Source organism: Pseudomonas sp. PDM30 (assembly GCF_019218985.1).
Lineage (GTDB): Bacteria > Pseudomonadota > Gammaproteobacteria > Pseudomonadales > Pseudomonadaceae > Aquipseudomonas > Aquipseudomonas jessenii.
This window is the reverse complement of the sequence record NZ_JAHUWM010000010.1, coordinates 171640-263805: the sequence shown is the minus strand read 5'-3', so window position 1 is coordinate 263805 and position 92166 is coordinate 171640. Positions and strand designations below refer to the sequence as shown.

The 92166-nt window shown below is 56.4% G+C and carries 72 protein-coding genes and 9 pseudogenes (1 of these 81 only partly in view); 37 read left to right on the top strand and 44 right to left on the bottom strand.

All coding sequences use genetic code 11. The features are described 5' to 3' along the window. Positions 1 to 431: 431 nt before the first annotated feature. Positions 432 to 2636, bottom strand: a complete 2205-nt coding sequence (locus KW840_RS22955) for an OsmC domain/YcaO domain-containing protein (RefSeq protein ID WP_218497925.1) — start codon at positions 2634 to 2636, stop codon at positions 432 to 434. A 77-nt stretch (positions 2637 to 2713) separates the two neighbouring features. Next, a complete protein-coding gene (locus KW840_RS22950; RefSeq protein WP_150812772.1) occupies positions 2714 to 3592 on the bottom strand; it encodes a LysR family transcriptional regulator in 879 nt (292 codons plus the stop codon). Between the two features lie 100 nt (positions 3593 to 3692). Between KW840_RS22950 and KW840_RS22945 the strand changes: the two genes are divergently transcribed. From KW840_RS22945 to KW840_RS22895, 11 genes are all read left to right on the top strand, one after another. Next, positions 3693 to 5084 (top strand): aldehyde dehydrogenase family protein, encoded by a 1392-nt coding sequence (locus KW840_RS22945; RefSeq protein ID WP_218497924.1) that lies wholly within the window; start codon positions 3693 to 3695, stop codon positions 5082 to 5084. 526 nt (positions 5085 to 5610) lie between these two features. Next, positions 5611 to 6783 carry a cellulose biosynthesis protein BcsQ gene (bcsQ, locus tag KW840_RS22940; RefSeq protein WP_218497923.1) on the top strand — a complete coding sequence of 391 codons (1173 nt, stop codon included), beginning with the start codon at positions 5611 to 5613 and terminating at the stop codon, positions 6781 to 6783. Continuing rightward, positions 6780 to 9011 carry a UDP-forming cellulose synthase catalytic subunit gene (gene bcsA / locus KW840_RS22935; RefSeq protein WP_218497922.1) on the top strand — a complete coding sequence of 744 codons (2232 nt, stop codon included), beginning with the start codon at positions 6780 to 6782 and terminating at the stop codon, positions 9009 to 9011. The genes bcsQ and bcsA overlap by 4 nt, the downstream gene beginning before the upstream one ends. Next, the gene (gene bcsB / locus KW840_RS22930) at positions 9008 to 11311 is read left to right on the top strand and encodes a cellulose biosynthesis cyclic di-GMP-binding regulatory protein BcsB (protein ID WP_256353587.1); all 2304 of its coding nucleotides are present in this window, start codon (positions 9008 to 9010) and stop codon (positions 11309 to 11311) included. The genes bcsA and bcsB overlap by 4 nt, the downstream gene beginning before the upstream one ends. 22 nt (positions 11312 to 11333) lie before the next feature. Continuing rightward, the gene (gene bcsZ, locus KW840_RS22925; protein WP_218497920.1) at positions 11334 to 12560 is read left to right on the top strand and encodes a cellulose synthase complex periplasmic endoglucanase BcsZ; all 1227 of its coding nucleotides are present in this window, start codon (positions 11334 to 11336) and stop codon (positions 12558 to 12560) included. After that, a complete protein-coding gene (locus KW840_RS22920) occupies positions 12536 to 16399 on the top strand; it encodes a cellulose biosynthesis protein BcsC (protein WP_218497919.1) in 3864 nt (1287 codons plus the stop codon). Before bcsZ ends, KW840_RS22920 begins: the two co-directional genes overlap by 25 nt. Positions 16400 to 16416: 17 nt before the next feature. Then, positions 16417 to 17085, top strand: coding sequence for an SGNH/GDSL hydrolase family protein (locus KW840_RS22915; protein ID WP_057715532.1), 669 nt, complete (start codon positions 16417 to 16419; stop codon positions 17083 to 17085). After that, on the top strand, positions 17082 to 17756 hold the full coding sequence (locus KW840_RS22910; RefSeq protein ID WP_218497918.1) for an alginate O-acetyltransferase AlgF: 675 nt from the start codon (positions 17082 to 17084) through the stop codon (positions 17754 to 17756). The genes KW840_RS22915 and KW840_RS22910 overlap by 4 nt, the downstream gene beginning before the upstream one ends. An 18-nt stretch (positions 17757 to 17774) precedes the next feature. Then, positions 17775 to 19184 carry an MBOAT family protein gene (locus KW840_RS22905; protein ID WP_218497917.1) on the top strand — a complete coding sequence of 470 codons (1410 nt, stop codon included), beginning with the start codon at positions 17775 to 17777 and terminating at the stop codon, positions 19182 to 19184. Further along, positions 19184 to 20338 (top strand): cell division protein FtsQ, encoded by a 1155-nt coding sequence (locus KW840_RS22900; RefSeq protein ID WP_218497916.1) that lies wholly within the window; start codon positions 19184 to 19186, stop codon positions 20336 to 20338. The genes KW840_RS22905 and KW840_RS22900 overlap by 1 nt, the downstream gene beginning before the upstream one ends. A gap of 79 nt (positions 20339 to 20417) precedes the next feature. Then, positions 20418 to 20759 carry a hypothetical protein gene (locus KW840_RS22895; protein ID WP_057715536.1) on the top strand — a complete coding sequence of 114 codons (342 nt, stop codon included), beginning with the start codon at positions 20418 to 20420 and terminating at the stop codon, positions 20757 to 20759. Positions 20760 to 20918: 159 nt separating this feature from the next. Here KW840_RS22895 and KW840_RS22890 read toward each other — a convergent pair whose 3' ends face one another. Then, entirely contained in the window at positions 20919 to 21200 is a 282-nt protein-coding gene (locus KW840_RS22890) for an excalibur calcium-binding domain-containing protein (RefSeq protein WP_218497915.1), read from the bottom strand. Positions 21201 to 21329: 129 nt separating this feature from the next. Between KW840_RS22890 and KW840_RS28695 the strand changes: the two genes are divergently transcribed. Further along, positions 21330 to 21458: a hypothetical protein gene (locus tag KW840_RS28695; RefSeq protein ID WP_256353585.1), complete on the top strand. Its 129-nt coding sequence runs from the start codon at positions 21330 to 21332 to the stop codon at positions 21456 to 21458. Between the two features lie 102 nt (positions 21459 to 21560). Here the strand turns inward: KW840_RS28695 and KW840_RS22885 are convergent, their stop codons facing one another. Next, a complete protein-coding gene (locus tag KW840_RS22885) occupies positions 21561 to 21785 on the bottom strand; it encodes a hypothetical protein (protein ID WP_256353584.1) in 225 nt (74 codons plus the stop codon). A 598-nt stretch (positions 21786 to 22383) separates the two neighbouring features. Between KW840_RS22885 and KW840_RS22875 the strand changes: the two are divergent. Then, positions 22384 to 22704: pseudogene (locus KW840_RS22875) on the top strand (integrase); the annotation flags it as partial. 294 nt (positions 22705 to 22998) lie between these two features. Next, entirely contained in the window at positions 22999 to 24453 is a 1455-nt protein-coding gene (locus KW840_RS22870; RefSeq protein ID WP_218497914.1) for a site-specific integrase, read from the top strand. A 165-nt stretch (positions 24454 to 24618) separates the two neighbouring features. On the opposite strand, the gene KW840_RS22865 is transcribed toward KW840_RS22870, so the two are convergent. Together KW840_RS22865 and KW840_RS22860 are read right to left on the bottom strand one after the other, a co-directional pair. Beyond that, positions 24619 to 25518, bottom strand: coding sequence for a DMT family transporter (locus KW840_RS22865; RefSeq protein WP_102668714.1), 900 nt, complete (start codon positions 25516 to 25518; stop codon positions 24619 to 24621). Between the two features lie 415 nt (positions 25519 to 25933). Then, a complete protein-coding gene (locus KW840_RS22860; RefSeq protein WP_218497913.1) occupies positions 25934 to 27004 on the bottom strand; it encodes an SDR family oxidoreductase in 1071 nt (356 codons plus the stop codon). A gap of 74 nt (positions 27005 to 27078) precedes the next feature. Between KW840_RS22860 and KW840_RS22855 the strand changes: the two genes are divergently transcribed. Next, the gene (locus KW840_RS22855) at positions 27079 to 27468 is read left to right on the top strand and encodes a MerR family transcriptional regulator (protein WP_218497912.1); all 390 of its coding nucleotides are present in this window, start codon (positions 27079 to 27081) and stop codon (positions 27466 to 27468) included. A 126-nt stretch (positions 27469 to 27594) separates the two neighbouring features. Here KW840_RS22855 and KW840_RS22850 read toward each other — a convergent pair. Then, positions 27595 to 27813, bottom strand: a pseudogene (locus tag KW840_RS22850) (transposase domain-containing protein); the annotation flags it as partial. Between the two features lie 95 nt (positions 27814 to 27908). Between KW840_RS22850 and KW840_RS22845 the strand changes: the two are divergent. Beyond that, positions 27909 to 28393 (top strand): annotated as a pseudogene (locus tag KW840_RS22845) (transposase); the annotation flags it as partial. Between the two features lie 300 nt (positions 28394 to 28693). Here the strand turns inward: KW840_RS22845 and KW840_RS22840 are convergent. The 3 genes from KW840_RS22840 to KW840_RS22830 all read right to left on the bottom strand — a co-directional run bounded on the left by KW840_RS22840 (position 28694) and on the right by KW840_RS22830 (position 32518). Further along, positions 28694 to 30202: a sensor domain-containing diguanylate cyclase gene (locus tag KW840_RS22840; RefSeq protein ID WP_218497911.1), complete on the bottom strand. Its 1509-nt coding sequence runs from the start codon at positions 30200 to 30202 to the stop codon at positions 28694 to 28696. Positions 30203 to 30522: 320 nt separating this feature from the next. Next, positions 30523 to 31272: a hydroxypyruvate isomerase family protein gene (locus KW840_RS22835; protein ID WP_218497910.1), complete on the bottom strand. Its 750-nt coding sequence runs from the start codon at positions 31270 to 31272 to the stop codon at positions 30523 to 30525. A 343-nt stretch (positions 31273 to 31615) separates the two neighbouring features. Continuing rightward, complete coding sequence (locus KW840_RS22830; protein ID WP_218497909.1) at positions 31616 to 32518, bottom strand: LysR family transcriptional regulator; 903 nt, start codon at positions 32516 to 32518, stop codon at positions 31616 to 31618. Positions 32519 to 32634: 116 nt separating this feature from the next. On the opposite strand from KW840_RS22830, the gene KW840_RS22825 reads away from it, so the two are divergent. The 4 genes from KW840_RS22825 to KW840_RS22810 all read left to right on the top strand — a co-directional run bounded on the left by KW840_RS22825 (position 32635) and on the right by KW840_RS22810 (position 36224). Beyond that, entirely contained in the window at positions 32635 to 33054 is a 420-nt protein-coding gene (locus KW840_RS22825) for a nuclear transport factor 2 family protein (RefSeq protein WP_218497908.1), read from the top strand. A gap of 3 nt (positions 33055 to 33057) precedes the next feature. Beyond that, entirely contained in the window at positions 33058 to 34125 is a 1068-nt protein-coding gene (locus KW840_RS22820; protein ID WP_218497907.1) for an SDR family oxidoreductase, read from the top strand. Positions 34126 to 34295: 170 nt separating this feature from the next. After that, a complete protein-coding gene (locus tag KW840_RS22815) occupies positions 34296 to 34838 on the top strand; it encodes a histidine phosphatase family protein (protein ID WP_218497929.1) in 543 nt (180 codons plus the stop codon). Between the two features lie 192 nt (positions 34839 to 35030). Further along, positions 35031 to 36224: an MFS transporter gene (locus KW840_RS22810; RefSeq protein ID WP_218497906.1), complete on the top strand. Its 1194-nt coding sequence runs from the start codon at positions 35031 to 35033 to the stop codon at positions 36222 to 36224. A 479-nt stretch (positions 36225 to 36703) separates the two neighbouring features. Here KW840_RS22810 and KW840_RS22805 read toward each other — a convergent pair whose 3' ends face one another. Both KW840_RS22805 and KW840_RS22800 read right to left on the bottom strand, forming a co-directional pair. After that, on the bottom strand, positions 36704 to 37612 hold the full coding sequence (locus tag KW840_RS22805) for a carbohydrate kinase (protein WP_218497905.1): 909 nt from the start codon (positions 37610 to 37612) through the stop codon (positions 36704 to 36706). A 160-nt stretch (positions 37613 to 37772) separates the two neighbouring features. Beyond that, positions 37773 to 39338 carry a carbohydrate porin gene (locus KW840_RS22800; RefSeq protein ID WP_218497904.1) on the bottom strand — a complete coding sequence of 522 codons (1566 nt, stop codon included), beginning with the start codon at positions 39336 to 39338 and terminating at the stop codon, positions 37773 to 37775. Between the two features lie 167 nt (positions 39339 to 39505). On the opposite strand from KW840_RS22800, the gene KW840_RS22795 reads away from it, so the two are divergent. From KW840_RS22795 to KW840_RS22770, 6 genes are all read left to right on the top strand, one after another. Then, positions 39506 to 40780, top strand: a complete 1275-nt coding sequence (locus tag KW840_RS22795) for an ABC transporter substrate-binding protein (RefSeq protein ID WP_218497928.1) — start codon at positions 39506 to 39508, stop codon at positions 40778 to 40780. Positions 40781 to 40801: 21 nt separating this feature from the next. Beyond that, the gene (locus KW840_RS22790) at positions 40802 to 41764 is read left to right on the top strand and encodes a carbohydrate ABC transporter permease (RefSeq protein ID WP_218497903.1); all 963 of its coding nucleotides are present in this window, start codon (positions 40802 to 40804) and stop codon (positions 41762 to 41764) included. Next, complete coding sequence (locus KW840_RS22785) at positions 41761 to 42603, top strand: carbohydrate ABC transporter permease (protein ID WP_218497902.1); 843 nt, start codon at positions 41761 to 41763, stop codon at positions 42601 to 42603. The genes KW840_RS22790 and KW840_RS22785 overlap by 4 nt, the downstream gene beginning before the upstream one ends. Positions 42604 to 42630: 27 nt before the next feature. Then, the gene (locus KW840_RS22780) at positions 42631 to 43776 is read left to right on the top strand and encodes a sn-glycerol-3-phosphate ABC transporter ATP-binding protein UgpC (RefSeq protein ID WP_218497901.1); all 1146 of its coding nucleotides are present in this window, start codon (positions 42631 to 42633) and stop codon (positions 43774 to 43776) included. Further along, positions 43773 to 45275: a glycoside hydrolase family 32 protein gene (locus KW840_RS22775; RefSeq protein ID WP_218497900.1), complete on the top strand. Its 1503-nt coding sequence runs from the start codon at positions 43773 to 43775 to the stop codon at positions 45273 to 45275. The genes KW840_RS22780 and KW840_RS22775 overlap by 4 nt, the downstream gene beginning before the upstream one ends. A gap of 75 nt (positions 45276 to 45350) precedes the next feature. Beyond that, positions 45351 to 46343, top strand: coding sequence for a LacI family DNA-binding transcriptional regulator (locus KW840_RS22770; RefSeq protein ID WP_218497899.1), 993 nt, complete (start codon positions 45351 to 45353; stop codon positions 46341 to 46343). Positions 46344 to 46627: 284 nt separating this feature from the next. Here the strand turns inward: KW840_RS22770 and KW840_RS22765 are convergent, their stop codons facing one another. The 7 genes from KW840_RS22765 to KW840_RS22735 all read right to left on the bottom strand — a co-directional run bounded on the left by KW840_RS22765 (position 46628) and on the right by KW840_RS22735 (position 54936). Next, positions 46628 to 48040, bottom strand: a complete 1413-nt coding sequence (locus KW840_RS22765) for an aldehyde dehydrogenase family protein (protein ID WP_218497898.1) — start codon at positions 48038 to 48040, stop codon at positions 46628 to 46630. A 4-nt stretch (positions 48041 to 48044) separates the two neighbouring features. Then, positions 48045 to 49094, bottom strand: a complete 1050-nt coding sequence (locus KW840_RS22760; RefSeq protein WP_218497897.1) for a homoserine dehydrogenase — start codon at positions 49092 to 49094, stop codon at positions 48045 to 48047. A gap of 176 nt (positions 49095 to 49270) precedes the next feature. Continuing rightward, a complete protein-coding gene (locus tag KW840_RS22755; RefSeq protein WP_071483361.1) occupies positions 49271 to 49708 on the bottom strand; it encodes an Lrp/AsnC family transcriptional regulator in 438 nt (145 codons plus the stop codon). 22 nt (positions 49709 to 49730) lie between these two features. Further along, complete coding sequence (gene thrC, locus KW840_RS22750; RefSeq protein WP_218497896.1) at positions 49731 to 51110, bottom strand: threonine synthase; 1380 nt, start codon at positions 51108 to 51110, stop codon at positions 49731 to 49733. Between the two features lie 16 nt (positions 51111 to 51126). Next, positions 51127 to 52017: a LysR substrate-binding domain-containing protein gene (locus KW840_RS22745; protein ID WP_218497895.1), complete on the bottom strand. Its 891-nt coding sequence runs from the start codon at positions 52015 to 52017 to the stop codon at positions 51127 to 51129. Positions 52018 to 52077: 60 nt separating this feature from the next. Beyond that, positions 52078 to 53508: an amino acid permease gene (locus tag KW840_RS22740; protein WP_218497894.1), complete on the bottom strand. Its 1431-nt coding sequence runs from the start codon at positions 53506 to 53508 to the stop codon at positions 52078 to 52080. Positions 53509 to 53658: 150 nt separating this feature from the next. Continuing rightward, positions 53659 to 54936, bottom strand: a complete 1278-nt coding sequence (locus tag KW840_RS22735; protein WP_218497893.1) for a cystathionine gamma-synthase family protein — start codon at positions 54934 to 54936, stop codon at positions 53659 to 53661. Between the two features lie 606 nt (positions 54937 to 55542). On the opposite strand from KW840_RS22735, the pseudogene KW840_RS22730 reads away from it, so the two are divergent. Further along, positions 55543 to 55743, top strand: a pseudogene (locus tag KW840_RS22730) (S-(hydroxymethyl)glutathione dehydrogenase); the annotation flags it as partial. Continuing rightward, positions 55724 to 55903: pseudogene (locus KW840_RS28690) on the top strand (site-specific integrase); the annotation flags it as partial. The pseudogenes KW840_RS22730 and KW840_RS28690, both read left to right, overlap by 20 nt. Here the strand turns inward: KW840_RS28690 and KW840_RS28685 are convergent. From KW840_RS28685 to KW840_RS22710, 5 genes and pseudogenes are all read right to left on the bottom strand, one after another. Continuing rightward, positions 55894 to 56076, bottom strand: a pseudogene (locus tag KW840_RS28685) (helix-turn-helix domain-containing protein); the annotation flags it as partial. The pseudogenes KW840_RS28690 and KW840_RS28685 overlap by 10 nt on opposite strands. A 142-nt stretch (positions 56077 to 56218) precedes the next feature. Further along, entirely contained in the window at positions 56219 to 57472 is a 1254-nt protein-coding gene (locus KW840_RS22725) for an OprD family porin (protein WP_102668717.1), read from the bottom strand. 92 nt (positions 57473 to 57564) lie between these two features. Next, a complete protein-coding gene (locus tag KW840_RS22720; protein WP_102668718.1) occupies positions 57565 to 58869 on the bottom strand; it encodes a CitMHS family transporter in 1305 nt (434 codons plus the stop codon). A 136-nt stretch (positions 58870 to 59005) separates the two neighbouring features. Next, positions 59006 to 60331 (bottom strand): C4-dicarboxylate transporter DctA, encoded by a 1326-nt coding sequence (gene dctA / locus KW840_RS22715; RefSeq protein WP_218497892.1) that lies wholly within the window; start codon positions 60329 to 60331, stop codon positions 59006 to 59008. A gap of 44 nt (positions 60332 to 60375) precedes the next feature. Beyond that, positions 60376 to 61458: a 4-oxalomesaconate tautomerase gene (locus KW840_RS22710; RefSeq protein WP_102668720.1), complete on the bottom strand. Its 1083-nt coding sequence runs from the start codon at positions 61456 to 61458 to the stop codon at positions 60376 to 60378. 166 nt (positions 61459 to 61624) lie between these two features. On the opposite strand from KW840_RS22710, the gene KW840_RS22705 reads away from it, so the two are divergent. From KW840_RS22705 to KW840_RS22675, 7 genes are all read left to right on the top strand, one after another. Beyond that, the gene (locus tag KW840_RS22705; protein WP_015095835.1) at positions 61625 to 62515 is read left to right on the top strand and encodes a LysR family transcriptional regulator; all 891 of its coding nucleotides are present in this window, start codon (positions 61625 to 61627) and stop codon (positions 62513 to 62515) included. Between the two features lie 73 nt (positions 62516 to 62588). Continuing rightward, positions 62589 to 63407 (top strand): LuxR C-terminal-related transcriptional regulator, encoded by an 819-nt coding sequence (locus KW840_RS22700; protein WP_218497891.1) that lies wholly within the window; start codon positions 62589 to 62591, stop codon positions 63405 to 63407. Positions 63408 to 63554: 147 nt separating this feature from the next. After that, the gene (locus KW840_RS22695; protein WP_218497890.1) at positions 63555 to 64490 is read left to right on the top strand and encodes a LysR substrate-binding domain-containing protein; all 936 of its coding nucleotides are present in this window, start codon (positions 63555 to 63557) and stop codon (positions 64488 to 64490) included. A gap of 168 nt (positions 64491 to 64658) precedes the next feature. Next, complete coding sequence (gene tcuA, locus KW840_RS22690; protein WP_218497889.1) at positions 64659 to 66113, top strand: FAD-dependent tricarballylate dehydrogenase TcuA; 1455 nt, start codon at positions 64659 to 64661, stop codon at positions 66111 to 66113. Next, positions 66100 to 67257: a tricarballylate utilization 4Fe-4S protein TcuB gene (gene tcuB / locus KW840_RS22685; protein ID WP_218497888.1), complete on the top strand. Its 1158-nt coding sequence runs from the start codon at positions 66100 to 66102 to the stop codon at positions 67255 to 67257. The genes tcuA and tcuB overlap by 14 nt, the downstream gene beginning before the upstream one ends. 47 nt (positions 67258 to 67304) lie before the next feature. Further along, the gene (locus tag KW840_RS22680; protein ID WP_218497887.1) at positions 67305 to 68606 is read left to right on the top strand and encodes an MFS transporter; all 1302 of its coding nucleotides are present in this window, start codon (positions 67305 to 67307) and stop codon (positions 68604 to 68606) included. 457 nt (positions 68607 to 69063) lie between these two features. Continuing rightward, entirely contained in the window at positions 69064 to 70461 is a 1398-nt protein-coding gene (locus tag KW840_RS22675; protein WP_218497886.1) for a site-specific integrase, read from the top strand. A gap of 332 nt (positions 70462 to 70793) precedes the next feature. Here KW840_RS22675 and KW840_RS28680 read toward each other — a convergent pair whose 3' ends face one another. From KW840_RS28680 to KW840_RS28675, 7 genes and pseudogenes are all read right to left on the bottom strand, one after another. Next, positions 70794 to 71096 carry a YHS domain-containing protein gene (locus KW840_RS28680; RefSeq protein ID WP_156385738.1) on the bottom strand — a complete coding sequence of 101 codons (303 nt, stop codon included), beginning with the start codon at positions 71094 to 71096 and terminating at the stop codon, positions 70794 to 70796. Further along, positions 71057 to 71317, bottom strand: a complete 261-nt coding sequence (locus KW840_RS22665) for a LysR family transcriptional regulator (RefSeq protein ID WP_156385742.1) — start codon at positions 71315 to 71317, stop codon at positions 71057 to 71059. The genes KW840_RS28680 and KW840_RS22665 overlap by 40 nt, the downstream gene beginning before the upstream one ends. Before the next feature lie 73 nt (positions 71318 to 71390). Beyond that, positions 71391 to 72209, bottom strand: a complete 819-nt coding sequence (locus KW840_RS22660; protein WP_056723220.1) for a LuxR C-terminal-related transcriptional regulator — start codon at positions 72207 to 72209, stop codon at positions 71391 to 71393. After that, positions 72206 to 73531, bottom strand: coding sequence for an MFS transporter (locus KW840_RS22655; protein ID WP_056723222.1), 1326 nt, complete (start codon positions 73529 to 73531; stop codon positions 72206 to 72208). The genes KW840_RS22660 and KW840_RS22655 overlap by 4 nt, the downstream gene beginning before the upstream one ends. Before the next feature lie 42 nt (positions 73532 to 73573). Beyond that, positions 73574 to 73744, bottom strand: coding sequence for a DUF2783 domain-containing protein (locus tag KW840_RS22650; protein WP_256353575.1), 171 nt, complete (start codon positions 73742 to 73744; stop codon positions 73574 to 73576). 8 nt (positions 73745 to 73752) lie between these two features. Then, positions 73753 to 75465 carry an FAD-dependent monooxygenase gene (locus KW840_RS22645; protein WP_218497885.1) on the bottom strand — a complete coding sequence of 571 codons (1713 nt, stop codon included), beginning with the start codon at positions 75463 to 75465 and terminating at the stop codon, positions 73753 to 73755. Between the two features lie 196 nt (positions 75466 to 75661). Beyond that, positions 75662 to 75945 (bottom strand): annotated as a pseudogene (locus tag KW840_RS28675) (HlyD family efflux transporter periplasmic adaptor subunit); the annotation flags it as partial. On the opposite strand from KW840_RS28675, the pseudogene KW840_RS28670 reads away from it, so the two are divergent. Then, positions 75940 to 76322 (top strand): annotated as a pseudogene (locus tag KW840_RS28670) (integrase); the annotation flags it as partial. The pseudogenes KW840_RS28675 and KW840_RS28670 sit on opposite strands and share 6 nt — an antisense overlap. 2 nt (positions 76323 to 76324) lie before the next feature. On the opposite strand, the gene KW840_RS29065 reads toward KW840_RS28670, so the two are convergent. From KW840_RS29065 to KW840_RS22600, 10 genes and pseudogenes are all read right to left on the bottom strand, one after another. Beyond that, the gene (locus KW840_RS29065) at positions 76325 to 77188 is read right to left on the bottom strand and encodes a methyl-accepting chemotaxis protein (RefSeq protein WP_371318484.1); all 864 of its coding nucleotides are present in this window, start codon (positions 77186 to 77188) and stop codon (positions 76325 to 76327) included. Further along, positions 77183 to 77482, bottom strand: a pseudogene (locus KW840_RS29060) (HAMP domain-containing protein); the annotation flags it as partial. The gene KW840_RS29065 and the pseudogene KW840_RS29060, both read right to left, overlap by 6 nt. Before the next feature lie 960 nt (positions 77483 to 78442). After that, positions 78443 to 80905: an RND family transporter gene (locus tag KW840_RS22635; protein WP_056723230.1), complete on the bottom strand. Its 2463-nt coding sequence runs from the start codon at positions 80903 to 80905 to the stop codon at positions 78443 to 78445. Between the two features lie 4 nt (positions 80906 to 80909). Continuing rightward, positions 80910 to 82013: a YCF48-related protein gene (locus KW840_RS22630; RefSeq protein WP_218497883.1), complete on the bottom strand. Its 1104-nt coding sequence runs from the start codon at positions 82011 to 82013 to the stop codon at positions 80910 to 80912. Positions 82014 to 82090: 77 nt separating this feature from the next. After that, positions 82091 to 83410 carry a DUF1329 domain-containing protein gene (locus tag KW840_RS22625; protein WP_256353591.1) on the bottom strand — a complete coding sequence of 440 codons (1320 nt, stop codon included), beginning with the start codon at positions 83408 to 83410 and terminating at the stop codon, positions 82091 to 82093. 54 nt (positions 83411 to 83464) lie between these two features. Beyond that, the gene (locus KW840_RS22620) at positions 83465 to 85168 is read right to left on the bottom strand and encodes a DUF1302 domain-containing protein (protein ID WP_218497881.1); all 1704 of its coding nucleotides are present in this window, start codon (positions 85166 to 85168) and stop codon (positions 83465 to 83467) included. Between the two features lie 653 nt (positions 85169 to 85821). Then, on the bottom strand, positions 85822 to 86724 hold the full coding sequence (locus KW840_RS22615; RefSeq protein WP_082562917.1) for a transporter: 903 nt from the start codon (positions 86722 to 86724) through the stop codon (positions 85822 to 85824). An 86-nt stretch (positions 86725 to 86810) separates the two neighbouring features. After that, a complete protein-coding gene (locus tag KW840_RS22610; protein ID WP_082562918.1) occupies positions 86811 to 87161 on the bottom strand; it encodes a Rieske 2Fe-2S domain-containing protein in 351 nt (116 codons plus the stop codon). Between the two features lie 19 nt (positions 87162 to 87180). Next, entirely contained in the window at positions 87181 to 88107 is a 927-nt protein-coding gene (locus KW840_RS22605) for a VOC family protein (protein WP_056723238.1), read from the bottom strand. Positions 88108 to 88202: 95 nt separating this feature from the next. Next, on the bottom strand, positions 88203 to 89201 hold the full coding sequence (locus tag KW840_RS22600; protein WP_056723240.1) for a fumarylacetoacetate hydrolase family protein: 999 nt from the start codon (positions 89199 to 89201) through the stop codon (positions 88203 to 88205). A 293-nt stretch (positions 89202 to 89494) separates the two neighbouring features. Here KW840_RS22600 and KW840_RS22595 point away from each other — a divergent pair, with 293 nt between their 5' ends. After that, positions 89495 to 90091: a TetR/AcrR family transcriptional regulator gene (locus KW840_RS22595; RefSeq protein ID WP_077431821.1), complete on the top strand. Its 597-nt coding sequence runs from the start codon at positions 89495 to 89497 to the stop codon at positions 90089 to 90091. A 102-nt stretch (positions 90092 to 90193) separates the two neighbouring features. Here KW840_RS22595 and KW840_RS22590 read toward each other — a convergent pair whose 3' ends face one another. The 3 genes in view from KW840_RS22590 to KW840_RS22580 are tightly spaced (at most 54 nt apart) and all read right to left on the bottom strand, a layout consistent with a single transcriptional unit that may run on beyond the window. Next, positions 90194 to 91120 (bottom strand): 3-keto-5-aminohexanoate cleavage protein, encoded by a 927-nt coding sequence (locus tag KW840_RS22590; RefSeq protein WP_077431820.1) that lies wholly within the window; start codon positions 91118 to 91120, stop codon positions 90194 to 90196. Beyond that, on the bottom strand, positions 91117 to 91656 hold the full coding sequence (locus KW840_RS22585; RefSeq protein WP_056723418.1) for a cupin domain-containing protein: 540 nt from the start codon (positions 91654 to 91656) through the stop codon (positions 91117 to 91119). The genes KW840_RS22590 and KW840_RS22585 overlap by 4 nt, the downstream gene beginning before the upstream one ends. A 54-nt stretch (positions 91657 to 91710) precedes the next feature. Continuing rightward, positions 91711 to 92166: the 3' portion of a PaaI family thioesterase gene (locus tag KW840_RS22580; RefSeq protein ID WP_056723243.1), read on the bottom strand. It continues 15 nt past the right edge of the window; only the last 456 of its 471 coding nucleotides appear in the window; its start codon lies off the right edge, out of view; it ends in the stop codon at positions 91711 to 91713.

Below are 92166 nucleotides of genomic sequence, written 5' to 3'. Positions count from 1 at the left end.
CAACCACTTGCGCTTCAGATCTCTCGTCAGCGGGAGGCGAATTCTACAGCGTTACACGCTGCTGTCAACACCTCTTTTTCAACTCCCTTTGTGCTTCGATGAACTGAAGCAACCTGCTGCCGAAAACTGCGTAACTCTTTGTTTGCCAAGGAGTTTTTCGTTTCGACTGCGCCGGAAGTGGGGCGAATTATAGACACCTGGAATCTGCCGTCAAGCACTGATTTAGGTTTTCTATCAATAAGCTGCAGAAAGCAGCAAAACACCCCAAAGGGTGCCTATATAGAGGAGCCAGAACGCCCCTCTAGATAGAAGAGCTTCCACATAGGCAGCCACAGGCCATGTCATAGCCAAAAAATCAGCCCACGCCCACAGACGATTGACTGACCGCCAAAAAACAAAAAAGCACCCAAGGTGCTTTTTTGTTATCGCTATCAGTTGAACAAAGCCGACACCCTCGCCCGCGCCATGTGCAGCTTTTTGTAGCTGTCGATCAGGCGAAGGTGCCTGTCGAGCCCTTCCAGTTTCATGCTCGTCGGCGTCAGACCATAGAATCGCACGCTGCCATCCACGGACCCTATCGCCGCGTCCATCCGCTCGTTGCCGAACATCCGGCGGAAGTTGATCTCGTAGTCGCTCAGTTCCAGATCATCGTCCAGCTGCATTTCCAGCACGACGTTCACAGCTTGATAAAACAAGCCGCGCTCGACGGTGTTGTCGTTGTATTGCAAGAAGGCTTCCACCAGATCCTTGGCCTGATCAAACTTCTGCAAGGCGAGATAAATCAGCAGCCTCAGCTCCAGGATCGTCAACTTGCCCCAAGGCGTGTTGTCGTCGAACTCGATGCCGATCAAAGTGGTGATGTCGGTGTAGTCATCCAGCTCGCTGTTTTCCAGACCTTGGGCCAGCGATCTCAGGCCGACTTTGCTCAGGCTGTGCAGGTTCAGGATGTCAGCGCGGAACTGCAGCGCTTTGTTGGTGTTATCCCAGATCAAATCTTCTACCGGATAAATTTCCGAGTAACCCGGCACCAGAATGCGGCAGGCCTTGGCACCAATGTGCTCATAGACTGCCATGTACACTTCTTTGCCCATGTCTTCGAGAATGCCGAACAGGGTCGCGGCCTCTTCGGTATTGGAGTTTTCGCCCTGACCGGAGAAATCCCACTCAACGAATTCAAAATCCGGTTTTGCACTAAAGAAGCGCCACGAGACCACACCGCTGGAATCGATAAAGTGCTCGACGAAGTTGTTCGGCTCAGTCACCGCCTGACCTTCGAAGGTCGGCTGAGGCAGATCGTTCAGGCCTTCGAAACTGCGGCCTTGCAGCAGCTCCGTCAGGCTGCGCTCCAGCGCCACTTCCAGGCTGGGGTGCGCGCCGAACGAGGCAAACACACCACCGGTACGCGGGTTCATCAAGGTCACACACATCACCGGGAACTCCCCGCCCAGCGATGCATCCTTGACCAGCACCGGGAAGCCCTGCTCTTCCAGGGCCTGGATACCAGCCAGAATCCCCGGGTATTTCGCCAGTACTTCCTGCGGCACATCCGGCAGGGCCATTTCGCCTTCGAGGATTTCGCGTTTGACCGCGCGCTCGAAGATTTCCGACAGGCACTGCACCTGGGCTTCGGCCAGGGTGTTGCCGGCGCTCATGCCATTGCTCAGGAACAGGTTTTCGATCAGGTTGGACGGGAAGTACACCACCTCATTGTCCGACTGGCGCACAAACGGCAGTGAACAAATGCCGCGCTGGGTATTGCCGGAGTTGGTGTCGTACAGATGCGAGCCACGCAACTCGCCATCCCGGTCGTAAATCTTCAGGCAGTACTCGTCGAGAATTTCAGTCGGCAGTTCGTCCTTCGGGCCAGGCTTGAACCAGCGCTCGTCCGGGTAATGCACAAACGCCGCGTTGGCGATGTCCTCGCCCCAGAACTGATCGTTGTAGAAGAAGTTGCAGTTGAGCCGCTCGATAAACTCGCCCAGTGCCGATGCCAGCGCGCCTTCCTTGGTCGCGCCTTTGCCGTTGGTAAAACACATTGGCGAGTGCGCGTCGCGGATGTGCAGCGACCACACATTGGGAACGATATTGCGCCACGAAGCGATTTCAATCTTCATGCCCAGGTCAGCCAGGATGCCCGACATGTTGGCGATGGTTTGCTCCAGCGGCAGGTCCTTGCCCACAATGTAGGTGCCCGCCTCGCTGGTCGAGTGCGGCATCAGCAACGCCTGGGCATCGGCGTCGAGGTTTTCGACCTCTTCAATCACAAACTCAGGCCCGGTTTGCACCACCTTCTTTACCGTACAACGGTCGATGGAGCGCAAGATCCCCTGACGGTCCTTGGCGGAAATGTCCGCTGGCAATTCAACCTGAATCTTGAAAATCTGGTTGTAGCGGTTTTCCGGGTCAACAATGTTGTTCTGCGACAGGCGGATATTTTCGGTGGGGATATTGCGAGTTTCGCAATACAGCTTCACGAAGTACGCCGCACACAACGCCGACGAAGCCAGGAAGTAATCGAACGGCCCCGGTGCCGAGCCATCGCCCTTGTAGCGAATGGGTTGATCGGCAATCACCGTGAAGTCGTCGAACTTGGCTTCAAGTCGAAGGTTGTCGAGAAAGTTGACCTTGATTTCCATGTGCGATTACCAGAATTACGAGCTAAACGATTTGGCCGCCATTATCCGGTTTTTCGGCACAGACCGTTAACTTTCCGCTATTTATCGATCAACACCACACCCCGCTCCTCAAGCAAGCGCACAAACATCGTCAGGCTCTGCGACACGGTCCCCCTGCGCCACACCAGCCAGGTGCGTAAATAGCGGAACGACTCCGACAACGGCCAGACGCTGACCGTCGTGCATCCAGGCATGCTTTCGAGCATGCTGCGGGGCATCAGCGCCAGGCCGGCACCGGCGCTGACGCAGGCCAGCATGCCGTGATAGGACTCCATTTCGAAAATCTTGCCGGGCACCGCCGCGCCATTGGCGAACCAGCTTTCGAAATGATGGCGATAGGAGCAGTTGGAGCGGAAGGCATAGATGTTTTCGCCATTCACATCCTTGGCCCGATGAATCGGGTCATGGTTGAGGGGGGCGATCAGGACCATTTCCTCCTCGAATGCAGGCACGCCCTCCAGCGCCGGATGCAACACCGGACCATCGACAAATGCAGCGGCCAGCCGCCCGGACAGTACTCCATCGATCATGGTCCCGGAGGGGCCGGTGGACAGGTCCAGTTCGACCTTGGCGTGCTTCTGGTTATAGGCGGCCAATAGCTCTGGAATACGTACCGCTGCAGTACTTTCCAGCGACCCCAGGGCGAAGGCTCCCTGCGGTTCTTCACCCGCCACGGTGGCGCGCGCCTCTTGAACCAGGTCGAGAATACGTCGAGCGTAATCCAGAAAGCTCCAGCCGGCCGGCGACAGGCGCAGGCGACTCTTCTCGCGAATAAACAGATCCACACCCAGGTCCAGTTCAAGCTGTTTGATTCTGGTCGTGAGATTCGATGGCACCCGGTGGATATGCTGGGCGGCTACGCTGATGCTGCCGTGCTCGGCGACAGCCTTGAAAATTTCGAGCTGAACCAGATCCAAGCCATTCTCCAAACGTGAACGTTATGCTCAGTATTATTCAGTTTCCAGAAAACATATAGCCCCATAACCTGAGCACATTCCTACCTCGCAGGACGGTGCCATGACCAACGTATCCAGCCTTACCCATGCTATTTCGATCAACCCCGCTACAGGCGAGCAGATCGGCCATTACCCTTTCGAATCCGATTCGGCATTACAGGCCGCGCTGACGCGGGCCGCTACCGGGTTTCGCGCCTGGCGCGGCAAACCGGTTGAACAGCGCGCGCAACTGTTGATCAACCTCGGTCAGGCCTTGCGCAACAATGCACAGGCCATGGCGAACATGATCACCCTGGAAATGGGTAAGCCGATTGCCCAGGCCCGCGGTGAAATTGAAAAATGTGCGCAGCTCTGCCAGTGGTACGCCGAACATGGCCCCGCCATGCTGAGCCCGGAACCGACCCTGGTTGAAGGCGGCAAGGCACGCATTGAATATCGTCCCCTGGGCCCGATTCTCGCCGTGATGCCGTGGAACTTCCCCATCTGGCAAGTCCTGCGCGGCGCGGTCCCCACCCTGCTCGCCGGCAATACCTACGTGCTCAAGCACGCGCCAAATGTCATGGGCAGCACCTACCTGCTGCTGGAAGCTTTCAAGCAAGCGGATTTTCCCGAAGGTGTTTTCGAGGTCATCAACGTCACCCCGGACGGTGTATCCAAGGCGATCGCCGATCCACGCATCGCGGCCGTCACCCTCACCGGTAGCGTGCGAGCGGGCATGGCCATCGGTGCTCAGGCCGGAGCCGCGCTGAAGAAATGCGTATTGGAACTGGGCGGCTCCGACCCGTTTATCGTTCTCGACGACGCGGACCTCGATGAGGCGGTAAAAGCCGCCGTGATCGGGCGCTATCAAAACACCGGACAAGTCTGCGCCGCAGCCAAACGACTGATAGTCGAGCAAGGCATTGCCCGGGAATTTACCCGCAAGTTCGTCGAGGCCACCCAACAACTGGTTGTCGGTGATCCACTGGCTACCACCACCTATATCGGCCCGATGGCTCGCTTCGATCTGCGCGATGAACTGGATCAACAGGTGCGCGACACACTAAAAGAAGGCGCGACGTTGCTGATGGGTGGAAAGAAGGCTGAAGGCCCAGGTAACTACTATGAGCCCACTGTACTCGGCGACGTGACCGATCAGATGACATCATTCAAACAGGAGTTGTTTGGTCCGGTGGCCTCAATCATCACGGCCCGAGACGCAGCCCATGCGCTGGATTTGGCCAATGACAGCGAGTTCGGCCTCACCGCCACCCTCTACACGCGCAATGTTGAACTCGCCCGGCAGATGGCCAGCGAACTTGAAACCGGCGGCGTGTTCATCAACGGCTATAGCGCCAGCGATCCGCGTGTCAGTTTTGGTGGCGTGAAGAAGAGTGGCTTTGGCCGTGAACTCTCGCATTTCGGTGTGCGTGAATTCTGTAATGCACAAACGGTTTGGCTGGATCGGCGCTAGGGCCGGTATAAATAGGGGTAATTTTCAGACACGAAAAAGCCCAGCCTTCTCAGGCTGGGCTAATTCATTGAAAAACAGAGTCGGGACGGAGTGATTGAAACTCGCTCCCTGGCACCCCATACAGTTAATCAATACTCATCCCTGGTTCAATTTACCCATCTTCAAGCCCAGTAAAAACGGACCATCCTGCGCATCTCTCTTCTCATCGAAGGCGATCAACATTCACACTCCATCGCACCGAAAGTTATTTATCCGGACAAGTAACCCCATTACCTTTCATCCTGTTACACCTTATTGAACAGTGATTACTTGACAAACTCTAACACTCACACTTTCCACAAATAACACCCCCCAATAACAGTCAGACCAACATCAATTAGTCTCGCTGACTTCTTATAACATTCGTTGACACTAAGACGTAGACACCCTAGATTAATGGCACTCTGCCAACACCAAGACGACGCATCAACTTTTAAAAGTTAATGGAATGCTGAGTTTCTGAGTTATTTCATAACTGGTACAACGCATGAAATATGTAGACGATATTGCGAAACTCTTTACACGTTTTGGCGCCAATGCGGAGAGTTACCAGGAAATACAACCGAACTACAAAGATTTCAAAGACGACTCGGTTACACCAGCACTCGCTGAGCCAGAACCGTCGGTGGCCTTGCCTCCCCCAACACCAACACCAACGCCCCCTGTATTTCTAATGGACGAGCCACAGCCTTCTTTATTGGTTGGCGCGTTGGTCGAGCCTGTGAAGAATGTTGTCCTCTCGCAACCTTCACCCATATCCCCTCCCCTGACCAAGCCACCTGCGAGTTCTGCTACGTGCGATCGTCAGCGATTGAGCGACCTGTTGCGTGAACTCAACCAGGTTCGTCGGGACGGTCTACCAGAAATAACTCGCAAGCGGACCAAGGCGAAGGTCATTGCTATCGTTTCGGCGAATGGTGGAGTGGGTAAAAGCACCGTCGCCGCTGGCCTCGCAAAAACCCTTCGGCGCCCTGGCGGGCGTACCATCGCTATTGATCTGGACCCTCAGAACGCGCTGTCCGGCCACTTGGGTATCACCCGGCAGGTTCCCGGGCTGATCCAGCTCAAAGAACAGCACGCAGACTGGGGCGCTCATTGCCTGCCGGGCTTTAGCGACAGCGAGTGCCTGCCCTTCGGCACTGGCGAGGTGAACGACCGCCGATTGCTCAAGCAGTTGATGCTTGAAGATTCTGACTGGTTGAATCAGCACCTTGCGTCAATGAACCTCAGCGAAAACGATACCGTGATCCTGGACACTCCTTCGGGTGCGACCGTCTATTCGCAACAGGCACTCGACGCCGCCGATCTGGTGCTGGTAATGACGGTGGCCGACGCGGCCTCCTACCTGGCACTGGACACTATGACCCAGTGGCTGGAAACCAGCCCAAGACGCGCGCAGCGGCACCGGTATGTGCTCAACCAACGGGATGACTCGCGTTCGTTCTGCAGGGACATGGGCGTGCTGTTTCAGCGGCGGCTCGGCGCCAACCTGATCGGGACGATTCGCCTCGATCACCAGTTCAACGAGTCGCTGGCCTATGGTCGGGACCTGCTGCAGTACGCACCTGAGAGCATTGGCTGTCAGGACATTCTCTCGCTGTCAGGCGCGGTCCATGCCCTGCTTTTCGCGGATGCTTCCAGCCTGCAGGGCACGCCATGACCGCCCGGCTGAATCAGGCACCTGCGAAGGCGTGGTGGCTGGAGGAGCAATTGGACACTTTCCAGGCTCACGTCAGTCGATGGCCCCGGCGTTGGCGCCAAGGCCTGAAGCTCTCAGCCGGGCTGTTCGCCGCATTGCTGGTGCTGGGTATCCTCACCGCGCCGCTGAACCTGTATTCCCAGGCCGCGTTTGCTGCCGTCTGTTTCGCCACCAGCCTGATCATTCGCAAGCAAGCCGGGCGTCTGGCGATCCTGACGCTGATCACCCTCTCGCTGATCGCTTCGCTGCGCTACATGTACTGGCGCCTGACCGACACCCTGGGCTTCGACAATTGGCTGGATGCCGTATTTGGCTACGGGCTGGTGCTGGCCGAGCTGTATGCCTTGCTCATCCTCGTCTTCGGCTACGTACAGACCGCCTGGCCGCTGCACCGCAAACCGCAGTTTCTGCAACAACCACCCGCTGAATGGCCGACGGTAGACGTTTTCATTCCCACCTATAACGAAGCGTTGGGCATCGTCAAACTGGTGGTGCTTGCCGCTCAGGCCATCGACTGGCCCGCGGGCAAACTGCGGGTGCACATGCTCGATGACGGACGCCGGGAGGAATTCAAGGCTTTCTGTCAGCAGATTGGTGTCAACTACATCACCCGCGACAACAATCACCATGCCAAGGCCGGCAACCTCAACGAAGCACTCAAAGTCACCGACGGCGAGTTCATCGCCATATTCGATGCCGACCACGTGCCCACCCGCTCCTTCCTGCAGATCACCATGGGCTGGTTTTCAAAGGACCCGAACCTGGCGTTGCTGCAAACACCGCACTTCTTCTATTCACCCGATCCGTTCGAAAAAAACCTCGATACCTTTCGCTCGGTACCCAATGAAGGTGAGTTGTTCTACGGCCTGGTGCAGGACGGCAACGACCTGTGGAACGCAGCATTTTTCTGCGGCTCTTGCGCGGTCATCCGGCGGACTCACTTGCTGGAAGTCGGCGGCATCGCCACCGAAACCGTGACGGAGGATGCGCACACGGCACTCAAGCTCAATCGCCGTGGCTTCAATACGGCCTATCTCGCCATTCCACAAGCGGCGGGCCTGGCCACCGAAAGCCTTTCCCGACACATCAGCCAGCGCATACGTTGGGCGCGAGGCATGGCGCAGATTTTTCGGACCGACAATCCGCTATTTGGCAAAGGTCTGAACCTGGGGCAACGCATCTGCTACCTCAACGCCATGATGCACTTTTTCTACAGCCTGCCCCGGCTGGTGTTCTTGACCGCACCCTTGGCCTATCTGTTTTTCGACGCGCAGATTTTCCATGCCTCGGCGTTGATGGTCACGGTCTATGTACTGCCGCATATTTTCCATTCCAGCCTGACCAACTCCGCCATCCAGGGGCGTTTCCGCCATTCCTTCTGGAACGAAGTGTATGAGTCGGTGTTGGCCTGGTACATCATGCGACCGGTACTGTTGGCCCTGATCAGCCCTTCGCTGGGCAAGTTCAATGTGACCGACAAGGGCGGCACCATCGAGAAGGACTATTTCGACTGGAAGCTTGCACGGCCTTACATCGTGCTGCTGACCTTGAACATGATCGGTCTGGTGATTGGCGTGATGAAGCTGGTCGGGAGTGATTCGGCCGAGGTCACGACCTTGCTGATCAACCTGGCCTGGACCGTGTACAACATCATTATCGTCAGCACCGCCGTAGCGGTGGCCACTGAGTCCTCCCAGGTACGCAACGAACCCAGGGTGCCCGCTGACCTGCCCGTGCGTGTCTACCGCGAAGACGGCACCTGGTTCGATTGCAAAACTCAGGACTTCTCACAAAACGGCGTGGGTCTGGCACTGCCACCGCAGGTTCAGCTCAGCGTCAATGAGAAGCTGCGGCTGTGCATTCTGCGCACGCCGCCTTCAAGCCTATTTCCCGCAACAACGATCTTCAACAACGACGGCGTTGCAGGCGTGCAATTCGAAGGTTTGACCCTGCGCCAGCAAAGTGAACTGGTGCGACTGACCTTTTCACGGGCCGACACCTGGGCCAATACCTGGGGTAACGGCCGCCTCGACGCGCCCATGTCGGCATTGCGCGAGGTCAGCAGCATTGGCTTACGCGCCATCCTGCGCTTGTTCGTTGCAAGCCTGAAGGACAGCCACGCGCTGCTGCGCAAACGCCCCGACACTCCATCACCCATCGACTCCACCGCGGACACGCAACGATCTTGAAGCCTTCCACTCGCCGGACCTTTCTTCCTCGTCGCTCACTCATGCTGATCGCCTGCTCGCTAGTGGGCTGGAACGGCTGGGCGTTGAATGCTGCCGCCCAAATCAGCGCCACAGAACCGGTGGTGATGACGGTCGCATCGCTGCCCGGGACCGATACCCCGAGCAACAGCTATACCCGCACCCTCAAGGAGCTGGGCAAAAGCTATTCGATGACCCTTAAAGGCGTGGAGGCGACCGACAGTGTGAATTTCGATGTGCGCGCCGATGAGGTCGTCACGGCTGCACAGGTCACGCTGCAGTACAGCTACTCACCGGCGCTGCTGGCCGACCTTTCGCAAATCAACGTGCTGATCAACGATCAAGTGGCCGCCAGCCTGCCCCTCCCGAAGGAAGAGGCCGGTAAATTGCAGACCCGGACCGTGCAGATTCCGCCGCAGACCATCACCGAATTCAATCGGCTCAGCCTGCAGTTCATCGGTCATTACACGATGCAATGTGAAGACCCTTTGCACTCCAGCCTTTGGGCCAGGATCGGCAACGAGAGCCAGCTGAGCCTCCAGGTGACGTCGATTAAACAGCCCAACGACCTGTCCGCTCTGCCGCTTCCCCTGTTCGATCGTCGAGACGCCTCGCCCCTGAAGCTGCCCTTCGTGTTCGCCACGCGCCCGGGCGGTCCGGAGCTTGAGGCCGCCGGGATCCTGTCGTCCTGGTTTGGCGCCCTGGCCAGCTACCGTGGCGCAACCTTCCCCGCCAGCCTCACCAGCCTGCCGGCCAAGGGCAACGCGGTGGTGTTTGTCATCGGTAACGAATCAACGACCTTGAGTGGTTTGCCGATCAAAGAGGCCACGGGGCCGACATTGACCCTCATGAGCAACCCGAATGATGCTCAGGGCAAACTGTTGATCGTCTCCGGGCGCGATGGCGCCGATCTCAAGGTCGCCGCGACAGCGTTGGTCCTCGGCGGCTCGGCCTTTTCCGGGCAGAGCGTGGTGATCGACCGGATCGACTCGCTCAAGCCACGCCAACCGTACGACGCGCCAAACTGGCTGCCCTCCGATCGCCCGGTTCGCCTGGGTGAGCTGGCCAAGCCCGCAGAACTCAATGTGTCGGGTTACAACCCGGGACAAATGACGGTGGCGCTGCGCTTGCCACCCGACCTGTTCAACTGGCGTGAGCCCGGTGCGCAACTTGACCTGAAATACCGCTATACGCCGCAACCGGTCTCCACAAACTCTTCGTTGCTGATCAGTTTCAACGACACCTTCATCAAGTCGATCGACCTGCCCTCGATCGAGAAACTCGGCAACAGCGACAGCCTGCTGTCGATGCTCAAAACCGACGACAGCCTGGCCCGCACGTCGCGCATGCTGTTGCCGCTCAATTCAGTTGCGCTGCAATCGCGCCTGCAGTTTCGCTTCATGTATGACTACATCAAACAGGGCGAATGCCGCGACATCATCATCGACAACATGCGCGGTGTGATCGACCCGGACTCGACCCTGGACCTCAGCCAGTACGAACACTTCATGGCCATGCCCAACCTCGGGGTGTTCAAGGACAGTGGCTTCCCGTTCACCCGCATGGCCGACCTGTCTGAAACATCGGTGATCCTGCCCGACGAGCCAGGCCCGGCCGATCTGAGCGCCTATCTGACCCTGCTGGGCCGCTTCGGCGACTCCACCGGTTATCCGGCCACCGGCGTTAAGGTGGTCCACGCCGATCAGGTGGCCGAGCAAAGCGACCGGGATTTGCTGGTGCTCGCCTCGGGCAACAATCAGCCGCTGCTGCAGCAATGGCAAAGCCTTCTGCCGGCTAAAGGCGAAGACGCTGCGCAGTACTTTGAACTGTCTGACCTGCCCTTGCGCCTGCGCAACTGGATCAGCCCGGATACGAAAACCAATCTACGCGAAGCGCGCAGCAGCTTCAGGTTTAGCGCTGAGGACGGCAGTGCTTATCTGACCGGATTCGAATCGCCGCTCAAGAGTGGCCGTAGCGTGGTGTTTATCGCCGGCACAAGGCCAGACGGCCTGGCCGACGTGACCAACGCCCTGCTCAGCAGCGAAGAAAATGCCCAGCAATTGCAAGGCAGTCTGGTGGTGGTCAGGGGCAAGCATGTCGAGTCGTTAGTCGCCGAGCAGGATTACTACGTCGGGCGCCTGGGTCCGTTGCGCTATCTGCAGTGGTACCTCTCGCAGAACGTAATTGCGCTCATGCTGTTCACCCTCCTCGGGGTCCTGCTGCTTGCTTGCATGGCCTATCTGGCCCTGCGCTTACGGGCCAAACGTCGTCTTGGCCAATGAGCGGCGCAGGCCTGTGTCGTCCATGAGCAGCCGGGGTACTTCACTTCGCCAGGGCCTGCGCGGTAACGCGCGCAGGTTGAGCGCGGTGCTTGCGCTTGCCCTGCTGGCGCCGGCAATAGCGGCCGCAAACTCCTGCGAGTCGCCAGCCTGGCCACTGTGGCAAACCTACGCAACGCGCTTCGTCCAGGACGACGGCCGGGTTCTGGAATCGAGCCTGAAGAGCAATCACAGCACCTCTGAAGGGCAGTCCTACGGCATGCTCTTCGCACTGATCGGCAACGATCAGCCACGCTTCGACACGCTCTGGCGCTGGACCTCGGCCAATCTCGCCGACGCAGACATCGCTACACGCCTGCCGGGCTGGTTATGGGGGCAAGGCACGGACGGTCAGTGGCGCCTGCAAGACGTCAATTCGGCCGCCGACGCCGACCTGTGGATCGCCTATGCCCTGCTCGAAGCCGCACGCCTGTGGGATCGGCCGGACTATCGCCAGGACGCCCTGCACCTGATGGCAACGATCGAAGCGCAATTGGTCGTCAACCTGCCCGGGCTGGGTCCGATGGTATTGCCTGGACCACAGGGCTTCGTCCAGCCGGACGCACTCTGGCGCCTGAACCCCAGCTACCTGCCACTGCCGCTGTTACGGCGGCTGGCCAAGGAAGCACCGTCCGGGCCCTGGCAAGCGATTGCCCGCAACACCGCGACGATGATCGCCCAATCCAGCCGCCACGGCTTCGTCGCGGACTGGGTCGGTTATCAAGGCACTTCAGCGCAATCGGGTGTCTTCGTCAGCGATCCGATCAATGGCGACACGGGCAGCTACGACGCCATTCGCGTGTACCTCTGGCTGGGCATGAGTGATACCTCCGAGCCGCTGGCAGCGCTGCTGCTCAAACGGCTGGACGGCATGGCCCGCAGCACTGTCGCGACGGGTTCCCCCCCGGAAACAGTCGAGGTTCGCCACGGCAGTGCCCGGGGTCAGAGCCCGTTCGGATTCCGGGCTGCGCTGATTCCCTACCTTCAGGCCAAGGGGCAACCCGGGTTGGCCGATCAGCAGCGACACCGCGTGGAACTCGCCTTGCGCGAGGCACTGGCCAGGCCTGATGCCGACGTCGGTCCGCCGCGTTACTACGACTTGATGCTCAGCCTGATCGCGCTCGGCTGGGCAGATAAACATTACCGATTCCGGGAAGACGGAACGCTGAAACTCTCCTGGGAGACCGCATGCACGCGCACCACCGCACGCTAGCCATCGCCGCCATGAGCGCATGGACGGCTGCTGCCCACGCTCAAAGTCCGACGCCACAGACATTACTCGTCGAGCAAGGGCAGTACTGGCAGTTGCACAAAAACCCTCAACGCGCTGCGGAAGTCTGGCTGAAAGTCCTGCTGCTGGACCCGGTCCAGGTTGACGCACTGTATGGCCTGGGCTTGATCGGCGTTCAACAGGGCAAGCCACAACAGGCGCAGCAATACCTGGCCCGCTTGCAAGCCATCGAGCCAGCGCCTCGGCAAGCACTGCAATTGGCGCAGGACATCGCCCTGGCACAACCGCAGAGCCAGCAGCGCCTGGAAGAGGCTCGGCGCCTCGTCGATGCCGGTGAGCGTGACAAGGCGACCGCCGAGTTTCGCTCGCTGTTCGATGGCCGTCCGCCTCAAGGCACGATCGGCCGCGAGTATTACAACAACCTTGCCTTCAATCAGGCTGACTGGCCTGAAGCACGCAGCGGATTTCAGCGCCTGCAACGAGAAATGCCCAATGACTCGATCGTCGCGCTGTTTTACGCCAAGCATCTGGTGCGCCATGAAGACAGCCGTGCCGAAGGTATCCGCGCCCTGGCCGCGCTGACCCAGCGTACCGACATTGCCGGTGATGCCGACGAAAGCTGGCGCCTGGCGCTGACCTGGATCGGTCCACCCAATCCGGCACAAGTGCCGTTGTTCGAGGCGTACCTCAAGACGCATCCGGATGACGTGGAAATTCGGGCGCAGATGGACAAGGGCAAGCAACAGATAGTAGCAACGACGGCCAGTAAGGGATGGCAACCGCCCGCCGACGTCGCGCGCGGCCTGAAGGCGCTCAAGGCAGGCGATCAGGCTACCGCCGAACAGGCTTTTCAAGCGCGCTTGAAAACCCAACCCGATGATGCCGACGCGCTGGGCGGTCTTGGGGTTGTTCGCCAGCAGCAACGCCGACTGGCCGAAGCGGAAAAGCTCCTGGTTCAGGCCACGCGACAACCTGACGGCAGCCAGTGGCAAGCCGCACTGAACGAAGTGCGCTACTGGTCTGCGTTGCAGCAGGCTGGGGACGCCCAGGCCAAAGGCCAGTCAGCCCAGGCACAGGCCCTGGTAAACCAGGCGCTGCGCCTGACTCCGAACGGGGTCGACGCTCGCCTCGCCCTGGCGGATATTCAGGCCAGCGCGGGTCAGTTCGATGACGCTCAGGGCAACTATCGCCAGGTATTGAACCTGCGCCGCGACGACCCTCAAGCACAGGAAGGGCTGGTCAACGTGCTGCTCAAGAGCGGCAAGAACGATGAAGCGCTGCAACTGATCAACAGCCTGCCCGCCACCGGGCAGGCAAAGATCGGCCAGTCCGCACGCCTGAAAGCCTTGCGTGCGACGCAACTGGCCGCCCTCGCCGAACAACGCAACGACCTGCCCGCAGCGCGCAACGCCTTGCAAGACGCGTTGCGCTACGAACCGGACAACATCTGGACGCGTTTCGCCCTGGCCCGCCTGAACCTGGCGATGGACGAACCGCAAAAGGCCCGGGACCTGATCAACGCCATGCTCCAGGCCCATCCCGACAATGCCGATGCGCTTTACGTCAGCGCCTTGCTGTCGGTCCAGATGGGTGAGTGGAAAGCCGCACAGACAACGTTGGGACGCTTGCGCCCCGACCAGCGCACCCCGGACATGCAAGCGCTGGCCGCTGATGTCAGCCTCAACCTGCAACTCAGCCAGGCGATAGAGTTGGGCAAACGCGGACAGCGCCAGGAAGCCCTGACCTTGCTCGATCGTATTCAGCCGATGACCAACAACAGTCCGGATCGCACAGCGAGCCTGGCTTCGGCCTATGTCGACATCGGCGAACCGACCCGTGCACTGGCCCTCATGCGCGGCCAGTTGCAACACACCACGGCGCCCTCGGCGGATTTCATCCTGCAATACGCCGCTGTCCTGCTTAAATCCGGAGAAGACGCACAGGTCAAAGAGATTCTGCGCGACCTTCAGAACAGGCCCTTGAACGCGCCGGCTCGCAAGCGTTTCGACGACCTGCTCTACCTCTATCGCATCCGCCAGGCTGACCAACTGCGTGAACGCGGCGATCTGGCCAATGCCTATGACACGCTGGCGCCCGCACTGGCACAACGTCCCGGTGACAGCGCTGCCGTCGCGGCCCTGGCGCGGATGTACTCGGCCAATGGCGACACGGCAAAAGCCCTCGAACTCTACAAACCGCTGTTACAGCGCCAACCAAACGACCCGCAACTGCTGCTGGGTGCTGCCGACGCGGCGGTGCTGGCACATGACACGGCCTTTGCCGAACAGGCGCTGCAACAGCTGCTCAAGACCGACTCCGGTAACCCTCAAACGCTGACCGAGGCCGCACGTCTCTACCAGAACATGGGCAAAACCGGCACGGCCACCGATCTGCTGCGCAAGGCCGTGGCCATCGAACAGAACGAGAAACGCAGAAGCCAGGGCGGCCAACTGGCCGGTTCGACGGTGGCGCCCAACCCTTTTGCCGGGGTGTCGGGCTCACGTAACGAAGTCAGTCGCGACACCTTGCTGGCAGCCATCCCGCCACCGGTTCAAGAGATGCCGGACCGCATGACGTCCCACACCCCTTTCGGCGTCGATGCCCCGCCAAGGCCGCAGCAGGCGAGCAATCCATTCGAGTCGCAGCTGCCACGCGCAGCATTGGTGAGCGAGGACATCAGTCCCGCACAACTGGCACTGAGTAAAATCCTCCAGGAGCGCAGTGCCTACGTCACCCAGGGCGTGAGCATTCGTAGCAACGACAGTGAGTCGGGACTGAGCAAACTGACCGACATTGAAACACCGCTGGAAATCAATGTTCCGCTGGATGAAAGCCGCGTCGCCCTGCGCGTGACGCCGGTCTCGCTGAACGCCGGCAGTGCCAGCAGCGAGGCGTTGTCGCGTTTTGGCAATGGTGCGCAGAGCGGCAGCGTCGGTTCGCAAAAAGCCGAGGGCGTCGGCCTTTCCGTCGCCATTCAACGGCCCGCGGATGGGCTCAAAGCCGATCTCGGCACCACCCCCCTCGGCTTCAAATACAGCACCGCCACTGGCGGCATCAGCGTTGATCGCCCCATCAGCGACACCTCTAATGTCCGTTACGGCGTGAGCGTTTCCCGGCGTCCGGTGACTGACAGCGTCACCTCGTTTGCCGGCACCACGGACAAACGCAGCGGGCAGTCCTGGGGCGGTGTGACCGCCAACGGCGGGCGCGGCCAGTTGAGCTTCGACGACAACGAAGTCGGCGTATATGGCTACGCCTCCTGGCACCAGTTATTGGGCAACCATGTCGAGTCCAACAGCCGCGGTGAACTGGGCAGCGGTGTGTACTGGTACCTGCAAAATGCAACGAACAGCAAACTGACCGTCGGCCTGAGCATGACCGGCATCAGCTACGCCAACAACCAGGACTATTTCACCTACGGCCACGGCGGCTATTTCAGCCCGCAGACGTTCTTCGCCCTGGGCGTACCGGTGACCTGGGCACAACGCACCGGGCGCTTGACGTATCAAGTCAAGGGTTCGGTCGGCGTGCAGCATTTCGAGCAGGACAGCGTCGACTATTTCCCGACCGACAAAGCCCTGCAGGCGGCCTCGGGCCTGCGCTACGCCGGGCAAAACAAAACCGGGATCGGCTACAGCGTCGCCGCGGCGGCTGAATACAAGGTCGCTTCGAACTTCCTGCTGGGCGCCAATCTGGGCCTGGACAACGCCCGCGACTACCAACAAATCAGCGGTGCCCTGTCCTTGCGCTACCAGTTCGAGGAGATCGGCGGCCCCATGAGCCTGCCGGTCAGCCCGTACACCTCGCCTTATTCCAACTGATCATTCTGGAGCTTTCGATGCCCACTTCTGCCCTTGCCGGTCTGACTCTCCTTGTCCTTGGGGAGAGCCACATGAGCCTTGCGGACCATTTGCTGGAACCGCTGCACGACAACCTGACGCGCCAAGGCGCCCAGGTCCACTCCATCGGTGCCTGCGGCGCCAGCGCCGGCGACTGGCTGATCAGCAAGAAGGTCGACTGCGGTGCCGAGCGCAAAGGCAACGACAAGATCGTGATCAAGGGCCGTGACGCCACTACCACACCGATCCAGGACCTGATCGCCGCCGACAAGCCCGACCTGGTGGTACTGGTCATCGGCGACACCATGGCGTCCTATGACAAGCCGGTGTTTCCGAAGGCCTGGGCATGGCAAAGCGTCACCGGCCTGGCCAAGGCCATCGCGGCCACCGGGACCCGCTGCGCCTGGGTGGGCCCGGCCTGGGGCAAAGCCGGTGGCATGTACCAGAAGAATGATGCCCGCACCCAGTTGATGTCGCAGTTTCTGGCCGCGAACGTGGCGCCTTGCACCTACATCGATTCGCTGACGTTTTCCAAACCCGGACAGTGGATCACCACCGACGGCCAGCACTTCACCGTCGCCGGTTATCAATCCTGGGGCAATGCGATCGGTGATGCCGTGGCCAAACTGCCCGCCGACCGCATCAGCAGCACAGGAGCCGGTAAATGACCCGATCCGCATTCAGCTGGGCACTGTTCGCGCCCTTGATGCTGAGCCTGCACGCCGAAGCTGCCGACATTGCCCTGTACCCGACGGGCCCGGATCAGGACTCGGCCTTCCTGCGCTTTATCAACGCCGCCGACAGCCCACTGCAACTGCTCGCCGAAGGCTCGCGGGCTAGCCTCAAACTCGAAGGCACCCATGCTGTGTCCGACTACTTGCCCGTGCCCGCCAACCAGCCGATCAAGGGCACCCTGGAACGCAACGGCAATAGCCAGCCGCTGGACATTCAGGTGGCAGCAGGCGAATTCGCCAGCGTGATCGCCTTGCCGGACAGCGCACAAGGTATCCGCCAGGTCGTCATCCGTGAGCAACCCGACGATTTCAATAGCCTGAGGGCCTCGCTGGCGTTTATCAGCGCCGATCCTGCGTGCACCCAGGCCGGTTTGCGCGCTGCGGGGAAGAACGCCGACCTGTTCAAGGAGGTGGCCGACGGCAGCGTGCAACGCCGAGCGATCAACCCGGTCAGCCTGTCGGTTCAATTAGTCTGCGCCCAAACCAACGTCGGTGCCCCGCTTGACCTGGGCCAGCTCAAGGCCGGCGAGCGCTACAGCGTCGTGCTGCTGCCTGGCGCAAATGGCCCTTACCTGTTGCTCGCGACTGACGTCCTGGCCCACTGATCGGATCGCGCCACCACCATGGTTTTTGCTTCTCTCGAGTTTCTGACGTTGTTCCTGCCGCTTTTCCTGTGTGCCTATGCAGTGTGCCCAACCGCCTGGCGCAACGTCACGCTACTGATCGGCAGCTGGCTGTTCTATGGCTGGTTGAGCCCACAGTTCCTCGCGGTGCATGTGGCGCTGACGATCACGGCGTGGGTCGGCGGCTTGCTGATTGACGCCTTACGGGAAGAAAGCAAGGGCCGCGTACGGCTACTCGCAACACTGATCGTGCTCAACACGGCGGTGCTGTGCTGGTACAAGTACGCCAACATCGTCGCCGGCACCTTGATCGATGCCGCCACCTGGTACGGCGCCATGCCCCTGGACTGGCAGCGGGTCATCATGCCGGCCGGGCTGTCGTTTATCGTATTGCAGGCGATTTCCTATTTGGTGGATGTGCATCGCCGCACCGTGCCGGTCGAACGCAGCTTCATTAACTACGCCACCTATATTTCGATGTTCGGCCATTCGGTCGCCGGCCCCATCATTCGCTATGACTGGGTTCGGCGCGAGCTGAATCAGCGTTACTTCAACCTGCAGAATTTCTCGCTGGGTGCGCGCAGGTTCATGGTCGGGATGAGCATGAAGGTGCTGGTGGCCGACACCCTGTCGCCCGTGGTCGATGTGGCGTTCAATGTGCAGAACCCAAGTTTCTCTGACGCCTGGATCGGCTGCCTTGCCTATTCCTTGCAACTGTTCTTCGACTTCGCCGGCTACAGTGCTATGGCCATCGGGCTGGGCCTGATGCTGGGGTTTCACTTTCCCGAGAACTTCGACCGTCCGTATCTGGCCAACAGCATCCAGGACTTCTGGCGCCGCTGGCACCTGTCGCTGTCCAGCTGGTTACGTGACTATCTGTACATTCCGCTGGGTGGCAATCGCAACGGCACCTGGAAAACCTACCGCAACCTGTTCCTGATCATGGCCATCGCCGGCCTCTGGCACGGTGGCGACAGCTGGAACTACCTGTTGTGGGGCTGCGCCCATGGCCTCGCGTTATGCGTTGATCGTGCCTGGAGCCGTTCCACCCTGCCCTCTGTACCGCCGGTGCTGTCCCATGGCCTGACTCTACTGTTTGTGTGCCTGGCCTGGACACTGTTCCGCGCCCCCGACTTTCATAGCGCGCTGAGCCTGTATGCCGGACAGTTCGGCCTGCAGGGCATCGCCCTCGGTGATGAACTGTCCGTGACCCTGCGCCCGGTACACGGCCTTGCAGGCTTGCTGGGTGTGTTCGGTGTCATCGCACCACTGCTGCGCCCTTACTGTGAGAAACGACTGGGCGGCATTGCGTTTTACGCCGCAGCCCTTTGGCCCATCGCCGGTTTCATGCTGTCGTTCGCACTGATCGCCAGTCGCGAAACCGTACCCTTCCTGTACTTCCAATTCTGATGACGACCCCAAAGCACACCCCGCCACCCACTCAGCCAGATGAGCTGGCGACACGCAGCAGTCGGCTGGCAGGCGTGGCGTTGCTGATATTCCTGTTCATCGGGCTGCTGTCCTCTGGCCGTCTGATCGTCTCAGGGCAGATCTCGCTGTTGCCCGATAAAGTGCTGACACCGCAGCTTTTTGACGGCGATATCACTCATCGGATCGCCAGGGAACTGTCGAACGCTCAACTCCCCACGACCTTCGCCGAGCTGGAGCGCGGTGTCAGCTGGCTTCTGCTCAGTGACAGCGGGCCAAGGGTTCGCTCGGGTTGTCCTGACTGGTTGTTTTTGGCCGATGAGCTCAAGGTCAATCATCAAGCACAGCGCAATGCCGATGCCAAAGTCCAGGCAGTGATTGATCTGAAGCAGCAGCTCTCCCAACGTGGCATCAGCCTGCTGGTGGTCATCGTTCCAGACAAGAGCCGCATCGCTTCCGGGCAGCGTTGCACACTGCACCGCCCAGCCACTCACGAAGGGCGCATCCAGGCCTGGACCTCGAAGCTGGATGTGGCTGGCGTGGCGAATCTGGACCTCACCGGTGCGCTGACGCCACTGGGGGCCAGTGCCTGGTTGCGCACCGATACGCACTGGAGCCAGTCCGGCGCGAAGGCGGCGGCCGAGGCTATCGCGCAGCGACTGAAGACCCTGGGCATCAGCACAACGCCACGCAGGTCGTTCAACGAAAGTCATGCCCCGCTCGCGGTGCGACCTGGCGATCTGGTCCATCTGGCGGGCATCGACTGGCTGCCGCTCAAATGGCAACCCGCACCCGAAATGGTCGCCCAGACCAGCACCCACGAACTTCCCGTTGCGTCAGCCGCCAGCCCTGACACGGAGGCAGACCTCTTTGGCGATGCCGACCTCCCCAACACCGCGCTCATCGGCACTTCATTCTCACGCAACTCCAACTTCGCAGGGTTTGTGCAGCAGGCGCTGGGCGCCCCCGTAGGCAACTTCGCCAAAGACGGTGGAGCGTTCTCTGGCGCTGCCAACAGCTACCTCAACAGCCCGGCCTTCAAAGAAACGCCGCCAAAGCAAATCATCTGGGAGATCCCGGAGCGGGACCTGCAGTCGGCTTACATCGAACCCATTGCCTATCGCTTGTTGCGGTAGGCATGCCTTCCCTTAAACTCCACCAGGAACGCGCCTACACTGAAATGCACAGCGATTGAGAGGACATGGAGCTCCACGCATGCGGACTAGCGCCCTTGTGATACTCCTTATCAGCTATGCCGTGCTGATGGTGATTTTTTTCAAGCTAAATGCTCGAAACAATCGACGCCGCAGAGAGGGTCTTTACGAAGCCTTTGAAACGACTATGCGACAGCATGGGATCAAATCTTTCGAGATCCTCAAGGAAAGTATTTATATCGGTAACAACTTTCGGCCATCAGAACTGTGCCGGGTATTGCTGGACGATTCAGGGCACTACTTTCTTTACTTGCACGCCAGCAACGCGCAACCAACTTTAACGCCGCTGACCGAGGAGCGAGCGTTACAAGCTGCACAGGGTGACATAGGAATTCAGGCATAGATCATCGCAACCGCTTCCACCAGTCACCTCCGGGGAGAGTGCGTGTAATGCAACTGGCGAGGTGAACCAATAGAACGTAGCTCTCCTTCAAAGCGTGCCTTACGCCCTTCATCAGATTTCCACGACCCACTTACTAGCCTGCCGGTGAACTGCGAATAGTCACCGGCACCACTGCGACTCACAGGGTACTCCGTCGTTGTCGCCATCCATTTTCATTCCTAGGCAATTACGCAGAAAGTTTTTGGCCTCTGCGCACGACGTCATCTGCGAGCAATACTTGCGTCCGTCGCATTTGACTGGAGCCGAAACAGGCTTCGGCGCAGTCAAGACCACGGAGATTCTTTGAGGACTCGATAGCCGAGCCTCAGCCCAGGACTGTAATTCAGGGGAAAGCTTCCAAGCCAACAGACCAACAACAAGCACAACCAAAATCAGTTTCATCTTGATCCATCCATGATGAGAGACCGTTTGTGTTCTCACGTTGCCTGCTTTACAGCGTAATCCACTAATCCACATACAGCCTGCCGGTGGGAAGCGGCAAATTGCTACGCGAGATGGAAGGAAGAGCAGATGCCAAATACTGACCTGCTCCCTTCCCTGCTGTTCAGGATCAGCGAAAACCAACTCGCCCTGAAGGCCATCGATAAAAATGGAGAATTCATCAAGATGACGCTCGCGGTGATGATGACGTCGGTGTGACTCAGGCCAGTCACGCCCGACAGCACATTCGGAGCAAGGAAACACCTCCCCTTTTCCTCGGCATGCTCACGCCATCACCCGGCGTGAGCATGCGCTGATTACTCAGATAAAGGCGAAGTCCGCCTCGGTGATGGCTGCCTGTGGGACGCCGGTCAAGGTGATGCTTCCCACACCCGACTGGCCAGTGACGGTTATGACGGCCTCGCCTAATGGTTCTCCAACAGTGAGATTCGCGAAGGTCAATCCGCTGGCGCTAAGGTTGATCAGGTCAGTGCCGTCCTCGAAGTCGGCGATAGTGTCCGTTCCCCAGAGGGAGGGAAAGTTCACGGCGAAACTTCCGCAGGGATTCATCGATGATGATCGTGGCAGCGCGGGTGGCGGCATGATCCTCTTACCAATAGCAGCCCCGCTCTACATGCTCTGGCTCATCTACAAGGGGCCGCGACGGTAAAGTCAGGGTCGCTTATTTCCCTTTGCCCAACCTGCAATTATCAGTACCAACCCAGGAATCCAAAGACCGGGCGCGGTGATAGCAACGCCGCAGATCGCCAGAGGCAGCCCAGTTAAAAACAACGGATTTCGAAACGCCTTTTCCATAGCATCAACTCCTTTAAGAACGTATCTCATTAAACCACAAACCCTGCCGGTGAACGGCGGGCGAAGAATCCCTATGTCCAATCGAAGCGCGGCCCAAGTCGCGCCCGTCCCTCCCCGTTTTATCCGAGCCATGGATGCACCTGGCTACTTGGGAATGTGCCGGGATGTATTCAACAAAACTGTCCGGCCGAACGTTCGCGAATTTCCCATAGGAAAACAGAGCGTTGGCTTCGACCGGATTGAGCTCGACCCGTGGGCGGACGTCTATATCGAAGCCATGGCAATTGAAAAGACCGCAAATCAGAACAGCAATCGCCCTCGCAGCGAGCGCCAGCCCGAACGCCGTAAACAGAAACAAGCGCAGCACAAAGATCACTGGACGAAGGTTGAAGAGAGGTATTTGACGCGAGCATTCAAAGAAGCCCGGGAGGCGTTGAACTGCTACGCAGGATGGAAAAAAGAAGAGATGCCGGGCTTTCACGAAGTGCGCGCGCTGTCGCTGCACCTGTACAAAAAAGCCGCAAAGGATGGACAGAAAATCGCTGGTCATGCGAGCGAAGGCATAACCAAAAACTACCAGCGGGACCACGAGGACATCGTCTGGTCCGAGGCAATTCCGGACCTGAATATCAGTGAAATCACCGGGTAGTTTTGCGCCAGTTTTGTGCAGGTTTTGCGCAGGCACAAAAAAGCCGATCTATATGATCGGCCTAAATGCCTGATATTACTCAGTAAATATGGTCGGGACGGAGTGATTCGAACACTCGACCCCTAGCACCCCATCTCCTTTTTCATACTTCTTGAAAGCTTCCAAAATTTTACTCTGGATTTTTCTAAGCTAGTATTTACTTGAGCTCCAGCGGTGTTCGGCTCTACGAGAGTCCAGGAGCGCCCACCAAGAGCCGACGTTTTTGTGGGGGTAAAAGTAGGGGGAACCCATTTTATGGCCAAAATCACCATCAAGGAACTCGAGTCGCTGACCGCCAACGATGCTGGGCGAATCCTCCGGGAGGACGGCAATCTGGCCGGTCGAATCTCAGTGCGTAAGGACGGCGTGTCGGTCAGCTTTTTCTATCGGTATCGGTGGGGCGACCAGAACAAAGAGTACGCCTGCGGGTCCTGGCCACGCAAATCCCTGGCGGACATCCGCAAGGCCCGCAACCAGGCCCGAGCGCTCATCGATGAGCAGATCAATCCCAACGAACACAAGAAAACCGTCAAGGCACAGGCATACGCCGCGGCTAACGTAGAGGCCGAACAAGTAAAAGCGGCGAAGGTGCAAACGCTGACCGTCCAGGATCTGGCCAAGGCGTGGCTGTTGGATGGCGTGGCGCGGAAAGACGGCAACGCCGAACTGCGGCGCCGTTTTAACAAGGACCTTTTGCCAGCCCTCGGCAAGACCGCAGTGAACAATGTGTCCGAGCACGATATTCGGGCGCTGATCCGCACCGTGGTCAACCGCGGCGCTTACCGACAAGCCATCAGTTTTTTCGCCGACCTCACCCAGATGTTTAGTTGGGCCAGAAAGCGTCAGCCCTGGCGGGCCTTATTGATCGAGGGCGATCCGACTGAACTGGTCGACATCTCCCCCCTGATCCCTGCCGACTACGAAGCGGAACGAAGCCGCATCCTTTCGCCGGCGGAGCTGTTGGAACTGCACAACCGCTTCCAGCAAATGACCGCCGATTACAGCGCCCTCCCCGCCGGGCAAAAGTACGAAGGCATTCGGCCATTGAAAAAAGAAACCCAACTCGCGCTCTGGATCAGCCTGGGCACCCTGTGTCGGATTGGCGAGTTGCTGCAGGCCGAATGGAAAAATGTCGATCTGGACCAGCAGACCTGGTTCCTCCCCAGTGAAAACGTCAAAGGCACCCGCGGCAAGAAACAGGACCACCATGTTTTCCTCTCCCCCTTCGCCCTGCATTTCTTTCAGGAACTCAAAACCCTGACGGGCGACTCTCAGTGGTGCTTTCCGTACAAGCAGGATGATGGGCATGTGGACGTGAAAGTGGTGAGCAAACAGGTCGGCGATCGCCAGGTCCGATTCAAAAGCCGCAAGGCTCTCTCCAGACGGCGTCACGACGATACGCTGGTGCTTGCCGACGGCCAAAACGGCGACTGGACACCGCATGACCTACGCCGTACGGGCGCAACCATGATGCAGGCCTTGGGGGGCAGCCTGGACGTCATCGATCGCTGCCAAAACCATGTGCTGGCCGGCTCCCGGGTAAGACGGCACTACCTGCATCACGATTATGCCGAAGAGAAGAAGCGTGCCTGGGACCTGTTGGGCGATCGACTCAGCGCCATGTTGTCCTCCACCTACGAGCATCCGTCAGCAGAATCGATGATGTCTTTTCCTGCGTATACCGCGACTGGCTCTTTACCGCCTTCTTAAATCGGTGCCTTTAGTGTTGAGTCCTCATAGTTGCGCAAACATCGCCGAGCACGTTCTTCAGCTTGATTTCGGCTTCATGACCGGCAGAAATCGGCCAGGAGCAGTCAGTCGCTCAAAACACTTAAAAACCACTGATTGCTAAAGTAATCAGGATCCGAAAATAGCTCACTCGGTCGAAGGGACGGATGCTTTGCTGCCCAAGCGGATTAGTTCATTGGAGAAACACAGGCCGACAATGATCAGTGCCGCTCCCGCGTAGAGGCTTTCGCGCGGTACTTCATTGAGCGCCACAAACGCCAGCAGCGCGGCGAACAGTGGCTCGGTCAGCTCCAGCGCTTGCACTTGGGATGGCTTGAGATACTCGATGGCCTTGGTGGTGCAGAAGAAGCCCAGGATTGTCGGCAGCGTGGCCAGCGCCAACAGCGCAGCGATCGCCAGCGGCGACAGCTCGCCCATCGCGAAACCATCGGCCGCAGCCGGCATCAGCAGGTACAGGCTGCCAAAGAACAACAATTGTCGGGTGAAGTGCAGCCCCCCCGACACACCCATACGCTTCATGGCAACCGAAAAGGCCCCATAGCCGCAGCCGGCCATGGAGGCGAGCGCAGCACCTTGCAGGGTAAAGCCCTGCTGCAGGTCGCCGCCGAAGATCACCGAGATCCCAGCGATAGCCAGTGCGGCGCCAACGGTAGCGTTCGCGGTGATGGCATCCTTGAGGAAAATGCGCCCCAGAATGATCGAGGAAATTGAGGCACTGGCCATCAGCACCACCACCACACCTGCCGCAGCGTAGTGTCGATAGGCGGACGTTTCGAAATGGAACAGCACAAAGATGCCAAGGAATGCGCAGATAGCCGCCTGAGTCCATTTGGTCGACGCCGCCGGGCGCTTGAGGAAAAACAGTAAAATCGAGAGAAGCACGCAACCAAGTACGGTCTTGATGACAGCGATACTGCTAGCGGTGAAACCATTACTCATGAGTACTTTGCTGAGTACACCGATCGTTGCGTTCAGTGCCGCAGCGGAGAGTGCAAATATGACGCCTTTGCTGAAAGTAGATTGCATTGATGACGATCCCTGTCGCTGAATTGTCGTTCGATAGAATGCCGCCCTACATCGACGGCGCAAAGTTTGAGGATACGAAGATCCCACCAACCCCAGTATTTATTGTGGCATAAGCTCGATCGCCCAGTAGGATGCTGTCGGCCTTCTTGAAGTTCCCGTACGAAATGGCGGAAAAAAGTTGGTGGATCAGGTGGACGTTCACTCCCAAGCATCGCTGTGAAGTAGTGCTCAAGCGGATGGCTGAGGCGATTATGCATCGTGTTCTCCCAGCATAAGATCAACATGACTCGACAAGGGCCGATTTATAGCACGATGGTTGCACTTCTAAGTTGATGAATCCGCATTACTTACTTTAGGAAAGTCCATTTAATCGGGGCTAACGACTTTGTCGCCCCCAAGGGAGAAGTCAGAGGGCCTAGCCCTTGGCTATGCAATATGAGTTGACGAACGTTGCAGTGTGCTGCAAAGACTGCCGTATATCCGGTTTGGCTATTCCATGCCTGTTGGCAAATTGCTCGACCGCCGCTGTATCAAAACGAGTGGTCTGGATAAAGTCCAAGGCTTCGGGTTTTGTATTCAAAAACCGCGCGACGAGAGGAATACTCAGTAGCAACTTCAACAATCGGAGTGAAATGTAATGCTTGGGAGACTTTAAGTCCAAAGGTTGTGCCACCTGTACCAGGAGTTCTCGCAAGTTGGGAGTTTGGTCATCAAGCGCCAGCAGTTCCTGGCCCACCATGGCAGGATCAAAAGCACAAACCGCCACCAGCTCAACCAGGTAATCCACGGTGACCAGTGGCAGCCAGTGCTCGGCGGTACCGGGCACTGCAGTCAGCTTTCCCTGCACAAGGTTGCGTATCAGCTCCACCAGCGGCTGACCGTCAAGGATATGCCCCGTGCGGCTGTGGCCACAAACCGTCGCGGGGTGGACAACGGTAATCTCCCCACCCTTGGCGGACATGACCTCCAGGGTCGCAAAATGCGCCTCCAGCTTGCTCCCCTCGTAACCACCGACATGTCGGTAGACGGCAGGCCAATTCGTCAGCTCCGGATAACGAGGATCAATTCCGATGCGTTGCAGATGTTCATGATTTTTCAGCATGTAGCCGCCGATCATCACTAACCGGCTTTTTTGCTCAGCCGCCAACAGCGCCACGCGCTTTGCCCCTTCCACATTCACCGCACGAGAATGCTCCACTGAAAGCCCCCATGCGAAGTGGGCGCCTAGGTGGAATATGACTCTGGCGTGCCTTAGCACTTCTCGGTCAGCAAGACTCAGCCCGAGGTTGTCCCGTTCCAGATCGCCAGCTACGGCAAATACCCGGGTTGCGCACCCTCCCAAATTGTCGACTTGCTCCCGCAGTGCAGCTAGTCGCTCTGGGCGACGCATCAACACCCGAATGGTGTGACCTTTTGCACTCAGGTACGCCACCAAATGTTGACCGATGAAGCCGCTACCCCCCGTGACAAAGCACTCCACGCTCATTTCCCTGCTCCTTGTTTAAGGTGAAAAATCAAGCGTAAACTATCGACCCAACTCTATAGTCAAGCGGTGTTTTCATGAAAATCGGCGAACTCGAGGCCCGCAGCGGCGCCAGCCGCCATACGCTGCGTTACTACGAGCAAATCGGCCTGATCTCACCGCTGCGGCAAACTAACAACTATCGCGTTTACACAGCGCAAACTCTGCAGGATCTGGACTTTATCCAGCGCGCGCAAAGCATGGGGTTTCCCCTGGGGGAAATAGGCGAGATTCTGGATGCGCAGCGGAACAAGCTGATCGATTGTGCTGACGGCGCTAAGCTAATTGAAAAGAAGATGGCAGAAATCAAACAGAAAATCGCCAACTTCCAAAGTATTTATCGGTATCTGGATGAAGAGCGTGCAAACCTCGAAGCCAGTGCTGCCAAGCAACTTGAGCTTCAGCAGCTGAACAACTCTTCCAACTGAACTGTCAGCATCTGGGAAACGGAAGCTGCAGCCTGCTTCCAGTTTCAAGCCCATCGCTTACGCATTTTGTAAAACCTTGTGGCCAGTCCCTGGACAGTGAGCGTCCGCCCAAAAGACCTTGCGTGGTTAAACGGGCGCCCATCTATGCGGCAGTAACTCGATAATCTCGATCGGCCGCTGCATCGGCAGTCGCGTGAACACGCCCTTTAAATACGCATACGGATCATGGCCGTTAAACCGTGCCGACTGGTTCAAACTCATAATCGCAGCCGCACGTTTGCCGCTGCGTAAGGAGCCCGCGAATAGCCAGTTTGAACGCCCGAAAGTCCATGGCTGAATTTGATTTCCACATCAGTGGATTGCTCCGGATTTGCTAGACACTTGATGTCTTTGGGTCGAAATCGGCCCTTCACAACAGGTAGCAATCGGCCAAATGCAGATATGTGCCCAAGCCGATGACCTCCGGAGCCAAGGCTGACGGGCGTTTCAATAACGATGCCTTCATCTATGACGCGGCAAAAAAAGAATACATTTGCCCGGCTGACGAGGCGCTGATCTGGCGCTATACCAACGTTGAAAAAGGCCTGACGTTGCACCGTTACTGGAGTTCGAAATGCCGGGGCTGCGCCATGAAACCGCAGTGCACACCGAGCACGGAGCGGCGAGTCCGGCGCTGGGAGCATGAAGCCGTGCTGGAGGAAATGCAGACCCGGCTGAGCAACGCGCCGGAGATGATGCGAATCCGAAAACGGACTGTTGAGCATCCCATCGGGACGCTCAAACAATGGATGGGCGCGACACACCTCCTGACCCGAAAGCTTAAGGGGTGAGTGCGGAGATGAGCCTGAATGTGCTCGCCTACAATCTGAAAAGGGCTATGAAAATCATCGGCACCACTGGCTTGATGAAAGCGTTAACGGCGTAAAAACCGGTCTTTTACACCCCGTCCAAAGGACTTTAAGAGGCTGCTGAGCCGTTTTAACTGTTCCTGAAAACGTCGTGACCTTGATCAGTTTTCGAAACGTGAGCACGGTCTCCTAGCGTCGCTATAGAAAACCCGATTTAGAGTTTTTACACACTCTGGGCCAATCGCGGTCATTCAAGGCCCCGCCTAAAACCGTCGGTAATCTAGGTTGATATGAGCGATGAACCGAGCAGAACGGAAAGTTGCGGAACAAATAATCCGCAATGATTCAATTTGATAGGCTATTCCAGTTACGAACCCTCACCCTTTACAGTGTTTCACAAACTGGTTTCGTCCAAGTGCCTTGGCGCTATACAGCGCCTGATCTGCGGCTTCGATTAAAGCTTGCAATTGGTCCAATCGGGAACCAGCGGCAGTGGCAATCCCTATACTTACACTCACTCGACCCAATGGGCTGGCTTCGTGGGAAATGCTCTCTTGTTTCAACCGACCCAGGATTAGTTGCGCCACAACCTCCGCACCATCAATGTCCGTATTAGGCATGATTACACCCATCTCTTCACCACCATACCGCGCCACTAGATCCGATGGTCGGCGTACGCACTCCTCCACGACCTTACCAACGCTCTGCAGACAGAAGTCGCCGGCAACATGCCCATGGGAATCGTTGAACAGCTTGAAATAGTCGATGTCAATCATCAGTAGTGCCAAAGATGTCCCCTCCCGCTGTGCCCGTCGCGCCTCCATGACCAATGTCTCATCAAAGTAGCGCCGATTCGCCAAACCGGTTAGGGCATCCTTCATCGCCAGTAGTTCCAGTTGCCGATTCGATGAGAGCAATTGCTGCTGAGTGCCCCTCAACTGACCTTCTACCTTGGTTCGCCGACGGATATCCAGGATCAAAAACCAACCGATGAGACCCGTGAGCCCCAGTAGACCAGTCACCACTACTGCCGACAGCAGTGCCTCCATTCTCCACGCAGTGAGCGCTTCGCGCTTCCCGAGAGCGACGGTAGTTATCAGCGGCAGCTTGTCACTCTTTCGGAACGCGTAGAGCCGTTCCACGCCATCGAGGCTGGAGGTAAACGACGCGGTGCCGACTGATCGGTCCACAAGATGTTTCGCATAGATCGGCGACTTCGAAAAGTTGCGCCCCATGTCCTGCTCGCGGAAAGGATAGCGAACTAACAACGTACCATCGGTATAGGACAACCCGATGGCCCCCTCCTGCCCTACGTCGATCTTTCCAAACAGCCGCAGGAAGTTTTCTATCCCCAAAGTTACCGCCACCACCCCGGCAAACTCTCCGCGAGCATCATTGAAGCGCCGGCTGACGGTGATCACCCATTCCTGATTGGAGCGGCTTTGGATTGGCGGACCGATAAAGGTCTCACGGGACGGATCGTCGCGATGATGAATGAAATAGGCACGATCACTGCTGTTCGCTCCGGCTGGAATCGGCCGATTAGAGGACATCAACCAGCGTCCCTGATTATCGTAGATGGTGATACCACTGAGCTGTGGCATCAGGGGCTGCTGGCGATTGACCAGCACACTTAGCCGCTGGATCTGTACGGGGCCACTACCTTCAGTTTCCAGGCGTTCGACAAGCCCGAGCAAGAGCAAGGAGCTTTGGCGGACAATGCCTTCGGAGTAGGTAGCGAGCGCCTGGGTAAGGTTCAACCCGTGGACGTTCACCTCCTCCAACGCTTGATCTCGGGAGGCCAGTATCCTCCAGACAGTCAGTGACGCCAGGGAACAGCCGATAAACAACAGCAAAAGCACAACCAGATGGGTATCACGCCTCACGTCACTACCTTATGGAAAGTCCAGTTTTCCGCTCCAGCCACTATTGGACCAAGGCCATAACGGCAGCTGTTTGTCCTTGTCTTGAATAAGGATACAAGTAGTTACGCATAGTTGCAGCACGCTCATCGCAAAACCCAGTCTATTGCCGGGCATTCAAAAAGTGTTTTCTCATAATCAGAGCCACGACTAGCAATGGATCAATTGCCGTCGGTACGGACCATCGCATCGCGGACCTCAACGACCGACGGGTATCGGCCATCAAGCGCCTTTCAAATTTCTCCACCCTGAGCGTGCATCAGGGTAACTCGTGCCCGCAAGCGCTAAGCACTTAGCTGCTTAATCCAGTCAAGGCTCGCAACGGTAGAGCCAGAAGGACGGTATTCACACCCGATCCATCCAGGGTAGCCACGCTGCTCCAGCGCCGCGAACAAGACAGCAAAGTTGATGCTCCCCGTTCCCGGTTCCTGACGACCCGGACAGTCAGCAATTTGCACATGGACGGTTCGGTCATAAAATCGAGCCAGAACATCTGCTGCGTCTCCGGTCAAAAGCTGGGCATGGTAAAGATCGAGAATCAGCCCAACACTCGGGAAAGTCTCCAGCACCTGTTGCGCCTTGCTGAAGTCAGACATGTAATAGCCCGGCATCTCCTTCGAACTGATCACTTCGATAAGGGGCCGTAACCCCTGATCTTCGAAGTACTTGACTGCATACTCCAGGTTGCTCCCGAAGATAAGCGCAGCCTCATCCTGAGTCGTAATGCCAGACATGATGTGGACATCCGAACAAGCCAGCACTTTTGCATAACTGGCAGCCTGGACCAGGCCAGCGCGAAACTCTTCTTTCTTGCCTTGCAGGGCAGCAATGCCTTTGGTGACACCCGCTGGTGCGGCGAACTGAATCAGAGGAAGAGCGTATTGAGCCAAGTGGTCAGCCAGGAGACTGGCGTCGAATTCATAGGGTGACGGAAACTCTACCGCCCGAAATCCAGCAGCGTCGGCGGCTTCGATGCGTTGAAGAAAAGGCAACTCATTGAATTGAAAACCGAGATGAGCATTGAACTTGAGCATTGGGTAAACATCCATCCTGGGAAGAAACGAAAAGCCTGGAACATCCTTTGTAACTCCAACACTACACTATCGGAAGTGGTCCATACAGACGGACCAGAGCGAGCCTGTACTTACCCTGCGGTACTCATCATTGGAAACTGAGCAAAACAAGTCAGATCGCAGGTTTCGACGGGCAGCAATCGGCAAAAAATAGTCACTCGCTAATTGGCCCGGCGTAAAGCGCAGGGCATGTTTACTGGTGCCATCCAAGTTTGATGCTGCTCATCCACGAAATAAGTGGGATAAATTGCGTCTTCCTTCGAATTTGACCCGTACGCGGTAGAGATCGTTATTCTTCCGATACTCACGGGTCGCCCCCTAAGAGGTAACCTTCAACATTTTCTAGAGATAGGGCTTCGAGCAGCACTTGCTCCAGGATGGCAAAAAAACATTTGATGTGAGCCTGCTTTAATGCCTGTGGCCGGGTCACCAGATAGACCTCCATATCTGGAAGGTGGAGATCCGGGAACAACCCGATCAGATCCTTCGCCAATATACGGGGCAGTACAGCCACCCCCATACCTCGCCTCACCGATTCGAGCTGCACGGCGAACGAGTTCACGCTGATCTGCGCGCGGTCCAGACCACCGGCCTTTGCCGCACGCATTTGCGGCAACATGTCCAGCGGGGGAAGCAAGACAACATTGACCGCAGTGGCCGGGGTCACCCCCGGAAACCGCTTCAGATAACCTGCATCAGCGAAGACACCGTAGGCGAGCCGGCCTATTGGTCGATAAATCAGCGACGGCTCACCCAGATGAGCTGTACGTACCGCAATGTCTGCCACGCCGCGGACGATCTTGTGAAAGTCGGCTGTGACCATCAGCTCCACCGAGCAACGCGGGTGCAGAGAAGTGAAGCGACTCGCGGCCTCCAGCACACAAGACGAGAAACCCTCTCCTGCACTGACCATGACACTGCCAGATAGCTCTGTGTGCAGCTCGGATATGCCAACAGCGGTTTGACGCCTCAAGCCCGCTTCCGCAGCCAGGGCAACTTCCACGAGGGATTGGCCCCGCGAGGTCAACCAGCATCCTTCAACGCCCCGCTCGACGAGTGGCTCGCCCAGTGCGACCTCAAGTTGGGTCAGACGGCGGGACACGGTAGACGCCGCGATACCCAGCAACTGGCCAGCTTGAAGGAAGCTGCCACGCCGCGAGACTGCCAACAGCAGACGAAGATCGTCCCAATTTGCTTGCAACGCCATGCGTGCTGTCCTCCCTGGTCTGCATATGTGCAAATCCATTATGCAGTAGTCGCTGTTTTTCGGCAGAGGCCTCAAAGGTATATCTACAGGCCCTCGAAACGAATGGAATGGATTGTATGACTACTGGCCCCAACGACTATGCGGAGCGCGCCTCAAGAGCCTTCAATCGCCGTGATGTGGAGGCGATGCTTGCGTTGGTTTGCGAAGACTTCATCTACCTCGATGGTATGGGGATTCAAACCGGTCGCGAATCCATGCGCAAACGAGAGACTGCGCTGTTCGAAGCGTTCCCTGATGCCCAAGTGACCTTCACCCCATTCATGGTCGCTGACGATCTTTTGGCTCTGACTGCCTTACTGACCGGCACCTTCGCCGCACCCTTGGTGCTACCAGGCCGGGTGATTGCACCTCATGGACGCCACATTACCGTGCACTACGCCGCACACTTCACCTTCAGAAACGGGCTGGCCATCCGTGAAGAGGCCTTCTTCGACAGTGCGGTGTTGATGCCGTTAGCCGAACAGGGTGAGGGTTGAGCCATGCGCAGCGCATTTGTTACTGGAGCAACCGGCTTGCTGGGCAACAACCTGGTGCGTGAATTGGTCGCTCGTGGCTACACGGTCAAAGGCCTGGTCCGCTCAAGAGCCAAAGGTGAACAGCAGTTCAACAATCTGCCAGGTGTGGAGCTGGTCGTGGGTGACATGGCCGATGTCGACGCATTCGCAGCATCGCTGCAAGGTTGCGATACGGTGTTTCACACCGCGGCGTTCTTTCGCGATAACTACAAGGGCGGCAGCCACTGGAAAGAACTCGAAAAGATCAATGTGTCTGGTACGCGGCGCCTGCTTAACCAGGCCTACCGCGCCGGTATACGACGGTTCGTCCATACGTCTTCCATTGCTGTGCTCGACGGCGCACCTGGTATGTCCATCGATGAGACATGTCTGCGGGCCGACGCCGACGCGGATGACTATTACCGCAGCAAGATCCTCGCCGACCGTGTCATCTTGTCGTTCCTGGAAGCACATCCCGAGATGCATGCCTGCATGGTCCTGCCCGGTTGGATGTGGGGTCCTGCCGACATTGGCCCGACCTCCTCCGGACAATTGGTCAACGATGTCGTGAACGGCAAGTTGCCCGGGCTGATCCCTGGCAGCTTCTCCGTTGTCGATGCCCGTGATGTGGCAGGGGCGCTGATTGCTGCCGCCAAACAGGGCCGACGAGGTGAGCGCTATCTCGCGGCGGGCCGGCATATGACGATGCGTCAGCTGGTCCCTGTTCTAGGACGTATCGCTGGCGTCAAGACGCCCGTTCGACAACTACCACTGCCCTTTCTATATACCTTGGCGACTGTGCAGGAGATCTATGCACGCCTGACCGGTAAGCCCATTCTGTTGAGCATGGCCACGTTGCGCCTGTTGATACGAGAGGAGTACCGCACCTGCTTCAACCACCGCAAGAGTGAACAGGAGCTTGGCCTGAGTTTCCGGTCGCTAGAGCTGACAATCACTGACACCGTGGCGTGGTACCGCGATCACGGCTGGTTTGAAAAGCACAGTGCGCGCGCCTCGAAGAAAAAAAGCTCATCGGTCATGGTCGACAACTGACTTTCGCAGACGGGATTACCATCCAGTCCCAAAGCCGATAATCTCGAGCCTCATTGTGCGGTTTTATGCGGGTACGCGAGGCGTACCTTGAGCTCCCGAAACCGCACTTCCTGGTCAATTACCACACGCCAGAACAAGGACGTAAAATGGTGAACAGGGAAATCATCCTGATGCGTCACGGCCAGCCAAAACTGGCCGCAACCGACAAGATCTCGGCGCTCGAGATGAAAGACTGGATCGAGCAATACGACCGATCCGAAATTACCCACCACCCGGTCCCCCATGCCAGTATGCAACTCGCCGCAACCGCCACGGTGATTGTTTCAAGCAGCGCACCTCGTGCGCTGACCTCCGTCCAGGCGCTCGGCCTGAAGCCTGCACTGGTAGACGCACTTTTCTGCGAAGCACAACTACCTTGTGGGCATTGGAAACTGCCACGGCTATCGCCGTTTACCTGGGCATTTATCTTTCGAGTCTTATGGCTGTGCGGTTACTCACGCAACGTTGAATCCGCCGACACTGCGAGGATCCGCGCCAGCACGGTAGCCAAACGATTGCAGTCCCTTGCCAGCGATGGACCGGTTCTGCTGCTCGGTCATGGCTTTATGAATCAAATGATCGCCAATCAACTGGTAGCCGACGGATGGGCTCGCCAAAAAGGTAACGGCAGACAGTTTTGGAGTGCGACCGTTTATCAGTACGGCAGTGTGTAAGAGGCGGCAGATGGTCGGCGAACCTGGCCATCATGACGGGGGCTGGCAGACCCGCTGTCGAGAGGCCCTTGTCGATGGCGTGCGCCGGTACCGGCGCCTGGATATCGTAAGAAGAAGCGCGGTCGTTAGTGTTCATTGATAATAGGCACGCTGCACGTGCATCAGGGACGAATCATTCAAGGGAGAGAAGTCGTGTCAGCCGCATCTGGGAACAGCAACATTTTTCGACTGGCAACCGCCCAGGCATTGGCGGGTGGTAACTCAGTCATCGTCTATGCAACCGGCGCTATCGTGGGAGACATGCTTGCACCGGATAAAGCATTGGCGACGCTGCCTATCTCCATTTTTGTCGTGGGCATGGCGAGCTGCACGCTACCTGCCGGTGCCATTGCGCAGCGCTATGGGCGCAGTCTCGTGTTTATGCTGGGAGCATTGTGCGGCATCCTGATGGGAGTGCTGGCTGCGATTGGCATTTATTTGTCTTCCTTCTTCATTTTCTGTGCTGCGATGCTATTTGGTGGCGCTTATGCCGCTGTGGTGCTGACGTTTCGTTTCGCCGCCGCAGAATGCGTTCCAGAAAACAGGCAGCCCTGGGCGCTTTCAATCGTCATGGCTGCCGGGCTAGTGGCGGGTGTGCTTGGTCCACAGACGGTCACCTATACGATGGACCTGTGGGAGTCCCACCTGTTTATCGCTACTTACGTTGCAGCCGCATTAATGGCAGTGGTTTCGGCGGCGGTGCTGCTAGGTGTCGATTTGCCACGCCATGAGGCAGCTGTTCGTACTCCAGGTCGCCCACTTGCGGTGATTGTTCGGCAGCCTCGACTCATCAACGCCATGCTCTGTGGCGTCATAACTTACACCTTGATGAATTTCCTGATGACTTCGGCCCCACTAGCAATGAAGCATGAGGATCTTTCACTGGAATCATCGAACCTGGCATTGCAGTGGCACGTCATTGCAATGTACGCACCCAGTTTTTTCACTGGAAATCTGATCCGCCGTTTTGGAGCAAACCGCGTTGTGTTGGTGGGGTTGATGTTAACCGGCGCGTCTATTGCTGTCGGGCTTGCCGGTGTGCAGTCCTACCACTTTTATCTATGTTTGGTGCTTCTAGGGATTGGTTGGAATTTCGGTTTTGTCGGCGCCTCTGCACTCGTCCTTCAGAGCCATAAAACAAGCGAAAGAAACAGTGTCCAGGCGCTCAATGATTTCATTGTCTTTGGCGCCGTGGTGCTCGGCTCGTTTGCATCGGGAGGTATTTTGAATCGATACGGTTGGACCGTTATCTGTGCGCTTGCCTTTGTACCTGTGCTGGTGGCTATAGCGACGTTGATGTTGAGCGAGCATCGCGCCTGGCGTTCAACCCAAGAACGCACAAGCTAGTTCCGCGGGACTGGCTTAGCCTCCAGACCATGATTCGATTCACGCTGGATAACCGGTTTTGCGCAGTGGCGATGGCGAGCGCACCTTGTTCAACTTGCTGACACCTCCTTTGTGTGAGGGTGTGGAATGAAAAAGCCCGGCAACAGGCCGGGCTCTCGGTAGATGGGCCAAATCCCTTTGGCTGACTGCATTATGTTGGATGGATGTGACGAGGGTGTAATCAGGCGCATGCATCCCCTGTTCCGAGCTCAACAGCAATCGTGCAATAGAGTGTATGCTCGCCAACCTCCGCAATGATCTCAACGCCCATACCGAGCAACTTTCGCTCGTGCGTAATCATTGAGCCCCAGAACCCCGACTTGATCGCTACCTGAACTTGCCTGGTTTTTTTGGAGAGCTTGCGAGCTCAGCAATGCTTGTGGCCAGGGTCGGCGCAGCGTCTTTTTACTTAGACAACTCCTCGGCGTCGGCAACCATGGTCAAGTATGTTTTAGCAGCTGCAGCAAACCTTCCACATCAGCTAGCGCTGGAGCATGGGCTCCGGCATGGCGGCAAGATATGGATGCGCAAGCCGCTGAAAATTGCAGGCGCTCTCTCAAGTCCACGATCCCCAGCAACTGCGCAGCCAGCCAACCAGCCATACAAGCGTCTCCTGCTCCAACCGTGTCTTCCACCTTCACGGCAATCGCCGGCTGATCGAGTTGGCTGTCCGGGGTGTGGAGAATCATCCCGTGTTCTCCTCGGGTAAAAAGGATCTGCGCCTGAGGATTAAGAGCGCGAAGCTCATCCATTGCCTGGTGTTCTGTCAGCCCTGGATAAATTTGCCGAAGGTCTTCATCGGAAAGCTTAATCATGTCAGCAAGGGTGGTCATCGTAGGGAAGGTCTGCTCCCGATAATGGCTATCCATTAAATTGCGCCAGTTCGGATCATAGCTAATCCGTTTACCGGCTTTTTTGGCCTGCTGAGCAATTTTAACCAGCTTGTCTGCGAGTGGCTGTCGAGCCAAACTGATGCAGCTGAAATGACACAGCTCTGCTTGGTTGATCCATCCTTCGGGCATCAGATATGGATCAAAAAACAGATCGGCATCTCCAGCAAAAAAGTATCTTGGGGGACGGCTCGATGGAACGATGGCGACCAAAGGATCTCGGTCTACCCGTTGGATAAACCTCATATCCATTGCTGCTGCTTCCGACTGCGAAACTATCTCGTCACCCAGTGAATCCATGCTCACCGACCCGGCAAAAGCACTGCTAACACCCAAGCGACTTAGCGCTCGTGCAACGTTCCAGGGAGCACCACCTGGGTAGCCCTTCCACTGTCCAGGAGTGCCTTGGACAAGATCGGTCAGGGCTTCGCCAAACACTACTGCGCGAGGCAATACCATCGTCATTTCCTCAATTTTTTGTCGTAGGGAACTGCTGGCTGATCAGAATCGACCGGTAATCACTTACTCAATGCGCTTTGATGAAAGGCAGGGTTTGTTGAAGTTAGAGAAGTTTTCATAGCCAACTTCAAAGCAGATGTTGGCCGGACGCGTTCAAGTATTAAAACCAGGTTTCCATTTGTATACCGTATTGCCATACACCTCCGGCTTTGAAGTCCGTCATGCCAAAGGAGTCTGTGGTACTGAATCTGTCCAGATCCGAAGACCAGTTCATGAAGCTTGCGAACACTCGCAATTCGGGACGTGTAAGAAGATCTCCAACCTCAGGTTTGAATGTCGGGGCGACAGTGAATTTCCAGAAGTTGCCGTCGACCGCATTACGTTGTAGGTAACCCTTGGGGTCGAGGTTCATGGTTTGCCAGCTTATTTCGTAGGCCATCTCGAAATTGCTGTTGATTTTGTTAGCCAATCGCACGTTCAGGGTCAGCCAGCGGTAGTCGTCACCCTTGACGTATCTATCCTTGCTCTGTTCGGCCAGCAAGCTGGGCCCGATGCGCCAGTCAGGCGCAAGGGGTGTCTCACCGTAAAGTGCCAGACGCAGAGCGCGGGCATCGTCGATGAGTTCGCCATCCGAGCCGATGTTCTTGACCTCAGCTCCCAGACCTTGCCCATAGAGCAGCGCCGTTTTGAAGAAGCCTTCCCTGCCGAAAAAGTTTTTCTGGTGATTGGCCAGCATGCTGTGCAAGCCGGAATCCGCAGGCGTCAAACCCGCTGCATTGGTGCGGGTACCGAAATCGTTTTTCTTTGCGCCGATGGCATTGAACATCCACTGCCACTGACCATCCTCGAAGAACTGGTTGGAGGTCAGGATGTAGCTTTCCACATCGGCATTAATATCGCCTTGACTGAAATCCCCGTAGTTACGCCCGATCAAAGAGTAGTTCGAACGCCAATTCTTGTTCATCTGCATATCGTAGATTCCACCCCCGGTGCCGGCCAGATAAACAACGTCCGAGTCCAGCCAGTGGATATCGAAATTATCTCTATCGAATCGCTTGCCTGCCCACAGGGTGGCGTTCTCGAACACTGAATTGCCCTTGAACGCAGCGAGATGGTCAAGCGCTGTGAATACCTGGCGCACGTTCAGTTTGCTTTCGTCGGCCGTCCAGTCATTGGAACTTTCCACACCGTCAGCGATGGAGACCGTGAATTTGGAACGGGTGCCGTTTTGCGCATAGATTTCTTTCGACAGGTCTATACGCATGTAGGTGTCGTCTTCGTTACCGAGTCGCCCGACTGCACCACCGACTGAACCGGCAGGAGTTTCATAAGGGCCGCCACGACCACCACCCAGCCCATCGTTGATCAGCAATCCGGAGCGGGCGTAGCCGTTGAAGCTGAACCCATCAGTGAGGTGTCCGGTACTGCCCTCTTTCTCCAGGCTTTGCTGACGGGCTTCAAGTTTTGCCAGTCGGGTATCCAAAGCGGGCACCGAAATTACTGCCGCTGTAGACGCTGCGGGCTGCAAGGGAGGAGTGGCGAGTTTGATCTGTTGCAATTCCCTGGCAAGTGCCTGGGTTTGCTGCTCGGCTGCGGCTGCACGCTTTTCCGCGGCGCTGGCACGGGCTTCAAACGCGGCCATGCGTTCTTCCAGAGTAGCGGCCTGAGAGGTCGTCACCGAGGTGCTGAGCACGCCTGCGAGTAGCCAGCTTGATGCTTTCTGCATGTGGATTTCCTGTTTTGTTTTTATTGTTTTGTTCCCGCGACCGGCCATTTTTCATGAGTTGCGAATTGTCGCAATCGACGAAAAAAAAGATGCCTCATCGCAAATACGCTGATACATTTGGCGATGTTAACGTTAACTTTTCTAAAAACAAAAATAAAGAGGGCTTTATGAAACTGCTCAAATCTCTCCTTCCAGCAGCACTACTCACCCTCTGTGCCGGGCTTCCGTCCGTCTCGAGTGCAGCCGATTTGACGATCTCCTGCGGTGCCGTGGGTGCGGAATTACAACTCTGCAAGGAGGCTGTTGAGGCATGGTCGAAACAGACCGGCAACCACGTCGAGGTGGTTTCCACGCCTAACTCGGCGACCGAGAGGTTGTCGTTCTACCAACAGATCCTCAGTGCGCAGTCCTCCGACATCGACATCATTCAGATCGATATGGTGTGGCCAGGGATGCTGGCCAAACATCTGCTGGATCTGCGCGAGGCGCTTCCCGCCAACGCGACCCAAGGCTACTTCCAGGCACAGGTCGATAACGCCACGGTGAACGGACGGCTGGTGACGATGCCATGGTTCACCGACTCGGGCCTGCTGTATTACCGCAAGGACTTGCTCGATAAGTACAACCAGCAGGTTCCCCAGACCTGGGAGGAGATGACTGCTACCGCCAGGAACATTCAACAGGCTGAGCGCAATGCCGGGAACCCCAATGCGTGGGGTTACATCTTTCAGGGGCGCGCCTACGAGGGCCTGACGTGTAATGCGCTGGAATGGATCAGCAGCCAACCGGAAGGCGGGCTGGTCAATCCACGAGGTGACATCGTGGTCAACAGCCAGGCTTCAAGAACGGCTTTGACCCTGGCGAAAAGTTGGGTAGGAGACATCTCCCCGCGGGGCGTACTCAATTACACCGAGGAAGAAGGCCGGGGTGTATTCCAATCGGGAAATGCGCTGTTCATGCGTAACTGGCCTTATGTCTGGGCTCTGGTGCAAAGCCAGGACAGTGCCGTAAAAGACAAGGTCGGGGTCGCTCCCCTGCCCCGCGGCGGCGAGACCGGCAGCCATGCCTCCACCCTCGGTGGCTGGGGCCTGGCGGTATCGCGTTACAGCGCCCATCCCAAACTTGCCGCAGAACTGGTGAGCTACCTGACCAGTGCCCAAGAGCAAAAACATCGTGCCCTGATAGGCGCCTACAACCCGGTTATCGAGTCGCTGTATCAAGACCCCGAACTGCTCGCGGCAATGCCTTATTACGCTCAGCTGCACAGCATTCTCAACGATGGGGTGATGCGTCCCGCCTCCATCACTGCCGATCGCTATCCACGGGTCTCCAATGCGTTCTTCGATCGAGTGCATGGCGTGCTGGCGGGCGAGTTGCCTGTCGATCAGGCGCTGGCCGAACTGGAAAGCGAACTCACGCGCATCAAACGCCGGAACTGGTAAGCCACAAGGAAGGAAATCACCATGTCTGTCTCTACTACCCATGCTCCCTGTGACGAGTTCCTGCTCGCCCGGGAAACGCCTGTGCAGCGTCGTCGAGTACGCGCCGCCTGGCTGTTTTTGACACCGATGTTGCTGTGTCTGGCCCTGGTGGCGGCCTGGCCGCTACTGCGGACATTCTGGTTCAGCCTGACCGATGCCAACCTGGCGGACACCAGTGGCGGATCCTTCGTAGGCTTGAGCAATTATCTGTTCCACAACGGTTCTAATTGGTCGGGCATCCTGGTCGATCCACAATGGTGGAACGCTGTGCGCAACACGTTGCATTTCACCGTGGTGTCGGTGGGACTGGAAGTCGTGCTGGGGCTGCTGGTGGCGTTGCTGCTGAACATCAAGTTCACCGGCCGTTCCCTGGTGCGTGCGTTGATTCTGATTCCCTGGGCGATTCCTACCATTGTCTCGGCGAAGATCTGGTCATGGATGCTTAACGACCAGTTCGGCATCATCAATCACCTGATGCTGAGCCTCGGCCTGATTGATGCGCCCCTGGCCTGGACGGCGGATGCGGACCTGTCGATGTGGGCGGTGATCATCGTCGACGTCTGGAAGACCGTCCCTTTTGTCACGCTGCTGATGTTGGCGGCCTTGCAGATGTTGCCGAGCGATTGCTACGAGGCCGCCAGGGTCGATGGCATTCATCCGCTGAGGGTGTTCTGGCGTGTCACGCTTCCCCTGCTGCTGCCCGCCTTGTTGGTGGCGGCGATCTTCCGCATCCTCGACTCGCTGCGGGTATTTGACGTGATCTATGTGCTGACCTCGAACTCGTCGAGCACCATGAGCATGTCGGTGTATGCCCGCCAGCACCTGGTTGAGTTCCAGGACGTCGGTTACGGCAGTGCGGCCTCGACGCTGCTGTTTCTGGTGGTTGCGGTCATCGCCATGATTTATCTCTACCTCGGACGTCGTCAATTGGAGGTCCGGTCATGAGCCCGCGCCTACTGAAAAAAACGTTGTTGCGCCTCGGGTTCTGGTGCCTGATCGGGGTGTTGCTGCTGTATGCGGTCTTCCCTTTCTACTATGCCATCGTGACTTCGCTGAAGCCGTCCAGCGCCTTGTTCGAGGTGAGCTACTGGATCGATAACCCCGATTTCTCCAATTACGCGGCGGTACTCCACCAAGCCTCATTCCTGCGGGCTATCGGTAACTCGCTGGTGGTTGCGCTGTGTGTGGTGACGCTGGCGCTGTTCCTCAGCCTGACCGCCGCCTATGCCTTGGGCCGGGTGAAGTTCCGTGGGCGTGGCACGGTGTTGATGATGGTGCTTGGCGTGTCGATGTTTCCCCAGGTCGCGGTGCTGTCGGGGCTGTTCGAAGTGATCCGCGCGCTGGGCCTGTACAACACGTCCTGGGCGTTGATCCTGAGCTACACGATTTTCACCCTGCCCTTCACCGTTTGGGTGCTGACCACGTTCATGGGGCAACTGCCCCATGAACTGGAAGAAGCGGCAATCATGGATGGCGCGTCCCCCTGGGTCACGCTGACCCGAGTGTTGCTGCCGCTGCTCTGGCCCGCACTGGTCACCACTGGCTTATTGGCCTTTATCGCAGCGTGGAACGAGTTCCTGTTTGCCCTGACCTTCACCCTCACAGACACGCAACGCACGGTGCCGGTCGCCATCGCCTTGATTTCCGGCGGGAGTCCTCATGAACTGCCTTGGGGGCTGTTGATGGCCGCATCGGTGGTGGTCACCGTCCCACTGGTGATTCTGGTGCTGATCTTCCAGCGCCGAATCGTTTCCGGTCTCACTGCCGGCGCGTTAAAGGGTTGATGCCCAACAAAGACAAGGAACAGCATCGTGATCAAATTGAAACTGGACAACGTGAACAAACAATTGGGCGGCGCGCGGATTCTTCGCGACGTCAGCCTGGAAATCGCGGCGGGTGAATTCGTGGTGTTCGTCGGCCCTTCGGGCTGCGGCAAGTCGACCCTGCTGCGCCTGATCGCCGGACTGGATTCGATCTGCGGCGGCGACCTGCTGATCGACGGGCGTCGGGTCAACGACCTTGAGCCGCGCGAGCGTGGCGTCGGCATGGTGTTTCAATCCTATGCGCTGTACCCGCACATGAGCGTCTACGACAACATCAGCTTTGGTCTCAAACTGGCCAAGACTGAAAAGACCAGCCTGCGCGAGCGTGTGCTGAAAACAGCGCAAATCCTGCAATTGGACAAACTGCTGCAACGCAAGCCAAAGGAACTGTCTGGAGGGCAGCGTCAGCGTGTGGCAATGGGCAGAGCCATGGCGCGTGAGCCGGACATTTTGCTGTTCGATGAACCGCTCTCCAATCTGGATGCATCCTTGCGGGTGCAGATGCGCAACGAAATCGCCCGGCTGCATGATCGACTGGGCTCGACCATGATCTACGTCACTCACGATCAAGTGGAAGCGATGACCCTGGCCGACAAAATTGTCGTGCTCAATGGCGGTCGCGTAGAACAGGTCGGCTCACCGCGCGAACTCTATGAGCGCCCGGCGAGCCGCTTTGTCGCCGGTTTTCTCGGTTCGCCCAGAATGAACTTTCTGGCGGCACGACTGCATGCACCGGGTGAATCCAGCTTGGTCGATACTCCCGTCCTGGGTATGACCTCCCTGCCCTTCGACAGCTCGAGCCTGGCGGCGGACACCCCACTGAGCCTGGGGATTCGCCCGGAGCACGTGTCGCTCAAGGCGGCGCAGGGGACTGCCGGCGTCGTCGTGACCGGGGTCGAATACCTGGGCAGTGAAACCTATGTGCACCTCGATACAGGTCAGGACGAGCCACTGATCTGTCGTTGTGAGGTCAACTCCGGATGGCAGGTGGGCGATCAGGTCGAGCTGCAGCTGGAGTTCGGCAATCTGCACCTGTTCGACGCCGACGGCACGGCCTTGAAGCGCCACCCACACGCCATTGAATCCCTGCCGGATGGTGTCTCTCTAAGCCCGGTACGAGCACGCGCCCTATGACCTTGTCTTTGAATACCCCGAGCGATCCAATGCCTTCTTCCCTTGACCTTGCGCAGCGTGCGCTGAGTGACGGCCTGTCTCGCGTCATCCAGGACTATCGACCCGGTTATCATATTTCCCCCCCGGCAGGCTGGATGAACGACCCTAACGGGGTAGTGTACTTTCGTGGCGAATATCACGTTTTCTATCAGCATTACCCCTTCGACGCGAAATGGGGCCCGATGTATTGGGGCCACGCCAAGAGTGCTGATCTGGTTCATTGGCAGCACCTGCCCATTGCGCTGGCACCCGGCGATGACTTCGACCGTGACGGATGTTTTTCCGGTAGCGCAGTGGTGTGTGGAGATACCTTGGCACTGATCTACACCGGACACACCTGGCTGGGGGAAGTGGGTGACGAACGCTTGATCCGTCAAGTCCAGTGCCTGGCCACCAGCACCGACGGTATTCGGTTCGTCAAGCATGGCGCCGTCATCGACACCGCGCCGCAAGACACGATCATGCACTTTCGTGACCCCAAGGTATGGCAAGAGGATGACTGCTGGTACCTGATTGCCGGCGCACGTCTGGGCGATGTGCCGTTGCTCCCGCTGTACCGTTCCATGGATCTGCACGCCTGGGAGTTCCTCGACTATGTGTCCAGCGGCAGCGAGGGCGATGGCTATATGTGGGAGTGCCCGGATCTGTTCCGACTCAACGGACGCGATGTGCTGCTTTACTCCCCCCAGGGCATGCAACCCCAGGGTTACGATCGGCTCAACAAATACCAGACCGGTTATCGAGTGGGCCGACTCGACAGCGAATGGCACTTCACCGGCGGGCCTTTTATCGAGTTGGATAACGGCCATGATTTCTATGCCGCGCAAACGCTATTGGCCGCCGATGGTCGGCGCCTTGTGTGGGCATGGCTCGACATGTGGGAAAGCCCGATGCCGAGCCAGGCCCATCACTGGTGCGGCATGCTCGGATTGCCACGCGAACTTGAACTGTGCGCAGATCGCCTTTTCGTGTATCCGGCACGGGAGCTCACCGCTCTGCGCATGACGCTATTGCCTGGTACGCCGTGGTGGGAGGGGTCGGGAACCCGGTGGGTGCCGGTAGTGAATGGCGATATGCTCGAAATCCATGTGCATCTGGATCTGCTCGGCTGCACCGACGGCCACCTGGGAGTCGCCTTGCGTTGCAGCGATGATGGCCGTGAAGAAACCCTGCTCTACTACGATGCATCACTGCATCGCCTGGTGCTTGACCGCAGCCGCTCGGGTGCGCAAGTCACAGGCCAGCGCAGCGTGTCGATAGACCCGACACAAGAGCGACTGGCACTGCGCGTGTTCCTCGATCGCTCGTCCATCGAGGTGTTCGACGAAAACGGGCGCTTCAGCCTCAGCAGTCGCCTCTATCCGCGGCCCGACAGTCTGGGCGTGAAGCTGTTTGCCAGCGGGAGTGGCGGGCGCGTCTCGATTCCCAAGGCATGGCCTCTCGGCTCTGGATGGCTATGAGCAGCGTCATTCGAGTCGCGAGAAGCCCGGGCCCTGTGTCATGATTCTGCGTCAACCTGACCGGGCTCGCCTCGCATGACTTCAGTGAAAGACGTTGCACAGCTGGCCGGCGTGTCCCTGATGACGGTTTCTCGAGCGCTCAATAATCCGGAAAAACTGAGCCCCGAAACCCTTCTGCGGGTGCGTCGCGCCATTGATGAACTGCAATTCGTACCGAGCCTGTCGGCGCGCAAGATGCGCGGCGACAACCTCCAGTCGCGAACCATCGGTGTATTCGCGCTGGACACCGCGACCACACCGTTCGCCGTCGAGTTGCTGCTGTCCATCGAACAGACCGCGCAGCAAGCCGGCTGGAATGTGTTCATCCTTAACCTGTTGAGCAATCCGCCCACCGACCAGAACATCGACCTGATGTTGTCGCACCGCCCCGACGGGTTGATCTTCAGCGCCATGGGGTTTCGCCAGGTGTGCATTCCCGAGCGATTGAAGAGCAAACCCCTGGTACTCGCCAATTGCCTGGCCGATGACAGTCGCCTGGTGAGTTATGTGCCAGACGACGAAGCGGGGCAGTATCGAGCTGTACATCACGCGTTGAGCCAGGGCTATCGGCGCCCTCTGTGTATCAATCTGCCAAAACAGAGTCTGGCCTGGAACCTGCGACAAAAAGGCCTGCAACGTGCCTGTCAGGCATTCGGGCTGTTGCCTGACGCACACCTGCAATACGACCTTTCCGACCATGACGCCTATGGTGAAACCGCAGCCATCCTCGACCGGCACATCATTGAGGGTCGTCCCCAATTCGACATTCTGATCTGTGGCAACGACCGCATTGCCTTTTGTGCCTATCAGCTATTGTTGGGCCGTGGCCTGAAAATTCCCGACGATGTCGCCGTGCTCGGCTACGACAACATGATCGGCATTGCTGAGCTGTTCATCCCGCCGCTGACCACGGTGCAACTGCCGTACTACGAGATCGGTCGCAAGGCTGCCCGGCACCTGATCGAGACCCTCGATGTATCGGGAACCCAGCCAGTTGATTGTCCATTAGTGGTTAGGGCATCGCTATAAGATTCAGTTAATTCGGTGATAGCGCGCCCGCTTGCTTTCGATTTGCCACTGGCCTGTCACCGACCGCTTAAGCCCAAAGGGTCAGTCACGACATGCACAAAACGGCCAGAAGTCGTCATTCTTCAAATCTCACCGCCCCTCAGATCGCAACAGACGCTTTCCTGGCGATTATCAGCTCAGTGGAAATATTCAACTTCTCCTTTCCCCCCATTCAGCAAGACGCATTGGGCCGGTGACCAAACCGACCCAATGCCATACGAGCTGATCCATTTACCGCTAATCGACTAACCCAACGTGTTAAGGCATACCACCTTGGGTTGGGTCATTTCCTCGTAGGCAAAACGCACCCCTTCCCGGCCCAGGCTACCGTACTTGGAACCGCCAAACGGCATCGCATCGAAGCGGTAGTCGGAAGAGTCGTTGATCATCACTCCCCCGGCTTCGATCCTCCGTGCGGCGCTCATCGCGGTTGCCAGATCATTGGTGAAGATCCCGGCATGCAGGCTGTATTCGGGCTCATTGGCCAAAGCGATGGCTTCCTCGAAGGTTTCGAAAAGCTGCAATACCACCACCGGAGCGAAAACTTCATTGCGCCAGAGTCGACTGGCGTGATCGACGTTTTCCAGCACGGTGGCGGCGTAGCACGATCCTGCACGCCGATGGCCGCAGAGCAACGTGGCGCCCTCTTGCAAGGCCTCGTTGACCACTAGCTCGGCATTCTGCGCGGCTTGCGCAGTAATCATGGGGCCGATATCGGTATCGGCCAGCAATGGATCGCCGACCGCAAGCGCACGGGCCTGGCTGACGAATCGCTCTCGGAACGCTTCATAAATCGACGCCTGAATCAGCAAGCGCTGAGTGCCTACGCAGTTCTGCCCCGCTGCCCAAAAGGCTCCGGACACGCAACTCTCGACAGCGGCCTCAAGGTCGCAGTCGCCCATGACGATTACCGGCGCATTGCCGCCCAGGTCCATGGCCAGTTTCTTCAACCCGGCCGTGCGGGCAATCTGCTCTGCGGTAACGAAACCGCCGGTGAAGGAAATCATCCGCACCTCACGGGCGGCGACCAACGCCTTGCCCAGTTCCGCGCCGCCGGTGGCGACGGTAACCACTGATTCAGGCAAGCCTGCCGCGACCAGATAAGACACCAGTTTAATGGCCGACAATGGCGCGAGCTCGGAAGGTTTGAGAATCACCGCGTTACCGCCCGCAATGGCCGGACCGAGTTTGTGCGCCACCAGGTTCAACGGATCGTTGTACGGCGTGATCGCCACGATCAGGCCCAAGGGCTCGCGAGAAAACCAGCCCTGCCGCGATTCGGAGCCTTCATAAGCGTCAAACGGCACCACCTCCCCGGCATTGCGTCTGGCCTCCTCTGCCGACAGCTTGAGGGTGTTGACGCAGCGTTTGACCTCCTTTTCCGCCTGTTTGAGGGTCTTTCCGGCCTCGTCGACGATCAGCCTGGCAAACACGTCGGCATCATGTTCGATGTTGATTGCTGCTTGCTCAAGAATGCGAGCCCGACGATGACGCGCTAACGCGGCGCACGCTCGTGCACCACTGCGTCCTGTCTCCAACAACTGCGGAACTTGCGACGCACAGACATTCGTTACGCTACCTATGAGGGAACCGTCATAGGCGTTAAAGACTTCAATGGGCGGCTCCACGATATCCAGAACCAGGCGCGATAATTTCACAGGTTTACTCCTGGTTGCGTGCAATGGATTGATGGATGCTGATGATGTCCGAGAGCAGCGCAAACGCTGTTTCCGTACGCCCGGCTCCCGGTCCCGAAACCGTCACCGCACCGAGCAGTTGCGAGGTAAACGACACCGCGTTGGTCGCGCCGCCAACACTGGCCAGTGGATGGTCGTTGTTCAACAGCCGCGGTTCGACACTGGCACTGATCGAGCCGTCGGCATGGCGCATCGCCGACCCGATCAGCTTCCAGCGAGCACCGTCCTGCCGGGCTTTTTCGATGTCGCCAAGGCTGAGGGATGAAATGCCGCTACACGTGACGTCGCTGACCGTCAGCTTCGCGTCCAGCAGTTCATTCGCCAGGATCACCACCTTGAGGCGTACGTCATGACCCTCGACATCCGCCGTCGGGTCGGCTTCGGCGTAACCCAGCTCCTGAGCCTTGCTGACGGCCTCGGCAAACCCCAGGCCGCCTTCCATGCTGGTCAGCACGAAGTTGGACGTGCCGTTGAGAATGCCTTCAAAACCGACAATGGAGCTGCCGGCCAGCGCCTGCCTGGCCAGGCGAATCACCGGCGTGCCGCTCATGACCGAGCCTTCGTATTCAAAGGCGACATGCTTGCGTCGAGCCAGTGCCTTGAGCTCGGCTCCATGCAAGGCGATCGGGCCCTTGTTGGTGGTGACGACATGTTGGCCGCCCTCCAGCGCCCAACGGCAGAACGAAGTCGCCGGTTCACCGTCCACCGGGTTGGTAAACGTGGCTTCAACAATAATGTCCGCGCCGCAATCCTTGATCACCGCTTCATTGAGGGCTGTGACGTCGCCACCCGACAGTTGCGCCAATGCACCTTTGACTGCCGGCAATTGGGCGAGCACATTGGCGTCCAGCCCTTCGCGGCCAATCACCGAACCGAGAAACAAGTCAGTCACACCGACGATTTTCAGGGTGAAACCCAGTTCTGTTTTCCACTGTTCGTTACGTTCGGCAATCAGCTGAGCCAATGCCCGGTTAACACCGCCAAAGCCAACCAGCGCCAATTTGTATTCAGTCATTTTGTTATGCCCTTGATCCGGGTGGTGGGTTGTTGGGCACTAGGTTAGGGCTGGGCCCAGGGCAGTGAAATAGGTCAATTTGCTCTATTTTATGGGCGTTTTGACCAGTGCCCGGGCAAAGCTTCAGGCATAAAAAAAGCCAACGCGGGTTGGCTTTTGGCAGCACGAAAAATGGGTTAAACGACAGATGACAGCACGAAGGAGGTCACGGTGTTTTCCACCCCAGGCAACGCGGCAATTTCAGTCCAGACCTTGTGCACCCGCTGCGGGCTCGCAGCGCCCACCCGCAGCATCAGGTCGAACTCGCCGCTCATGACATCGCACTGGATGACCTCCGGAATGGCCCGCAGCGCTTGCAACACTTCCGTCCCCCGCATCCGGTCGTAGCGGTAAACGAAAATCACCGCGTTGATGTTCGACGTCGCTTGTCGCCCCTCCCCCGTGCGTACCGTATATCCCTGTATTACACCGTCGCGTTCAAGTCTTTCTATGCGCTGGCGCACCGCATTGCGTGACAGATTGACCTTGGCCGCCAGTTCGGCGTGTGCAGCCCTGGCATTGAGCTGTAATTGCGCGATGATCAGTTCATCGAGAGGGTCCAGAATTCGCTTCACTTGGCCTCCTGTTGTCGCGCTTTCAAAGCGCGCCGAGCAGCTCATGGATGGTGTCGAGATCGTCCGGTTGAATCCGGTAAACCTGCGCCTGTCCTTGCGTCGGGACCTCAGGTTGCAACTCCGCCACACTGATGCCCAACTCGCCAAGCAGTGCCGCCGACTTGACCGGTGAGATTTCCCCCAGGGTCACCATTGGCGCCACCAGGCTTCGCCGATACAACCGGGCGGCCAGCACACCAGTGGCCGTGTGCGGGTCGATGACGTATCCCGTGTCGCGATACAGCGAGGTGATTTCCGTCAGCGTCTGCTCATCACTGACCGCGTAGGAGTCGATGATCATCCGCGCCTGCAACCAGAACTCGTTGGCGATGACCATCTCGCCGCTGGACTCGAACCCCTCCATCAGGGCACACACCGCCTGGTCGTCTTGCCCGTAGAGCTCCCAAAGGAACCGTTCCAGATTGGAAAAGATCGACAGGTCCATGGCAGGCGAAAGCGTCTTGTTGGCTCGTGACCTGCTGTAGTGGTTCTTCTGAAACAACTGGTGCAACGCGTCATTCTGGTTGGTCGCAACAATCATCTGGGTGATTGGCAGGCACATTTTTTGTGCGATGTAGCCTGCATACACCTCGGCAAAACTCGCTGCAGGCACGCTGAAACCGATCGGACGCTGGCCACCCCCCAGTTGCAACACGGCGTGGAAGTAAAACACCAGTTGCGCCAACACACTGACCCAGTTACTCGAGTTGAAACTGATCACCTCGTACTGCGCATACGGCCATTGTCGGAACAGCCGGGTGACGATGGTCTGGCACTCGTCGAAGCTGCCATTCACTGCAAACTGATGAACCCTTGGGTGCGCCGCTGCTTGCAGATGCTGGAGTTGCTCCTGAGGCACACCCGCCTCCGGGTAAAACACCACCACGGGGGTGTCCTCGCAGTGCTTGAACGCCTCGATGGCCGCCAGCCCGGTATCGCCGTTGGTGGCACCGATCACCACCCCGCGACGCCCGCGCTTACGCAGAAAATACGACACTAGCCGCGCCTGCAATTGAGCGGCAAAATCCTTCGAGGAGCGAGTAGGCCCGTGGAACAATTCCAGCACCCACTCGTTACGATCGACCTGATGCAAAGGTGCCAGGGAGCGATGCCTGAATTGGCTGCCCGCCTCTTTGAGCATGCGCTTGAGGTCTGTCTCGGGGATCGCCTCCCCCACAAACGGACTGATCACCCTGTAGGCCAGTTCGTCATAGGGCAAGGTCGACCAGTTGGCGATGTCCTGCGATTCAAACAGCGGCAGTTCGAGCGGTACGAACAGCCCACCGTCCTCGGCAATGCCAGACAATACGACCTGTTCGAAGTCGACCTGCACGGCCGAATTTCGGGTACTCACATAACGCATGGTTGGCTCCGGCCATTCATTTGAAACGATGTGCCTGCTCGACCAGCCAGGTGGAAAACATCACCGCGTCGGGGTGCTGCTCGGCCCCGGAACCGCGCACAAGGTAAAAAGACTCGCTGGCTTCGATACGCTGGGTAAAGGGTTCGACCAGCCGTCCATCCTGAAGCATCTCCTCCACCATCGAGGACCGCGCCAGGGCGATCCCCTGCCCTAACTCGGCCATGCGCAAAGTCGAGATCAATGTGTCGAACTGCATGCCGGTCGAGAAGTCGACGGTGTCAGCACCGACCATGTTCAACCAGTACCCCCAACCCTCTTCGTAGCCCAGAACATGCAACAGCGGATAGTGCGACACGTCCGCGGGGACCGTCAGCGGCGACCTTGCCATCAGGTCCGGCGAGCAGACTGGAAACAGCGTGTCCCAGGTCAGGCGCTGCGACACCAGGCCGGGCCATTGACCGTGGCCCCAGCGAATCTCCATGTCATCCTCACCGTCCAGCTCCTTGACCCATATATTGCTGATGTAGCGGATATCGACATGCGGATGCGCCTGGCTAAACCCCGCCAGCTTGGGCGCCAGCCAATGCACGAAGAACGCCAGGCTGCCACGCACCTTGATCGGCCGACGTTTGTGCTGGCCAAAAATTTCGTTGGTCCCCACTGCCAGTCGCGTGATCGCATCCTGCACCACCGGCAGATAAGCCTGGCCTTCCTCGGTCAGTCCCAGGCCTCGGGGCAAGCGTTTGAACAGTGCTACCCCAAGATGGCTTTCCAGTTGGCGGATCTGCTGACTGACCGCGCCCTGGGTCAAAAACAGTTCTTCGGCGGCATGGGTGAAGTTCAAACAGCGGGCAGACACCTCGAATGCCCGCAGCCAGTTCAATGGGGGTAGCGTCTTTTGCTTCATGGCTTGAACCTCTTGGACGCCCCCTCCACCGAGCACGCTTGCCCATCCCGTCGACGCTGACTAGAACGCGTCCGACGGTTGTGCCAAGGGGGCAACCGACAAGCGTCGCTCGCGGCTTTTGCGGGTAATGTAATACACGAAATAGCACCAGGCGATGAAGGGCAAACCGAAGTACAACGCCACTCGCTGCTCCGGATCGAATGCAATCCCGACGCACGCCAGACTGCAGCAGACCAGCGCTCCCAACGGCACCCACGGATAACCCCGGACACGGAATTTCAAGTCGCGGATGTCACCGCCGTTGGCCACATAGTGACGGCGGAAAGCAATCTGGCTCGCAGCGATGCTCATCCAGACCACCACCACCGCCAATCCGGAGATCGACACCAGCGCCAGATAGATGGTGTCGGCGGCAAACACACTGCTGAGCAACGAGGCAGCCCCACCCGCCATGCTGATGATAATCGCGTTGAGCGGCGTGCCCATACGCGTCAGTGCCGAGAATCGCTTGGGCAGGTGACCCTGGTCACTCAGTGTCCAGATCATCCGTGACGCGGCATACAAACCGGAGTTGGCGGCCGACAGCAAGGCACTGATGATCACGAAGTTCATGATGTCAGCCGAATATGGAATCCCGATGTAAGTGAACACCGTGACGAATGGACTCTCTACGAGACCAGCCTGTTCTCGGGGCAATAGTGTTGCCAGGACGAAAATGGTCCCCACGAAAAAGATCGCCAGGCGCAGCACGGTCGTGCGAATGGCGCGCGGCACGTTGCGCTGCGGATCCTTGGTTTCCCCAGCGGCAATACCGATCAACTCAGTGCCGGAGAACGCAAAAGACACCGCCAGTAACGTCATGGCTATCGGCATGACTCCGGTAGGAAAAAGTCCTTCGCGAGTGAAGTTGCTCAACCCGATACTGTGGCTCTGCTCAATGTGCAGCAGACCAAGAATCGCGCCACCGCCAATCATCAAAAACACGATGACGGTCACCACTTTAACCAGTGACAACCAGAACTCGGTCTCAGCGAACAAACGCACCGAAATCACATTGGTCAGAAACACCAAGCCGGCAAATAGCGCACTCCAGATCCATACCGGTGTATCCGGGAACCAACGCACCATCAAGATACCGGCGGCGGTGAATTCAGAACCGATGGCCACCGTCCAGGTCAGCCAATACAGCCATGCGACGGTATACCCGGTACCAGGCCCCAGAAAGCGGGTGGCATAGGTACTGAACGAACCGGTTTCCGGCATCTGTACCGCTAGTTCGCCCAGGCACATCATCACCATGTAAACCATGAGCGCGCCGATGATGTAAGCGATCACCGCACCCAGGGGACCGGCCTGGTTAACCGTATATCCAGACGTGAGAAACAGACCGGTTCCGATGACGCCGCCTAATGCCAACATGACAATATGCCGTGTTTGCATTTCCTGTTTAAAACCGGAACGCGAATGAAGTTGTTGTTCTTTTATGGACATGATTATTCTCATGAAAGTTATTAGGGCGCGAATTAACGTCTGCGATGACTGACTGGGCAGAGAAAAAACAGATCACCACTAAGTTTTATTATTATTCCACTTCATGAACGCCCCACTCACATCCTTGCAGTGAGGTTTAACGCTAACGCTTCAGTTTGCAGCTTCAGCACAACTTTCATCGATTGAAAGCTGCGTGATTGATTGTGCGGGTTCGTTGCCCACCCCCCTGACAAATGCGAATGCCTGTTTCAGGTCCTCGAGCAGATCATCGGTGTCTTCGATGCCGACAGAGATCCGCACCAGCCCTTCTGAAATACCCAGGGCCAGTCGTTCCTCCAGCGTGTTCTCGACATGGCTGGTGGTCCGGGCCGGACCGTAGATGGTTTCCACCGCACCGAGATTGCCCGCGCAGTGGGCAAATCGCAGTCGTGGCAAGAGCACCTTGACCGTGTCCATACCGCCCATCACGACAAAACTGACGATTGCACCGAAGCCGGACATTTGCGCACACGCCACCGCATGATTCGGATGGCCTGGCAAACCGGGATAATTGACCGACTCCACCAACGGTTCGACGCAAAGGTACTCTGCCAGTGCACGGGCACTGCGTTGCTGCTGACGCATGCGCAACACCAACGTTTTCATGCCGCGAATGATCATGTAGGCGGAGAACGGGTCGAGCGTCGCACCGTTGATTTCCCGGTAATGACGCACCTTGGCCATCAGCGATTCGCTACCGCACACCAGGCCGCCAAGCACGTCGCCGTGGCCGCTGAGAAACTTGGTCGCACTGTGAATGACCACGTCCACACCCAGCGCCAGCGGGTTCTGATTCAATGGCGTGGCGAAGGTGTTATCCGCCACTACAATGGCACCGACGCGCTTGGCCGCAGCCACCAGACGCTCGATATCGAGTATTTTCAGCGTCGGGTTGGTTGGCGTTTCCAGATACACCAATTGGCAACCTTTGGCGATTTCGCGTTCGATTTCTTCGTGATCGAACGTCTCGCACAACGTCACGTTCACACCGGTACGCGGCAGGAACTCTTCGAAAATCTTGTTGGTGCCGCCATAGCTGTCCTTGGTCGAGACCACCCGATCGCCATGGGCCAGGAAGGTGTAAAGCACACTGCTGATCGCCGCCATCCCGCTGCTGAAAGCCACGGCCGATTCGGCCAGTTCCAACTCGCGAATCTTTGCCTCGAGGGTCTCGACTGTCGGGTTGCTCATGCGGCTGTAAATAAAGCCGGGTGCCTTGCCCAACGCAACGTCATACCAGACGTCGATGTCGTCATAACCATAGGCGGCACTGACCACGATGGGCGTTTGAGTGGCGTTGTAGGGATGCCTGACCTGCTCTCCACCCCAAACTGCACGGGTTCCCGCACCCGCATTAACAAACCCTGCGTTGTCTGGTTTTTTATTCATAAAGACTACTCGCACTGAGGGTGGCGAATGTTGAGTCACTCACCGGATCTGGTGGCCAATATAGTGAAATGCAGCGCCGCCGAGAAACGATGTTATCGGTGCCAAAGGGCTGCTTTTTTTAATGGCTGTGATTGCGTAGAGCCAGGTTAAATGCAGCCTTTCGCCACAAGGCGGAGTACAGCGGCTGGAGCGAAACGATCTCTTTCACCACCCGCGCCTGCTTAAGTTGAGCGCCATCGAAATTCGATAAACCGATAACGTGAGTTTTTCCTTGATCGCGCGCGACTGCCAAAACCCCAGCATCAACTGCGAGTGCAAAGTTTTCCCATGTCGATATCAGGCACGGAGGCGGCGCGATCAGTTAACTGAATTGTCGGACACGCCGGGTAAGGTGCCGCATCTTTTCACTGCGGTGGCCACATCGCGATGTGCGTGCCAATCTGGAGTTTGTACGTTTGCTTCACACAAATGTAATCATGCACAAACCGTCAAATTGGGTTTGTGAGATCAAACTCGGATTAGTCTCCGTCCGATTGTGGTGGAAGCGACCTACGGCTCAGGGTTGATTCCCGTCAGTCACGCCAGGCAGCAATCGGCCAAAAACAATCATCCGAAGGCGAGCCGATCCATCACTACACGGGGTGTTCGACGTTTTCTGAATACACCGTATTACCAGCAATCTCGTTGGCGAAAATCCCCAAGGAAGCGCCGCTGGAGAAGGTGTGTTTGCTCGGTTGCGGCGTCACCACCGGCATCGGTGCGGTACTGAATACCGCCAAGGTCGAGGCAGGCGCCACAGTACGCCTGCGGCTCCTGGCCGCGTAAATCCCTGACGGACATTCGCAAGGCCCGCAACCAGGGTCGAGCGCTTATTGATGAGCAGATCAATCCCAACGAGCAAACGAAAACAGCCAAGGCACAGGCATACGCCGCTGCTAACGTAGAGGCCGGACAAGTAAAGACGTCAATGGATACGTCCTGGTGTTCATTGTGCATCAACCGTCTTGCTTCATTCAGTCGCAGCCATTTTTGGTACTGCAGAGGGCTCATTGCGGCGAGTTGGCGGAAGTGGTGGTGAAAGGTCGGAGAGCTCATCTGCACACAGGCCGCAAGTTCATCGACGCGAAGCGCCGAAGCATGTCTTGCGGTTTCGGTGGAGGATATGCTCTGAAATTGGACGTAACCGTCAGCGTGCGCTGTCGATGATTTGGCCACCGTCCAATCCTTTGAGGCCGCCACTGAAAAGGCGGCCTGCGAAAATCGCGAGGCCGCAATCAGGGGATCACCAGAGGGCGATGTCGTAGGTAAAGTAGATTCGGTTGCTATCTCGGCCACGGGAATAATCAGAGCGGTAAACGTAGTTACGCAACCGCACACCCAGCCCCTTGAAGGTGCCTTGTTGCACGACGTAAGCCAGTTCGGCGTCACGCTCCCACTCCTTGACCGAGGTGTCGGACTTACCGTCGTTGCCGCTCAGATACCGGGCGGAAAACGTCAGGCCCGGTACGCCGACGGCAGCAAAGTTATAGCCGTAATTAAGCATCCAGGTTTTTTCATCCTCCTCGACAAATTTGCCTATCCCGGCGTTGCTGAACGAATAAACCGTTGCGCCACTGATAAAAGGTAATCCGGCATCACCACTGAGGGCCTGGTATCCGCCACCGAAGGTATGGCCGGAAATGGCGTAGGACAATTGCCCGCTCAGCATGTTGTTGTCGATCTTGCCACCGTAGGCTGAGCCGTTATCGACACTGTTGAAGTAGCGCAAGTCACTGGTCAGCACACCGCCGCCCAAGGGTAGATCGTGCTGGATACCTGCGAAATTCTGTCGGTAAAAGTTTTCCAGTTCGCCGTAGAAATAACTCAAACGAACGCTCTTTCCCAGCTTGTACTCGGCGCCTGCATAGCTGAAGTCGCCTGATTTATCTCCGCCGTAACCGTCGGGCACAATCGGCATGCTGTCGCTGGAATCACGCAGTTTGAATCGATCCAGGTAGCCCCCGGTAAGGGTGAGGTTTTCAATGTCGACGCTACTGATCTGAGTGCCTTGGTACGTTTGCGGCAACAGACGCGCGTCGTTATAGATCAGCACCGGAGTCTTGGGTAGCAAGGTGCCGTATTTGACCGTGGTCTTGGCCAGTTGGGCTTTGGCAGTCATACCCAGACTTGCGAATTCGTCAGCCGCACGACCGTCATCATGCACCGGCAACAAGCCAGTGCCGCTGCGGCCACGGCCGGAGTCGAGCTTGACCCCGAGCAGGCCAAGGGCATCAACACCAAACCCGATAGTGCCAGGTGTAAATCCCGACTGGTAATCCAACAGAAATCCCTGGGCCCACTCGGTTCGTTCGCTCTTCGCCGTCCTTGCTGATTTGGCACTCATGCCATGCTCGTCGCGGAAATTCTCATTGAAATAGACGTTGCGCAATTGCAGCTTGAGCTTGCTGTCATCGATAAAGCCTTCTGCACTGGCACTGGCCAGCGGCAACAAACCAAGAAGTGAAAACAGCGCCCGTTGGGTATGCAAAGTGGTCATTGGCAAACTACTCATTGTTGTTATTTGGAGTGCAGAACAGCGCACGCCTCGCAAGCGAGGCGCGTCAGGAGAAAACAGATGCTTGGGGTGAATCAGGAGAAGAGACTGATCGCCCCGGTCAGCAGGGCTAGCGCGGTGACTACTAATGAAGTGAGTACCGCCCATTTGACGGTGGCTTTCTGGAAATCGCCGATATCACGATCGACCATACCCACCAGCAACAGGGTTGAGGCTACCAACGGACTCATCAGGTGTACTGGCTGACCGAGAATCGACGCGCGGGCGATTTCCACCGGGTCAATGCCATAGGCTGCGGCCGCGTTGGCCAGGATCGGTACCACACCAAAGTAGTAAGCATCGTTGGACAGAACAAAGGTCAACGGCATGCTGGTGATCGCCACCACCAGTGGGAACAGGTGTCCCCAGGATGGCGGAATCCAGTCCACTAGCGTTTGCGCCAGGGAGTCGACCATCTTGGTGCCCGAGAAGATCCCGGCAAAAATACCGGCGGCAAACACCAGCAGCACCACCGTCATTGCATTGCCGGAATGGGCGAGAATGCGCTCTTTCTGAATATCCAGTTGCGGGTAGTTGATCATCAGTGCCAGGACAAAGCCGATCAGGAACAGGATCGCCGAGTGCATGATGCCCATTACCAGCGCGACCATGACCGCGATCACCAGCAACAGGTTCACGTATGCAAGTTTAGGCCGTTTGTGCGGGGTATCACCCAGGATCGCGTCGATGTAGCAATTACCGCCACCGCTCTGTAGCTGCACATTACCGATGCGCTTACGCTCGGCACGGCCCAGGAGGAAAGCGGTGAACACCACCCACATCGCGCCGCCGATCATGGTCGGCAGCAAGGGCACGAAGTACTCGCCGGCATCCAGGCCCAGTGCCGCGATCGCCCTTGTAGCGGGCCCGCCCCATGGGGTCATGCCGCTCATGATGCTCAAGGACAACATGGCGATGGTCGCCAGAATCATCGGGTTCATGCCGATACGCTTGTACAACGGCAGCATTGCCGCGCAGGTGATCATGTAGGTGGTTGTGCCGTCGCCGTCGAGGGCGACCAGCAGTGACAGCAGCGCGGTGCCGATAGCGATTTTCATCGGATCGCCGTTTACACGCTTGAGGATTTTACGAATCAACGGGTCGAACAACCCGGCATCAATCATCAGGCCGAAGAACAGGATGGCGAACAGCAGAAGCGCAGCCGAAGGCGCAACCATCTTCAGGCCGTCGAGCATCATCTTGCCCGTAGTACCGCCAAAACCGCCAATCACCGCAAACACAATCGGCACCACCGTCAGGGCGACAATCGGCGATAGGCGTTTCGACATTATCAGATAGGTAAAAACCACCACCATGGCCAAACCAAGAAATGCGAGCATAGGTCAGTTCTCTTGTTCTTATTAGTAGCGTGGCCGATGCGCAGGCGCACGACCTCGAACCCGCCAGACGGTACGATCAGCCGTGCCTGGCGGGGAGTTGAATGAAATGTTTGTTGGGTGTTTCAGGCGTGTCCGGTCAGACGTGTTCCGTGACCTTGCGACCATCCCAGTTTTCACTCTGGGTTTGTGCCAGGGAGGGCGACGGTTCGCCGTCAAGAGTCCGCATCAGTGTCTCGCGATCACAAGCGTTCTCCGAGATGGACATCACCACGGTAGCCACGGCGTTGCTTGCCAGACTGGTCAAGGCCCGGGCTTCCGACATGAAGCGGTCAATACCGATCAGCAGTGCAAGGCCGGCCAAGGGAATGTCATGGATCACAGTCAGTGTCGACGCCAGCGCGACAAACCCGGCTCCGGTCACACCTGCTGCACCCTTCGAGGACAACAGCATGATGGCCAGCATGGTCACGGTCTGCGTCAGGCTTAGTTCGATGTTGCAGGCCTGAGCAATGAACACCGCTGCCAGCGAGAGGTAGATCGCCGTGCCGTCGAGGTTAAACGAGTACCCCGTTGGCAGCACCAGCCCCACCACGCCTTTTTTGCAACCCAGGGCTTGCAGCTTTTCCAACATCCGCGGCATCACCGGCTCGGTTGAGGAAGTCCCGAGCACCACCAGGAACTCTTCGCGGAAGTAGCGCAGCAACTTCCAGAGACTGAAGCCATTTGCCCGGCAAATGCTCCCCAGCACCACAAAGACGAAGAAGGCACAGGCTACGTACAAGGTCATGATCAGCTTGGCCAGCGAGCCCAACGATGTAATACCGTACTGGCCTACGGTGAATGCCAACGCGCCAAAAGCACCGATCGGAGCGAAGCGCATCAGATAGGAGAAAATCTTGAACACCATGTGCGAGGCGGATTCCAGTACATCCAGTACCGGCTTGCCACGCTCGCCGATGGCCGACAGTGCGAAACCGCAAAGCACCGCGATGAACAACACCGGCAGCACTTCACCCTTATTGAAAGCGCCGATGAAAGTGTCCGGGATGATGTGCATGAAAAAATCGACCACTCCCAGCTTCGCGGCGGAATCGGTGTATTGCGACAGTCCCTTGGTGCTCAACTGGGCGGGGTCAATGTTCATGCCCACACCGGGTTTGAACAGGTAGACCGACACCAGGCCTATGATCAAACTGATCACGGTCAGTGCCAGGAACAGCAGCATGGTCTTGCTCAACAGACGCCCGAGGGAGCGTTTGTCGCTCATGCCAGCAATACCGGTGACGATGGTGCAGAACACCACCGGAGCGATCATCATCTTGATCAACTTGATGAAGGCATCACCAAGCGGCTTCAAGGCTATGGCCTGTTGCGACCAAAAATGTCCGACCAGCACACCCAACAGCACGGCGAGGAGAATCTGGAAGTAGAGCGATTTTACAACTTTCATGGCATCACCCATTTTTAGAATTGTGCTGATGCAAGAACGGCAATGACCAGGGGAAATTATCCGGCAAGTCGTTGGGAAGCCGTGGCGTAGACAAAACCGGAGAACAGCCTGCGCGATGTACGCACCACTGAGGCACGAATTGTCTCACCCTGATCGCCGGTGTAGGACAATACGACATCTATCCCGCCACTTGGATGTTCAATGCGTACTTGCTTCAAGCGCGGCTCGCTAACCCCGCCGAGCAATTGCGCGACCACACTGCCTTCAGTGACACAAGCGGTGGCAAGGCCGATGGAACCGGTGATCGCCAAGGCCCGGTGGCAGTTGTGTGGCATGAAGTAGCGCACCTGAATTGTGCCGCCAGCCTTGGCCGGTGACACCAGTACAGGCTTGGGAATCACTTTGTCGCTGACGTCACCCAGGCCCATTGCCAAGCCGGCTTGCAGTCGCAAGGACTCCAGGCGACGCAGGAACTCTTTGTCGGCATCCAGTTCAGCAGGACTTTCATCGCCGCGCTTACCCAGTTGGCCAGCTTCGATGATCATCATCGGCATCGCCATGTCGATGCAGGTCACTGGAATACCGTCGATCAAATCCTGCGTTTGCCCAGTTGGGAAAAGCTTGCCGGTCTTGCTGCCCGCAGCATCCAGGAAGGTGAGTTGCACAGGAGCAGCGGTACCCGGCACACCATCGATGGCCGTGTCACCTTCATAGCTGACCTTCCCACCGGGCGTCTGTACCTCGGCGTTCACAAAAGTGCCCGTGTTGAGGTTGCGAATACGCACACGTGTCAGGTCTTTGGAGGCTTTTACCAGCCCCTGCTCGATGGCGAACGGGCCAACGGCGCAAAGCATGTTGCCGCAATTAGGCGCGGTGTCGACTCGACGCTGGGAGACCATGACTTGAACGAACAGATAGTCGACATCCGCCTCAGGATGCAGCGACGGGCTGACGATCGCCACCTTGCTGGTTTGTGGGCTGCCACCACCGATGCCGTCAATTTCCAGTTCATGCCCAGAGCCCATGAGGTTGAGCAGCAGTTCATCACGGTCTTCGATCGCAACAGGTAGATCCCAGGCGAGGAACACTGGGCCCTTGGAAGTACCACCGCGCATTAGCACACAGGGAATTCGTTGCATGAACACTAACTCTTGTTGATCAATCGGGGTAATTGATGTCTTGTGAGCAAGAGTCGCAGGCTTTAAAAATTGTTTCCAATGCAAATATCAGCCTGATTATTGCGTTTTACGAATGATAAATTTAGGCTGACTGGGCTTAACAACTCTCGGCTAGTGAGATAAAAAAGTGAATTATGAGCTCAATGACATCCGATCTTTCGTGAAGATCGCCGAACTTGGAAGCTTCCACGAAGCTGCCGATGCATTGCATCTCTCTCAACCCGCGCTGAGTCGGAGAATGAAAAAGCTTGAAGAGGGATTGGGAACAGCGCTTCTTGATCGCACGACAAGAAGGGTAAGCCTCACCAGCGTTGGGCGAGACTTCCTGCCCAAGGCACGACGCTTATTGGATGACTTCGACGACTCGATACTTAACATCCGAGAGTTGGCGGAGCGGCAGAGCGGCCGTGTAACCCTTGCCTGCATCCCAACCGCAGCCTTCTACTTCCTCCCTTCGGTAATCCGCCTCTACAACGAGCGCTATCCACAAATCCGCATTCGCTTGCTTGATCTCAGTGCGAACGAAGGGCTGGAGGCTGTTCTGCGTGGCGAAGCCGACTTTGGCATCAACATGATGAGCGGACAGCACCCAGACATAGAGTTCGTGCCGTTGGTCAACGAGCCTTTTGTTTTAGCTTGTCGACGCGATCATGAGCTGGCCGAGCGTAGCTCGGTAACCTGGTCTGAACTTAGCAATTACCGCCTTATCGGGGTCGGTCGCCTAAGCGGCAACCGCATGTTGCTTGACCACGCTTTGTCAGGCTTGAGCTGGCGTCCACAATGGTTCTATGAGGTGCAACACCTGTCTACATCACTGGGCCTGGTAGAGGCTGGCTTAGGAGTCTCGGCAATGCCGAGCCTCGCAATGCCTGCTGTGGATCATCCAACATTGGTAAGCGTCCCTTTGATAGAACCCATAGTTAACCGATCGTTGGGACTGGTTTACCGTCGAGGAGCTTCACTCTCTCCGGCAGCGGAAAAATTCGTCTCAATACTGCTCGAACAATGGGAAAAATGACCTCACGCTCTTAAGTGCTGGTACGCGCACTACCCCACGAACGCCAACCTTCATCACGTGAACTGATCCCTGAATGAACCATTGGCTGCTTACTAACGTTTACCCTCAGAACCCACTGACGACAGGGGAAATTGCTCATCTATTGGCGCGGGTCGGCGAGGATTGCCGAACCTGGTTGGCGGCAGAGTTACTGACCTTGGTGCGGGGTGAAATGCCGCTGGCTCAATGTACAATTTTCGCTTATCCGGAAGGCCAGGAGCCGCAGGTGTTGTCGTGTTCCGATCAGGCAAGACTCGTGCAGATATCGCGTATCTCTCGGGACTACGTCGAGCGTTTTCACAGCCTGGACGGCAACCGCCAAGCGATGCTCGGTCACCGGGCAAAATACGGCAGCGCGCGAATCCTGGCTCAGCTTCAGTCAGTTGAAGACATCACCCATCGTGACTATCGGCGGGCCTGCTACGAGCAACCGCAAATCTTCCAGCGCATGGCCTTGCTCAATCATCAGGAAGAGGGCGGGGCCTGGCTGTCGATCAACTTCTATCGAGGTCGTGAGCACGGCAATTTCAATCAGCACGAAATTGAATTTATCGAGTCAGTTGCGCCGTTACTGATTCAAGTCACACGTTTGCACTATCGCGCTTTTATCGAAGCCAATCAGATGCCGTCCTTGTTAAGTCAACGCGTCGAGTTGCTCTATCCTGAACTGACTCGTCGGGACCGTGAACTGCTCAGGCATTTGCTCAGTGGCCTGGGGGCGGAAGACATTGCGCCCCTGATGGGCATCCAGCGCTCAAGCGCCGCTACTTACATCAAGCGACTTTATCGAAAGGTGGGAGTCAGTGGACATCGAGAATTGCTGGGGCTGGTAGTGAGAGGTCGTTGGTCCTGAACAGGCGTTGAATACTGAACATTGGCGAAAAACCGCGAGTCTGAGCATCTTTCATTCACCGCTAGCCATGGGTGGCTATTCCGACTTCGTAACTTGCGTGGCAAACGTTCAAGTATTTGAACAACAAATTCGCTGGGAGCAGCCACATTGGAATTGAGACAACTGCGCTATTTCGTAAAAATCATTGAGCTTGGCAGCCTGGGGCGTGCGGCACTTGAACTGGACGTTGGTGTGTCAGCCCTCAGTCAACAAATCTCCAAGCTGGAAAGCGAACTGTGCACCCGCCTCCTGAATCGAACCTCCACCGGTGTGACGCCCACTAGCGCCGGATTTGCGTTTTTACACCATGCCCAACTGACGCTACGCCAGGCGGAAAATGCCATCATGGCCGCCCATCGCGGGCGAATGAGCGGTTATGTCAGCGTCGGCTTACCACCGACTACCGCGACGGTACTCGCGTTGCCGTTGATCAACGCAATGCGTGCGCGTTATCCGGACATACAACTGCATTTGGTGGAAATGCTTTCCGGCCACTTGGCGGCGCAGCTCAACGCACGGCAAATTGATCTGGCCATCCTGTTCCAGCTCGAAGGGGGTAAACGCTGGAGCGTGACTCCGCTGCTGGATGAAAAGCTCTTTGTCATCGCCTCGCCCAGCCTGCCTCAAGCGCCTTCTGGTGACAGCGTGCAGTTAGCCGACCTCGGCGGCCTGCCGCTGGTGATGCCCAGCGCGCAACATGGATTGCGCTCGGCATTGATGAGCGCGTTCGAGCGGGTCGGGCTAACACCCAATGTCATTATGGAAGTCGACGGTCTCGCTGTTTTGATGAACGCCGTTCGGGCCGGTCATGCGGCAACGATACAACCGGGGGCGGCCGCAGCATTGAAAGACGGGTCCGGGCTTTCACTGATCAAGATTGCCGATCCCCATGTGGGCCGGCGTAATCTTCTGGCAACGCTGGCTGACGACGAACTCTCTCCGGCGGCGCTGGCAACGCGGTTGGTCATCGTCGATGTGGCGCGACAGTTGGTCGTCGACAAACAGTGGCCTGGAGCTACGTGGATAGAAGGGGTAGACGCGTAATCCTCGCTCAACCCCGGACACATAAGTCTCTCCTGACGACAACGCCTTTAGAAAAACTAAACACCCCGCGTCAAAAGCAGCCTTTCGGCCACTCCTTCCCCACCTTATCGTTCTCCCCACTCGCAAGGAGCACTTCGTTCCCGCCTCCTTGCAAATCGAGGAGCGATAATGATCGATGTCTTAATCATAGGGGGTGGCAACGCTGCCTTGTGCGCCGCTCTGATGGCGCGAGAAGCGGGCGCCAGCGTGATGCTGCTGGAAGCCTCTCCGAAAATCTGGCGCGGTGGCAACTCCCAACACACCCGTAACCTGCGGTGCATGCACGACGAACCGCAGGACGTGCTGATCGATGCCTATCCGGAAGAAGAATACTGGCAAGACCTGTTGAAGGTTACCGGTGGCCTCACGGATGAAAAGCTTGCACGCATTGCCATTCGGGCATCGTCTTCTTGCCGCGATTGGATGCGTTCACACGGCGTGCATTTTCAGCCACCGCTGTCCGGCGCGCTGCACGTGGCGCGGACCAATGCATTTTTTATGGGCGGCGGCAAAGCGCTGGTCAATGCGTATTTCCGCAGCGCCGAACGCCTGGGTGTAAAAGTTCGATACAACACGCAAGTGACCGACATCGAGTTGGATGAGGGGAAATTCGTTGCCGCTCATGTGGGCGAACATGAGGTCGATGGTCAGCGTTTCGCCGCCGAACGCATTGAAGCCCGGGCCTGCGTGTTGGCGGCCGGCGGCTTCGAATCCAACCGTGAATGGCTGCGCGAAGCCTGGGGTCAGAACGAACGCGGTGAATGGCCATCGGATAATTTCCTGATCCGGGGCACCCGATTCAACACCGGCATTTTGCTACGGCGCATGCTCGACCTTGGCGCCGATGTGATCGGCGATCCGACGCAAGCACACATGGTCGCGATTGATGCCCGCGCGCCACTCTACGACGGCGGCATCTGCACCCGAATCGACTGCGTATCGCTGGGTGTAGTGGTCAATCGTGATGGCGAACGCTTCTACGACGAAGGTGAGGATTTCTGGCCAAAACGTTATGCGATCTGGGGGCGTCTGGTGGCCGGACAACCCGGTCAGCAGGCGTATTCGATCATCGATCAACAAGCCCTCGGCCGCTTCATGCCGCCGGTCTTTCCCGGCACCACCGCCAATACGCTGCAAGACCTTGCCCGCCTGTTGAAGCTGCCTCAAGAAAAATTCGTCAAGACTGTCGATGACTACAACAGCGCCTGCCGCGTTGGCACGTTCGATCACACGGCGTTGGACGACTGCCACACCCAAGGACTGACGCCCGCCAAAACCCATTGGGCGCGGCCATTGGTGAAACCACCTTTCTACGCCTACCCGCTTAAACCGGGTGTCACGTTCACCTACCTCGGCCTTGCCACCGACGAAACCGCTGCCGTGCATTTCAACGGCAAAGCGAGCCCCAACCTGTTTGTTGCGGGAGAAATGATGGCCGGCAACATCCTGGGCAAGGGCTACACCGCCGGCATCGGCATGGCCATCGGTACTGCGTTTGGCCGCATCGCCGGTGTGCAGGCGGCCGCTTCGGTGGGCTTTGGCGTTTCATCTGCAAACACGGAGTCTCGACATGCAACTGTTTGATCCCCAAGCGTCGGGCGGGTTGATCCCGGTTTTGAATCTTGACGAAAGTGAAGTCCAGCGGCAGATGACCGTCTGCAATGCCTGCCGTTATTGCGAAGGCTTTTGCGCGGTATTTCCGGCGATGACCCGGCGCTTGGAATTCACTCAGGCCGACATCCATTACCTGGCGAACTTGTGCCATAACTGCGGCGCGTGCCTGCACGCCTGTCAGTACGCCGCCCCACACGAATTCGACGTCAACATACCCAAAGCCATGGCCAAAGTGCGCCTGGATACTTACGCCGAATACGCCTGGCCGCAAGTGATGGGCAGGTTGTATCAGCGCAACGGCCTGACCCTGGCGCTGGCTTCCGGTGGGGGACTGGCCTTGTTTTTATGCCTGACCCTGATGCTCATGGGCAACCTGTTCACGGCCATTCCCGGGGGCAACTTCTACAAGATTTTCCCGCATAACACCCTGGCGCTGATGTTCGGCACAGTGTTCGGCTTTGCGGTACTTGCCCTGACCATGGGTGTACGGCGCTTCTGGCGCAACGTTTCACCGGTCGCAGCGCCACTGCCGTTGAAAACGTCCGCTGCATTGGAGGCTACGGCCAACGTCGCGAAACTCAAATATCTGGACGGCGGCCATGGCGAGGGCTGCAACAACGCTGACGATCAATTCACCTTGTGGCGACGCCGATTCCACCACCTCACCTTCTACGGCTTCATGCTGTGCTTCGCCGCCACCGGTATCGCCACGCTCTTTCACTATCTGCTGAAGTGGTCGGCGCCTTATCCCATCTTCAGCTTGCCGGTGATGTTGGGTATTGCCGGTGGCATCGGCCTGCTGATCGGCCCGGCGGGTCTTCTTTGGCTGAACCTGCGTCGCAACCCGGCGCACGGCGATGAGAACCAAAAGCCCATGGATCGCGGCTTCATCGCGCTGCTGTTCCTGGTCAGCGCAAGCGGCCTGGCGCTACTGGCTTTGCGTGAAACCAGCGCCTTGGGCTTGATGTTGGCTATCCACCTCGGCCTGGTTATGGCGTTTTTCTTGACCATGCCCTACAGCAAATTCGCCCATGGAATATTCCGCAGCGCAGCGCTGCTCAAACATGCCATCGAGAAGCGTCAACCCAACCCGATCAACGCCGGCAGCGACTGACGGTTAAAGCACTCATTCCAAAAACAATAGTGAGCATAACGGTAGCCATGATGAAAACGACAACGGCAACAACCCGAGCCAAGGGGTCCAAATTGGGCGCCATTTTGCGGGTCACCAGCGGTAATTTCCTCGAGCAGTTCGACTTCTTTCTGTTCGGGTTCTACGCGACCTACATCTCCCAGACCTTCTTTCCAGCCACCAGCGAGTTTGCCTCGTTGATGATGACCTTCGCGGTATTCGGCTCCGGATTCCTGATGCGTCCGTTAGGCGCCATTGTGCTGGGGGCGTACATCGACAAGGTGGGCCGTCGCAAGGGGCTGATCGTGACGCTGTCGATCATGGCCGCCGGTACCGTATTGATCGCCCTGGTGCCGGGCTATGCCGCCATCGGCGTGGCGGCACCGATTCTGGTGTTATTGGGCAGGCTGCTACAGGGCTTCTCCGCAGGCGCGGAAATGGGCGGTGTTTCCGTGTATCTGGCGGAAATTTCCACCCCCGGTCACACCGGTTTCTACACCAGTTGGCAATCGGCCAGCCAACAGGTAGCGATCGTCGTCGCGGCCGCGTTGGGCTACACGATCAATGCCACGATGCAAGCCGCTGAGATCGCCGATTGGGGGTGGCGAATTCCGTTCTTCATTGGCTGCGTGATCATCCCGTTCATTTTCATTATTCGCCGCTCACTGGAAGAAACCGCTGCCTTCACTGCTCGCAGCCATCGCCCAACCACTCACGAAGTTTTTCGCTCGATGCGTGACAACTGGCGCACCGTGCTGGCGGGCGGCTTGCTGGCGTCCATGACCACCACCACGTTCTACCTGATTACGGTCTACACACCGACGTTTGGCAGGACAGTGCTGAACTTAAGTACCACCGACAGCCTGGCGGTCACACTGCTGGTCGGTATCAGCAACTTTATCTGGCTGCCTATCGGCGGCGCCCTCTCCGACCGCATTGGCCGTCGACCACTGTTGCTGGCGATATCGTTGCTGTGCATCTTCACCGCCTATCCCGCCATGCACTGGCTGGCAGAGGCGGCGAGTTTCGAACGACTGCTCGCTGTTCTGCTGTACTTCTCATTCTTCTTTGGCATTTACAACGGCGCCATGGTCGCGGCACTGACCGAAGTCATGCCACAGAACGTGCGGGTAGTCGGATTTTCTCTGGCCTTCAGTTTGGCCACTGCGGTGTTTGGCGGTTTTACCCCAGCAATCTCGACGCTGCTTGTCCAGGCCACGGGCGACAAGGCATCACCTGCCTACTGGCTGATGTTCGCGGCGGTGTGCGGGTTCACGGCGACGACGATTCTGTATCGTCGGCAAAAAGCTTTGGCAGTCAGAACCGTTTAGTTCCTCGATCGCCGCCCCTTACCACGCGTCGATCCACGGCGGGACCGAATTAGAGTGGCATGAGGTCGATTACTGTCTTTCGTCAAGATAATACTCGGCCTAAAGACCCATCTCCTCCGAAAGAGGTGAGGGTTCCACCGAGAGCCAGTCATTTTGTAGGGGTAAAAAACCCTATAAATAAAAAGGGGCCGCGAGATAAAATCTCGCAACCCCTTGATTTATATGGTCGGGACGGAGTGATTCGAACACTCGACCCCTAGCACCCCATGCGCTTACTGCGTGTAATTCCATGGATGCTAGTAGCTCCTAGCGGAAAGCCTAAACCTAGTAAACGCAAGGTATTCAGCCTATATTGACGTCTATCACGATCCATATACATCCACCGGTAGCCGGGCGATTCGGTGGGGCAAAAGTGGGGCAAAATTCCAAAGCAGTGGAATCAGGCATGGGGTAGACAGTGGCAAAACTAACGGCGAAGCAACTGGAGGTGCTCACCTCCGCGGATGACGGTAGGACGTTGCGCGAAGACGGTGGCCTGACAGCCAAAGTACGCGCGGGTGTACGCGGCGTTACTGTACTGTTTCGCTACGAGTTCAAACTGCACGGAATCAAACGCGATCACCGACTGGGCAGTTGGCCCAAAAAATCGCTGGCGCAGATCCGTGCCGAGCGTGACGAAATGAGAGTGAGCGTCACTAAAGGCGTAGACCCCAGCATCGCCCGCAAGGCCGCCAGGATCGAGGCCCAAGCAGCCATCATCGCCACCATTGCCAACGCCGAACGCGAGTCCGCCGAGAACAAGACAGTCACTGATCTTTTCGAGGAGTGGATGCGCGACGGCGTGTCCCGCCAGGACGGCAACACCGAACTGCGCCGCAGCTTTACCAAAGATGTGTTACCAATCATTGGCAATAAGCCGCTGCGTAACCTCACCGAGAAAGATCTGCTCACCGTCCTGCGCTCGGTCAAAGCCCGCGGCCTGAACCGCGCCGTTGTGATTCGTAGTAAGGACATCGGCCAGATGCTACGCTGGGCCGAGAAACGCAAGCCGTGGCGCGCCCTAATGGTCGATGGAAATCCGGCCGACTTGATAGACGTCAACAAACTGCTCGATCACGACTACCAAGAACAACGCGACCGCCTCCTTTCCATCGACGAAATCCGCGAACTGCGCGATATCTTCGCCCGCCTGGAGCGCGACTACGACGCCCTACCCGCCGGCCAGAAATATTCAGGCATCCGACCGGTGAATCCACGCGTGCAATGCGCCGTCTGGATCTGCCTCAGTACGCTCTGCCGCATTGGCGAACTGCTCAAGTCCGAGTGGCGCCATGTCGATCTGGAAAAAGGCACATGGCTCATCCCGGCCAACGCCACCAAAGGACACAAAGGCAAACGGCAGGATCATCATGTTTTCCTGTCATCATTCGCTGTGAAGCAGTTCAAGCGCCTGAAAGAAAAATCCGGGCACACCCCTTTTTGCTTTCCTAGCAAAGATGAAAGCAACCACGTCGATACGAAGACCGTAAGCAAGCTGATCGGCGACCGGCAGTGCTCTTTCAAGAACCGTAAAAACCCGCTATCCGGTCGCCATCATGATGACTCGCTAGTGCTAAGCCAAGGAAACAGCCGGGAATGGACACCGCATGACTTGCGTCGTACGGGAGCGACCATGATGCAGGAACTGGGTGTACCGCTGGACATCATCGACCGCTGCCAGAACCACTTGCTGGGTGGCTCAAAAGTCCGCCGGCATTATCTGCACTATGACTATGCCAAGGAGAAAAATGAGGCATGGAACATACTGGGGCAGCATCTCGAGACGATCTTCGCTTGCCCAAGCCATCGGCGCTGATTGAAAACTGATCCAGCCTTTACTGGGTTAGTTTTAGATCAGCGGCAACACCCCCATCAGCAGTCGCTGATTCAGAGCTGCCTTCTCCCACAGGAAACTCCAGGTCGCCTTCATCCGCGTTATGTCCTTCAGTTCCTATGCCATCAGAAGCTAGAAGGTGCGAGAGAACTCGATTTGCTCGCCAAGCACGCAACGAAATCGTGGATCCGAGTCGGCCGAAAAAGACGGCAATATCGCAATGCCCGCTTCTGTGGCTGTGGCCTGCTGCTGGGTAAGGATGCTGGTACTGCGTAGTGCAATATGTCGTGATTCACGTATGTAATTCAGGCGCATCAACTCCTTGCTATCAGGAGATCCTCGATATGGCTGACGAAACAGTAATGACGAAGGTCGTCGCGATGACGGATCGGTGGATGCCGCTCGAAGTAGTCAACCGATGTATACAGTTTGAGCACGTATTCGGTGAGCTTGGTGATGATAAAAGGCGGCAGAAAAGCCTGGATATGTTTCTCCGGCTCGTTATCGAAGATACCCATGAATTGATCAGAGCAAAAGTGATACTTATCACCTTTGTATTCCTCCTCCCGATGGCATATTAAAGCGGGGTCATCCGGCTCAGTAAATACCGTTGGCAACTAGCAGCACTGACAGAGTTTGGCCAGGCCGAAGTTCTTGAGGGTTCAACCTCGCACTTACTGCGTTTGAGCAGCGGCGCACTGAATCGTGTCTCGATGTCGGAACCCCGTTTACTGACGGCCGATGGCGCGATGAATGCCCGCTCTTTGGCGCGTGCAATGGTGCTCTCTTCGAAAATCCGAATGAACAGGTGCAAAGTCAAATGATCCAGGTGCTGCATCATGTCCATCCCTCAAGTCGCATCGTGCCACGAACCAAACGTTGCTCTTCGCTTCCAATTGATCGACGCGCGCTCAGGACCAACGCCTCCTCACTACCAGCCCCAGCAATTCTCGATGTCCGCTGACTCCCACCTTTCGATAAAGCCGCTTTATGTAGGTAGCGGCGCTTGAGCGCTGGATGCCCATCAGGGGCGCTATCTCTTCCGCCCCCAGGCCATTGAGCAAATGCCTTAGCAGCTCACGGTCCCGACGAGTCAGTTCAGGATAGAGCTGCTCGACGCGTTGACTTAGCACGGACGGCATCTGGTTGGCTTCGACATAAGCGCGATAGTGCAATCGCGTGACTTGAATCAGTAGCGGCGCAACCGACTCGATAAATTCAATGTCGCGCTGATTGAAGTTACCGTGCTCACGACCTCGATAGAAGTTGATCGACAGCCAAGCCCCGCCCTCTTCCTGATGATTGAGCAAGGCCATGCGCTGAGATATTTGCGGTTGCTCGTAGCAGACCCGCCGATAGTCACGATGGGTGATGTCTTCAACTGATTGAAGCTGAGCCAGGATTCGCGCGTCGCCGTATTTTGCCCGATGGCCGAGCATCGCTTGGCGGTTGCCGTCCAGGCTGTGAAAACGCTCGACGTAGTCCCGGGAGATGCGCGATATCTGCACGAGTCTTGCCTGATCGGAGCACGACAACACCTGCGGCTCCTGGCCTTGCGGATAAGCGAAAATTGTACATTGAGCCAGCGGCATTTCACCCCGTACCAGGGTCAGTAACTCTGCCGCCAACCAGGTTCGGCAGTCCTCGCCTACCCGAGCCAATAGATGAGCAATTTCCCCCGTCGTCAATGGGCTCTGATGGTAAACGTTGGTAAGCAGCCAGTGGTTCATTCAGGTATGAGTTCACGTGATGAAAATTGGCGTTCATGGGGTAGCGTGCGCACCAGCATTGCAGCCACCAGTAACAGCAGCGCAGCGTACAGACAACCGGCGGTATAGGTATGGGTAAGGTCTTTCAGCCAGCCGACCACTAAGGGGTTAAGGGCAGACCCCAGATTACCCACTGCATTGATCACCGCGATGCCCACCGCCCTGGCTTGAAAACTTAATGAGCGATCCGGCAGGGTCCAGAAAATCGACATGGCCGTATAGGAACCCGTCGCCGCCATGCAGACCCCGGCCAGCTGCACGATCGGCTCACTCGACAGGGCCGTGCAACACCAGCCTGTTGCAGCCAGCAGCATTGGAAGCGCCAGGTGCCAACGCCGCTCCTGGGTCAGGTCCGAGTGTCGGCCCCAGAGGATCATGCCAATGATGGTGCATATTTGCGGAATTGCCGACAACAATCCGATCAGCGTATTGCTCTGGCCAGTGCTGAAGCTCTTGACGATCAACGGCGTCCAGACTGCGATCATCGCTAAGGTGTTGACCAGGCAAAAGTACACCAGACAGAACAGAATCACCGATGGCGACAGCAACTCACGTCCCCAGTGAGCGTGAGGGGAAGGTGCCTGACGGTCACGCTCGATCAACTCGGCCAACTGCAGCTTCTCATCGTCGCTCAACCAGTGTGCCTTGCGCGGCTGATCATCCAGATAACCGTACACCGCCAGACCGAGTACGACGCTGGGTAGTCCTTCAAGAAGAAACAGCCATTGCCAGCCTGCCAGGCCCCAGTGGCCATCCAGCCCCAAAATGGCGCCGGACAAGACCGAGCCAAAGCCCGCGGTAAACGGCATGGCGATCATGAACAGCGCATTGGCACGAGCCCGGTACGCAGCTGGAAACCAGAACGTCATGTACAACAGCACCCCGGGCAGAAATCCTGCCTCGGTGATACCTACCAACGCACGCAACCAATACAGACTGGCTGCGTCATGCGCAAACAGGGTGGCTGTCGACGCGAGTCCCCAAGCAATCATCAGGCTGCCAATCCAGCGACGGGCGCCGAGTTTCGCCAGGACCATGTTGCTGGGGATGCCGCAGGCGATGTAGGCCAGGTAAAAAATCGTCGTTGCCATACCGAACTGGGTACTGCTCAAACCCAGATCGTCCATCATAGTCAGCCCGGCGAAGCCGATGTTGATACGGTCCAGAAATGAAAAAACGAAGCAGATGAAAAGAAACCACAGCAGGCGTTTCGAAACCTTGGCAATGACCGGCGGTTGAGCGCCGGTCTCCACGCCAGGGGTCACAGCAGGACGGGATGGCATAGGGATGATCCTGTTCTTGTAATTATTGGCTGGCGCGAAGCTTTACAGGTCTTGTCCGGCGCATTCGATCAGTGCGTCGAAGCGCTCGGCATCGTTCAGTGCCTCGGCCGCCAGTAGTGCCAGCTTGACCAGAAACAACTCGCTGTCGTTACCCGTACGATCAATCGCCTCGGCAAGTCGGTCATAGGCGCGTTCGAGGTCTGTTACGTTCATTGACTGGCTCATGGGTGGTCACTCCCGTTGTGGCCAAGGGCCTGGTTCAATCCATGGCGCAAACGCTCGCCATCCAAATGCAGCCAGCGGGCGCAGACGTGCTGGTCCGGGCGTGCCAGATAGGCGGCGCCTGCATGCTGCACGCCATAACGCGTGCTGAACAGATCGTCGCAATCGGCCAGGGTCAGGTCGGCGTGTTGCACCTGAAGGACTCCATTCATGGCGATCGCGATCACTTGAATCGGCACTCCCTGACGGCGTAGCGCCTGGACTTGGGCAACGACTTCGACATCGAGTGCCGCCGCGTCAGTGAAGCAAATCAAATGATAAGCGGGCGCCAACTCATCGAAGAGATAGTGCTGCTCTGCCAGACGTACATTCAGCAACGGTGCACCGTTGCGCGGCCCGCCGGTAAACAATTGATTATCGTCGTTCACCGCGTTGAGTTGCGAATCGGCATAATCGTGAGCCCTTGAAGTCCGCCAGTGATAGAGCGGGCGCACGAACTCGCGGGTCAATGACAGCGACAGCACCGCGTCGCGTAATAACCGATAGCCACGACTGGGTGGCGCCATGAACCGCGTGCTCTTACCAGCCTCTTCAATGATTTCCCGAGCGGCCTTCACCCGTTCGTCACTGTAGGATGCCAGCAGTCCGGCACCGGCCAGGCCTTTGATGTGCAGGGCCAGTTTCCAGCCAAGGTCGTGGCAGTCCTGGAAGCCGGTATTGGCCCCGCGCACGCCGAAAATCGGTAACAGGTGCGCCGCGTCTCCGGCGAAAATCACGCGGTGGTTGATGTACTCCGCCAGGGTCAGCGCCCGGGCCGAGTACACCGAACTCCAATCCAGTTCCCATACCGGGTTCTCGACGCCGAGCATCGCCAGTTGCGCATCGATGCGCTCACGCAAGGAGTCGGGGTGCAGCGCCTGCTCGGGCGTTTCGTCCACGGGCAACTGGTAATCGATGCGCCAGATATCCCCGGGCTCGCGGTGCATCAACACGGTATTGCCGGGATTCCAGGCGGGATCGAAAAATGCCAGGCGTTCGGTCGGCAGATCGAGCTTGATGCGGATGTCGGCAATCACGAACCGCCCTTCATAGGACGCCCCTTCAAGCTTGAGACCCAGCAACGAGCGAAGTCCGGAGCGGGCGCCATCAGCAGCCACCACCCAATCGGCCTGCAGGGTATAGGTATCGCCCGGGGTATCGACTTGCAACACCGCACCGTCGACGCCTTGCTCGATATCGATGACTTTGTTGCCCCAACGCAATTCGATCAGCGGTTGTGCTTGGGCGGCCTCTACCAGATGTTGCTCGAGGTACTGCTGTTGCAGGTTGGTCATCGGCGCAAAACGATCGTGCTCGTCGACCGGGGCTTCCATGCGAAAAACTCGCTGGCCGCGGTAGTACGAATTGCCGAAACGCCAGGGCAGACCCTGTTCGGACACCACCCCGGACACCCCCACTTGCTGGAAAATCTCCATGGAGCGACGGGTGAAAACAATTGCGCGACTACCTTCACAGACTTGCTGTTGAGCGGCTAGAACAGTGTTTCTGATACCGAAGCGCGCCAGTTCGAGCGCCAGCGTCAAGCCAATAGGTCCGGCCCCCACAATCGCCACAGACGATTGATTGTCGACGCCTGGGTACGGCACGAAAGCAGGATAAACCTGATAAGGGAAATAAAGAGATTGATGGGGTACGACTTGAGGCTGATGCATGGTTCCGGTAGCTCCCGGTTTATTGTTATCGGGGACAGGTTTTCTGGAGCCACTCTAAATCCAGGCGCTCAAGGGGATGTCCCCTGCAGAGGACATCTTGCTGACGCTCGCCAATCATATCCCTCTGGTGCGTCGCGTTATCGGCGCTCCACCGCTCTGATGCCCTCGCGACCCCCTCCTCCCGTCTTGCGTATGGCATCCCCGGCCGCGAGCGCTGGGCCTCGTCCTGGTCAGGATCGACGGTAATGCGCACCGGCACACGCTGTGCCAGCTTGACGAAGTTGTCGGTGGCATTGTCCGATTGCGGCAGGGCAAATTCGGGACCGGTGACGGCGAGATACGCTGCACATGACCGCGCAATTGCTGGTGGTCGAGGGCATCGACGGAAAAAGTCACCGGCTGGCCGATACGGACTTAATCCATTTGGGTACCTTTCATGTTTGCGATCACCCAAAGCGTATTGGGTACCAGTAGTTCAAGCGCCTGAAAGAAGAGACCGGCAATATCCCTTTTTGCTTTCCCAGTAAGGAGGAAAGCAACCACGTTGATACAAAGAAAGCTGATCGGCGACCGGCAGTGCTCTTTCAAGCACCGCCGAAACCCGCTATCCGGTCGCCATCACGATGACTCGCTAGCGCTAAGCCGCGGCAACAGCCGGGAATGGACACCGCATGACTTGCGTCGAACGGGAGCGACCATGATGAAGCAACTTAGTGTTCCGCTGGATATCATCGATCGCTGCCAGAACTATTGGTGGGTGGCTCAAAGGTCCGCCGGCATTATCTGACTATGCCAAAGAGAAAAATGAGGCATGGAACATGCTGGGGCAGTATCTCACGACGGTCTTCGCAAGCTAAATTCATGTGCGAAAGTGCCCAACCGCAGCATTCAACTCTCCATCCACCTGCTGGAGTTCGAGCGTCAACCGCTGCAATTTCACACTTTCTTGGGCGCTCTCCTCTGCCACTTCGCGCACTCGAACGATGTTCTGGCTAGCCTGTTCCGCCAAAAACCGCTGTTGCTCCGCGGCCCCGGAGATTTGTTTGTTCATCCGTTCAATGCTTGATACGGCGCGAGTAATTCGTGTCAATGCCTGAGATGCCTGACCAGCAAGGATCACTGTTTCACCTGTCAGCGCATGGCTAGCCTGTAGCCGCTCAGTTGCCTGCTGGGCGACGCCACGCAGGCGACTGATCAAGTCCTCGATTTCAGCGGTAGAACTCTGCGTGCGGCGTGCCAGACCACGAACTTCGTCAGCTACTACGGCGAATCCACGACCGTTTTCACCTGCTCGAGCTGCTTCTATAGCCGCATTTAATGCCAGTAAATTAGTTTGTTCTGCTACAGCTTTAATCACATCAAGAATGCCGCCAATAGCCGTACTTTCTGCCAGTAACGATTGCATTGCTTCATCGCAGCCTGTCATTTCCAAAGCCAGTTGGTTGATCTTGGAGCCCGCTTGGCGTGCCAAATCGTCACCTTCGCGCGCCTGGTCATCAGCAAGAGCTACTGCCGCGCTAGCGTCCTTGACGTTACGTGCGACTTCGCCGGCCATCATAGTCATCTGTTGCATTGCGGTAGCGGCGATTTCAGTCTCCTGTCGTTGTCTCTCAACTCCCTGGCTGCTGCGCTGAATGACTTCTGCCAGGCTTCCTGCCGTTCCATTGAGCAGGCCTACCCCGGTACCAATTCGACCAACCAATCCTCTCAGGCTACCCAGCATGCTATTGACAGTATCCAATAGTTGCCCAAGCTCATCGTGCCGAACGCTTACACCATCAGGCGCACAACTCAGGTCACCTGCAGCAACCTGTCGAGCCAAATGAACAGCCCGACGCAACGGCTGCAGTATCAAATGACGTATTAATAGACTCGCACCAATACCCAGCGCTAACGCCAGCAAGCTAATAAGGCCAAGCTGACTGTACGCGTTGCGACCATCGCGTTGAATCGCCTGGCTCTGAAATTGGTTGGCCTTATCCAACAACTCGCTGACTTGCTGGGTTTGCGCGTTCATCGCTTCGCTACTAAGAGCGCTTTGCTTGCGGCTGGCAACGAACTGTTCGAAGGCTTTTCGATAATCAGCCAGTGCATGACTTGCAGTCTGAAGCGAAACCTTTTCCTGATCATCGAGATTGAGCACCTGCATTGAAGACAGTAGGTCGCTCATGCGCATCTCCCAATCGCTACGGAAGCGCTCCTCAGCATCCAACGAATAATAAAGCTCGCTATCACGGAGCTTGGCCAGCTTGTCACGTAGAGCAGTGGTCTGCTCCAGTAACAACAGTTGCCCGCTGTCCGGAGAAGTACCTCGTTCCTGCTGTGCACTCATTGCATCAAGCTGATCGAGAAATACCAAGGTGAAGCTTTCTCCCGCTGTCTGCGCGAGTGTTTGCATGCGCAAGCGAGCCTCTCGTGCTTGCTGAAGAGACTCCGCATAACTTAGGAACTGCTTTAAATAGTCGCTGGACGCCTCCCGCATCGCGATGTCGGCGTTATTTTTTTGCGGGAGGCCATCAAAATGCCGAGTGAGCTGCTCAACTGCACCTCGCACTTGATCCTGTGCCTGAGGAGAAAGACTAAGTGCATATTCTTTTTCCGCGATACGAGCCTGCAGGACCAACGTTTGAATCCAGTCCTCGGTACGAAGTTGTTCACCACGACGCCCTAACAGACTCAAAGAATGGAAAGCGGTAATTCCCACCCCGAGAGTGAATAGCAACACCAACCCGAAACCGATCGACAGCTTGGCTCCTACCGAGAGATTACCCAGTAGTCGACTCACCAAAGACATACAAATATCCTCTTCACGCTAGTGGTGATGCAACCAGGAACAGGAAAACATGCCCACTGTCGGAGTCACTTATGCTTCGCCGACAAAGGCAGGGAGACTGACGGGATAATCCTGAACCAAGTCCAGGATTATCCGGGCGCTACATGCACCCACCGCAGGTGTGATGAAACCCTAATACGCCAATCAGGCGTTGGCACTGCACAGACGCAGTGAATGACCTGGAGTGGATTGTTCACTCAATGTCATCGGGTTGGCGACCTTGCTGCCAGAAGCATCACTGCGCAGTGTGGAAGGCAAGAGGAAGTAAGCCAGTGCCGGCAGTAATAGAAGCGCCCCCACCATGTTCCAGACAAACATGAACGCCAGGAGCACACCCATGTCGGCCTGGAACTTGATTGGGGAAAATATCCAGGTACCCACACCTATCGCCAAGGTTATCCCTGTGAGCATTACAACCTTGCCCGTGGAGACCAGGGCGCGGTAGTAAGCTTCGGAGAGGCTTTTACCTTCGCGCAAGAACCCCAGCATGATGGTCATTACATACAGCGCGTAATCAACGCCGATACCTACACCTAGAGCGATTACCGGCAGGGTCGCCACTTTCACACCGATACCTAAACCGACCATCAGTGCCTCACACAGAATCGACGTGAGCATGAGCGGAATCACTGCACACAGAGTGGCTCGCCAGGACCTGAAGGTGACGAGGCAGAGCAAAATGACTGCGCCATACACCCAGAACAGCATCTCGCGATTGGCCTCTTTGACCACAATGTTGGTCGCTGCCTCAATTCCCGCATTGCCGGCGGCAAGTTGGAATTTGACCTCATCAGTGTCATTTGCTGCTGCAAAAGCCTCGACGTGATTCACCAACCGCGTAAGGGTGTCGGCCTTATGGTCTTTGAGAAAAACGTACAGCGTCAGCAAGCTGCAGGACTCATTGTAAAGTCCCCGCGGTGCGCTGGCGGTAATCATGTTAAGCATGGCCTGGTTGTTTTGCAGCTCGTACCACTTGGAGTTGCCCTCAGACAGTCCTACCAACATACGACGATTTAACAACGCCATGGAGTTCGTTGAGTCTACCCCGGGTAAACTGCGCAACTGCCAATCCAGATCGTCGACCTTACGCAAGATGTCGTAGCTTGAGCAGGCACTCTTAGGTGTCTTCACCATTATGGCGAACAGGTCACTGCTGGCTCCGTAGCTGCGCGTCATGAAGGCATCATCGAGGTTGTAACGCGAATCCGGACGTAACTCTGGCGCACCAGCATCCAGATCGCCAATTGCCAGATGCAAGCTGACCATAAAGCCCAGCACAGCAGCCACCAGGCTGACAACTACGCTGATCAAGGCCCATGGTTTTCGAGTAAATAGATCAAGGAATCGCCAAAAAACGTGTCGCGCTTGACCACTCTGCTCGGCCCGTTCGCTCTTGAGGCTTAGCTCGGCTGCGCAGCGATTGACGCCGACATAGGAGAGCAGGACGGGTAGCAAAATGAGGTTGGTGAAAATCAGCACCGCAACGCCGATGCTAGCGATAATGGCCAAGTCTTGAATGACTTTGATCTGAATGATCATTAACACGGCGAATCCCACCGCATCACAAAGCAGTGCAGTCAGACCGGCGAGAAACAGGCGACGAAACGTGAAGCGCGCGGCAACCACTCGGTGCATGCCGCGACCAATATCCTGCATGATGCCGTTCATTTTCTGGGCGCCATGACTCATGCCAATGGCAAACACCAGAAAGGGCACCAGGACCGAATATGGGTCAAGCTCATACCCCAGCAACGGCAGCAAACCAAGCTGCCAGACAACCGCCACTACCGAGCAAAGCACGACCAGAAATGTGCTCCGCAGGCATCGGGTGTAGCCATAGAGCACTACTGTCGTGATAGCAATGGCGGCGGCAAAGAACAGCATGATTTGCCCCAGCCCATCTATCAGGTCCCCTACCTTCTTTGCGAACCCCGTGATGTGAATGTCAATGTTGTCGCTTTGAAACTCGGCGCGAAGCGCTTCCAACTGAACAGAAAGTTTGGCGTAGTCGAGGGGCTGGCCGTCCGGCGTGCGTGACAGCAAAGGAATGGAAATGATGCTGGACCGCTGGTCGAAGGCTACCAGTTGGCCTATCTCGTTGGACAACTGCACATTGCTTCGTAACTCAGCGAGGGATGCGGGGCTACCGTCGTACTTGTCAGGAATGACCGGCCCACCATCGAGCCCATCCTCCGTCACCGAAACCCAGCGTGTGGAAGGCGTCCATAGCGACTTCATGTACACGCGGTCCACGCCTGGCAGCAAAAAGATACGATCGTTCATGGACTGCAAAGTACGCAGGTAATCAGTGTCGTAGATATCCCCCTTCTTGTTGGCAACCGCGATACGCACCGTATTACCTAGTCCGGAGAGCTCCTTTTGATTGGCTAGATAATTGGCAATATAGGGATGACCAGTCGGGATCATCTTCTCGAAACTAGCGTTCAATCCCAGTCGAGTGGATTGCCAGCCGAGCAGGACCGTCGTCAGCAGACATAGCAGAAGCACCCAGTGGCGATGGTTGAATAGAGCACGCTCAACCAAGGTCCCTGACCTTGGATCAAATATGCCTGACTCAGGCAGGGAAGGATGACGAGCGGAATTCATATGCTCACTCCGAAACTTCAGTGGCGGGATGTGAAAAACGTGACAAACCAGCAAAACCGGAGGTAATCAGACTACCGTCGACCGCCTCAACAATGCTGCTCACGGGAATTCCCAGCGGATTGCCCACCGGGTTAAGTGCTAAACCATTTGAGGCGGAGCTACTGAACAAATCACCAGTTTGATTGGCTAGCAATACACTTCCATCTGGCAATCGAGCGGAACTACTGATTGAACTCGGCCTAGACACCTTCAATTGATTAAAGCTGGCACCATCATCAGATGACAAATAGGCATGGCCTTTAAGTCCCGCGATCAGCAGAGCTCCGTCACCACGTATATTCGCAGTGAAAAAGCTACCGTTATATGGGCTTGGCAAATGTGTGAAAGACTTTCCGTCATCTGTTGAGCGAGCTACATAACCTTGTTCACCGGCAAGGAACCAAAGGTGGTCTTTCCGAGCGATCGCGTAGATGTGCACAAGCGACGGATTTTCGATGCTGCCTATCAGCGATTGCCATGTTGCCCCACCATCCTGAGTAGAAAAAACCATTCCGTAGGAGCCGGCTACGAGGCCGTGGTTGGCATCAAGAAAATGCAGGGCCAGGAATGGTTTATCCGGCCCATCTGCTACCAGGCGTTCGGCATTGGAAATGCGCATATCAGCCGCGTCGGCATCGACTGCATTAGCTTTTATATCTTGAGCTGCCTTCAACTCAATCTCTGCAGCCTGTATACCCGTAAGCTGGAGGCTCCAGCGCTCACCACCGTCCGCAGTGGCCAACACTGTGCCACCGTGTCCGACTGCCCAGCCATGTTCGTCATCGATGAACTGAACCGCAACCAGACTGACTGAGACCGGTACCTGCACCTGTCTCCAGGACTGGCCATTGTCATCGGAAAGTACAATGACGCCTCTTTCACCAACCGCAATCAGTCGATCACCAGCACGTGCCAAATCAATCAGAACAGCATGAGCGGGTGTGGCGATTTGCATCGCCGATGAGCTCAGGACAGAGCCTACGGCTCCACCCTCAGCACAAGCAAGCGAAGCTAAAGCAGACAAAGCCAAAGCTAACGCCAAGGCACTTAAACGACTGTTTATTATCATTTTTATTATCTCTTGAACCGCGTGTCGCAAAAGCACCGACAACTGAGATTGTCGGTGCTTTTCAGAGAGTCTTAGCGTTAACGCACACCCTGCCCCGCCATTACTGTTGGCGAGAAGTCAGACTTCTTGAAACGCTCGACAATCCCCCATTGCGAGGACTGTCCAGTGAGCAGGTCAAGTACAAACCAAGTACCGGACATAAAGTCATAGAACCCCGACGAGACAGAAGCCTGGGCAGGAATATCTGGCATGACTGCCGGTAGCGCCCACAGCGTTTTGGCCAATTGACCACTTGCATCCCAACGATCGCCCAACAGCGCTTGCCAGGTATCTTCATCCAGGTAGTAACGGCTCTTAACCATTTGATGGCGCTCGCCAGGCTTCAGATTTGCCTCGACAACCCACACACGATGCAGTTCCCAGCGCAAGACGTCTGGATTAAGATGCCGCTTACCAAGTACGTCTTCCGGTTTGCCTGCGGTAAAGAATTTATTGGTGTTATAGGGAATATAAAGTTCCTTTTTACCTACCAACTTCCAATTGAACCGGTTGAGCCGCCCTTTATAAACGGACAGTTCGTCGTAGGCCATCACGCCTGCTGTTGAAGGCGCTGGCGTGTCGCAGCAGGAGTTAGGTACCTTGCGCACTCGCCGTTGGCCGGCAAGGTAGATATGCGTCTGTGATTTATCGGCATTGAGATTGGCCCGATCCATCGCCTGCTCACCAGCACGAATCGGTGGGCCAATATTAAGCAGGCGAATCATCCAGTAATCGCCATCGAAAGTCTGCGCCGAGCCATCCTGAAAGTAATACGGCATCTCTTGGATAGCCTTACCATCGGTAGTCATTACCTGTTGACCATCGGCAGTCATCAAATAAAAGCGAGCGTCCCGCGTAATGGAGGTACCGCTCCAACTCAGCAGATGGTTCCACATCGCCTCGTCACCATTTTTCGGAATCGGAAACGGGATACCGCCATAAGCCCCTTCGGGCATTGGACCCGCGCTACCCTCTACCAGCGTGGCATTAACCGCATTCTTGGCTGTATTGTCATATACCCACTGCGGAGCCGCTGCTGTTCGACGTGTTGGGTAGATATCCATTCGATAGGTGTCTGGATACCGTTTGAACATTTCTTTAACACCATCGCTCAACTTATCTGCGTATTGAGCCATGTTCTTCGAAGTAATGCTGAACAGTGGTTTATCCGCGGCGAAAGGATCGCCACGCTTACCACCCTTCTGATAAGACGGATCAACGGTGGTATATCCACCCTCCCATGCCGGGATAGTTTTATCCGCGTTACCAGCCCGCTCAGCGCCAAAGGGGGTCAGGCTTTTGCCTAAATCATCTACTCCGGTAGCCAACGCGGACGCGCTAAAAGCAATAGCACTCATTATAAAAAAATAAGCAGCACTGAATTTAATTCGAGAAATCATGTTCAAGTCCTCTTAGAAAGTGCTCTTGATAGAGAAGGCCAGGTAATCCCGATCTTTAAATGATTGCTTATAATTAAACTGGCTGGCCTCATTGAGCGTAGTGTCAGATGGACCGTAATAATGTGTGTACGTCAAACCACAAGTGACACGATCAAGGTAGGTGGCGGTTACACCGATATTGAAATCACCACCTTTATCAGGACCGAAAGCGCCAACTACAGCGGACTTACCCATAGGGAAGTAGCTGACACCTAGCGGAACACCAAGATCGATACCCGGGAATACCTGACGATAAGTTGGTGTATACACCAACTTGAGCCCTACCCCGTCATCTGTAGCATTCGGATCCAGTGCTGATCGGTTTTCAGTAACCTTCAACAAACGGTTCCAGGCAATCTCACCGATAAAGCTGGCCTCATTGGATATGAAAGTTGGCTCGAGAGATGCGAGCACGTTCAAATTCACGTGGGCAGTCCGCCCGACCGCGTAAAGTGGATGATTGTCATTGTCAGCGTCTACATCTGGCAGTACGACCTGACCATTCGATACCAGGGGCATATTCCAGCGCATAGACGCTTCCCCGGCAAAGTTATACTCACCCACTGACGTGGTAAAACTTGCGCCCAGTGCGCGTATATCCTCCGGATACACCCAGAAGAACTCACCTACTTGTCCGGTTGCAAAATTAGGGGCGCCTACGCCAGGACGGAGGTACAACTGCGGGGTTTTATCATGGTATTGGATAGCATAAAGCCCGTAATCGACAGTTTCAGCTGCATAGCGTAACTGCAGGCCACCCTGTCCAGAACTCCGGGCTTTTTTGTCCTTACCATGAAAAAAGGCCGCAGGGCTGATTGGATTACCACCGAGAAAATCGGGGAATGGCTCCCCGACAATCAGGCGCTCAGCCCCCTCTCCCATCATGTCGAGCGTGGAAAAATAGCTACCCGCCGCAGGTAATCGTGTTTCTTCCCACTCAAACTGATAGAACGCACCCAACGAAAGCGCATCAGTAAGTTGGTAGGAAGTAGACAACTGACTAACTGGTCTGGTGATTTCCTTGAACTGGGTGTTGGGTACTGAAATAGCCTTTACCACGTCCACCGGAGCCATTCCGCCAGCAATCCCATTGGCCCCGAAAAACAGACTTTCCCCCCAAATTAGGCCATGCCGACCCAAACGAAAGGACAAAGCTCGATCCGCAACTTCACCATTCCAATAGACGAATGCATCTAATAACTCACCATCACCGCCGTGCAGATGTCGAGTGTCATCAGTGAATTCGTCATAGGCAACCGACACCTGATTCGCGCGCGCGGGGTTGTTGTTATCGTTGTCCTTCTGGTATTCGGTGTCGAACCAGGCTGCTCCGCTTAGACGACCACCAAAATTACGGTAACCGATATCCATTTCCGAGAGCAGGTCAAAACGGTTAGAGATAAGGCCCTTATCAAAAGCACGGTCACCGTCATCCTGGTTCAGGCTGACTTCGCTTTTCGAAAGCTTGCTGCTTGGGTCCTTCAGACGCCATGCAGAACTGTACTTGAGGGTGTTATCCCAGCGTGCACTAAGATCATTGTCGCCCGTATCAATTTGAAATGCACTGGCACTCATCGATATCACACTCAGCGCACCTCCTGCTAGAACGCATGATAGGAACTTTGGCCGCCCTGAAGGCGACGGACATGAGTACGTAGTAGACTTTATTACACGCATATACGAACCTCTTTTGTTTTTGTATTAGGCTTCGCTAAACTTGAAATTTGACGCTACTTAACCGCTCCTTCCGAAAACGCATATACCTATCCGGGTCTCACCGAGCACCAGCGATATGACCATTCCCATTAAATTTAACAATACGGGACGTTTCGTATACTTACAGCTATCAACCAGGCCTGTCAAGCCCGGGGTGATGTGTTTTGCCTACGGATCCCTGTTGGGGGGCTGGCATACCGTGACCCTGGCAGCGTCTAAATCCGAGGATCCACCAACAGAAAGCCCTGTAAGACAGATAGTTGTGATTTTTTGACGTTTGAAAGTTGCAGCCGCTTTTCCTGCCGGGTGAACAGACAACGCGCAAGCGCAATCTCACCTTTCATCTGCTAAGCGGCAACAATCATAAGCAAAACGGAACGTACCGTTTATTACATTTCCATTTGTTATGTTCTGCAAGCTAAATGCGAGAAAAGTTAAGGTTTAGAGTTCAACCTGAAAGGCATAAAATAGCGCCATGTATCGCTTCTCTATGCCTAAGAATCGATACGCGCTGAATGGCAGATGGCGTCAAGGGCAGTAAAGCCAAATCGCCACAATGATTTTATTAAAAAAACGCTTGCACTAGAAGCCAAGCGTAAAATTGCAGCACCTAATTAAAATTTAAACATTCCATTGAGCATCACTGTGTCGCCTTCCGAAGTATTTCGAGCATAAACATCTTTTTGATAGCCGAGTACTACTCCAAAATCCCGACTTGCGTAGCCCACTTGCGGGCCGACCTTTATGGATCTTGTTCGATTACCTACATCATCCCCGTGGGACTGGTCATCATTCAACTGAGTCGACAAATATCCACCAATACCTGCCAGCCAGTTCTGGGTCAGCCGATAGTTAAATCCATAGTCTGCAACGACCTGCACTCCAGATTTATAGTCAGTCTTTGGATTTTCGTAACTATAGTTGACACTGATCTTCGAGCTGACCTCAACTTGCGGCATTGGAAACCACGTAAAGGCGTAAGCAGCATAAATTGCCTTACTATTGTTTCCTGGATTAATCAAGGCGTGTTCATCATATTTCCCCCAAGGCGCTACAAAATCCAACTCCAGGTTATGAAGATAGGTTGGAGACTGCCAGCTGACCAAGGCACCGAATAATGGGTCGCCCATTCCATTCGAGGAGTCTCTACCAAATGCTCCCAATGCAGGAATATCCAGGTGACCAGCAACGTAAGGAACTGCGAGCTGCAATGAAACGTTCCCGCCAAGTAGTGATGGCCCATCAAGCGTGTGTACTAATCTCAAAGCATGCGAGTGAACTCTTCCTTTAGCCTTTTGAAATACCTTATTTCCTTGCCCATCTCGAATTGAATCTATGGCAACGGTTTTATTGTATGTATAGGCATGGGTTTCACCTGGAGCACCTACTGCCCCACTCATGACAGTTACAATACCCAATGGATAACTGGAAGCACCTCCTTCAAGCGCCATCGATTTGGCGGCAAACAGCAATACACCAAAAAAAATCACCAGGCGAAAATCAGCTGGAGTCTTCATCACACGTTCCTTTCTTGTTTTTGTTTTTGGCAATGGAAATTGACGCAGTCAAATAACATAAGGATCTGCCAAAAATCCTCTGGATGCTACTCTTCCATTAAAAATATTTCTTTCATCTCAGTAATTTCCAAACTCACAGGTGTCAAACGCAAGCCAATACAGGGTCCTTTTATGCACAAACCCGAACTAATTTCAAACAACGCACCATGACCACTACAAACGATATGACTGGACTCGCTGTCGAGATAACGATTCTTGCGAACTGGCATAGTTGAACCGGGCCAATGGGGACAAGAATTTTTATAGCCATAGATATTTCCGCAGTCATTGACTAAAAAAATGTCGTCGGGACCTGTGCTTTCCTTCCTGAACCCCAAAGATTGGCCTGGCGCAATTTGCTCGAGATGGCAAAGCCTGCGGCGATCAGATTTTGCCATCTTCAACCTACCCCCCTTATTAATCAGGCTTGCCGCCAGGAGCCCATTTTTCACGCCATTGGAACAGGAACACCTGGGAGTTATCCATGATTGCAGGGGCTACGCGCGGCGACCAGTCATCGTCGTGCTGATCCATATCGGCGTCGTACTCGATGTGGCAGCCCAATGGGGTGTTGAAGTACCAGAACCAGTTAGACCCAAACTTATGTCGCCCCGGCCCCCAATATGACTCATAACCTTTAGCTGCAAACGCATAGCCGGCTTGCAGTACTTCCTGAGGCCCCCCCATATGGAAGGTAAAGTGCTCGCATCCCTGCAAATGCGGCGGGGTTTGAATGAAGAAAAGGGTGTGGTGGTCGAAAGTACCCGCAGGACGCAGAAATGGACCCATCCCGACAAATTTGTCGGTGAGTTTGAAACCCAAACGATCCGCATAGAAGCGCTCGGCCTTTTCGATATCTGGAACGAAATAAACAACGTGGGAGAGCGTTCGTGGCTTGGGAGCGAGCTCGGAACTTTCATCCACACCGGTTTTGTTCGCAGGACGGTGAATATCTCCCGGCGCGTTTACGCGCTCGGCGGGCAGTTTGTGCGGCTTTCTGATCGAAACTTGAAAGCCCAGAGCGAATCCGAGATCGTCCACTAACTCCAGTGAACCATCGGCCAGAACCTTGACTTCACGCTCGCCCTCGAACTCCTTCCGGATGCTCGCGAGAGTCGCGATGTCTTTTACGCCATACATTGTCTTGCGCAACATGTTTGCGGTCGGCAAATTCCAGGCAGGGAGCGACGGATCGTCACGATGCTTGATAACTACACCAGTTCCATCCAATGCTTCAAAGCGTCCACCCCCTACCGGCTCAAGGCCGTAATCTTCCAAGAAGCGCTCACTGAGCGCGACATCGTCAACACCAAAATACAAAGTGTCCGGTCCAAGGATGTTCATTTCAACACCTATCAAAGAATGCGTTTTTCTTATGTCAGGCCAGAACCATTGCCGGGCCTGAGATCTCTGATGCGCGCGTGAGTTTCAAATACACGTCACATGAATGGCTTGCGCTCTTCAGGCCACCATAGACCGGAAATAGGTTGTCCCATCTTGTTGCGCAGAGTTCCGACGCCATCAACGATAATTTCGACGACATCACCGGGCTGGAGCCTACGATCGAGCTCCAAAGCTGAACCACCGCCCATCGTACCCGAGCCGATTACATCGCCCGGCACGATGGCTTCACCAAGGCTAGCCCAGGCAATCAGCTCGCCAATTGTCCAAAGTTTATTGGAGCTGTCACCCTTACCCCAAGTCTCGCCATTGACGCGGACTTCCATGCCGATCCGGTCCAAATCTTTGAATTCATCGACGGTGGTAATCCAAGGCCCGATACCGTAGGCGAAGTCTTTACACTTGGTGGGACCCATCCCAATTGGCATTTCGACCGCCTGACAATCGCGGGCGCTAAAGTCATTGAAGATGGTGATACCGAACAGGTGATCAAGCGCGTTTTCAGGGCGCAGACTTTCTCCACGCTTTCCGATGACGTAACCAAGCTCCAGTTCGTAGTCCATGTGCTGGATGTATCCTGGCCACGGAACTTCCGCTTCATGCCCAATCACCGTATGCGGCGTACCTTTGAAATAGCCGGGCACCTTCAGAAGATTTGGAGTGGGCGGCTGGCCAATTTTTTCATGGAAGCCTTTGATGTGGCCCACGAATGTCAGTCCATCTCGCACCACAGAAGGATCCGAGGCTGGCAACCACTGCACGCTATCGAATGAGATTGAATGTGCATCTGGCCGCTTAGCATTGATCTTTTCTGCTGCCTCGATAAACGGCGTGCCCAATGCAATTGCCGCCGACATGCTGCCAGGGAAAACAGCATTTGCGTATTGCAGAGCGCTTTCCCGGGAAGAACCGCCCTTGACCAACTGCTCATGGAGCGCGCGCTTCAGGTCGATGACCCGATGCTCCTCTGGAACTACCAGCACCAAGCGGGCTTCCGCACCGTCGGGCCCGTTAACAGAAATTCGGCCTAGCTTCATGTGATTTCCCTCTTTTTATTGACTTGAACGAGCCTGAATCAGCTTTGCAAGACTCAAAGCTAAACGACACGCACCGTTTTGTAAAGGGCAAAAATCGGTACAATTTAGAAGATTTCGCTGATACGCCAAGCCGTGGCGTAGACAGATCAGCAGGAGCCGGGAACTGAAGCCGTCGGATTGATAATTTTGGCAGACAACAAATATACTAATCGTATCGTTTTGTTTCGTTTATAAGTTCGTGCAATGAATCATTGTCAGACCATCTCAAGACCGCAGCGCCAAGGAACACATCAATGCAGGTTAAGAAAACCTCAATGCCTACTGGACGCCCCCGTAGTGAAGCGACACGCCGACTGATCCTGGATGCTGCTATCAGCCTCCTCCAGGACAAATCGATTCAAGCAATCTCTATCGAAGCGATAGCACGAGAGGCAGGAGTGAGTAAGGCGACCATTTATCGATGGTGGGAATCCAAGGCTTCCGTCGTGATCGATGCGTTTATCGAGCAACACTTGGTTAAAACAACGCTTCCTCGAGGCATGCGCCCACGCGAGGCCATAACGCACCATTTCCGTTCTTTCGTAACGCAGTATTCAGGATGGCCCGGCCGGCTCGTCGCTCAAATTGTTGCTGAAGGTCAATCTGATCCAACCATCCATCGCGTCTTCCGTGAGCGATTTCATTACGGTCGAAGAGCAGTCGTCAGAGAGATGCTTGAAGAGTGGAAAAACAGCGGCGACATTTCAAAAGGTGCAGATGTCGAAGTACTCATGGATTTGATCTATGGGCCGGTTTATATGCGCCTGATGATAGGTCATGCCCCTCTGGACGAGTCCTTTGCTGAATCACATATCAATTACATATGCGAATTGCTGGGCTCTAGATCCTGAAAATCGCGATGATTACCATACTAAAAAGCCGGCCTTATGGCCGGCTTGTGTATTTCACAATACAGGGTGGGCCGTCTCTGGATGACCCTTATGAATACCGAATTAGAAAGCAGTATTTGTCTTTCCTTTCAACGCGAGTATTTCCCTTGCCTCTTGAGGTGTAGCAATTTCAAACCCCAACTGTTCCACGATACTTCGGATTTTCCGCACTTGTGCGGCATTAGAAACCGCCAACTCACCGCGCCCGATGTACAAGCTATCTTCAAGACCCACTCTGACGTTGCCGCCCATAATGGCCGCGAGAGTCGCTAGCGACATCTGGTCTTTACCTGCGCCCAATACTGACCAGTGATACTGATCACCAAATAGACGATCTGCGGTTCGCTTCTGATGCATCACATCTTCGATATGAGCCCCCATGGCACCACGCAATCCAAAAATTGTCTGGATGAACAATGGCGGCTTAACCAGTCCTTTATCCAGGAAATACTTCAGCGTGTACAAGTGGCTGACGTCGTAACACTCGAACTCAAAGCGGGTACCGGTATCACCAATGGTTCGCAGGATCCATTCGATATCGGAAAAAGTATTGCGGAAGACCAGATCCTTTGTGGCATTAAGATGCTCCACTTCCCAGCTGTAACGCCACTCTCGATCCTTGCTGGCCATTTCGGAAAGGTTGAGGTTTATAGACCCCATGTTCAGGGAGCACATTTCCGGCTGTAGCGCTACACCCGCCGCCGCACGCTCGCTAATTGCCATTCCCGGGCCACCACCGCCCGTAGAAATGTTCACGATGGCATCCGTTTCGGCCTTAATTCTCGAGACGAATTGACGAAAGATTTCAGGGTCGCCAGTGGGACGACCATCCTCAGGGTTTCGGGCGTGAAGATGAACGATCGCCGCTCCCGCTTTTACCGCTTCGATCGCCTGATCGCCAATCTCCTGAGGAGTAACCGGGAGATGAGGAGACATCGACGGCGTATGTGCCCCGCCCGTGATAGCGGCGGTTATTATAATTTTTCTCACAGTTCTTCTCCTTCTTTCAGCGCTAACAGGACGAACAGCATTCGACAGTTACGCCCGGAACGATTCGACCAACTGTGGTTGGTTGCGCGCTGTACCAGTACGTCTCCTGGCCGCATAACGGTCTCACCGTGATCCATCATCGCGACAATCTCGCCCTCGAGTACCACGGCGTAATCAAGGGATTGCGTTTTGTGGAACCAGAAATGTCGAGGCTTTTTCTTGTCGCGCACACCTTCACTATCAAGAAATTCGACCAACTTTTCCTGGTCATAAACTTCATCTGGCGGGAAGTCGACTATTCGAAGAAGCGAACCCTCATCAGAATGAAAACCAAATTTGTGTCCGGCTGGCGCTGGATCCAAACCGCCCGCACGCCCAACACCCGTTGCCCAGACGACCTGTGCAACCGGCTTACCAGCTTGTGCCAGAACATTTGGTGTATTGGCGTCACTGGTGATAATCGACTCACCAGCTTCGTTGTGACCAGTGACAATCCTCCGTACTGGCTTATAAGCCACTTCGGTAATGTTATTCATCATGCAACCTCAAAAACGGTTCGTTTAGTTTCGTTATTAATCAAATTTTTTGAGTCATACCGCCTTTAGGCGACTCACTGGCATAACCACAAATGTTGCTGACGAACTGGCGATCAGCACTTCTCGCTGAGGGTCATGAAGTTCGGCCCTGGCGAACGCAATTTGACGACCCACACGTTCAACTGTTGCCTTTGCTTTCAACAACGATGGCTTCGCAGCCGCCTGCATATTCACCGTAATGCTGGTAGTGGCACAGGTTTGCCCACAGGGCAGCGTGCTGAGTACTGCAAAAGCCATGGCATAGTCGAGCATGGTCATCAATGTGCCACCGGATACAACGCCATTTCCCTGAAGGGATGTTAATGGCGCTTCGAAACTAAGTTCGACAATGCCAAGGCCGCCATTAATCAACCTCGCGCCAAGTGCACTTAATCCAGCAGTCAATTCAAACGGGATGTCAAATTGGGCCTCTGAAATAGCACGCTCCAAAAAAGCTCGGTCTGGGTTGTC

Excerpts from the sequence above, each read along its gene's own strand:
- KW840_RS22955 (WP_218497925.1), bottom strand. The coding sequence starts at position 2,636 with ATGGAAATCAAGGTCAACTTTCTCGACAACCTTCGACTTGAAGCCAAG.
- KW840_RS22945 (WP_218497924.1), top strand. The coding sequence starts at position 3,693 with ATGACCAACGTATCCAGCCTTACCCATGCTATTTCGATCAACCCCGCT.
- bcsQ (WP_218497923.1), top strand. The coding sequence starts at position 5,611 with ATGAAATATGTAGACGATATTGCGAAACTCTTTACACGTTTTGGCGCC.
- bcsA (WP_218497922.1), top strand. The coding sequence starts at position 6,780 with ATGACCGCCCGGCTGAATCAGGCACCTGCGAAGGCGTGGTGGCTGGAG.
- bcsZ (WP_218497920.1), top strand. The coding sequence starts at position 11,334 with ATGAGCAGCCGGGGTACTTCACTTCGCCAGGGCCTGCGCGGTAACGCG.
- KW840_RS22920 (WP_218497919.1), top strand. The coding sequence starts at position 12,536 with ATGCACGCGCACCACCGCACGCTAGCCATCGCCGCCATGAGCGCATGG.
- KW840_RS22915 (WP_057715532.1), top strand. The coding sequence starts at position 16,417 with ATGCCCACTTCTGCCCTTGCCGGTCTGACTCTCCTTGTCCTTGGGGAG.
- KW840_RS22910 (WP_218497918.1), top strand. The coding sequence starts at position 17,082 with ATGACCCGATCCGCATTCAGCTGGGCACTGTTCGCGCCCTTGATGCTG.
- KW840_RS22905 (WP_218497917.1), top strand. The coding sequence starts at position 17,775 with ATGGTTTTTGCTTCTCTCGAGTTTCTGACGTTGTTCCTGCCGCTTTTC.
- KW840_RS22900 (WP_218497916.1), top strand. The coding sequence starts at position 19,184 with ATGACGACCCCAAAGCACACCCCGCCACCCACTCAGCCAGATGAGCTG.
- KW840_RS22895 (WP_057715536.1), top strand. The coding sequence starts at position 20,418 with ATGCGGACTAGCGCCCTTGTGATACTCCTTATCAGCTATGCCGTGCTG.
- KW840_RS22890 (WP_218497915.1), bottom strand. The coding sequence starts at position 21,200 with ATGAAACTGATTTTGGTTGTGCTTGTTGTTGGTCTGTTGGCTTGGAAG.
- KW840_RS28695 (WP_256353585.1), top strand. The coding sequence starts at position 21,330 with ATGCCAAATACTGACCTGCTCCCTTCCCTGCTGTTCAGGATCAGCGAA.
- KW840_RS22870 (WP_218497914.1), top strand. The coding sequence starts at position 22,999 with ATGGCCAAAATCACCATCAAGGAACTCGAGTCGCTGACCGCCAACGAT.
- KW840_RS22865 (WP_102668714.1), bottom strand. The coding sequence starts at position 25,518 with ATGCAATCTACTTTCAGCAAAGGCGTCATATTTGCACTCTCCGCTGCG.
- KW840_RS22860 (WP_218497913.1), bottom strand. The coding sequence starts at position 27,004 with ATGAGCGTGGAGTGCTTTGTCACGGGGGGTAGCGGCTTCATCGGTCAA.
- KW840_RS22855 (WP_218497912.1), top strand. The coding sequence starts at position 27,079 with ATGAAAATCGGCGAACTCGAGGCCCGCAGCGGCGCCAGCCGCCATACG.
- KW840_RS22835 (WP_218497910.1), bottom strand. The coding sequence starts at position 31,272 with ATGCTCAAGTTCAATGCTCATCTCGGTTTTCAATTCAATGAGTTGCCT.
- KW840_RS22830 (WP_218497909.1), bottom strand. The coding sequence starts at position 32,518 with ATGGCGTTGCAAGCAAATTGGGACGATCTTCGTCTGCTGTTGGCAGTC.
- KW840_RS22825 (WP_218497908.1), top strand. The coding sequence starts at position 32,635 with ATGACTACTGGCCCCAACGACTATGCGGAGCGCGCCTCAAGAGCCTTC.
- KW840_RS22820 (WP_218497907.1), top strand. The coding sequence starts at position 33,058 with ATGCGCAGCGCATTTGTTACTGGAGCAACCGGCTTGCTGGGCAACAAC.
- KW840_RS22815 (WP_218497929.1), top strand. The coding sequence starts at position 34,296 with ATGCGTCACGGCCAGCCAAAACTGGCCGCAACCGACAAGATCTCGGCG.
- KW840_RS22805 (WP_218497905.1), bottom strand. The coding sequence starts at position 37,612 with ATGGTATTGCCTCGCGCAGTAGTGTTTGGCGAAGCCCTGACCGATCTT.
- KW840_RS22800 (WP_218497904.1), bottom strand. The coding sequence starts at position 39,338 with ATGCAGAAAGCATCAAGCTGGCTACTCGCAGGCGTGCTCAGCACCTCG.
- KW840_RS22795 (WP_218497928.1), top strand. The coding sequence starts at position 39,506 with ATGAAACTGCTCAAATCTCTCCTTCCAGCAGCACTACTCACCCTCTGT.
- KW840_RS22790 (WP_218497903.1), top strand. The coding sequence starts at position 40,802 with ATGTCTGTCTCTACTACCCATGCTCCCTGTGACGAGTTCCTGCTCGCC.
- KW840_RS22785 (WP_218497902.1), top strand. The coding sequence starts at position 41,761 with ATGAGCCCGCGCCTACTGAAAAAAACGTTGTTGCGCCTCGGGTTCTGG.
- KW840_RS22775 (WP_218497900.1), top strand. The coding sequence starts at position 43,773 with ATGACCTTGTCTTTGAATACCCCGAGCGATCCAATGCCTTCTTCCCTT.
- KW840_RS22770 (WP_218497899.1), top strand. The coding sequence starts at position 45,351 with ATGACTTCAGTGAAAGACGTTGCACAGCTGGCCGGCGTGTCCCTGATG.
- KW840_RS22760 (WP_218497897.1), bottom strand. The coding sequence starts at position 49,094 with ATGACTGAATACAAATTGGCGCTGGTTGGCTTTGGCGGTGTTAACCGG.
- thrC (WP_218497896.1), bottom strand. The coding sequence starts at position 51,110 with ATGCGTTATGTGAGTACCCGAAATTCGGCCGTGCAGGTCGACTTCGAA.
- KW840_RS22745 (WP_218497895.1), bottom strand. The coding sequence starts at position 52,017 with ATGAAGCAAAAGACGCTACCCCCATTGAACTGGCTGCGGGCATTCGAG.
- KW840_RS22740 (WP_218497894.1), bottom strand. The coding sequence starts at position 53,508 with ATGTCCATAAAAGAACAACAACTTCATTCGCGTTCCGGTTTTAAACAG.
- KW840_RS22735 (WP_218497893.1), bottom strand. The coding sequence starts at position 54,936 with ATGAATAAAAAACCAGACAACGCAGGGTTTGTTAATGCGGGTGCGGGA.
- KW840_RS22725 (WP_102668717.1), bottom strand. The coding sequence starts at position 57,472 with ATGACCACTTTGCATACCCAACGGGCGCTGTTTTCACTTCTTGGTTTG.
- KW840_RS22720 (WP_102668718.1), bottom strand. The coding sequence starts at position 58,869 with ATGCTCGCATTTCTTGGTTTGGCCATGGTGGTGGTTTTTACCTATCTG.
- dctA (WP_218497892.1), bottom strand. The coding sequence starts at position 60,331 with ATGGGTGATGCCATGAAAGTTGTAAAATCGCTCTACTTCCAGATTCTC.
- KW840_RS22710 (WP_102668720.1), bottom strand. The coding sequence starts at position 61,458 with ATGCAACGAATTCCCTGTGTGCTAATGCGCGGTGGTACTTCCAAGGGC.
- KW840_RS22700 (WP_218497891.1), top strand. The coding sequence starts at position 62,589 with ATGAACCATTGGCTGCTTACTAACGTTTACCCTCAGAACCCACTGACG.
- tcuA (WP_218497889.1), top strand. The coding sequence starts at position 64,659 with ATGATCGATGTCTTAATCATAGGGGGTGGCAACGCTGCCTTGTGCGCC.
- tcuB (WP_218497888.1), top strand. The coding sequence starts at position 66,100 with ATGCAACTGTTTGATCCCCAAGCGTCGGGCGGGTTGATCCCGGTTTTG.
- KW840_RS22680 (WP_218497887.1), top strand. The coding sequence starts at position 67,305 with ATGATGAAAACGACAACGGCAACAACCCGAGCCAAGGGGTCCAAATTG.
- KW840_RS22665 (WP_156385742.1), bottom strand. The coding sequence starts at position 71,317 with ATGCAGCACCTGGATCATTTGACTTTGCACCTGTTCATTCGGATTTTC.
- KW840_RS22660 (WP_056723220.1), bottom strand. The coding sequence starts at position 72,209 with ATGAACCACTGGCTGCTTACCAACGTTTACCATCAGAGCCCATTGACG.
- KW840_RS22655 (WP_056723222.1), bottom strand. The coding sequence starts at position 73,531 with ATGCCATCCCGTCCTGCTGTGACCCCTGGCGTGGAGACCGGCGCTCAA.
- KW840_RS22650 (WP_256353575.1), bottom strand. The coding sequence starts at position 73,744 with ATGAACGTAACAGACCTCGAACGCGCCTATGACCGACTTGCCGAGGCG.
- KW840_RS22645 (WP_218497885.1), bottom strand. The coding sequence starts at position 75,465 with ATGCATCAGCCTCAAGTCGTACCCCATCAATCTCTTTATTTCCCTTAT.
- KW840_RS29065 (WP_371318484.1), bottom strand. The coding sequence starts at position 77,188 with ATGCTGGGTAGCCTGAGAGGATTGGTTGGTCGAATTGGTACCGGGGTA.
- KW840_RS22635 (WP_056723230.1), bottom strand. The coding sequence starts at position 80,905 with ATGAATTCCGCTCGTCATCCTTCCCTGCCTGAGTCAGGCATATTTGAT.
- KW840_RS22630 (WP_218497883.1), bottom strand. The coding sequence starts at position 82,013 with ATGATAATAAACAGTCGTTTAAGTGCCTTGGCGTTAGCTTTGGCTTTG.
- KW840_RS22625 (WP_256353591.1), bottom strand. The coding sequence starts at position 83,410 with ATGAGTGCTATTGCTTTTAGCGCGTCCGCGTTGGCTACCGGAGTAGAT.
- KW840_RS22620 (WP_218497881.1), bottom strand. The coding sequence starts at position 85,168 with ATGCGTGTAATAAAGTCTACTACGTACTCATGTCCGTCGCCTTCAGGG.
- KW840_RS22615 (WP_082562917.1), bottom strand. The coding sequence starts at position 86,724 with ATGAAGACTCCAGCTGATTTTCGCCTGGTGATTTTTTTTGGTGTATTG.
- KW840_RS22610 (WP_082562918.1), bottom strand. The coding sequence starts at position 87,161 with ATGGCAAAATCTGATCGCCGCAGGCTTTGCCATCTCGAGCAAATTGCG.
- KW840_RS22605 (WP_056723238.1), bottom strand. The coding sequence starts at position 88,107 with ATGAACATCCTTGGACCGGACACTTTGTATTTTGGTGTTGACGATGTC.
- KW840_RS22600 (WP_056723240.1), bottom strand. The coding sequence starts at position 89,201 with ATGAAGCTAGGCCGAATTTCTGTTAACGGGCCCGACGGTGCGGAAGCC.
- KW840_RS22595 (WP_077431821.1), top strand. The coding sequence starts at position 89,495 with ATGCAGGTTAAGAAAACCTCAATGCCTACTGGACGCCCCCGTAGTGAA.
- KW840_RS22585 (WP_056723418.1), bottom strand. The coding sequence starts at position 91,656 with ATGAATAACATTACCGAAGTGGCTTATAAGCCAGTACGGAGGATTGTC.